The 112,379-nt window shown below is 68.0% G+C and carries 104 protein-coding genes, 1 tRNA gene and 1 pseudogene (2 of these 106 cut by a window edge); 51 read left to right on the forward strand and 55 right to left on the reverse strand.

The features are described from left to right. On the forward strand, window positions 1-895 hold the 3' portion of the coding sequence (locus AC2S9W_RS00960; RefSeq protein ID WP_082737352.1) for a lipopolysaccharide biosynthesis protein. The gene continues 629 nt to the left of window position 1, outside the view; only the last 895 of its 1,524 coding nucleotides appear in the window; the start codon falls outside the window, past its left edge; it ends in the stop codon at window positions 893-895. A gap of 15 nt (window positions 896-910) precedes the next feature. Here the strand turns inward: AC2S9W_RS00960 and AC2S9W_RS00965 are convergent, their stop codons facing one another. Beyond that, entirely contained in the window at window positions 911-1,336 is a 426-nt protein-coding gene (locus AC2S9W_RS00965; protein WP_067110775.1) for a CBS domain-containing protein, read from the reverse strand. A gap of 127 nt (window positions 1,337-1,463) precedes the next feature. Between AC2S9W_RS00965 and AC2S9W_RS00970 the strand changes: the two genes are divergently transcribed. Continuing rightward, on the forward strand, window positions 1,464-1,772 hold the full coding sequence (locus AC2S9W_RS00970; protein WP_067110772.1) for a hypothetical protein: 309 nt from the start codon (window positions 1,464-1,466) through the stop codon (window positions 1,770-1,772). Continuing rightward, entirely contained in the window at window positions 1,762-2,139 is a 378-nt protein-coding gene (locus AC2S9W_RS00975) for an acyl-CoA thioesterase (protein WP_067110769.1), read from the forward strand. Before AC2S9W_RS00970 ends, AC2S9W_RS00975 begins: the two co-directional genes overlap by 11 nt. A gap of 3 nt (window positions 2,140-2,142) precedes the next feature. Here the strand turns inward: AC2S9W_RS00975 and AC2S9W_RS00980 are convergent, their stop codons facing one another. The 6 genes from AC2S9W_RS00980 to hisS all read right to left on the reverse strand — a co-directional run bounded on the left by AC2S9W_RS00980 (window position 2,143) and on the right by hisS (window position 9,513). Then, window positions 2,143-3,678 carry a DUF4139 domain-containing protein gene (locus AC2S9W_RS00980; protein WP_475282867.1) on the reverse strand — a complete coding sequence of 512 codons (1,536 nt, stop codon included), beginning with the start codon at window positions 3,676-3,678 and terminating at the stop codon, window positions 2,143-2,145. A gap of 29 nt (window positions 3,679-3,707) precedes the next feature. Further along, window positions 3,708-5,126, reverse strand: coding sequence for a DUF4139 domain-containing protein (locus AC2S9W_RS00985; RefSeq protein ID WP_067186120.1), 1,419 nt, complete (start codon window positions 5,124-5,126; stop codon window positions 3,708-3,710). Window positions 5,127-5,201: 75 nt separating this feature from the next. Continuing rightward, complete coding sequence (locus AC2S9W_RS00990) at window positions 5,202-6,005, reverse strand: DUF4167 domain-containing protein (RefSeq protein WP_067186122.1); 804 nt, start codon at window positions 6,003-6,005, stop codon at window positions 5,202-5,204. Window positions 6,006-6,247: 242 nt separating this feature from the next. Continuing rightward, a complete protein-coding gene (gene prmC, locus AC2S9W_RS00995; RefSeq protein ID WP_486571497.1) occupies window positions 6,248-7,075 on the reverse strand; it encodes a peptide chain release factor N(5)-glutamine methyltransferase in 828 nt (275 codons plus the stop codon). 117 nt (window positions 7,076-7,192) lie between these two features. Continuing rightward, window positions 7,193-8,260 (reverse strand): peptide chain release factor 1, encoded by a 1,068-nt coding sequence (gene prfA / locus AC2S9W_RS01000; protein WP_067110760.1) that lies wholly within the window; start codon window positions 8,258-8,260, stop codon window positions 7,193-7,195. Then, window positions 8,260-9,513, reverse strand: a complete 1,254-nt coding sequence (hisS, locus tag AC2S9W_RS01005) for a histidine--tRNA ligase (RefSeq protein ID WP_067187181.1) — start codon at window positions 9,511-9,513, stop codon at window positions 8,260-8,262. Before hisS ends, prfA begins: the two co-directional genes overlap by 1 nt. Before the next feature lie 94 nt (window positions 9,514-9,607). Here hisS and AC2S9W_RS01010 point away from each other — a divergent pair, with 94 nt between their 5' ends. After that, window positions 9,608-11,545: a M61 family metallopeptidase gene (locus tag AC2S9W_RS01010; protein ID WP_067186125.1), complete on the forward strand. Its 1,938-nt coding sequence runs from the start codon at window positions 9,608-9,610 to the stop codon at window positions 11,543-11,545. Between the two features lie 105 nt (window positions 11,546-11,650). Then, window positions 11,651-12,187: an inorganic diphosphatase gene (ppa, locus tag AC2S9W_RS01015; protein ID WP_067110754.1), complete on the forward strand. Its 537-nt coding sequence runs from the start codon at window positions 11,651-11,653 to the stop codon at window positions 12,185-12,187. Between the two features lie 20 nt (window positions 12,188-12,207). On the opposite strand, the gene AC2S9W_RS01020 is transcribed toward ppa, so the two are convergent. From AC2S9W_RS01020 to AC2S9W_RS01035, 4 genes are all read right to left on the reverse strand, one after another. Continuing rightward, window positions 12,208-13,128 (reverse strand): mechanosensitive ion channel family protein, encoded by a 921-nt coding sequence (locus tag AC2S9W_RS01020; RefSeq protein WP_067186127.1) that lies wholly within the window; start codon window positions 13,126-13,128, stop codon window positions 12,208-12,210. Further along, window positions 13,125-14,330 (reverse strand): cystathionine beta-lyase, encoded by a 1,206-nt coding sequence (gene metC, locus AC2S9W_RS01025; protein ID WP_067186129.1) that lies wholly within the window; start codon window positions 14,328-14,330, stop codon window positions 13,125-13,127. The genes AC2S9W_RS01020 and metC overlap by 4 nt, the downstream gene beginning before the upstream one ends. 171 nt (window positions 14,331-14,501) lie before the next feature. Then, window positions 14,502-15,344: a 3-mercaptopyruvate sulfurtransferase gene (sseA, locus tag AC2S9W_RS01030; protein WP_067110746.1), complete on the reverse strand. Its 843-nt coding sequence runs from the start codon at window positions 15,342-15,344 to the stop codon at window positions 14,502-14,504. Between the two features lie 177 nt (window positions 15,345-15,521). Beyond that, complete coding sequence (locus tag AC2S9W_RS01035) at window positions 15,522-16,883, reverse strand: hypothetical protein (protein ID WP_067186131.1); 1,362 nt, start codon at window positions 16,881-16,883, stop codon at window positions 15,522-15,524. Between the two features lie 179 nt (window positions 16,884-17,062). Here AC2S9W_RS01035 and queF point away from each other — a divergent pair, with 179 nt between their 5' ends. Then, entirely contained in the window at window positions 17,063-17,533 is a 471-nt protein-coding gene (gene queF, locus AC2S9W_RS01040; RefSeq protein WP_067110738.1) for a preQ(1) synthase, read from the forward strand. Between the two features lie 69 nt (window positions 17,534-17,602). Further along, window positions 17,603-18,013 carry an acyl-CoA thioesterase gene (locus AC2S9W_RS01045; protein ID WP_067110736.1) on the forward strand — a complete coding sequence of 137 codons (411 nt, stop codon included), beginning with the start codon at window positions 17,603-17,605 and terminating at the stop codon, window positions 18,011-18,013. Between the two features lie 306 nt (window positions 18,014-18,319). Here AC2S9W_RS01045 and AC2S9W_RS01050 read toward each other — a convergent pair whose 3' ends face one another. The 6 genes from AC2S9W_RS01050 to hflK form a co-directional block, all read right to left on the reverse strand. Beyond that, entirely contained in the window at window positions 18,320-19,606 is a 1,287-nt protein-coding gene (locus AC2S9W_RS01050; protein WP_067187182.1) for a cytochrome P450, read from the reverse strand. Window positions 19,607-19,670: 64 nt separating this feature from the next. After that, window positions 19,671-21,266, reverse strand: coding sequence for a helicase HerA-like domain-containing protein (locus AC2S9W_RS01055; RefSeq protein ID WP_067186133.1), 1,596 nt, complete (start codon window positions 21,264-21,266; stop codon window positions 19,671-19,673). A gap of 155 nt (window positions 21,267-21,421) precedes the next feature. After that, the gene (locus AC2S9W_RS01060) at window positions 21,422-21,790 is read right to left on the reverse strand and encodes a VOC family protein (protein WP_067186135.1); all 369 of its coding nucleotides are present in this window, start codon (window positions 21,788-21,790) and stop codon (window positions 21,422-21,424) included. 120 nt (window positions 21,791-21,910) lie between these two features. Further along, the gene (locus tag AC2S9W_RS01065; RefSeq protein WP_067110941.1) at window positions 21,911-23,410 is read right to left on the reverse strand and encodes a trypsin-like peptidase domain-containing protein; all 1,500 of its coding nucleotides are present in this window, start codon (window positions 23,408-23,410) and stop codon (window positions 21,911-21,913) included. Window positions 23,411-23,549: 139 nt separating this feature from the next. After that, a complete protein-coding gene (gene hflC, locus AC2S9W_RS01070) occupies window positions 23,550-24,401 on the reverse strand; it encodes a protease modulator HflC (RefSeq protein ID WP_067110943.1) in 852 nt (283 codons plus the stop codon). Continuing rightward, on the reverse strand, window positions 24,401-25,501 hold the full coding sequence (gene hflK / locus AC2S9W_RS01075) for a protease modulator HflK (RefSeq protein WP_311880123.1): 1,101 nt from the start codon (window positions 25,499-25,501) through the stop codon (window positions 24,401-24,403). The genes hflC and hflK overlap by 1 nt, the downstream gene beginning before the upstream one ends. A 171-nt stretch (window positions 25,502-25,672) precedes the next feature. Here hflK and AC2S9W_RS01080 point away from each other — a divergent pair, with 171 nt between their 5' ends. The 8 genes from AC2S9W_RS01080 to AC2S9W_RS01115 all read left to right on the forward strand — a co-directional run bounded on the left by AC2S9W_RS01080 (window position 25,673) and on the right by AC2S9W_RS01115 (window position 33,892). Then, on the forward strand, window positions 25,673-26,662 hold the full coding sequence (locus tag AC2S9W_RS01080) for an Mrp/NBP35 family ATP-binding protein (protein ID WP_067186137.1): 990 nt from the start codon (window positions 25,673-25,675) through the stop codon (window positions 26,660-26,662). Continuing rightward, window positions 26,663-27,085, forward strand: a complete 423-nt coding sequence (locus AC2S9W_RS01085; RefSeq protein ID WP_067110954.1) for a CoA-binding protein — start codon at window positions 26,663-26,665, stop codon at window positions 27,083-27,085. A 25-nt stretch (window positions 27,086-27,110) separates the two neighbouring features. Continuing rightward, a complete protein-coding gene (locus AC2S9W_RS01090; RefSeq protein WP_067186138.1) occupies window positions 27,111-27,713 on the forward strand; it encodes a hypothetical protein in 603 nt (200 codons plus the stop codon). Window positions 27,714-27,767: 54 nt separating this feature from the next. Continuing rightward, a complete protein-coding gene (locus AC2S9W_RS01095) occupies window positions 27,768-30,056 on the forward strand; it encodes a xanthine dehydrogenase family protein molybdopterin-binding subunit (RefSeq protein ID WP_486571498.1) in 2,289 nt (762 codons plus the stop codon). Next, on the forward strand, window positions 30,053-31,045 hold the full coding sequence (gene hemH, locus AC2S9W_RS01100; RefSeq protein WP_067110961.1) for a ferrochelatase: 993 nt from the start codon (window positions 30,053-30,055) through the stop codon (window positions 31,043-31,045). The genes AC2S9W_RS01095 and hemH overlap by 4 nt, the downstream gene beginning before the upstream one ends. Window positions 31,046-31,142: 97 nt before the next feature. Further along, window positions 31,143-32,624 (forward strand): DUF1963 domain-containing protein, encoded by a 1,482-nt coding sequence (locus tag AC2S9W_RS01105; protein WP_486571499.1) that lies wholly within the window; start codon window positions 31,143-31,145, stop codon window positions 32,622-32,624. A 74-nt stretch (window positions 32,625-32,698) separates the two neighbouring features. Continuing rightward, on the forward strand, window positions 32,699-33,421 hold the full coding sequence (gene phbB, locus AC2S9W_RS01110; RefSeq protein ID WP_067110968.1) for an acetoacetyl-CoA reductase: 723 nt from the start codon (window positions 32,699-32,701) through the stop codon (window positions 33,419-33,421). A 216-nt stretch (window positions 33,422-33,637) separates the two neighbouring features. Further along, window positions 33,638-33,892: a ribbon-helix-helix domain-containing protein gene (locus tag AC2S9W_RS01115; protein ID WP_486571500.1), complete on the forward strand. Its 255-nt coding sequence runs from the start codon at window positions 33,638-33,640 to the stop codon at window positions 33,890-33,892. Here the strand turns inward: AC2S9W_RS01115 and AC2S9W_RS01120 are convergent. The 9 genes from AC2S9W_RS01120 to AC2S9W_RS01160 all read right to left on the reverse strand — a co-directional run bounded on the left by AC2S9W_RS01120 (window position 33,887) and on the right by AC2S9W_RS01160 (window position 45,830). Beyond that, on the reverse strand, window positions 33,887-34,759 hold the full coding sequence (locus AC2S9W_RS01120; protein ID WP_486571501.1) for an ATP-grasp domain-containing protein: 873 nt from the start codon (window positions 34,757-34,759) through the stop codon (window positions 33,887-33,889). The two genes, AC2S9W_RS01115 and AC2S9W_RS01120, sit on opposite strands and share 6 nt — an antisense overlap. A 119-nt stretch (window positions 34,760-34,878) precedes the next feature. Beyond that, window positions 34,879-39,600, reverse strand: a complete 4,722-nt coding sequence (locus tag AC2S9W_RS01125; RefSeq protein WP_486571502.1) for an NAD-glutamate dehydrogenase — start codon at window positions 39,598-39,600, stop codon at window positions 34,879-34,881. 232 nt (window positions 39,601-39,832) lie between these two features. Further along, window positions 39,833-41,191: a PAS domain-containing protein gene (locus tag AC2S9W_RS01130; RefSeq protein ID WP_486571503.1), complete on the reverse strand. Its 1,359-nt coding sequence runs from the start codon at window positions 41,189-41,191 to the stop codon at window positions 39,833-39,835. Between the two features lie 79 nt (window positions 41,192-41,270). Beyond that, entirely contained in the window at window positions 41,271-41,651 is a 381-nt protein-coding gene (locus AC2S9W_RS01135) for an OsmC family protein (RefSeq protein WP_067110979.1), read from the reverse strand. A 351-nt stretch (window positions 41,652-42,002) separates the two neighbouring features. Next, on the reverse strand, window positions 42,003-42,818 hold the full coding sequence (locus AC2S9W_RS01140) for a ferredoxin--NADP reductase (RefSeq protein WP_067186150.1): 816 nt from the start codon (window positions 42,816-42,818) through the stop codon (window positions 42,003-42,005). After that, complete coding sequence (locus tag AC2S9W_RS01145) at window positions 42,815-43,273, reverse strand: hypothetical protein (RefSeq protein ID WP_424543629.1); 459 nt, start codon at window positions 43,271-43,273, stop codon at window positions 42,815-42,817. The genes AC2S9W_RS01140 and AC2S9W_RS01145 overlap by 4 nt, the downstream gene beginning before the upstream one ends. A gap of 573 nt (window positions 43,274-43,846) precedes the next feature. After that, window positions 43,847-44,617, reverse strand: a complete 771-nt coding sequence (locus tag AC2S9W_RS01150; RefSeq protein ID WP_486571504.1) for an isocitrate lyase/PEP mutase family protein — start codon at window positions 44,615-44,617, stop codon at window positions 43,847-43,849. Beyond that, window positions 44,614-45,648, reverse strand: coding sequence for a bifunctional DNA-binding transcriptional regulator/O6-methylguanine-DNA methyltransferase Ada (gene ada, locus AC2S9W_RS01155; RefSeq protein WP_067112978.1), 1,035 nt, complete (start codon window positions 45,646-45,648; stop codon window positions 44,614-44,616). Before ada ends, AC2S9W_RS01150 begins: the two co-directional genes overlap by 4 nt. Next, the gene (locus AC2S9W_RS01160; protein WP_338112197.1) at window positions 45,645-45,830 is read right to left on the reverse strand and encodes a DUF1203 domain-containing protein; all 186 of its coding nucleotides are present in this window, start codon (window positions 45,828-45,830) and stop codon (window positions 45,645-45,647) included. The genes ada and AC2S9W_RS01160 overlap by 4 nt, the downstream gene beginning before the upstream one ends. A 99-nt stretch (window positions 45,831-45,929) precedes the next feature. Between AC2S9W_RS01160 and AC2S9W_RS01165 the strand changes: the two genes are divergently transcribed. Genes AC2S9W_RS01165 through AC2S9W_RS01175 form a run of 3 tightly spaced genes read left to right on the forward strand, consistent with a single transcriptional unit; the run spans window position 45,930 to window position 48,019 of the window. Next, window positions 45,930-47,465 carry a S1C family serine protease gene (locus AC2S9W_RS01165; protein WP_286750174.1) on the forward strand — a complete coding sequence of 512 codons (1,536 nt, stop codon included), beginning with the start codon at window positions 45,930-45,932 and terminating at the stop codon, window positions 47,463-47,465. A 31-nt stretch (window positions 47,466-47,496) separates the two neighbouring features. Next, the gene (locus AC2S9W_RS01170; RefSeq protein ID WP_067112971.1) at window positions 47,497-47,745 is read left to right on the forward strand and encodes a type II toxin-antitoxin system Phd/YefM family antitoxin; all 249 of its coding nucleotides are present in this window, start codon (window positions 47,497-47,499) and stop codon (window positions 47,743-47,745) included. Next, window positions 47,732-48,019, forward strand: a complete 288-nt coding sequence (locus tag AC2S9W_RS01175; RefSeq protein WP_486571505.1) for a type II toxin-antitoxin system RelE family toxin — start codon at window positions 47,732-47,734, stop codon at window positions 48,017-48,019. Before AC2S9W_RS01170 ends, AC2S9W_RS01175 begins: the two co-directional genes overlap by 14 nt. On the opposite strand, the gene AC2S9W_RS01180 is transcribed toward AC2S9W_RS01175, so the two are convergent. Further along, entirely contained in the window at window positions 48,016-48,705 is a 690-nt protein-coding gene (locus AC2S9W_RS01180; RefSeq protein ID WP_486571506.1) for a dienelactone hydrolase family protein, read from the reverse strand. The genes AC2S9W_RS01175 and AC2S9W_RS01180 overlap by 4 nt on opposite strands. 266 nt (window positions 48,706-48,971) lie before the next feature. On the opposite strand from AC2S9W_RS01180, the gene AC2S9W_RS01185 reads away from it, so the two are divergent. The 6 genes from AC2S9W_RS01185 to AC2S9W_RS01210 all read left to right on the forward strand — a co-directional run bounded on the left by AC2S9W_RS01185 (window position 48,972) and on the right by AC2S9W_RS01210 (window position 56,120). After that, a complete protein-coding gene (locus tag AC2S9W_RS01185) occupies window positions 48,972-49,538 on the forward strand; it encodes a F0F1 ATP synthase subunit delta (protein WP_486571507.1) in 567 nt (188 codons plus the stop codon). A 3-nt stretch (window positions 49,539-49,541) separates the two neighbouring features. Continuing rightward, the gene (gene atpA, locus AC2S9W_RS01190; protein WP_212598363.1) at window positions 49,542-51,071 is read left to right on the forward strand and encodes a F0F1 ATP synthase subunit alpha; all 1,530 of its coding nucleotides are present in this window, start codon (window positions 49,542-49,544) and stop codon (window positions 51,069-51,071) included. Between the two features lie 76 nt (window positions 51,072-51,147). Next, window positions 51,148-52,023, forward strand: a complete 876-nt coding sequence (locus AC2S9W_RS01195) for a F0F1 ATP synthase subunit gamma (protein ID WP_212598362.1) — start codon at window positions 51,148-51,150, stop codon at window positions 52,021-52,023. 14 nt (window positions 52,024-52,037) lie between these two features. Then, window positions 52,038-53,579: a F0F1 ATP synthase subunit beta gene (gene atpD, locus AC2S9W_RS01200; protein ID WP_082737358.1), complete on the forward strand. Its 1,542-nt coding sequence runs from the start codon at window positions 52,038-52,040 to the stop codon at window positions 53,577-53,579. A 108-nt stretch (window positions 53,580-53,687) separates the two neighbouring features. Next, window positions 53,688-53,945, forward strand: a complete 258-nt coding sequence (locus AC2S9W_RS01205) for an ATP synthase F1 subunit epsilon (RefSeq protein WP_067112951.1) — start codon at window positions 53,688-53,690, stop codon at window positions 53,943-53,945. Window positions 53,946-54,626: 681 nt separating this feature from the next. Then, on the forward strand, window positions 54,627-56,120 hold the full coding sequence (locus AC2S9W_RS01210; RefSeq protein WP_067113816.1) for a TadA family conjugal transfer-associated ATPase: 1,494 nt from the start codon (window positions 54,627-54,629) through the stop codon (window positions 56,118-56,120). Between the two features lie 4 nt (window positions 56,121-56,124). On the opposite strand, the gene AC2S9W_RS01215 is transcribed toward AC2S9W_RS01210, so the two are convergent. Together AC2S9W_RS01215 and AC2S9W_RS01220 are read right to left on the reverse strand one after the other, a co-directional pair. Further along, a complete protein-coding gene (locus AC2S9W_RS01215) occupies window positions 56,125-56,667 on the reverse strand; it encodes a demethoxyubiquinone hydroxylase family protein (RefSeq protein WP_486571508.1) in 543 nt (180 codons plus the stop codon). Window positions 56,668-56,682: 15 nt separating this feature from the next. Next, a complete protein-coding gene (locus AC2S9W_RS01220) occupies window positions 56,683-56,868 on the reverse strand; it encodes a hypothetical protein (RefSeq protein WP_486571509.1) in 186 nt (61 codons plus the stop codon). 79 nt (window positions 56,869-56,947) lie between these two features. Between AC2S9W_RS01220 and AC2S9W_RS01225 the strand changes: the two genes are divergently transcribed. Together AC2S9W_RS01225 and aat are read left to right on the forward strand one after the other, a co-directional pair. Beyond that, window positions 56,948-57,781, forward strand: coding sequence for a class I SAM-dependent methyltransferase (locus AC2S9W_RS01225; RefSeq protein WP_486571510.1), 834 nt, complete (start codon window positions 56,948-56,950; stop codon window positions 57,779-57,781). Continuing rightward, the gene (gene aat / locus AC2S9W_RS01230) at window positions 57,778-58,563 is read left to right on the forward strand and encodes a leucyl/phenylalanyl-tRNA--protein transferase (protein ID WP_486572052.1); all 786 of its coding nucleotides are present in this window, start codon (window positions 57,778-57,780) and stop codon (window positions 58,561-58,563) included. Before AC2S9W_RS01225 ends, aat begins: the two co-directional genes overlap by 4 nt. Before the next feature lie 44 nt (window positions 58,564-58,607). Here aat and AC2S9W_RS01235 read toward each other — a convergent pair. From AC2S9W_RS01235 to AC2S9W_RS01250, 4 genes and pseudogenes are all read right to left on the reverse strand, one after another. Next, a pseudogene (locus AC2S9W_RS01235) lies at window positions 58,608-58,844 on the reverse strand (DUF2155 domain-containing protein); the annotation flags it as partial. A gap of 164 nt (window positions 58,845-59,008) precedes the next feature. Continuing rightward, complete coding sequence (locus tag AC2S9W_RS01240; RefSeq protein ID WP_486571511.1) at window positions 59,009-59,395, reverse strand: NADH:ubiquinone oxidoreductase subunit NDUFA12; 387 nt, start codon at window positions 59,393-59,395, stop codon at window positions 59,009-59,011. Between the two features lie 90 nt (window positions 59,396-59,485). After that, on the reverse strand, window positions 59,486-59,932 hold the full coding sequence (locus tag AC2S9W_RS01245; protein ID WP_082797186.1) for a DUF192 domain-containing protein: 447 nt from the start codon (window positions 59,930-59,932) through the stop codon (window positions 59,486-59,488). Between the two features lie 44 nt (window positions 59,933-59,976). After that, window positions 59,977-60,507 carry a regulatory protein RecX gene (locus AC2S9W_RS01250; protein ID WP_486571512.1) on the reverse strand — a complete coding sequence of 177 codons (531 nt, stop codon included), beginning with the start codon at window positions 60,505-60,507 and terminating at the stop codon, window positions 59,977-59,979. A 223-nt stretch (window positions 60,508-60,730) separates the two neighbouring features. On the opposite strand from AC2S9W_RS01250, the gene AC2S9W_RS01255 reads away from it, so the two are divergent. From AC2S9W_RS01255 to AC2S9W_RS01265, 3 genes are all read left to right on the forward strand, one after another. Beyond that, on the forward strand, window positions 60,731-62,491 hold the full coding sequence (locus AC2S9W_RS01255) for a fatty acyl-AMP ligase (RefSeq protein ID WP_486571513.1): 1,761 nt from the start codon (window positions 60,731-60,733) through the stop codon (window positions 62,489-62,491). 105 nt (window positions 62,492-62,596) lie between these two features. Beyond that, a complete protein-coding gene (locus tag AC2S9W_RS01260) occupies window positions 62,597-64,951 on the forward strand; it encodes a putative bifunctional diguanylate cyclase/phosphodiesterase (RefSeq protein WP_486571514.1) in 2,355 nt (784 codons plus the stop codon). A gap of 189 nt (window positions 64,952-65,140) precedes the next feature. Continuing rightward, window positions 65,141-65,707 carry a CHAP domain-containing protein gene (locus AC2S9W_RS01265; RefSeq protein ID WP_486571515.1) on the forward strand — a complete coding sequence of 189 codons (567 nt, stop codon included), beginning with the start codon at window positions 65,141-65,143 and terminating at the stop codon, window positions 65,705-65,707. 30 nt (window positions 65,708-65,737) lie between these two features. Here AC2S9W_RS01265 and AC2S9W_RS01270 read toward each other — a convergent pair whose 3' ends face one another. The 4 genes from AC2S9W_RS01270 to AC2S9W_RS01285 form a co-directional block, all read right to left on the reverse strand. After that, entirely contained in the window at window positions 65,738-65,998 is a 261-nt protein-coding gene (locus AC2S9W_RS01270) for a DUF3297 family protein (protein ID WP_067111895.1), read from the reverse strand. A gap of 75 nt (window positions 65,999-66,073) precedes the next feature. Continuing rightward, window positions 66,074-66,487: a hemerythrin domain-containing protein gene (locus AC2S9W_RS01275; protein ID WP_486571516.1), complete on the reverse strand. Its 414-nt coding sequence runs from the start codon at window positions 66,485-66,487 to the stop codon at window positions 66,074-66,076. Window positions 66,488-66,582: 95 nt separating this feature from the next. After that, window positions 66,583-68,415, reverse strand: a complete 1,833-nt coding sequence (typA, locus tag AC2S9W_RS01280; RefSeq protein ID WP_486571517.1) for a translational GTPase TypA — start codon at window positions 68,413-68,415, stop codon at window positions 66,583-66,585. A 95-nt stretch (window positions 68,416-68,510) separates the two neighbouring features. Beyond that, window positions 68,511-69,167 carry a 5'-methylthioadenosine/S-adenosylhomocysteine nucleosidase family protein gene (locus tag AC2S9W_RS01285; RefSeq protein WP_067111889.1) on the reverse strand — a complete coding sequence of 219 codons (657 nt, stop codon included), beginning with the start codon at window positions 69,165-69,167 and terminating at the stop codon, window positions 68,511-68,513. Window positions 69,168-69,480: 313 nt separating this feature from the next. Between AC2S9W_RS01285 and AC2S9W_RS01290 the strand changes: the two genes are divergently transcribed. From AC2S9W_RS01290 to AC2S9W_RS01300, 3 genes are all read left to right on the forward strand, one after another. Continuing rightward, on the forward strand, window positions 69,481-70,440 hold the full coding sequence (locus tag AC2S9W_RS01290; RefSeq protein WP_067111913.1) for a bile acid:sodium symporter family protein: 960 nt from the start codon (window positions 69,481-69,483) through the stop codon (window positions 70,438-70,440). Between the two features lie 74 nt (window positions 70,441-70,514). Next, a complete protein-coding gene (locus AC2S9W_RS01295; protein ID WP_067111886.1) occupies window positions 70,515-71,726 on the forward strand; it encodes a toxic anion resistance protein in 1,212 nt (403 codons plus the stop codon). Window positions 71,727-71,742: 16 nt separating this feature from the next. Further along, window positions 71,743-72,474: a hypothetical protein gene (locus AC2S9W_RS01300; protein WP_255211498.1), complete on the forward strand. Its 732-nt coding sequence runs from the start codon at window positions 71,743-71,745 to the stop codon at window positions 72,472-72,474. A gap of 15 nt (window positions 72,475-72,489) precedes the next feature. Here the strand turns inward: AC2S9W_RS01300 and AC2S9W_RS01305 are convergent, their stop codons facing one another. The 3 genes from AC2S9W_RS01305 to AC2S9W_RS01315 form a co-directional block, all read right to left on the reverse strand. After that, window positions 72,490-72,924 carry a CBS domain-containing protein gene (locus tag AC2S9W_RS01305; RefSeq protein ID WP_212598353.1) on the reverse strand — a complete coding sequence of 145 codons (435 nt, stop codon included), beginning with the start codon at window positions 72,922-72,924 and terminating at the stop codon, window positions 72,490-72,492. Window positions 72,925-72,959: 35 nt separating this feature from the next. After that, window positions 72,960-73,754 carry a Crp/Fnr family transcriptional regulator gene (locus AC2S9W_RS01310; protein ID WP_486571518.1) on the reverse strand — a complete coding sequence of 265 codons (795 nt, stop codon included), beginning with the start codon at window positions 73,752-73,754 and terminating at the stop codon, window positions 72,960-72,962. 180 nt (window positions 73,755-73,934) lie between these two features. Then, window positions 73,935-74,591 carry a DUF4142 domain-containing protein gene (locus AC2S9W_RS01315; RefSeq protein ID WP_067111874.1) on the reverse strand — a complete coding sequence of 219 codons (657 nt, stop codon included), beginning with the start codon at window positions 74,589-74,591 and terminating at the stop codon, window positions 73,935-73,937. Between the two features lie 270 nt (window positions 74,592-74,861). On the opposite strand from AC2S9W_RS01315, the gene AC2S9W_RS01320 reads away from it, so the two are divergent. Then, complete coding sequence (locus AC2S9W_RS01320) at window positions 74,862-75,158, forward strand: plasmid stabilization protein (protein WP_067186191.1); 297 nt, start codon at window positions 74,862-74,864, stop codon at window positions 75,156-75,158. A gap of 497 nt (window positions 75,159-75,655) precedes the next feature. Here the strand turns inward: AC2S9W_RS01320 and AC2S9W_RS01325 are convergent, their stop codons facing one another. The 7 genes from AC2S9W_RS01325 to AC2S9W_RS01355 form a co-directional block, all read right to left on the reverse strand. Next, complete coding sequence (locus AC2S9W_RS01325; protein WP_420854251.1) at window positions 75,656-76,852, reverse strand: glycoside hydrolase family 130 protein; 1,197 nt, start codon at window positions 76,850-76,852, stop codon at window positions 75,656-75,658. A gap of 91 nt (window positions 76,853-76,943) precedes the next feature. After that, window positions 76,944-79,271, reverse strand: a complete 2,328-nt coding sequence (locus AC2S9W_RS01330; protein WP_486571519.1) for a glycosyltransferase family 4 protein — start codon at window positions 79,269-79,271, stop codon at window positions 76,944-76,946. A gap of 196 nt (window positions 79,272-79,467) precedes the next feature. Then, entirely contained in the window at window positions 79,468-80,673 is a 1,206-nt protein-coding gene (locus AC2S9W_RS01335) for an NnrS family protein (protein WP_486571520.1), read from the reverse strand. Continuing rightward, window positions 80,670-82,919: a nitric-oxide reductase large subunit gene (locus AC2S9W_RS01340; protein ID WP_241941866.1), complete on the reverse strand. Its 2,250-nt coding sequence runs from the start codon at window positions 82,917-82,919 to the stop codon at window positions 80,670-80,672. Before AC2S9W_RS01340 ends, AC2S9W_RS01335 begins: the two co-directional genes overlap by 4 nt. A 32-nt stretch (window positions 82,920-82,951) precedes the next feature. Next, window positions 82,952-83,305, reverse strand: a complete 354-nt coding sequence (locus AC2S9W_RS01345; protein WP_067112315.1) for a cupin domain-containing protein — start codon at window positions 83,303-83,305, stop codon at window positions 82,952-82,954. A gap of 1 nt (window position 83,306) precedes the next feature. After that, window positions 83,307-83,489 (reverse strand): hypothetical protein, encoded by a 183-nt coding sequence (locus AC2S9W_RS01350; protein ID WP_486571521.1) that lies wholly within the window; start codon window positions 83,487-83,489, stop codon window positions 83,307-83,309. A 166-nt stretch (window positions 83,490-83,655) separates the two neighbouring features. Then, the gene (locus AC2S9W_RS01355; protein WP_486571522.1) at window positions 83,656-84,357 is read right to left on the reverse strand and encodes a Crp/Fnr family transcriptional regulator; all 702 of its coding nucleotides are present in this window, start codon (window positions 84,355-84,357) and stop codon (window positions 83,656-83,658) included. A gap of 187 nt (window positions 84,358-84,544) precedes the next feature. Between AC2S9W_RS01355 and AC2S9W_RS01360 the strand changes: the two genes are divergently transcribed. Together AC2S9W_RS01360 and AC2S9W_RS01365 are read left to right on the forward strand one after the other, a co-directional pair. After that, the gene (locus tag AC2S9W_RS01360; protein WP_486571523.1) at window positions 84,545-84,991 is read left to right on the forward strand and encodes a cupin domain-containing protein; all 447 of its coding nucleotides are present in this window, start codon (window positions 84,545-84,547) and stop codon (window positions 84,989-84,991) included. After that, a complete protein-coding gene (locus AC2S9W_RS01365; RefSeq protein ID WP_486571524.1) occupies window positions 84,988-85,473 on the forward strand; it encodes a hypothetical protein in 486 nt (161 codons plus the stop codon). Before AC2S9W_RS01360 ends, AC2S9W_RS01365 begins: the two co-directional genes overlap by 4 nt. 7 nt (window positions 85,474-85,480) lie before the next feature. Here AC2S9W_RS01365 and AC2S9W_RS01370 read toward each other — a convergent pair whose 3' ends face one another. Beyond that, entirely contained in the window at window positions 85,481-87,082 is a 1,602-nt protein-coding gene (locus tag AC2S9W_RS01370; RefSeq protein ID WP_424538445.1) for a phosphoenolpyruvate carboxykinase, read from the reverse strand. A gap of 250 nt (window positions 87,083-87,332) precedes the next feature. On the opposite strand from AC2S9W_RS01370, the gene AC2S9W_RS01375 reads away from it, so the two are divergent. The 8 genes from AC2S9W_RS01375 (at window position 87,333) to AC2S9W_RS01410 (ending at window position 94,009) form a co-directional block, all read left to right on the forward strand. Continuing rightward, complete coding sequence (locus AC2S9W_RS01375) at window positions 87,333-88,043, forward strand: response regulator (protein ID WP_486571525.1); 711 nt, start codon at window positions 87,333-87,335, stop codon at window positions 88,041-88,043. 4 nt (window positions 88,044-88,047) lie between these two features. Then, window positions 88,048-89,661, forward strand: coding sequence for a sensor histidine kinase (locus AC2S9W_RS01380; protein ID WP_486571526.1), 1,614 nt, complete (start codon window positions 88,048-88,050; stop codon window positions 89,659-89,661). 558 nt (window positions 89,662-90,219) lie between these two features. Further along, window positions 90,220-90,666: an HPr kinase/phosphorylase gene (locus AC2S9W_RS01385; protein WP_486571527.1), complete on the forward strand. Its 447-nt coding sequence runs from the start codon at window positions 90,220-90,222 to the stop codon at window positions 90,664-90,666. After that, complete coding sequence (rapZ, locus tag AC2S9W_RS01390; RefSeq protein ID WP_486571528.1) at window positions 90,663-91,601, forward strand: RNase adapter RapZ; 939 nt, start codon at window positions 90,663-90,665, stop codon at window positions 91,599-91,601. Before AC2S9W_RS01385 ends, rapZ begins: the two co-directional genes overlap by 4 nt. Window positions 91,602-91,639: 38 nt before the next feature. After that, window positions 91,640-92,044 carry a PTS sugar transporter subunit IIA gene (locus tag AC2S9W_RS01395; RefSeq protein WP_067108702.1) on the forward strand — a complete coding sequence of 135 codons (405 nt, stop codon included), beginning with the start codon at window positions 91,640-91,642 and terminating at the stop codon, window positions 92,042-92,044. Next, complete coding sequence (locus tag AC2S9W_RS01400) at window positions 92,041-92,319, forward strand: HPr family phosphocarrier protein (protein WP_067108681.1); 279 nt, start codon at window positions 92,041-92,043, stop codon at window positions 92,317-92,319. Before AC2S9W_RS01395 ends, AC2S9W_RS01400 begins: the two co-directional genes overlap by 4 nt. Window positions 92,320-92,323: 4 nt before the next feature. Continuing rightward, complete coding sequence (locus AC2S9W_RS01405) at window positions 92,324-93,157, forward strand: TrmH family RNA methyltransferase (protein ID WP_486571529.1); 834 nt, start codon at window positions 92,324-92,326, stop codon at window positions 93,155-93,157. A gap of 138 nt (window positions 93,158-93,295) precedes the next feature. After that, window positions 93,296-94,009: an META domain-containing protein gene (locus AC2S9W_RS01410; protein WP_486571530.1), complete on the forward strand. Its 714-nt coding sequence runs from the start codon at window positions 93,296-93,298 to the stop codon at window positions 94,007-94,009. 137 nt (window positions 94,010-94,146) lie between these two features. Here AC2S9W_RS01410 and AC2S9W_RS01415 read toward each other — a convergent pair whose 3' ends face one another. After that, window positions 94,147-95,502: a DNA recombination protein RmuC gene (locus tag AC2S9W_RS01415; RefSeq protein ID WP_486571531.1), complete on the reverse strand. Its 1,356-nt coding sequence runs from the start codon at window positions 95,500-95,502 to the stop codon at window positions 94,147-94,149. An 81-nt stretch (window positions 95,503-95,583) separates the two neighbouring features. On the opposite strand from AC2S9W_RS01415, the gene AC2S9W_RS01420 reads away from it, so the two are divergent. Further along, window positions 95,584-96,129: a hypothetical protein gene (locus AC2S9W_RS01420; protein WP_486571532.1), complete on the forward strand. Its 546-nt coding sequence runs from the start codon at window positions 95,584-95,586 to the stop codon at window positions 96,127-96,129. On the opposite strand, the gene AC2S9W_RS01425 is transcribed toward AC2S9W_RS01420, so the two are convergent. Both AC2S9W_RS01425 and AC2S9W_RS01430 read right to left on the reverse strand, forming a co-directional pair. After that, window positions 96,126-96,605 (reverse strand): vgr related protein, encoded by a 480-nt coding sequence (locus AC2S9W_RS01425; RefSeq protein WP_486571533.1) that lies wholly within the window; start codon window positions 96,603-96,605, stop codon window positions 96,126-96,128. The genes AC2S9W_RS01420 and AC2S9W_RS01425 overlap by 4 nt on opposite strands. Before the next feature lie 76 nt (window positions 96,606-96,681). Then, window positions 96,682-97,197 (reverse strand): copper chaperone PCu(A)C, encoded by a 516-nt coding sequence (locus AC2S9W_RS01430; RefSeq protein WP_486571534.1) that lies wholly within the window; start codon window positions 97,195-97,197, stop codon window positions 96,682-96,684. Window positions 97,198-97,350: 153 nt separating this feature from the next. On the opposite strand from AC2S9W_RS01430, the gene dnaK reads away from it, so the two are divergent. Both dnaK and dnaJ read left to right on the forward strand, forming a co-directional pair. Next, entirely contained in the window at window positions 97,351-99,267 is a 1,917-nt protein-coding gene (gene dnaK / locus AC2S9W_RS01435; protein ID WP_486571535.1) for a molecular chaperone DnaK, read from the forward strand. A gap of 120 nt (window positions 99,268-99,387) precedes the next feature. Next, window positions 99,388-100,506: a molecular chaperone DnaJ gene (gene dnaJ / locus AC2S9W_RS01440; protein WP_241941881.1), complete on the forward strand. Its 1,119-nt coding sequence runs from the start codon at window positions 99,388-99,390 to the stop codon at window positions 100,504-100,506. A 30-nt stretch (window positions 100,507-100,536) separates the two neighbouring features. Here dnaJ and AC2S9W_RS01445 read toward each other — a convergent pair whose 3' ends face one another. Further along, the gene (locus AC2S9W_RS01445) at window positions 100,537-102,852 is read right to left on the reverse strand and encodes a patatin-like protein (RefSeq protein ID WP_486571536.1); all 2,316 of its coding nucleotides are present in this window, start codon (window positions 102,850-102,852) and stop codon (window positions 100,537-100,539) included. Between the two features lie 143 nt (window positions 102,853-102,995). On the opposite strand from AC2S9W_RS01445, the gene AC2S9W_RS01450 reads away from it, so the two are divergent. From AC2S9W_RS01450 to AC2S9W_RS01465, 4 genes are all read left to right on the forward strand, one after another. Next, window positions 102,996-105,200 carry a TonB-dependent receptor gene (locus tag AC2S9W_RS01450; RefSeq protein WP_486571537.1) on the forward strand — a complete coding sequence of 735 codons (2,205 nt, stop codon included), beginning with the start codon at window positions 102,996-102,998 and terminating at the stop codon, window positions 105,198-105,200. 16 nt (window positions 105,201-105,216) lie between these two features. Next, window positions 105,217-106,320: a PepSY-associated TM helix domain-containing protein gene (locus tag AC2S9W_RS01455; RefSeq protein ID WP_067187186.1), complete on the forward strand. Its 1,104-nt coding sequence runs from the start codon at window positions 105,217-105,219 to the stop codon at window positions 106,318-106,320. 229 nt (window positions 106,321-106,549) lie between these two features. Then, the gene (locus tag AC2S9W_RS01460; protein WP_486571538.1) at window positions 106,550-108,718 is read left to right on the forward strand and encodes a primosomal protein N'; all 2,169 of its coding nucleotides are present in this window, start codon (window positions 106,550-106,552) and stop codon (window positions 108,716-108,718) included. 78 nt (window positions 108,719-108,796) lie between these two features. Then, complete coding sequence (locus AC2S9W_RS01465; protein WP_156483045.1) at window positions 108,797-110,392, forward strand: tetratricopeptide repeat protein; 1,596 nt, start codon at window positions 108,797-108,799, stop codon at window positions 110,390-110,392. Between the two features lie 64 nt (window positions 110,393-110,456). Here the strand turns inward: AC2S9W_RS01465 and AC2S9W_RS01470 are convergent, their stop codons facing one another. The 3 genes from AC2S9W_RS01470 to AC2S9W_RS01480 all read right to left on the reverse strand — a co-directional run bounded on the left by AC2S9W_RS01470 (window position 110,457) and on the right by AC2S9W_RS01480 (window position 111,485). Next, on the reverse strand, window positions 110,457-110,765 hold the full coding sequence (locus AC2S9W_RS01470; protein WP_172709680.1) for a hypothetical protein: 309 nt from the start codon (window positions 110,763-110,765) through the stop codon (window positions 110,457-110,459). Window positions 110,766-110,821: 56 nt separating this feature from the next. Beyond that, window positions 110,822-111,322, reverse strand: coding sequence for a hypothetical protein (locus AC2S9W_RS01475; RefSeq protein WP_067186234.1), 501 nt, complete (start codon window positions 111,320-111,322; stop codon window positions 110,822-110,824). Between the two features lie 89 nt (window positions 111,323-111,411). After that, a tRNA-Cys gene (locus AC2S9W_RS01480) sits at window positions 111,412-111,485 on the reverse strand. Window positions 111,486-111,731: 246 nt separating this feature from the next. On the opposite strand from AC2S9W_RS01480, the gene AC2S9W_RS01485 reads away from it, so the two are divergent. Continuing rightward, window positions 111,732-112,379, forward strand: partial view of a protein-L-isoaspartate O-methyltransferase family protein gene (locus AC2S9W_RS01485; RefSeq protein ID WP_067186235.1) — the 5' portion only. The gene runs 15 nt beyond the window's last position; 648 of the gene's 663 nt are visible here — the first part of the coding sequence; it begins with the start codon at window positions 111,732-111,734; its stop codon lies off the right edge, out of view.

Raw genomic sequence — 112,379 nt, forward strand, 5'->3', positions numbered from 1 at the left:
GCTCGTCGCGCGCCTGCTCGTATGGCCGAGTTTCGATTTCCGGGGCTGCGGGCAGATCATCGGCTTCGGTTCCGCGATTCTCTTCACCCAACTCTTCTGGCTGGTGCAGAGCCAGGCCGACATCGTCATCGCCGGCCGCCGATTCGAACCGCACGCGCTCGGCCTTTACGCCGAGGCGCTGTTCCTCGCGCAGATCTTCATGGGCAAGTTCGTGCCGCCGCTGAACGAGGTCGCCTTTCCCGCCTATTCGCGAATCAAGACCGACCGCGCGGCGGTGCGCTGGAATTTCCTGAAGACGGTGCGGCTGCTGACGCTCGTCGCGGCCCCCTTCTATTGCGGACTCGCGGTCGTCGCCGCGCCGATGGTCGAGACGCTGTTCGGCATCAAATGGATCGGCATGGTGCCCTATATCCAGATCATCGCGCTCGCGCTGATCTTGATGACGGTCCAGATTCTCTTCTCGCCGGTCAACAGCGCGCTCGGCAAGCCGTGGGTGTCGACGCTCGCGTCAATGGGCGGCGCGATCATCTTTCCGACCGCTTTCCTGATCGGCGCGCAATGGGGGCTGATCGGCATGGCGCGCGCTTGGTTGATCGCGGCGCCGCTGCTGCTGCTGCTGACCGCGCGCCTGTCGGGACCGCTGATCGGCGTGTCGCTGGGCGATGTCGCGCGTGCGATGCTGCCCGGCCTCGCCCCCGCGCTGCTGATGGCGGTCGGAGTCGCCCTCGCCGGCGAAGCGCTCGCGCCGTTCGCGCTTGCCGCGCCGGTCCGGCTCGCGCTGCTCGTCGCGCTGGGCGTGCTGCTCTATGGCGGGCTGCTGTGGTTGTTCGCGCGCGAGGCGCTCGCCGAGGTGCAAAGGGTTGCGTTGCGGCGGTCGGCGCCCGAGTCGCCGTGACCGCCGCCGCGGCGATCAGGACGCGATATAGTCGCGCATCGCGGCCGCCTCGGCCTCGATCTTGTCGATGCGATATTTGACGAGATCGCCGATCGACACGAATCCCACGAGTCGCCCTTCGTCGACCACTGGCAGGTGCCGAATCCGCTTCTGCGTCATCTGTGACAGCGCGCCGATTACCGCCATGCCCGAATCGCACGTCACCGGCGACTTGGTCATCACATCGTCGATCTTGCGGTCGAGCGCATCGGGGCCGTAGGAGGAAATCAGCCGCACCAGGTCGCGCTCGGAAAAAATGCCGACGATCATGTCGCCGTCGAGCACCGGAACCGCGCCGATGCGATGCTGCGCCAGCAGGTCGATCACCGCGCGCACGCTGTCGTCCTGCCGCGCCGAAATCACCGCGCCCGTACGCCCGTAGAGGATGGCTCCAATCGTCATTCCTGCCGCTCCCACCATATATCGTCGCGGCAAAGCCTATCATGATTCGCGCCAAAGCCGAAACGCCAGAGGCCCGCATGCCGTCATTCGGGCTTGGCCTCGGCGCGCGGTTGGTTCATGGGGGGGCATGGTCAAACATTCGCCCCTCGACGATGGCGACACGTCGAAAGTCGCCTGGGCGCGCTATCGCCGGCTGATGCGCGGCATGGCGATCGTCTCGCTGGTCGCCGTCGTCGGCGCGCTCGGCTGGCTGCGCTATACGATGGGCGACGCGCTGACGATTCACATGATGATCGCGACCGCCGCCGGCGTCGGCCTGTCGGTGATGCTCGGCGCGGCGCTGATGGGGCTGGTCTTTCTGTCGAGCGGCAGCGGGCACGACGAAGCGATCGACGATCCCTTCGCCGACGACCCGGACATGAAGAATGACCGATAGCCCGCGCGACCCGATCCTGCGGGTCGTGCCCCAACCGTCCGACATCAACAGCAACGGCCATATCTTCGGCGGCTGGGTGCTGTCGCAGATGGACATCGCGGGTGGCATCGTCGCGGCGCGCATCGCGCAGGGGCCGACCGCGACCGTCGCGATCGAGGCGATGGAATTCATCGCGCCGATCCTGCTTCGCGACCTCATCTCCGTCTATGCGCACCTCGAGCGGCGCGGCCGCACGTCGATGGGCATCCGGATCGAGGTAATCGCGACCCGCGGCCGCGACCAGCGCGAGGTCAAGGTGACCGAGGGGCTTTTCACTTTCGTCGCACTCGACGCGGATCACCGCCCGCGCCCGCTGCCACCGGTCTAGACCTTATTTAGCGCGATAATCGAGCGTCCGGCTGTCGTTGGCCGGCACGGTGACGATCCAGGTGGGCAGACCATCCTTACGCGGCAGTTTGCGGAGCCGCGAATCGACCACTTTCATGTCGTCGATGGCGAACCCGAGTTCGAGGACGACCGCAAAGGGGTTCGCGTTGGTCACGGTCACGCGATAATCTTCGCCTTGCTTGCCCGGCGCATGATGATTGTCGGCGGTGACGAGGACCTGGCGACTTTCGCCGATGACGAGGTTGACCGTCTCGCCAACCGCATGGTCGCGCATCGCGCCCTCGCCCGCGAGCAGTTCCTCGCCGAGCGCCGATTCGAACACCGCGACCTGTCCGCTCGGCAAGGGCACGCCGAGCTTGCCCGCCTCCTTGTTCTCCATCCGCAGCACGATCTGGGTACCTTCGTTTTTCGGTTCGCAGGTCGGACAGGTCCGCAGGCGATGGATGGTGCGGAACGGCACCTTGTCCTTCACCAGCAGCGCGACCTGCTTTTGCGCATTGGCCGCGACCGTCACCCGCATCGGCACGCGATAAAGCTTGAGATCGCCCATATCCTCGAGCTGCGCGGTGCTGAACGCGGTGATCGCCATCGGCGAATCCATCAGGCTTGCCTCGCGCCGCTGCGCGGTGACGACGATATCGTAACCCGCCATTGCGGCGGGCGCCGGCGGCGGAGAGGGCGGTGGCGGAGGCCGGATGCCGTTGCGCCCGCTGCCGGTCGGGAAGCAGGACAGGCGAAGCTGCGGTTGCGGCGGCGCCTCGACCAGCTCATCGAAATCCTGCTCGACATTCAGCGTCCCCGCAAGCGCCGACAGATCGGCATCGGCAAAGCTCTCGCCATTGCTGTTGGCGACGGTCAACCAGGCGAAGAGATCGAGCGTCTTCCCGTCGCCCGCGACGCGCGCGACATAATTGCTCGCCCAGTCGAAGCCCGTCGACAAATAGGTGAGCGTTACCGTCACGCGCTGCGCGGCCGGACTGCGCGTCGTCACTGACAGCGTCGGCTTTGCGGTCAGCCCCTTCGGCACCCTGTCGTAAAGGAGCATTTCGGGAAGGCCCGAACAGCGCAGCGCCTCATAGCCGGCGGCGGTTCGCAGCACGACGGCGCCGTCGGGACCCGAGCGGATGAAGGCATTCTCTTCGGTGACCTTGCCCGTCGCGCGATCGGTGCGGCGGAGGTGGACGCGATTGCCGAGCGATCCGTCGAGCAGGCTAGCGGGCGACAGCAGCGCCGCGTCGCGATTCTTCTGCACCACCCCGCCGGGCAGGCCTGTGACGATCGCCGATACCGCGACCATCCCTTCGGCCACGCCCTCGAAGCGCAGCAGCGATTCGCCCGCCGGCAGGTCGATCGTGCGCTGTTCGGAGATCAGCGCGAAGCCTGCGAGGCTGTCGAGGTCGATCTCGCCGCCTTCGCCGCGTCCGGGATCGCGGAACGCGCTGATCGAAACCAAATCGGGGGCGGTCGAAGTCACGACGCTCTGCGCCGCCGCGGGCGATGCGGACAGAAGCAGTAGCAAAGCAAGCGACCGGCGCATCGCGGCGCGGATCAATAGCGCGTTTCGAAGGTGGCGGTGATCGTCGTCTCGCCATTGGCAGGAACCGTCACGCGCCATCGCGTCCCGTCGCTGTCGAGTCGTTCGCTCTTCCGGCTTTCGGTGATGATGCGCGTGTCGTCCCAATACCAGTCTAGCCCACGCTGGACGAGGTCGATCGTCACCGGCTGCGGCCGCGCATTGGTGAGCAGATAGGACATCGACGAGCGCCAGATCGACGGCGACCGTCGTTCGCGCGATACGACGGTCGCCTTCACCTTGACGTCGAAGGCGTCGCCGGTCTTGAGGCCGAGTTCGCTGCCCATCGGCGTATGGCCGATCCGGCTTTCGCCGATGAACTGCGGGTCGCCGCGCATGTCGCGCTGGTAGAAACGCACCGTCCCGGCGGGCAGCGCGTCGCCCAACCCGCCTTGCGCGCTCGAACTGAACTTGATCACGCTCGCCGCGCTCTGCGGCTCGGTCATATTGTTGAAGCCAGCCACTGTATATTCGTAGATCTTCTGCGCCGGCACCTTCGCCACGTCGAGGAAGCTGACCTGCTTCGTCTGCGCGTTGGCGATCGTCGTGCGCTCGGCCAGCGGATAGAGATAATAGTCGCCCAGCTGTTCGCGCGGCGCGGTCTCGGTGCCCGCGCGGCGCAATTCGCCCGGCGCCACGGGCCGCGGACGATAGACGCCGCCACTGCTCGCCGCATTACCCGCCGACGGCGTGCCCGCGACGAGCAGGGTGCGCGCCCGGTCGAAGGTGGTGCCGGTGGTGTTGGTCAGCGTGACCCAGCCCTGGACGTCGATCGTCCCCGCCTTCTCGTCGTAGAGCGACACATAGTCGGCCGCCCAGCCGAGCCCGCCGGTCAGATAGGACAGCGTCGCCGGCCGCGTTCCGGTGCTCTTGCTCTCGACCGTGATCGACAGCGTCGGCTTGGCGCGCAGGTTCGGCGGAATCTTATCGAAGATCACCCGCACCGGCAGCCCGTCGTCGCGCAATATCTCGATGCGCGACCCGATCTCGAGCACGACGCCGCCGTTGACCGCGAGCACCTTCGCGCGCTCGCGCGTCTCGGCACCGGTCGCGGGATTGATGCGCAGCAGCGTCACCGTCTCGCCGACCGCCTTCTGCATCAGCGCGTTGGGCGACAGCAGGTCATAATCGAAATTCTGCTCGACGATCGCGGTGCCCGCGGCGCTGAACGACACCGTCTGCGGCCGGATCTGCGCCGACACGTCGGGAAATTCCTGCCGCGTCCGACCGGCGGGAAAGGAGATTTGCCGGATGTCCTGCACCAGCGACTGGCCGCCATTGTAGATGGTGACCGACAGGTCGCCCTGTGCATTGCCGGCGGCGGGGTCCTGCGCCGCGGCGGAAGCGGCGCCCAGCGCCAGGGTCAGACAGCAAAGGCTTGCCAAGGCTCGCATGAAAAACTCCCCCGAACGGTGGTCCGGGGGAGGCTATGGCATGTCGATGGCAAAAACCAGCGTCGAATCGCGGACTTATTCCGCCGCTTCGACCCCGGTGTCGCGCGCGGCGAGTGTCCGGCGCGTGCGCCGCGGCTTGGGCGCCGGCGCCTCTTCGGCGCTGTCCCCGGCGGGGGCATCGGCATTGCGTTCGCTGCGGCCGATCGCGGGTGGCAGTGCGGCGCTGTCGATTCCCGCTGTTTCGCGCGCATCCTCCTCACGCTCGCGCGTGCGGCGCGGGCCGCGGCGCGCGGTGCGCGGTGCGGGGGGCGCATCCTCGGGCGTCTCGCGCTCGGCGCTGCCCCCTTCCTTCGTTTCGGTACCGGCTTCGCTGCGATCCTGATCGCGTTCGCGACGGCCGCGGGCGCGCGGCTGGCGATTGCCGCGCCCATCCTCGTCGTCGCGGCGGTCGCGGTTGCCGCGCGTTTCGCCGTCCTGCTCGGTTTCGGTCCGCTCGCCATCGCTGTCGAGATCGCTCTCGTCATGGCCGTCGAAATCCTCGACCCCGCGTACTTCGCGATGGCGGTCGGGGCTGCGCTCCTGACCGCTCTGCGCCGCCCTTTCCTCCTGGCGGGCGCGGAAATCGCTGTGGACGCGGAAATAATGGTCGGCGAACTGCAGATAATATTCGGTCTGCACCCGGTCGCCCGAAAGCTGCGCGTCGCGCGCGAGATTCTTGTATTTCTCGATCATCTGGACGGCATTGCCGCGCGCCCGGCTGTCGATCCGGTTGGCCTGGTCGACGCCCCCGCGTCCGCCCGACTGCGACCGGTTGTTGCTGTTGTTGTTGCGGCCGCGACGGCGACCGCTCTGCCGGTTGTTCATGTTCAACTGAGACATCCTGTCGAAAGCTAATAAGCTATGCCAACCCCTTTTGGCCGGCGGCACCAAATCGGCGTGCCGCACCCGCGCTCGCTGCGCGGTTCTAGCCCTCTGTCGCCCGCGCCGGACCCATGGTCCCGCACCGGCATCGCAAGTGGGAAGCAGACCAGCCGGCCCGATGAAGGGACCCCGGTCGGGCCTGTGAGCCGCCCCCTACAGCGCTTTGCGGCGGAAACCAAGAAAATTCTTGTATGGGGGCGCTATCCGACGCGGGTCAGCAAAAGCGCCCGGTCGCGACCACCCAAATCCCGGCGGTACCGTACGGCAAATCCCGCCGCTTCGGCCAGTTCTGCCACCAACATATGCTGTGTGGACCCGATTTCAAGCACCGCCGCGCCGCCGGGGGCGAGATAGTCCGGCAGCATCGGAATGATCCGGCGATAATCGTCGAGCCCGTCCACCCCCGCGAACAGCGCGCTCGCCGGTTCGTATCGGACGACGTCGGGCATCAGCGCCTCGCCGTCGGCGATATAGGGGGGGTTGCACAGGATGAGGTCGAACGATCCCGCCACGCCCGCCATCCAGTCGCCGACGCGGAAGGCGGCGCGGGCCGCGAGCCCGAGGGCCTCCGCATTGGCGCGCGCAAGGGTCAGCGCGGCCTCGCTCGCGTCGATCCCCAGTCCGGTCGCCGCTGGCCATTCGGCGAGCGCCGCCAGCAGCAGCGTCCCCGGCCCGGTGCCGAGGTCGAGGACATGATGCGGCGACCGCGCACCGAAATGATCGAGCGCCGCCTCGATCAGCGTCTCGCTGTCCGGACGCGGGATCAGCGCACCGGGACCCACCGCGAGCCGGATCGTCCAGAAATCGCGATAGCCGACGATATAGGCGACGGGTTCGTGCGCCAACCGCCGCTCGACGAGCGTCGCGAACGCCTCCGGCACGGCGTAGCGGGAGGGATCGAGCAGCAGCGCCGCGCGCTCCACCCCCAGCGCATGCGCCATCAGCAGTTCGGCATCGAGGCGCGGGGTTTCGGACACGGCGGCGAGGCGGGTCGCGGCGGCGCGGAGAGCCAGCCCGACCTCACTCACGCCGAATTCCGTTCGTGTCGAGCGAAGTCGGGACACTCATCGAGACGATATCGAGCCGAGGGGTATCGCAACTTCGCTCGATACGAACGGATTCGGATCAGGCGGGGTGCTCCGAGGCTAATCACCCAGCCCCGCCAGCCGCTGCGCCTGATCCTCGGCGATCAGCGCATCGATCAGTTCGTCCATCTGTCCCTCCAGTATCTCGGGCAGGCGGTGGAGCGTCAGGTTGATGCGATGGTCGGTCACGCGCCCCTGCGGGAAATTATAAGTGCGGATGCGTTCGGACCGGTCGCCCGACCCGACCATTGACTTGCGCGCCGACGCCTCGGCGCTGTGCGCACGCGCACGTTCGAGGTCATAGAGCCGCGCGCGCAGCACCTGCATCGCCTTCGCGCGATTCTTGTGCTGGCTGCGCTGGTCCTGCTGGATCACGACGAGGCCGGTCGGGATATGGGTGATGCGGATCGCCGAATCGGTCGTGTTGACGTGCTGCCCGCCCGCGCCGGACGAGCGATAGATATCGACCTTCAGGTCCTTTTCGTCGATCGCGACGTCGACCTCTTCGGCCTCCGGCAGCACCGCGACGGTCGCGGCGCTGGTATGGATGCGCCCGCCGCTTTCGGTGACGGGAACGCGCTGGACGCGGTGAACGCCGCTCTCGAACTTGAGCTTCGCGAACACCCCCTGCCCCGTCACCGACGCGACGACTTCCTTGTAGCCGCCGACCTCGGCCTCGTTCGCCGAGATGATCTCGACCTTCCAGCCCTGCGCGTCGGCGTAGCGGCCGTACATGCGGAGCAGGTCCCCCGCGAACAGCGCCGCCTCGTCGCCGCCTGTCCCCGCGCGGATTTCGAGCATCGCCGCGCGCTCGTCGGCGACGTCCTTCGGCAGCAGCCTGACCGCAAGGTCGTGCTCGGCGGCCGGCAGCGCCTCCTTGACCGCGGCGATCTCCTCCTCGGCCATCGCCTTCATCTCGGCGTCGGACAGCATTTCATCAAGCGCCGCCAGCTCGCCGCGCAGCCGCACCACCTCGCGCGCCGCCGCCGCGACGGGCTCCAGCTCCGCGAACTCCTTCGAGGCCGCGACGAAATCGGCGGGCGTCATGTCGCCCGTCGCCATGCGCGCCTGGAGCGCGGCATGGCGCTCGATGATCGCGTCGATCTGCCTGGCCGAAACGTTCGCCATCACCCGATCGAACGAAACAGCGCTTCGGCGCGGGCGGCGGCCTCGCTGCCATCGGTCTTGGCGTTGGTGAAGGGAACGCCGTCGCGCAGGCTGATCGAAATCAGCGCGCGGGCGCCGACCTTCGCGGCCTTGTCGAAACGCTTGCGCGGCGAACCCGTCGCGACGATGTCCGCCGACACCCGATTGTCGCGCAGAAGGCGAAGTCCGCGCATCGCGAGATCGAACATCGCATCGTCCTCGACCGCGATCACCGCGTCGAGCCGCGTGTCGACGGCATTATCCGCGAGCAGCATCGCCAGTCGCTCAATACCCGCCGCCCAGCCGACCGCCGCGGTCGGCGGCCCGCCGAGCGCCTCGATCAATCCGTCATAGCGTCCGCCGCCCAGCACCGTGCCCTGCGCACCAAGCCGGTCGGTGACGAATTCGAACGCGGTGTGGCGATAATAGTCGAGCCCGCGCACCAGCCGCGCGTTGCGCTCCCACGCCACCCCGGCGGCGTCGAGCCCCGCGGTCACCGCGCCGAAGAAATCCTGCGCCGCCCCGGTCAGAAAGGCGTCGATGTCGGGCGCGCTGTCGGCAATGGGCCGGTCGCGCGGGTCCTTGCTGTCGAGGATGCGCAGCGGATTCTTGTCGAGCCGCGCGAGGCTGTCCTCGGACAGCTCGCCGCGATGGACGGTGAAATGCTCGACCAGCGCCGCACGCCACGCCTCGCGGCTTTCCGCGTCGCCGAGCGTGTTGAGCGTCAGCGTCACCCCCTCGGCGATCCCCAGTTCCTTCAGCAGCTGGTCGGCGAGGACGAGCAGTTCGGCGTCGGCAAGCGGGCTGTCGCTGCCGAGCACTTCGGCATCGAGCTGATGGAACTGCCGATAGCGGCCCTTCTGCGGCCGCTCGTAGCGGAACAGCGGACCGTGCGTTGCGACCTTCAGCGGCGCGAACTGCTGCCAGCCATTGGAGATATAGGCGCGCGCGATTCCGGCGGTGAATTCGGGGCGCAGCGTGATCGATTCGCCGCCGCGATCCTCGAAAGAATACATTTCCTTCGACACGACGTCGGTCGTTTCACCCAGGCTGCGCGCGAACACCGCGGTCGGTTCGATCACCGGCACCTCGACGCGCTTGAAGCCATAGAGGCGGCGCACGCGGTCGAAGGTATCGACGACATGCTGGAAACGGTCGGCGAAATCGCCGAGCATGTCCTGGGTGCCGCGCACCGGCTGCGGCGTCGGGATTTTCTTCGCGCGGTCCTTGCTCATGGCCGCGGCGTCTAATGGCTTTTCGTCGAAACGCAAAGGGTCCTCGCAGACCCCGCGCTGGACCTTCGCCGCTTTTCCCGGCAACAGGCTGACCATGAAAATGGCACCGTTCGTCGCAGCGGCCCTGCTGGCCGCTCCCTTCGCCCTCGCCTCCTCCTCCGCCGCCGAGGAGGCCAACAGCCGCCCGCAGCCGGTCGTCCAGCCGCATGTCGTGCCGCTGCCCGCCGACAAGGCCTATCCGGGGACGCTGCAGCTTCGCGTCGATGCGACCGACGTCGCGCGCGGAATCTTCCGCGTCCGCCAGACGATTCCGGTCGCGAAGAGCGGCAAGCTGACCCTCCTCTATCCGCAATGGCTGCCCGGCAAGCATGCGCCGCGCGGCGCGATCGCGGAGATCGCGGGGTTCCGGCCCAGCGCCGGCGGGACGCCGCTGACCTGGGTGCGCCAGCCGACCGACGTCTATGCCTTCGACATCGACATACCGGCGGGCACCAAGAGCATCGACGTTGCCTTCGACTTCCTGTCGCCGACGCGGCCGAGCGAGGGCCGCATCGTCGTCACGCCCGCGATGATGAACCTCCAGTGGGAACAGGTCAGCCTCTACCCGGCCGGCTATTTCACGCGCAACATCCCGGTGCAGCTCGAGGTGACGCTGCCCGAGGGCTGGACCGGTGCCGCGGCGCTCGACGGGCTGAAGGTTTCGGGCAACCGCTACAGCTATGCCCCCACCAGCTACGAGACACTGGTCGACAGCCCGATGTTCGCCGGCAAGTTCTTCCGCAAATGGGACCTCGGGCAGAATGTCACGCTGAACGTCGTCGCCGACGAGGCCAAATATCTGGAGGCGACCCCCGACCAGATCGCGCGCCACGCGGCGCTGGTCGCCGAGACGGTGGCGCTGTTCGGGACGAAGCATTTCGACCGCTACGAATTCCTTCTCGCGCTCACCGACGAGCTCGGCGGCATCGGCCTCGAACATCATCGCAGCAGCGAGAACAGCCGCGCCACCGACTATTTCACGCGCTGGGACGACAATGATTCGGAGCGCGGGCTGTTGCCGCACGAATTCACCCACAGCTGGAACGGCAAATACCGCCGCCCCGCCAAGCTGTGGACGCCCGATTTCCGGACCCCGATGCAGGGCAATCTGCTGTGGGTCTATGAGGGCCAGACGAGCTTCTGGGACCTCGTCCTTGCCGGCCGTTCAGGCATGCAAAGCAAGGATACGGTGCTTGGCGAATGGGCGACCAACGCCGCCTTCTTTGCCGCGCAGGCCGGCCGGGCGTGGCGATCGGTCGAGGACACGACGCTCGACCCGGTGATCGCCGGCCGCAAGCCGCGCCCCTTCCCCAGCGCGACGCGGACCGAGGATTATTACAACGAAGGCTCGCTCGTCTGGCTGGAAGCCGACATGATCATCCGGCAGGCGACGAACGATATGAAGAGCCTCGACGATTTCGCCAAAGCCTTCTTCGGCGGCCGGGGCGGAGACTGGGGCGAGGTCACCTATGATTTCGGCGACGTCGTCGCAGTGCTGAACACCATCCACCCCTATGACTGGAGCGAGTTCCTGCGCACCCGTCTCCAGACTCCAGGCCAGCCTGCGCCGACCGGCGGCATCGAAAGGGCGGGATACCGGCTCGTCTGGCGCGACGCCCCCAACGCCTATGACCGGGCGCGGATGGCGCGCGCCAAGACCGCCGACCTCACCCACTCGCTCGGCCTGGTGATCGACAAGGACGGCGTTGCCACCGGCATCCTGTGGGACGGCCCGGCCTTCCGTGCCGACATCGTCAACGGCACGAAGATTCTCGCGGTCGACGGCCTCGGCTACAGCCGCGAGCGGATAGAGGCCGCGATCCGCGCCGCCGCCGACGGCAGGACTCCGGTGCGTCTGCTGGTCGAGCGCGGCGGCCGCTATCGCACGATCGAGATCGCCTATCATGGCGGCCTGCGCTGGCCACACCTCGAAAAGACCGGCAGCGGGCCGGACTGGTTCGACCGGCTGCTCGCGGCGAAACGCGCGCTCTGATTTCCCTCCCGCTTGCGGGAGGAGTAAGCTCCCCCTCGACTTTGCGCGCCGTCAGGCGCTAAAGGCGCGCGCCATTTCAAAAAAGACCGAAGGATATTCTCTCCCATGCGTATCGACCTGATCCCGGCCGGCGACAATCCGCCCGACAGCCTGAATGTGCTGATCGAGGTGCCGATCGGCGGCGAGCCGGTGAAATATGAATTCGACAAGGCGTCGGGCGCGCTGTTCGTCGACCGCTTCCTGCACACACCGATGCGCTATCCCGCCAACTACGGTTTCATCCCGCACACGCTGGGCGAGGACGGCGATCCGCTCGACGCGCTCGTCGTCGCGCGCACCTCGGTCATCGCCGGCGCGGTGGTCAAGTGCCGCCCGATCGGCGTGCTTTTGATGGAAGACGACAAGGGCGGCGACGAAAAGCTGCTGTGCGTCCCGATCAACGCGACCTTTCCCTATTATGCCGAAGTGGCGAGCTATCGCTCGATGCCGCCGATCGTCATGCAGCAGATCGAGCATTTCTTCACCCACTACAAGGATCTCGAACCCGGCAAATGGGCCAAGCTCAACGGCTGGGGCGACGTCGACGAAGCCAAGCGGATCATCGTCGAGGGGATCGAGCGCGCCAGGCAGGCCGGCGTCTGAGCCGCAGCGGGCTACGCGCCCTATTCCGGCGCGTCGCCATCCGAAACGAAGCGTATGTCCTGGCGCGGATAGGGGATGCGGATTCCCGCTTCGCCGAACCGGTCCCATATGTCGAGGAACACGCTGCCCTGGATATTGCCCAGCCCCGCCTCGGGGTCCGATATCCAATAGCGCAACTCGTGCTCGACCGCGCGCTCGCCAAAGCCGATGATCCACACCACCGGTTCGGGATCGGACAGGATGCGCGGATTGGTCCGCGCCGCTTCGACCATCAACCGCTGCGCCAGCCGCAGGTCGCAGTCATAGGGAACCGGAACCCGCATCCGCACGCGCACGTCGCGGCTCGAATAGCTCCAATTCTCGACCGCCTGCGTCATCAGCAGCTCGTTCGGGATCAGGTGCTTCTTGCCGTCGCGGGTCACGACGCTGACCGCGCGCACCCCGATCTTCGCGACATAGCCGACATTGGGCACGCCGCCGAGCGTCGCGACGCCCATCGAGGCGGCATCCCCCACCACGATCACGTCGCCCGGCTTGATCGAACGGTCCATCAGCAGGATGATCCCGGCGATCAGGTTGCCGACGGTCTTCTGCAGGCCGAAGCCGATCGCCAGCCCCGCCGCACCCGAAAAGACCGCCAGCGCGGTCAGGTCGATGCCGAGCAGGTCGACCCCGAACAGCAGCGCCAGCGTGAACAGCGCGATCGCGATCAGCTTTTCGGCCAAGATTCGCTGCGTGTCGTCGATCTGCCGGTTGCGGCGCAGGACCCACTTGATCGCGCGCAGCACGACGCGCACCGCGACATAGAGCAGCACCGCGACGACCAGCGCCGCGAACAGCGAATAGAGCGACAGGCGATAGTCGCCGATGTCGAGCCCGATCGCCTTCATCGCCGCGATCACCTCCGCGACGCCGTGCCGGGCGCTCGCCGCGACGCTCATGCCGCGAGCGCCGCAAGGCCGCGTTCGAGGTCGGCGATCAGGTCGGCCGGGTCCTCGAGTCCGATCGACAGGCGCACCAGCGCATCGCGGTCGGTCCACGTCGTCGCGGTGCGAATGCCCGCCGGATCGCTCGGCACGATCAGGCTTTCGTAGCCGCCCCAGCTGAAGCCGATCCCGAAGCACGCCAGCGCATCGACGAAGCGCGCGCGCGCCGCGTCATCGGCATCCGCCAGCGTGAAGCCGAACAGCCCGCTCGTCCCCGAAAAGTCGCGCGCCCACAGCGCATGGCCCGGATCGCCGGGCAGCGCGGGGTGGAGCACTCGCCCGACTTCCGGCCGCTCGGCCAGCCAGCGCGCGACGGCGAGGCCGTTCTCCGCATGCCGCGCCAGCCGCACGTCGAGCGTCCGCAGGCCACGCAGCATCAGGGCGCAATCGTCGGGCGAAACCGAATGGCCGAGCTGATAGGTCGCCTTGCGCAGCCGCGGCCACAGCGTGGGCGTCGCGGTAAGCGAGCCCATCATCGCATCCGAATGGCCGCCGACATATTTGGTGAGGCTCATCATCGTCACGTCGACGCCGTGCGCCAGCGCCGGGAACAGCAGCGGCGTCGCCCAAGTGTTGTCGAGCATCGTCACGACGCCGCGCTCGCGCGCGACGGCCGTGATCGCGGGCACGTCCTGCACCTCGAAGGTCAGGCTGCCGGGCGATTCGAGGAAGATCAGCTTCGTCGCGGGCTCGATCAGCGCGGCGATGTCCTTGCCGATCAGCGGATCATAATAGGTCGTGCGCACGCCATAGCGCTTCAGCATATCGTCGCAGAACAGCCGCGTCGGTTCATAGGCGCTGTCGACCATCAGCAGGTGATCGCCGGGCGCGAGCAGCGCGAGCAGCCCGGCGGTGATCGCCGCGACGCCCGACGGGTAGAGCAAGGTTCCCTCGGCCCCCGGCTCGAAGTCGGTCAGCGCGTCGGCGAGCGCCCAGACGGTCGGCGTCCCCCGCCGGCCGTAATAGAGCTTGTCGTGCGTCGCATGGCCCCGCGCGCGGAGATCGGCAACCGAATCGTAGAGGATCGTCGAGGCGCGCCAGACCGGCGGATTGACGACCCCGCCGCCGAGCCGCGGGTCGCCGGTCCATTCGGGCCGCCGCCCGCCCTGCGCCAGTTTCGTCGCGGGGCGGAGATTGCTGTCGTCGCTCTTGCTCATCCGCGCCTTGTTAACCGAGCGGGGCGCAAAATCCAGTAGTCGGCACCTTCCGACCCGCGCGGCGGGCTTTCAAATTCTCAAACGAAGACACGAAGAGGGCAGCCCACGCGCGAACCATGCGCGCATGAACTGCCCTCTTCGTGTCTTCGTGTGAGTCAAAATGGCGCGGCCTCAGGCCGCGCCGGTCGCCTTCGGGGTTGCCGGGTCGGCGCCCCATTCGGTCCAGCTTCCGTCATAGACCGCGACATCCTCCTTGCCGAGCAGGTGCGCGCCGAAGGCGACGACGGTCGCGGTCATGCCGCTGCCGCAGGTCGTGACGAGCGGCTTGTCGAGATCGATTCCCGCGGCGTCGAAGGCCGCCTTCAGTTCGTCGCCCTGCTTCCAGGTGCCGTCGGCGTTGAAAAGCTGGCTGTGCGGCAGGCTGCGCGAGCCCGGGATGTGGCCCGGCGCCATGCCGGGGCGCGGATCGCGCTCTTCGCCGGTGAAGCGCGCCGCGGGGCGCGCGTCGACGACCTGTTCGGCGCCGCTGTCGACGTTCGCGAGCATCTGGTCCTTGCTGCGCACCGCCTTCGCATCGCGCCACACCGTGAAGTGGCGGTGGCGCAGCGTCTGCTTGCCCATTTCGAGCGGGCGCCCTTCGGCCTTCCACTTGGCGAGCCCGCCGTCGAGGAGCGCGACGTCGTGCGCGCCGAACAGCTTGAGCAGCCACCAGGCGCGCGCCGCGCTTTTCAGCGGGCTGTCGTCATAAAGCACGATGCGGCTGCCGTCGCCGAGGCCGAGCGACTGCATCCGGCTCGCGAACTTCTCGGGCGGCGGCGCCATATTCTCGACATCGCTGTGCGAATCGGCCAACTCTGTCAGGTCCATGAAGACCGCGCCGGGGATGTGACCCGCCTCATATTCCGCGCGCGCGTCGCGGTCGGTCCCCACCATGAATTTCGTCGCATCGACGACCCGCAGGTCCGATGCCCCCAGTTCGCGTTCCAGCCAGTCGGTTGACACCAAGGCGTCCATGTCATGCTCCTGTTACGACCCGACGGTGGAACCTGCGTTGTCCTGCCCCGCCCGCCGGCCATCCTGCTATGGCTCTTGTCTTTCCGGGGAAGTCGCCAGCCTATGCCCCCGCTTGCCCTTTTTCAAGCGCGCTGCCGCTCTGCCCCAGACGATGCTGCGCCGCAACAAAAATGATATCTACAGGCTCCGCCGCATCGCCGTCGCGCGGGCACCCGGCTGGCTGACGACATAGGTCGCGCGGTCGAGCGGAAGCGGCGCCAGACGGTCGCTTTCCTTCGGCCCCGTCTCGCGGCCGATCACGAAGCTGCCCGCGACCTGGCCGAACCCGTCGCCCGCCCCGTCCCAATGATAGGTGACGTCGAAGGCGGCCACCGGGACGAGCATCGGCTTGCCCGCCATCGGCAGCGGCTCGATCGTCGCGCGCGGCAGCACGACCTCGCCGTCGAGCCGCTCGCCCGCACCCGGCGCCAGCGCCATGTCGTCGCGCAGCACGCTGCCGCCGGCGCCGTCGAAGAAGCGCGCGAGCACCGGCTCGGTCATCGCCGATCCCTGGTTGAGCGCGATGCGAACCATCAGCCCGACGGCATCGACCGATCCCTGGTTCGTCAGGTTCAGCGAAAAGCCGAACAGGATCTGGTCGGGCGCGGCACGAATCGAGTGGATTTCCAGCGTCATGCCGATCACCGGCCGTCGTTCGGCCGCGGGCCGGGTGACGAGCGGCGACGGCGGGCGCGGGGCGCCCGGCTGGAAAGGCGCGGGCGGCGCGGCGGGGGCCGGAGGCGCCACGTCGGGCGTCGCCGGAACGGGCGGCGAAGGCGCGGGTGCCGGCGGCGGTGTCGGCAAGGACGCCAGAGTCTGCGGAGCGGCCGGCGGCGGCGCCGGGGTTTCCGGCGCCTCGAAAGGCGCGGCGCCCTCGGGAAGCGGACGGCGGCGCCAATACCAGATACCGGCGACCAGCGCGGCCAGTGCCGCCAGCAGCCACGCCCAGAGCGGCGTGTCCGGCGCGGAACCGGAAGGGAGCGCAGGCGGCGCCGCATCATCGGCCGCCGGACTGGGCATCTCCGCGGCGGGCGTGGATGCCGTCGGTTCCGGCCCGACGGGCAATGGCGATGCGTCGCCGGTCGGCGCGACGGGCACCGGTACGGGAGCTTGGCCGCCGGTCGGTGCAGACGACGCGGCGCGCGGCGCTACCTCGGCCGCGCGCGGCTCGGCGGGCGTGGTGCGGCGCGGGGTTTCGGGCGCGGCCGCGCCGCCGGTCGCTGGCAGCGTCGGCGCCACCCGCGGCGGCGCGGGACGCGGCGTCGGCGTCGGCGTCGGCGCAGGCGTGACGCGCTCGCCGGGGGCGATCGGCGGCAGGCCGTTGTTCGACGGCCCCTGCACCCCGGCCGCGCGGCCATCGTCGGCAGGCGGCAGACGGAAATCGACCGACGGCCCCGACGGAGCGGGTGACGACGGAGTCAGCGACGGCGCGGGATCGGGCGTCTCGGCCTGCTGCGCCGCGGTCGGGGCGGGCCCGCCCAGCCCCAGGGCGAGCGCCATCAACGGCAGCGCTGCTGCCTTGCGTCGCCGATCCAACCTGCTGCCCGTCATCGCCAAACCGTCCGTGACACCCGAATATCGTTCCCTGCCCCTCGATGCGGCGCGGTCGATCGCGAGCCATGGGGCCGGCGGTCCGCAAAGCGCTTCCGCGCGGGGCGTTGAGGCTCTAGACGAAAGCCATGACCGATTCCAGCCATCCCCCGCTCGCCCCCAAACATCTCGGCCAGCCCAGCCAACTGCCCGCCGCGCCGGAGGCGGCGGTACTCGACTACGTCCCTAATCCGCGCAGCGGCGAACTCTATCTGGTGCGCTTCGCGGCGCCCGAATTCACCTCGCTCTGCCCGGTCACCGGCCAGCCCGATTTCGCGCACCTGGTCATCGACTATGCGCCGGGCGAGACGATCGTCGAATCGAAGAGCCTCAAGCTGTTTCTCGCCAGCTTCCGCAACCATGCCGGCTTCCACGAGGATTGCACCGTCGGCATCGGGCGTCGCCTGTTCGACGAGATGCGCCCGCGCTGGCTGCGCATCGGCGGCTATTGGTATCCGCGCGGCGGCATCCCGATCGACGTCTTCTGGCAATCCGGCCCGCCGCCCGAGGGGCTGTGGCTCCCCGATCAAGGCGTCGCCCCCTATCGCGGGCGCGGCTGATCCGATATTTCAACAAAAAAGGTGGGATTTCATCTTCCCGTCGCACGACCCTTACATTATTGTCAGCGCATGACCGCTACCGCCCGCCCCCACGACCACGACATCACCGTCGGCCCCGACGCCATCGACTTCATGGGACACGTCAACAATGCCCATTATCTGAGCTGGGTGCAGGAAGCGGTGCTTGCCCACTGGCGCAAGATCGCACCGCCCGAGGCGGTGTCGCAGCATCTGTGGGTCGCGCTGAAGCACGAGATCACCTACCGCCGCCCCGCCTTCCTCGACGACCAGGTGATCGCGACGGTGATCCTCGAAAAGGTTCAGGGCGCGCGCGCCTTTTACGAAACGGTCATCCGGCGCGGCGAGGAAGTGCTGGCCGAAGTCAAGTCGAGCTGGTGCTGCATCGACGCCGAAACACTCCGTCCGGCGCGGCTGGCGAGCGAGGTGGTGGCGCGCTTCTTCCCGGGCGAAAAAAGCTAAGCTGCCCTTCCAACCTCCGTCATGCTGAACTCGTTTCAGCATCCATGGCCCAAGCCTCTCCTTCGACGCATCATCACCGGACGGGTCCGAGCATGGACCCTGAAACAAGTTGGCAATTATCCCCTTCCGACAGGTGAGCGTTCCCCGGCGAAAGCCGGGGTCCAGCTACGTGCGCCTGCCTCGCATGGACCCCGGCTTTCGCCGGGGATCACCAGCGTCCCTGTCTCAAGGGTATAAACGCCAAACAAGTTCAGGGTGACGAGCCATGGAGCTTGATCTGGCAGCCGAACCGGCCGCCCTTACCGTTCACGCCGCCTCGAACCGGATCGGCAGCCGCTTGAGCCCGCCGACGAACACCGACTCGACCCGCGCGGGTTCACCCGCGAGTTCGATTTTCTTCAGCCGCGGCAACAGTTCCTCCATCAGGATGCGCATCTCCATCCGCGCGAGATATTGGCCCAGGCAGACATGTGCGCCGAAGCCGAAGGCGATCTGCTGGTTCTTGCGGCGGTCGGGATCGAAAGTGAACGGGTCGTCGAACACCGCCTCGTCGCGGTTGGCGGAGACATAGTTGAGCATCAGCCAGTCGCCTTCGCGGATCGTCTGCCCGCCGACCTCGACATCCGCTTTCGCGCTGCGCATAAAATGCTGAACCGGGGTCGACCAGCGGATCGCCTCCTCGATCAGCCCGGCTTTCTCCGTTTCCGCGTCGCGAAAGCGTTCGAACAGCGCCGGATTCTTCGCCAATTCCATCATCGCCCCGGCTGTCGAGGCGCTGGTGGTGTCGTGTCCCGCGGTCGCGACGATCATATAATAGCCTGCCAGTTCGCGGTCGGGGATCGGCCCGCCGTCGATCGTCGCATTGGCGATCACCGTCGCGATGTCCTCGCGCGGGCTGGCGCGGCGGTCGGCGGTCAGTTCGCGGAAATAGGTCTCGAAATCGGCGATCACATAATGGAGCATCGCGATCGCCTGTTCGGCGCTGGTGATCGCCTCGCGGCTGCGATTGAGGTCGGGGTCGGTCGATCCGAACAATTGCTGCGTCAGCATCAGCATCCGCGGCTCGTCCTCGGGCGGCACGCCCAATATGTCCATGATGACGCGCAGCGGATAATGCGCGGCGACGTCGCGTGCGAAATCGCATTCCCCGTCGAAGGACAGCATATGATCGACCGCCTCGCGCGCCAGCTTGCGGACGCGGTCCTCGACGATGCGCAGATTCTTGGGCGCGAACCAGGCCTGCGTCAGCAGGCGGTATTTCATATGGTCGGGGGCGTCCATCTGAACCAGCGAGCGGATGAGATGGCCGTCATTGCCGGGCGTCGCCGCGCGCGCCAGCGCCTCGCCCTCGCGGTTGGTCAGCACCGTCTGGCGGACGCCGTTTGCAAAACGCTGCGGATCGCGGCTGATCGCCATGATGTCGGCGTGGCGCGTCACCAGCCAGAAGGGATCGTGATCGGGATTTTCCGCGACCGCGAGCGGCGCATGGGCCCGCGCCCACGCCAGTTGCTGATGCAGCCCGTCCCATTCGCCATAAGCGACGGGATCGACGACGGCGGCGGCTACCTCTCCAGGCAATATGGGTTTTGTCATGAAACCCAAGCTGCCTCATGTCGCGGGCGGTGTCGAGAGGGATGGAAACGACGGGTCTGCTTCTCTACTTGAACAGCCCGCCCAAAATCCCGCGCATCAGTTGCCCGCCGAACTTGCCCGCGACCTGGCGGCCAAGGCTGGTCGCGGCGGAGCGGGCGGCCGATTGCACCATCTTTTCCGTGAAGCTGGGTTTCGCCGCCTCGCGCGCCGCCGCCTTCTCCAGCCGCAGCCGTTCGCGCTCCTCGGCCGCCTTGCGCTTCGCCTCCTCCTTGGCGGCGAGCGCCGCCTGCTTGTCGGCCTCGGCCTGCGCCTTCGCCTCGATCGCGGCGGCCTGCGCCTGCTCGGCCTTGGCGGCGAGCAGTTCCTCGGCGCTCTCGCGGTTGACGACCGTGTCATATTTGCCCGCGACCGGAGAGATCGACTGAATGATCGCGCGCTCCTTGACCTCGAGCGGGCCAGCGCGCGAGCAGGGCGGCTTGATCAGCGTGCGCTCGACCGGCGATGGCGCGCCGTCGGCCATCAGCAACGACACCAGCGCCTCGCCGACTTTCAACTCGGTGATCTCGCGCGCAACGTCGACCTTGGGGTTGAGGCGGAAGGTGTCGGCGGCCGCCTTCACCGCTTTCTGATCGCGCGGGGTGAAGGCGCGCAGCGCGTGCTGGACGCGGTTGCCGAGTTGCCCCGCGACCGCTTCGGGCACGTCGATCGGGTTCTGGGTGACGAAATAGACGCCGATGCCCTTCGAGCGGATCAGGCGCACGACCTGCTCGATCTTGTCGACGAGCGCCTTGGGCGCGTCGTCGAACAGCAGGTGGGCTTCGTCGAAGAAGAAGACGAGCTTCGGCTTGTCGGGGTCGCCGACCTCGGGCAGCGTCTCGAACATCTCCGACAGCAGCCAGAGCAGGAAGGTCGCATAGAGCTTCGGGCTCGCCATCAGCTTGTCGGCGGCGAGAATGCTGACATAGCCGCGTCCCTGATCGTCGGTGCGAATCATGTCCTGAATGTCGAGCGCGGGCTCGCCGAAGAAATGACTGCCGCCCTGGCTTTCGAGCGTCAGCAGCTGGCGCTGGATCGTCCCGACCGTTGCCTTCGACACATTGCCGTATTTCGTCGTCAGTTCGTCGGCATTCTGCGCGCACCAGGCGAGCATCGCCTGCAGGTCGCCCATGTCGAGCAGCAGCAGATTCTGTTCGTCGGCGACGCGGAAGGCGATCGTCAGCACCCCCTCCTGCACCTCGTTGAGCCCCATCAGCCGTGCAAGCAGCAGCGGCCCCATTTCGGACACGGTGGTGCGCACCGGATGCCCCTGCTCGCCGAACAGGTCCCAGAAGATCACCGGATTGTCGCGATAGGCCCAGCCGCTGTCGCCGATCTCCGCCGCGCGCTTGGCGAAGGGTTCGTGCGTCTTTGCGGTCGGGCTGCCCGCCATCGCCATGCCCGACAGATCGCCCTTCACGTCGGCGACGAAGACGGGCACGCCGACGGCGGAGAAGCTCTCAGCGAGGCCTTGCAGCGTCACCGTCTTGCCGGTGCCGGTTGCGCCGGCGATCAGCCCGTGACGGTTGGCGCGCTTGAGCACGAGCGACTGGCGCGGCCCGTCGGGCGCTCCGCCGCCGCCGAGGCCGATATAGATTTCGGTCGCTTCGCTGCCGTCGCTCACTGTCTCTTCCTTCCCGTTGGACACCCTGCCGGGTCTAGAGCGGAGGCGGAAATCAGGCAATCGGCAAACCCGTTGGCGGTTCGGGCGACGATGACGAAGAAGGGGCAGGGGCGACCAGGACAGGAAATGTCCGGAATCCCCCCGCCTGAGGTTCCTCACCCCATGATGAAAGCGTTGAGCTTGTTACCGTCGGGGTCGCGGAAATAGCCGGCGTAGAAGCCTTCGCCGCGCGGTCCCGGCGGGCCTTCGCAGGTGCCGCCGTTGGCAAGCGCGATGGCGTGGAGACGCTGGACCTGCTCCGCGTCGCGTGCCTCCAGCGCGACCATCACGCCGTTGCCGACGGTCGCGGGGTTGCCGTCGAAAGGCCGGGTCAGGCCGATCCCGGCGGCGCCGCCTTCCTTGCCCCACGCGATGAAATTATCGAACTCCATCATCCGCGACACACCGAGTTCGGCCGCGATCGCATCATAAAAGGTCGCGGCCCTCGCCAAGTCGTTCGTGCCCAGCGTCACATATCCGATCATTCTGTCATCTCCCGATTCGCGATTATGAGAACATGATAGGAACATCGCGCGGCGAGCGCAAAGAAAAAGGGCGCCGGACCCGAGGATCGCGGCGCCCCTTTCGATGGCCGGACGAGCCGGTCAATTGCCCTTGAGGCGGATCGCGATGAAGGCGGAGGGACCGCCGCGACGCAGGACTTCGAGCAGCACCGCGTCGCGGCCTGCCTTCTTCGCATCGCTCAGCACCTTTGCCAGCGCCTCGCTCGACGTCACCGGCGTGCGGTTGGCGCTGACGATCACGTCGCCGCGGCGCAGCCCCTTGCGGCCGGCATCGCTGCTGCCCGCGGCGGCGACAATCACCAGCCCCTTGGTGCCGGCATCGACGCCGACCGCGCGCGCGATGTCGGAGGTCAGCGTCTGCACCGCGAGGCCGAGCGTATCCTGCACCGTCTGGTCGGCGGTCCCCTTGGGATCGTCGGGCAGCGCCTGATCGTCCTCGGGATCGAAATTGGCGCCGGCAAGCTCCGATTCGGGCGGGCGGGTGCCGACGACGGCGGTCAGGGTCATCGTCTTGCCCTCGCGCACCACCTCGATCGGGATACGCGTCCCCGGCTTGGTGTTGGCGACGATGTAGGACAGCGTCTGCTGCGGGGTCACATCCTTGCCGTTGACCTTGGTCACGACGTCGCCGCGCTTGAGCCCGGCCTTCGCCGCCGCACCGTCTTCCTCGACGCGCTGGACGAACTCGCCGCGATCCTTGGGCAGGCCGAGCGCCGAAGCGAGGTCCTCGTCGACCGGCGCGATGCCGATGCCGAGGTAGCCGCGCTCGATCTTCTCGCCCGAGCGCAGCGCGTTGATCACCGGGATCGCCGCTTCGGCGGGGATCGCGAAGTTGACGCCGATGTTCGCGCCCACCGGCGAGATCAGCATGTTGTTGATGCCGACGACATTGCCGTTGAGGTCGAACAGCGGGCCGCCCGAATTGCCGCGGTTGATCGCGGTGTCGGTCTGGATATAGCGGTCGTAGGCCCCGCCCTGACCCAGGTTGCGCTGGACCGCCGAGATGATGCCGGCGGTGACCGTCGAGCCGAGGCCGAGCGGATTGCCGATCGCGATCACCCAGTCGCCGACGCGCGCCGAACTGCCGTCTGCGAACTTGACGAAGGGCAGACCCGTCGCGTCGATCTTGAGCAAGGCGAGGTCGGATGCGACGTCGCGGCCGACGATCCGCGCCTTATATTCCTTCTGGTTGGTCAGCGTCACCGTGACCTGGTTGACTTCCTCGCCGCGCGGACCGCCGGAAATGACGTGGTTGTTGGTGACGATATAGCCATCGGTCGAGATCAGGAAGCCCGAGCCGCCCCCCTGCTGTTCCTGCGTGATCGGCTCGCGCGTGCCCGCGAAGGGATTGAGCCGGACGCCGAGCGTCACCTCCTGCTTGGTCGAGATGTTGACCACCGCGGGCTGCAACTGCTCGACGAGGTCGGCGAAGCTTTCGGGCGCGCCGGCGCGCGGAACGGCCTTGGCGATTTCGCTGCGCTCGTTCTGCGCAACCTGCGCGCCGACGGGCGACTGGGTGACCAGCGCCAGCGCCGTGCCGCCCACCAGCAAGGCCGAAGTGATGCCATAAACATATCGCACGATCGCAAATCCTCTTCTCTCACGAAAAACCCGTGGCCCCGGCGGCGGTTGTCTGCGACCGCGTGGCTGAACGGCAATTGAACATGAACGGCGGTTGCACATCCCGTTCATCGACCGTCCCGCCGCCGGGCAGCGAGTGTCAGCCCCCTCGGAACCGCTTCAGATATTCATTGTCGGGCGACAGGATCAAGGACGATCCGCCCTGGTTGTTCTCGCCCAGGAAGGTCTGCCGATAGCTTTGCATCGCCCGGTAGAAATCATAGAATTCGGGGTCCTTGCCGAAGCTGGCGGCATAGATGCGCGCCGCCTCGCCGTCGGCGTTGCCGCGGATGATCTGCGCTTCCTTCTCGCCCTCGGCGCGGATCGCGATCGCTTCCTGCTGCCGGGCCGACCGCATGCGGTTGTAGGCCGCGACCAGCGTCGCCCCTTCAGGCAGGTCGGCGCGCTTGATGCGGACGTCGATGATCTCGGCGCCGTACTTCTGCGCCTCGCGGTTGAGCGCGATCTGGATATTGTCCATCACTGCGCCACGCTCGGGCGACAGCAGCGTCGCGAAGGTCCGCTTGCCCAGTTCGTTGCGCAGCGACGAGCCGAGGATCGTCGCGAGCTGCTGCTGCAACCGTTCCTCGGAGCGGATCGCGGTGTACATGCGCACCGGGTTGGTGATGCGGAAGCGCGCGAAGGCATCGACCTGCAGCCGCTGCTGGTCGGTCGAGAGCACCTGCTGGCGCTCCATGTTCACGCCCAGTACGCGCTTGTCGATATACTGGATGCCGTCGATGAAGGGCACGCGCACGACGAGCCCGGCACCCGACCGGCCGAACTGCTCGCCGGACTTGTAGCGGTTCACGGTGCGCTCGATCTCGCCGAAGCGCAGGATCAGCGCCTGCTTGTCCTCGGGCACGATCGCGAGCGTCTGCGACAGCAGGACGAGGAAGGCGAGCAGCCCGACGAGCAGGCGGAGCGGGTTGCGCATCAGCGATTCGAACATCACTGGCCTCCCTTCGCGGGCGCCGCGGCCGCGTCGGCCTCGCTGCTGTTCAGGCGGCGCTGCACTTCGTTAAGCGGCAGATAGGGTGTCACCCCGCGCGCCTCGACGATCGTCTTGTCGACGTTCGACAAAATGCTCTCCATAGTTTCGTAATAGAGCCGCTTGCGGGTCACGCCCGGCGCGAGCCTGTACTGTTCGTAGATCTGGTCGAACGCCGCGGTGTCGCCGCGCGCGCGTTCGAGCACCTGCTGCTGATAGGCGCGCGAGCGGTTGATCGCCGATTCGCGCTCCTGCCGTGCCGCGGTGACCTCCTTGAACGCTTCGTCGACCTGGCTCGGCGGATCGGCCTGCCGGATTGCGATGCCCTGGATCGTCACCCCGGCGCGATACTGGTCGAGCAGGTCCTGCATCCGCCGCTGCACCTGCGCCTCGATCTCGACGCGGCCCGGGCCGATTGCCTGGACGAGGTCGAAATTGGCGACCGTCGCGCGCATCGAGCTTTCGGCCACCTCGCGGATCGTCCCGTCGGGGTCGGCGAGCTGGAAGAAATAGAGTTCGGGATCGCGCACCGACCAGCGGACCTCATAGGCGAGGTCGACAAGGCTCTGGTCGCGGGTCAGCACGAAATTCTCGTCGGTCGCGTTGGGCGAACCGATCGGCATGGTGCGGATCGCGCGCACGTCCTCCAGCCGAATCCGCTCGAGCGGCGGCGGCAGCGTCCATTTGACGCCCGGGCCGACCGTCCGCGAATAGCTGCCGAGCCGCGTGACGACGCCTTCCTTTTCGGGCGGCACGATATGCACCATCGACAGCAGCACCATGACCAGCACGACCGCGACGATCGCCCATTTCCAGCGCCGCGCCGCCATCGCGACGTCGAAGCCGCCGCCATCGCCGCCGCCGCCCGAGCCGCCACCGCCACCGAAGCCGCGTCCCTTGCGCAGCAGCTCGTCGAGCGCCGAGGGACCGCGCGGCTTGCGTCCGCGCAGCGGGTCGGTCGGGTCGGGCGTCACCCACGGATTGCGCGGGCCGGGCCGCTTGCCGTCGCCGCCGTCATCCTTGCCCCCCTTGGGGCCATTGCCCCAGGGACTGTTTGCCATCTGACTGATCTGATGGAAAAATTGCCGCACTCCCCCGGGGGCGCGGCCTTCCATGTTGCCATCGCTGCCATTGCTCATGCCTGCATTTATAGGGGCGGCGGGCGCGATTAACAGGGGGTGTCTGGATAAAATGGCTGGCAATCCGGCCCATCATGCCTATCTGCGCTGGACATGACCGACCCAGCCCCCGACATCGCCCGCCTGACCGCCACCGCCGCGGAGGCGTCGGCGGGGCGCACATCGGGCTTGCGGCTGCTCGACGACACGGGTCTGCTCGCGGTCGTCCTCGACGTCACCGGCCTTGCCACCGACGAGCGCCAGCCGCTCGAGGACAGGGTGCGCGCCGCGTTGCTGAACGAAGCGGGAGTGCGAGAGGTCCGCGTCGCGATGACCGCCGAAAAGAAGACGCTCACCATCATCGCGGTCGGCAGCGGCAAGGGCGGCGTCGGCAAGTCGACCCTCGCGGCCAATCTGGCGGTCGCACTGCGGCGGCTGGGGGTCAGGGTCGGGCTGGTCGATGCCGACATCCACGGCCCGTCGCTGCCCCGGCTGATGGACAGCGAGGATGCCAAGCCCGCGTCGCGCGGGTCGAAGCTGGTGCCGGTCGACAATGCCTATGGCGTGCCGATGCTGTCGACCGGGCAGATCGCCGCGCCGGGGCAGGCGATCGCGTGGCGCGGGCCGATGGCCGGGCGCGCGCTCGAACAGCTCATCGACGCGAGCTGGGGTGCGGTCGACACGCTGGTCGTCGACCTGCCCCCCGGCACCGGCGACGTTCAGCTGACCATGATCCAGAAGCACAAGCCGGCGGGCGCGGTGATCGTTTCGACCCCGCAGGACCTGGCGCTGATGGACGCGGCGCGCGCCGTGTCACTGTTCGAGCAGGTCGAGGTGCCGATCATCGGCCTCGTCGAGAATATGGCGGGCTATGTCTGCCCGCATTGCGGCGGGGTGAGCGACCCGTTCGGCAGCGGCGGCGCCGAGACGGCGGCGAAGGAGATGGGGCTCGACTTTCTGGGCCGGGTGCCGCTGGCGATGGGCATCCGCCTCGCGAGCGACGGCGGCGTTCCGCCCGCCGCCGGAACCGACCCGCAAGGCGAGCCGTTCCACGCGATAGCGGCGCGCGTCGCCGCATGGCTCGAAGCACGGAAAGGCCGCTAGATGGCGATCAACGACGAAGGCGAAATCCGCGAGTTGCTGAGCCGGCCGCGCCGTATCGCGGTGGTCGGCGCCTCCCCCAACCCGGCGCGCGCCTCGAACGAGGTGCTCGGCTTCCTCGTCCGCCAGGGGCATGACGTGATCGCGGTCAACCCCGGCCACGCGGGCGCGACGATCCACGGCGCGCCGGTCGTCGCGACGCTCGCCAATGTCGAACCGCCGGCCGAGATCGTCGACATCTTCCGCAACAGCGCCGAAGCCGGCGCCGCGGTCGACGAGGCGATCGTCCACGGCGCGAAGGCGGTGTGGATGCAGATCGGCGTGATCGACCATGACGCCGCGCGCCGCGCCGAGGCGGCGGGGCTGACCGTGGTCATGGATCGCTGCCCGAAGGTCGAGATTCCGCGGCTGGGACTGTTGAAATAGGAAGCCTGACAGGGGACTAGCCGACATGAAGCCGTTCTTTGCCGCCACGGCCGCCGCCGCGCTTGCGGCCTGCGCTACCTCGCCCGCGCAGGCGGACCCGCAGGATGCCTTCTTCGCCGCGCTCGCCGACCATTGCGGCAAGGCTTATGCCGGGCGCCTCGTCAGCGACCAGCAGGCCGACGCCGCGATGCGCGACAAGGCAATGATCGTTCATTTCCGCCGCTGCACCCCCGACCGGATCGAAATTCCGTTCCATATCGAGGGATTGGCCGAGGATGGCGGCTGGGACCGTTCGCGCACCTGGATCATCACCCGCACCGACGTCGGCCTGCGGCTGAAGCACGACCATCGCCACGCCGACGGATCGAAGGACGAGACGACGATGTACGGCGGCGATACCGCGACCCCCGGCACCGCGACGCGGCAGGAATTTCCCGTCGACGCCGAATCGATCGCGCTGTTCGGACGCACTGGAAGCCACGCGTCGACGACCAACGTCTGGGCCGTCGAGACCAGCGATTCGGGCTATGTCTATGAACTGCGGCGCGAGGGCCGCCTGTTCCGCGTCGCCTTCGACTATGACCGGCCGGTGCCCCCGCCCCCCGCGCCGTGGGGATGGCCGGAATAAAAGCCACCCGAAAGCCTTTGCCTCCCCGCCGCGCCCCGCTTATCAGCAGCGGTGATGGCGGGCATTCGCGACACGATCGACACGAAGGGGCGGCGCCTGCCGCCGGTCAGCCGCCGTTCGCTGCTGGTCGGCGCCACCGCGGCGGGCGGGCTGGCGCTCGCCTGGTCGGTGTGGCCGCGCGATTATCGCCCCAACCTGACCGCCGCGCCCGACGAGCATGTCTTCAACGCCTTCCTGAAGATCGGCGACGACGGGCATATCAGCGCGATCGTCCCGCAATGCGAGATGGGCCAGGGTGTCACCACGCTGCTGCCGCAGATCATGGCCGACGAACTGGGCGCCGACTGGCGCACGGTCGCGGTCGAGACGGCGCCGATCAACGCGCTCTACACCAACACGCTGATCGTCGACGAGGATAGCGCCGCCTTCATGCCGCGCGCCGGCATCCCCGATTTCGTCGCGGACGTGCGCAGCTGGGCGCGGCGCGAATGGGCTGTGCGCCACGCGGTGATGCTGACCGCCAACAGCTCGTCGGTGCGCATGTTCGAAGCGCCGTGCCGCGACGCCGCGGCGCAGGCGCGCGCGCTGCTGATGATGGCGGCAGCGCGGCGCTGGGACGCCGACTGGCAGCAGTGCGACACGCAGGACGGCTTCGTCACCCTCGGCCCCCGGAAACTGTCCTTTGGAGAGCTGGCCGCTGCCGCCGCTTTGCTCGAACCGCCCGCCGAGCCCGTCTATCGCGCGTCGAGCGCCGACCCGCTCTATGGCAAGGATCTCACCCGGCTCGACCTGCCGGCGAAGGTTGACGGGTCAGCCAATTACGCCGGCGACATCCGCCTGCCCGACATGGTCTATGCCGCGATCCGCCAGGGACCGTTCGGCGCGACGCGGCTGAAGCGCATCGACCGCAAGGCGGGGCTCGCCTCGCCCGGCGTGCTGTCGGTCGTCGAGCACGAGCGCTGGGTCGCCGCGGTCGCGCGCAACTGGTGGGCCGCGAACCGCGCGCTCGACCGCTTCGCCCCCGAGTTCGAAACCGGCGGAACCCCGATTTCCAGCGACGGCATCGACCGCGCGCTCGCCGCCGCGCTGAAGGGCGACGGCTCTCGCATCGCGCGCAAGGGCGACGTCGAGGACGCGATGGCGGGCCGCGAGCGGATCGCCGCCGACTATCTCGTCGCTCCGGCGCTCCACGCCCCGATCGAGACGCGCACCGCGACCGCCGCGCCTTCGGGCGACCGACTGCGCGTCTGGGTTGCGACGCAGGCGCCCGCGCAGTGCCGCGACGCGATCGCGCGCGCCACGGGTCTGTCCCCCGCCGCCGTGACATTGTTCCCGATGATGGCGGGCGGATCGTTCGACGCCTGCCTCGACCACAGCGTCGCGGTGCAGGCGGCGATCATCGCGCGGCAGGTGAAGCGTCCCGTCCAGCTCTGCTGGTCACGCGCCGAAGAGATCATGCGCGACATGCCGCGTGCGCCCGCGCGCGCGAAGATGACCGCGACGCTCAACGCGGCGGGCGGCATCGACGCGCTCGTCGCGCGGATCGCCGTGCCAGCGACGAATCACGAGGCCCGCGCCCGCCTGTTCGACGGCACGCCCGCCGACGTCGCGCAGCGCGACGCCGCGGGGCGGGTCGACGCGGCGGCGGTCGAGGGCGCGGGCGGCGTCTATGCCATTCCGCATCGCGCAGTCGATCATTGCCCCGCCGACATCGGCCTGCCGACCGCGCGCTGGCGCGGCAACGCCGACAGCTACACCGCCTTCTTCACCGAATGTTTCGTCGACGAGATGGCGGCGCGCGCCGGGGCCGATGCGCTGTCCTATCGCATGGCGATGCTGGGACAGGCGCCGCTGCTCGCACGCTGCCTGCTCACCGCGACCAGCCTCGGCGGCTGGGAGGGCGGCCTCGCCGGCACCGCGCAGGGACTGGCCTGCCATTCGATGCGCGGCAGTCATATCGCGCTGATGGCGACCGCGCGCGCCAGCGACAAGGGGTTGCAGGTCGAACAACTCGTCGCGGTGGTCGATGCCGGGCGGCTGGTGAACCCTGCGATCGCGCGGCAGCAGGTGGAGGGCGGGCTGATCTTCGGCCTCGCCGCCGCGGTCGGCGCGACGACCGATTACGAAGGCGGCCTCGCCACAGCGCGCAAGCTGCACCAGATCGGCCTGCCGCGCCTGTCGCAGACGCCGCAGATCCTGATCGAGTTCATCGACAGCGACCGCGACCCCGGCGGGATCGGCGAGATCGGGGTGCCGGTCGTCGCCCCCGCAGTCGCCAACGCGATGTTCGCCGCAACGGGCCGCCGCATCCGTCGCCTGCCGCTGTCGGCGCATCCGCTGTGACGCCGCCGCCCGGCCATAACGGCGCGCGCATCGGCGTGCTGCTCGTCAATCTCGGCACCCCCGACGCGCCCGAGCCGGGGGCGGTGCGCCGCTATCTGGCCGAATTCCTGTCCGACCGGCGCGTCGTCGAAATCCCGCCCCTCCTGTGGCAGCCGATCCTGCGCGGCGCGGTGTTGACCACGCGGCCCGCGAAATCGGCGCGCGCCTATCGGCTGATATGGAGCGATGCGGGCTCGCCGCTCGCCGCGATCACGCGGGCACAGGCCGACGCGCTGCAGGCCGACCTTGGCCCGGCGGCGCGGGTCACTTACGCGATGCGCTATGGCGAGCCGGCGATCGGCCCGGCGATCGACGCGCTGATCGCCGCAGGGTGCGATCGCATCCTCGTCGTGCCGCTCTATCCCCAATATTGCGGCGCGACGACCGCGACCGCGGTCGATGCCGTCGGCGCGCATCTGGCGACGCTGCGCGCGCAGCCGAGCCTGCGTTTCCTGCCGCCCTACCCCGACGACCCCGCCTATATCGGCGCGCTGAAGGCATCGGTCGAAGCGGGGCTGGCGGCGCTCGACTTCGCGCCCGACGTGCTGCTCGCGAGCTTCCACGGCATGCCCGAGCGGACGCGCGCGCTCGGCGATCCCTATCACGACCAGTGCCAGACGACGGCGCGACTTCTGTCCGACGCGCTCGGCCGCCCGGTCGAGGTCGCCTTCCAGTCGCGCTTCGGCCGCGCCCGCTGGCTCGAACCCGCAACCGAGGCGACGCTCGCACGGCTGGGCGGCGAAGGCCGCAGCGTCGCGGTCTTCGCCCCCGGCTTCGCCGCCGACTGCCTCGAAACGCTGGAGGAACTGGCGATTCGCGGCAAGCAGACCTTCGAGCGCGCGGGCGGGCGCAATTTCGCCTATCTGCCCTGCCTCAACGCCGACGTGGCGGGCCTCGAAATGCTGACCGCGCTCGTCCGGCGCGAACTGGCCGGCTGGCTGCCGGGGTAAATGGCCGGTCGGGGAAAGCGCTTACCTCCTGTTTAACTCCTTCGCCTAAGCTGTCGCGGCCCCGCGGCCGGCCGGGCGTTTGATGTGGAGATAGGCCATGAGCGACCTGCAATCGGCGGCGCTGACGCTGGCCGGCGTCACGCTGGTCTTCCTGCTGATCCTGTTCCTGGTCCTGCGCGCGCGGCGTCCCCAGACCGAGCCCGCGCCGCGTGCGCCCGCACCGCGCGAGCGGCCGTTCGCAAAGCGGAGCCGGACCCGCGACGCCGAGCCGGCGATCGCCATGGCGCCGTCGCGCCTCGCGCGAATCAAATCGACGCACGCGGCCGAAGCCGACGACGAAAGCGCGCCGCCCGACCGTTTCGACGCGGCCGTGCTCGAAGCGCAGATCGCCGCGGTCGAGCAGCGCGCCGCCGACGCCCCGGCCGCCCCGCCGGAGACACCGATAGCCGACACGTCGGACGAGGCCGCGCTGGCAGCCGTCGGCGTCGTCGTGCGCCTCGTCCCGCAGGTCCCGCTGCGCGACGCGATCTCGACGAACAGCCGCATCGGCGGCCGCCTGCGCCTGCCCGCGTCGCTCGACTGGCCGCGGATCGATGGCGTCGACGCCGTCTTCGTCGCACAGATCGCCTGCGACGCGCTGCCCGCCGCGCTGTGGGGCGGGCTCGGACCGCGGCACGGCTCGCTCGCTTTCTTCCGCCATCCGGCCACGAACGCGCCGCTCGTGCTGCACCTTGCCGAGGACGGGCCGCCGCGCGATCCGCCGCACGGCGAGCCCTTTCCCGAATGGCCGGTCGACGTGATCGAGGCCGCACCGGGCGAATCGGAAAGCGAAGCAGCGGATGCGCCGGAGGATTGGGTCGCCGCGCTGGGCGCCGAGGGCTATGACATCGCCGACCCGGCCTTCCACCCCTTCGATTGGCAGAGCATGCTGGCGATGGCCGACCTGCTCGAAGCGCGTCTCGACCGGCTGGCGACCGACGCTATCCTGCCCGTCGGCGCCAGCGAAGAACTGACCGATGCAGTGCGCACCAACCGCGACGCCCGCGCGCGCGCCGAGGAGATTATCGCGATTATCCGCGACACGGCGGGCCGGCAGGATTTTTCCGCCGCCGATGCCGGCGCGGTGATGGCGGCGCTGCACGCGATCCGCTGGACGCACGTAACGCACGCGACCGATCCGGAGACGGGCGAGGCACGTGCCGACATCCTCACGCTGCCGCTGACCCGCCACAACGCGCGGGCCGATCTGTGGGTCGGCGCCTATCTGCGGCAGGCGTTCGAACAGGCGCAGCGCGGCTGGTGCCGCGACCCCGGCCTTATGTCCGCCCCCGCGCGCGCCTTCTTTGAGCCGCTGTGGCGCGACCTGGCAGAGCGCGCCGCGCCGACGATGGGCGGTGGCGATCCGGGGCGGGAGCCGGGCATGCTGCGGCTGCTGACTTTGCCGGCGGACGGGCTGCTGCCGGGGCTTGCGGGCGGCGGCGCGGACCTTGTGCTGACCGTCGCCGGCGCCGAGTTTGCGGTCGGCGACGTCTCGCGCGTCCGCGCCGGCCGACGCGTGCCCGAAACGATGCGCGATTGACGTTCCGGTCAACTTGCGACGCTCCCCGCCCCGTCCTAATCAAGGGGTAGAACATCTGTGGGAGAGCAACAGACATGACACGCGTCGCAATCGTCACCGGCGGCACCCGCGGCATCGGCGAAGCCATTTCGCTGAAGCTGCAGGGCATGGGCATCACCGTCGTCGCCAACTATGCCGGCAATGACGAAAAGGCGCGCGCCTTTACCGAGCGCACCGGGATAGCGGCCTATAAATGGGACGTCGGCGACCATCAGGCGTGCCTCGACGGCTGCGTGCGGGTCGCGGACGAGGTCGGGCCGATCGACATCGTCGTCAATAATGCCGGCATCACCCGCGACGGCACGCTCGCCCGCATGAGCTACGACGACTGGCACGACGTGATGCGCATCAACCTCGGCGGCTGCTTCAACATGGCGAAGGCGACCTTTCCCGGCATGGTCGAGCGCGGCTGGGGCCGCATCGTCAACATCGGGTCGATCAACGGCCAGGCGGGGCAATATGGCCAGGTCAACTATGCCGCCGCCAAATCGGGCATCCACGGCTTCACCAAGGCGCTGGCGCAGGAAGGCGCGAAGAAGGGCGTGACGGTCAACGCGATCGCGCCCGGCTACATCGACACCGACATGGTCGCCGCGGTGCCCGCGCCGGTGCTTGAGAAGATCGTCGCCAAGATCCCCGTCGGCCGCCTCGGCCAGGCCGACGAGATCGCGCGCGGCGTCGCCTTCCTGTGCAGCGAAGACGCCGGCTTCGTGACCGGATCGACGATGAGCATCAACGGCGGGCAGCACATGTATTGACGGCGGCAGGCGTGTAACGAAGGCGGTCGCGAAGCGAACGACGAGTTAGGCGCCGGTGCCGCAAAGCGGCAGCCGCCGGCTCGGCCAGCGGGGCGGTCGGCCCGAAGGCTGGCCGAACCCGTCTGACGTCACGGCGGCGGCTTTGCCGTCGCCGCGAGTGCCCGCCTTTCCGTCGGGCATCTCGACTTCGCTGGATGCGGACGGCAGATAGGTTGAATGGCCGACACCCCACCTTTCCACCCCCCCGTCAAGCGATCGGTGACCATCGCCGGTCATCCGACCTCGATCAGCCTCGAACCGATGTTCTGGGATGCGCTCGAGGCAGAGGCCCGGCGGCGGGCTCTGCCCGTCAACGCCCTCGTCGCACGGATCGACGTCGAGCGGACGGAAGCCGACGACCCGCCAAACCTGACATCGGCGATCCGCCAATGGCTGTGGCGGGAAAGCGGCTGGCGAATCGGCCGCTCATGATTGGCCGGCGAACAGCGCCCCCGCCACCGCTGCCCCGAACGCCGCACCGCTGTCGGGCGCGAAATTCAGGAAGAGTTGCGGTTCGATCAGTTCAAGTTCCATGATCGCGAGGCCGCCGCGGCCATCGCCGATCATGTCGACGCGGGCATAGATGGTCGCAGCCGGCGCCGCCGCCAGCGCGCTTTCAGCCAGCGAACGCGCCGCCGCGCTCGCCGTCCATATCTCTTCGCGCCCGCCGAATTGCGGCTGGACGCGAAAGTCGCCCGCCGCCGGGCGCTTGACGATCGCGTGGCTGTAGCGGCCGCCGAACAGGAAAAGCGAATATTCCCCCTCGGCAAGCACGCCGGGCATGAAGGGCTGAATCAGCCGCCTCTGCCCGCGCGCATCGGGCGGGACGGCGGCGTCCGCCGCCAGCCGGTGCGTGCCGTCTGACCCCGCCGACACCGGCGGCTTCACGACCAGCTCTTCGGCGCCGAGCGCCGCGCGCGCAGCGGCCAATGCGTCGTCGTCGAGCGCCGTGACCTCGATCGTCGGCACCACGGCGATGCCCTTTGCGCCCAGTTCGGCGAGATAGGCCTTGTCGCTGTTCCAGCGCAGCACCGGCACCGGATTGACGACCCGCAGCCCCTCGGCTTCGAGCCGGTCGAGCAGCGCATACCAGCGGGCGGATGCGCGCGGATAGCCCCAGGCGAGCAGCGGCAGGATCAGGTCGAATCCCGAAAGATCGCCCGGATCGGTCCACACCCGCGGCTCGACCGCCAGCCCGGCGGCGGTCAGCGCCGCGGTCTTGCGCGCGAGCGCCGCATGCCAATGCTCGCCATAGTCGGCGGCCGGGACGAGGATCGCGACGCGCGGCTGATAGGGCATGACGACGTCCGCCGCTCCGTCATTGCGAGAAGCGAAGCGACGCGGCAATCCCGAGCGGGCCATAACCGCTCCGGATTGCTTCGCTCCGCTCGCAATGACGACGCGGGCCTGTCATCGACCTATCGCCCCAGCAATCCGCGCGCCTGCCCGGCGATGTGCGAAAGCATCGCGCCGTTCGGGCTGGGGATCGTCCGCGCACGGTCGACGACGCTGCGGAACTGCGCGACGCGCGCCGCATGCTCGGCGAGCCATTTCGTCACCGCCGCGTCGAGATCGCCCTTCGGCAGCCCGGCGAGGAAGCCGAGGCGCATCTGCTGGAAATCGCGCGCGAGGCTGTTGACAAGCAGCCGCTCCCACGGATCGGCGGGGCTCATGTGCGCGGCGAGCGTCTGCGCCCAGTCGAGCCCCAGCGCCTCGCCCAGATGGGTAAAGGCGGTCGTCACCCCGACCTCGTCGTCGCCGCGCCGTTCGGCGAGGTCGACGATGCCGATCGCGCCGTCGGTCTTGAACAGACGCACCACCGCGGCGGTCAACGCCTCGGGCGCGCCGGCATCAAGCAACTGCTTGCTGAGCATGTCCCACTGGCGCCGGACCGATTCGCTGAGCAGCGTGTCGACCGTCATCGTCAGCCGGTCGACGCCGGGCTCCAGCCGCGCGACCATCGGTCCCGGCTGGGTGAGCGTCGGGCTGATCCGCAGCAGGTCCGCCATCTGCGAGGTCATCGCCGACGCGGCCTGGCTGAACAGCGACAGGCGGATCGATTCGTCGATCTTCGCGGTGTCGAGCGACGCCCAGATTTCGCGCACGTCGAGCAGTCGCTCGACCGCGACGAAGGCCGCCGCGATGTCGCCGAGCGAGCGTCCCTCCTCCTCGACCAGTTCGAAGGGATGAACGACGCCCATGCGGTTGACGATGCGGTTGGCGAGCTTGGTCGCGATGATCTCACGCCGCAGCTGGTGCTCGGCGATCGCCTTGCCGAAATCGCGCTGCATCTCGGCCGGGAAGGCCGCCGCGAGATCGCCCGCTAGCGCCGGATCGTCGGGCAGGTCGCTCGCCTCAATCGCGTCCTGAAGCGCGAGCTTCGCGGTCGAGATCAGGATCGCGAGTTCGGGCCGGGTCAGCCCGCGCCCTTCCTGCGCGCGGCGAAGCAGTTCGTCGTTCGCGGCGAGCCCTTCGACCTTGCGGTCGAGCCGCCCCGACGCCTCGAACGTCTCCATGATTCGCACCAGCGACGGCACCGCGCCGGCACCGCCCTTTTCGGCGATCGACAGCGCAAGCGCCTGGAGCCGGTTGTCCTCGAGCACCAGCGCTGCGACATCGTCGGTCATGCGGACGAGCAGCGCGTCGCGATCGGCCTGCGCCAGCCGGCCCTCGGCCATCTCGCGGTTGAGCGCGATCTTGATGTTGACCTCGTTGTCCGAGCAGTCGACGCCGGCGCTGTTGTCCACGAAGTCGGCGTTGATCCGCCCGCCCCGCATCGCGAAGGCGATGCGCGCCGCCTGTGTCACGCCTAGGTTGGCGCCCTCGCCGACGACGCGGACGCGCAGGTCCTCCGCATCGACGCGCAGCGCATCGTTGGCGGGGTCGCCGACCTCGGCATTGTTCTGGCTCGCCGCCTTCAGATAGGTGCCGATGCCGCCGAACCACAGCAGGTCGACCGGCGCCTTGAGGATCGCGGAGATCAGCGCCGTCGGTTCGATCTCCGACACCGACAGGCCGAGCGCCGCCTGCACCTCGGGGGTCAGCGCGATGCTCTTCTGGCTGCGCGGGAAGACGCCGCCGCCCTTCGAGATCAGCTTGCGGTCATAATCGTCCCAACTCGACCGCGGCAGCCTGAACAGCCGCTCGCGCTCCTTCCAGCTTTTGGTCGGATCGGGATCGGGGTCGAGGAAGATGTGGCGATGGTCGAAGGCGGCGACCAGCTTAATCGCCTTCGACAGCAGCATGCCGTTGCCGAACACGTCGCCCGACATGTCGCCGCAGCCGACGACGCGCACCGTGTCGGTCTGCACATCAACGCCCATCTCGGCGAAATGGCGCTGGACCGAGACCCAGGCGCCGCGCGCGGTGATGCCCATGCCCTTGTGGTCATAGCCATGCGACCCGCCGCTCGCGAACGCGTCGCCCAACCAGAAGTCGCGCTCCATCGCCAGCGCATTGGCGACGTCGGAGAAGGTCGCGGTGCCCTTGTCGGCGGCGACGACGAAATAAGGGTCCTCGCCGTCGCGGATCACCACGTCCTTCGGATGCACGACCTTGCCGCCCGCCAGATTGTCGGTGATCGACAGCAGCGAACGGATGAAGATGCGATAACATTCCTTGCCTTCGGCGAACCAGGCATCGCGATCCTCCGCCGGGTTGGGCAGCGCCTTCGGATAGAAGCCGCCCTTCGCGCCGGTCGGCACGATCACGGCGTTCTTGACGCGCTGCGCCTTCATCAGGCCGAGAATCTCGGTGCGGAAGTCGTCGCGCCGGTCGGACCAGCGCAGCCCGCCGCGCGCGACCGGGCCGGCGCGCAGATGGACGCCCTCGACGCGGGGGCTGTATACCCACACCTCGCGCCACGGCAGCGGCTTGGGCAGGCCGGGAACCTGCGCGCTGTCGATCTTGAACGCCAGCGCCTCGGCCGCCGCGGGGGCGAAGGCGTTGGTGCGCAGCGTCGCGCCGATCACCGCGTGGAACAGCCGCAAGATGCGGTCGTCGTCAATCGACTTGATGCCCGCGAAGCCCGCCCTGATCTGCGCATCGAGCGCCTCGGCGCGCGCCGCGTCGCGGCTCTTCGGATCGTGGAGCGCGCAGAACCGTTCGATCAGCGCCGCGGTCAGCGCGGGCGCGTGGCGCAGCGCCGCGACGACAGTGTCCATGCCATAGCTCGATCCGCCCTGGCGCAGATAGCGGAACCAGGCGCGCAGCCAGACGATCGCCTGCGGTTCGGTCTGCGTGACCAGCACCAGTTCGTTGAACGCGTCATTCTCCGCCCGGCCGTCGAGCACCGCGGCGATCGCGCCCTCGATCGTCTCGACATGCGGCAGCAACGCCAGTTCGTCGACATTGGCGGGAAGGCGCAGCGTGAAATCGTGGATGAAGGTCGGCTCGCCTTCCCCCTCCTCGTCGCCGCCCGAGCGGACGTGCAGTTCGGTCGGCAGTTCCTCGAGCACCTCGAAGCCGAAATGCTCGAGCGCCGGCACGACGTCGGACAGCGCCAGCGGGCCGGCGGCGCTATAGACCTTGAGCCGCAGGCGGTCGTCGCCGTCGAGGCTCTTCCTCGCGAGGCGGACGCTGCGCGGCCGGTCGGCATCGAGGTCGCGCAGGCGCAGGATATCGCGCGCCGCCTCTTCGGGGTCATAGAGGTTGCGGTAATTGGGCGGGAACAGCGGGGCGAAGCGCGCCGCGAGCGCCGCCGCGCGCCCGGCGTCGCCGTGCCGCGCGAGCGCCGCCTCGACCTCCGGCTGCCAGCCGCGCACCATCTGTTCGAGCTGGGCGTTGAGCGCCGCCGCATCGGGCACGACGCCGTCGCCGCGCAGGTCGAGCGTGTAGCGGAGCAGCGCCGCGCCGCCGTCTTCGAGCACCATCGTCCAGCCGATCACGCCGGCCTTCGCTTCGCGCGCGAGCAGCGATTCGACCGCGAGACGGCGGCCCGTCGACACCTCGTCGCGGGGCAGCCAGACGAAAGCGAACAGGTGGCGGCCGAGCGCGCTCTGCACCATCACGATCTTCGGGCGCGGCCGATCGGTGATCGACATCGAAGTGAGCACCAGTTCCTCGAGCGCGGAGCCGTCGAACGCGATCAGCAGGTCGTGCGGCAACGCGGTCAGCGCATGCGCGAGCGCCTTGCCGGCGTGCCCTGCGGGATCGAAGCCGAATTTCGTCATCAGCGCGTCGAGTTGCGCGCGCAGCATCGGCACCTTGGCGGGCGGGGTCGACAGCGCCTGGCTGGTCCACAGGCCGGCGTGGATCGACAGCCGCTCCGCCTTCTTGCCCTTATATTCGGGGACGATGACCAGATCGAGCAGCACGCGGCGATGCACTGACGACAGCCGGTTCGACTTGATCAGCAGCGGCGCATGGCCGGTGCCCGCCTTCGCCTTCGCATCGAACCACTGGAAGGCCGCGGCGAGCGCGTTGGCCGACACGAGCTGCGAACTGCCGCTTGCCGAAATGCCGAGCGGATCGTGGACCGCGCCGTCGCGCGTGCGCCATTCGTGGCCGAGCTGCGTCATCGCGCCGCCCTCGAACCAGCGCAGCAGTTCGGCGCCCTCGCCGTCGGCGCGCATCGCGGCATCGGCGAGCATCGCGGCGCGCATCGCCTTCCAGTCGGCGACCGCGGCACGCACGTCGGCGAGCGCCGCTTCGAGCCCGTCGATCAGGCGCCGGCGCGCGCGTGCGTCGCCGCGCTCCAGCTCCATGTAGATGACCGATTCGCGCGTCGCGCCCGCCTTGCCCGAATCGACCCCGGTCAGCTTGCCTTTCGCATCGCGGTCGACCGAGACGACGGGGTGGAGGATACGGTGGATGACCAGCCCCTGCGCCCCAACGATCTGCGAGGTCGAATCGACGAGGAAGGGCATGTCGTCGTTGACGACCGCGAGGCGCATCCGCCGGTCGATTCCGTCGGTCGCGATCGGTTCGATCAGCAGCGACGGCTTGCCGGGCGCGCGTTCGAGCGAGGCCCGCGCGACGAACTCGCCCGCCGCGGCAAGCGCCTTGGCGTCAAGGTCGTCCCCTTCGCCGGGGAGGGCGCTGCCGTGCAGCGCGGCTTGATAGGCTTTGGAAATTTTTGCAGGCGCCTGCGCCGCCGGCGCAATAGAGGCTTCCGGCGCTTCGGTATCGGTAAGAGGCATGATGGTGTCGTATCCCCGAGCCAAGGTTGGCAGGCCTCGCCGGGAACCGGCCGGTCCGCTCGATCCGATCCCTATGCGCCTCCGGCGCGCGCGGCTCAAGCCCTCCCCCGCCCTAGCGTAAAATAATTTCAAGCTTCGGTTTGTCTGTTACGCGAGGCGCGGTCGGCCAGCCTCCCGCACCCCCGTCAAATCCCAGCTTTCATCGCAGTTTCGCCCGCGGACGGAGCGGGCGTCAGGCGGCCGGAGCGATGGCGATCGCCTTCTTCGCAAGCCGCGCAACCAACGCCGGATCGTCGGCCGCCTTGGCGACGACGCCGATATGGCCGCCGGGCATCGTCCGCGCGATCAGCACGACGAACTCGGCATCGCCCGCATCATGCTCTAGCAGCACCGCGGGCGGCGCGGCGCGCAGCGCTTCGAGCCGCGCACCGCCGGCATCCGCCGTCTCGCGGCGCGGGCGGCGGCTGGCGCGCGCATCCTTGACCAGTCCCTTGAGCCCGCCCGGATAGCGGTCGAGATAGGCGGCGAGCGCGCCCCGCCCGACGCCCTCCTCACGCGCATGTCCCAGCACGCAGGCATATTCGGCAAGCCGCGTCTTGTCGTAGGCGGCGCCGAAGACGAGCTTGACCACCGGCGTCATCGGGGCGCGCGGCTGGGCCCGGATTCCGGCATCCTCGATCAGCGCGGCAAAAGCCTGCGGCTGCGCCTCGGCAGCCAGCGCGAAATCCCAGGCGCGCTCGACCGCCGCATAGAGCGCGTGGCGGCTGCGGCTGTCGGCGCTCTGCGCGCGCTCCGCGGTTTCGCGGGCGAGCGCCAGCCAATCGGCGAGTTCCGCCGTCTCGTCGAGCGCGGCGGGTGCGCCCTCGTCCGCGTCCCCAGCGCCGTCGAGCGTCAGCGGGCGGCGTGCACGAACGCTGGCGGCGGCATCGGGCGCCAGCGCGGCGAAGCCCGGCTCGGCCGCGTCGTCCATATGGCCCGAGTCGGGACCGTCGGCCCAGACCGGCACCGGCGCGGTGAGCGGCGGCGCGCTGCGCAGCGCCTGTTCGACCGACAATTGCAGTTCCTCCGCCTGGTCGGCGGGCGCCGCTTCCTTCCAGTTGATCACGCCGAGGATGAAATCGATCGTGTCGTCGTCGGACGAGAAAGGCAGCAGGATGCCGCGATACATGATGGTGATGCCGCGGTCGTTGATGAACTCGGCCTCAAAGCCGATCGGGGCGCGGTTGGCGATGATCTGGAGATAATGGTCGGTCAGCCGCGACAGCAGCGACCGGCCGGGGATCTGGCTGATATACTGGACGTCCTCGTCGATTTCGGATTCGGCGCGCAGCCGCTCGCCCAGAAAGGCGACCGCCGGATTCTCGATGCCGGCAGTGAAATCGAGCAGCACCGCATGCGGCCCGAAATCGCCGACATTGTCGAGGTCGAGGTCCTCGGCCGACGGATAGGAACGGTCGCCGAGCAGCGAGGCCCAGTGATTATAGGCCCGGACCTGCATCCGCCGCTCGTCGACCCCGACGGCCGGCGGCGCGTCGATGGCGCCGTCGTCCTGGTCATGGCTGCCCGAAAGCAGGCCGCGCATGCTGTCCATCATCTGTCCCCAGTCGCAATCATCGGCGGATTCATGCACCGGGACTGGTAAAAGCGGCGTAAACGATGCGCCGACGCCGTCAGGCGAGGCTGGTGTCGATCGGCAGGCCGGCCTTCAGCGTCAGCGTCACCGGTGTGCGCTCGGCAATGTCGGCGAGCCGCGCCTGCTGGTCGGCATCGAGGCCGACGATCGCCAGCCGGCGGTCGATGCGCCGTTCCTCCTGGCCGTGGAGGCGTAGCGAGACCTCGACCGATTCGAGCGGCCAGCCCTTGCGGTCGGCGTACATGCGCAGCGTGATCGCGGTGCAGGCGCCGAGGCTGGCGAGCAACAGGTCATAGGGCGCGAAGCCCGCCCCCTGCCCGCCCAGCGCCGGCGGCTCGTCGGCGACAAGCGCGCGGCCGCCCACCTCTATCGCGGTGCGATAGCGGTCTCTGCCGATGCGTGCGATGCCCTGCGCCATGCGAGTCTCCCTGTCCGGTGAGCCCTCATGCTATCAGCCAGGTGTGGTCCCGATCAATGCGCGGCGTCCGGCCGAATACCGCCTTTCGCCGCCCGATCTCCCCCTCCCGCAAGCGGGAGGGGTCGGGGGTGGGCGACAACGCCGCAACGGCTCACCCCGCTGCGAGTAGAGCGGCGCACGCCAATCAATCACTTCCCTTTCCGTTCGTGTCGAGCGAAGTCGAGACACCCATCGACCTTGCGCCACGCCGATGGGTGTCTCGACTTCGCTCGACACGAACGGAAGGATGCGGGAATATGGAGCGCTCACCGCTTCAGCGGCCGCGACGCCCGATGATTCCCCGAAAAGCCCCTATCCGACGAAGGCGCGCTCGATCACGAAATCGCCCGGCGCCGCGTTCGATCCCTCCCGGAATCCCAGCGCCTCGAAGCGCGCCTGAAGGTCGCGGATCATCGCCATGCTACCGCACATCATGATGCGGTCGGTCGCCGGATCGAAATGCGGCGCGCCGGTCAGCGGATGGCCAAACAGGCGGCCGCTGTCGATCAGCGCGCCGATCCGCCCGGTCGACCGGAACGCCTCGCGCGTCACGGTGGGCAGATAGTGGAACTGCAGCAGCGCCTGGTCCTGCACCAGCGGGTCGCCGGCAAGCTGGCTCTCCAGTTCCTCGCGGAAGGCGAGGTCGCTGACCTGCCGCGCGCAATGGACGAGCAGTATCTCGTTGAAGCGTTCGTAGATGTCGGGGTCGCGCGCGAGGCTGAGGAAGGGCGCGAGGCCGGTGCCCGTCGACAGCAGGAACAGCCGCCGTCCCGGCAGCAGCGCGTCGGCGACCAGCGTTCCCGTCGGCTTGCGGCCGAGATAGAGCGGATCGCCCGGCGCGATCGCCTGAAGGCGCGAGGTCAGCGGCCCGTCGGGCACCTTGATCGACAGGAACTCGAGCTCGTCGGCATAGGCGGGGCTGGCGATCGAATAGGCGCGCAGCAGCGGCCGCCCCTCGCCCGGCAGGCCGAGCAGCACGAATTCGCCCGACCGGAAGCGGAAGCTCGGCGGGCGGGTGATCGAGAAGCTGAACAGATGATCGTTCCAGTGCCGCACGCGCAGCACCTCCTCCACGGTCAGCGAAGCGGAAGGCGCGAGTTTCGCGGCGGCGGCGATGCGATCGCTCATGTCGTTGGTCCTGACAGGCTGGGAGAGGGCGTGGTGAGGTGCGAAAGGTCGAATCCGGCTGCTGCGAGTTGCGAGGCGGCGGCGTCGATCGCCGCGAGCGCGGGCGCAACGCTCGCCTCGTCGACCAGCAGGCCGAGCGTCGCGCGCGCCGTGTCCGTCCCGCCCGACGCCGCGTCGCTCCACAGGCGGAGCAGGACCGCCTCGACCTCGCCGATGCGCGCGCAGCCCATTGGCGCGAACGCCAGCCGGGTACGCGAGCCGCTGACGAGCAGCGCGAAGGCGACGTGGACATCGGGCAGCGCGGCGAGCGCGCCGACGCCCGCGAAGCCGCGGTGCAGCGCGCGCGCCGGGCAGCATCCGCGCTCGATCGCCAGCGCCCACCCGCGCATCGCCCACAGCAGAAGGCGCCCGCCGTTGCAGAGGCTCTCCACGGGACGATCGACAAGCGCGTACATCTGTTCCTCCTGCGGCCGGGCGCAGGCCGGCGGTCGCGGATCGCCATACATACTATTGAGAGTCATTTGCAATTACAGATTGACCCGTCGCGCGATAATTGCGGCCGAACCGTCCATTGAAGCGCGATGCCATCGGTCGGACTCATTGCGAGCCCGGATCAGGTCTGGGTTTGCAATGACGAAGAGGGTCAATCCAGAGCCATCAGGCCTAGCATTCGGGTTCGCGTTCCGCGCTGCCTCCGGCCCGCGTCAAAAGGCCTTTCTCACATTATCGCGGCGTGCCAGCTTCAGCGCATGACCTTCGTCATTTCGTGAATGCAGGCGACTCCCCTCCCGCCAGCGGGAGGGGCAGCGAGGCTTGCGAACTTGTTCGCTAGCCGCAGCGGGGTGGGCCTCCGCACCACCGCTGCTCTCCTTCGACCTCTCCCACATGCAGGAGGGGAAGTCGGAAGGACACAGCATGACCTTCATATACTTTGGAATAATATTGCGCGCTCCCCGAAGCCCCTGTTCCCGCAAAAAAGGGGTGGAGATAGGTTTTTCCTCGCCGCCGCCCCCCCTTTCGCGGGATTCCTAATAGGCAGGCTCACCGCCGCCCAGCACCGTTTCCGCCTGCGCGGTCAGCCAAGCCATCGCCGCGGCCCAGGGTTGATGACCGTGGCTGATCCGCGCCACGCCGAGCGCCGCCAGTTCGGCATGCGTCGGCCCGGCGGGCGAGCGGAGGATGTTGACCGGCAGCGGCGAGGCTTCGCAGATCGCACCGATGCACCGCGCGTCGGCGAGGAAGGGCACGAACAGCGACCCGGCGCCTGCATCGGCATAGGCGCGGGCGCGTTCGAGCGTCGCGGCGACGAGCGCAGCGCCGTCCTTCCCGGCATCCCGCCCGCGAAACACATCGCAGCGCGCGTTGACGAAAAGGCCGGTATCGGCGGCGGCGCGATAGCGTGCCTGCGCCGCGGCGATCGGCAGCAGTTCCGACGCGCCGGGCAGGCGATCCTCGATATTGCCCCCTGCGGCGCCCGCCTCCCGCGCCCGGCTTATCGAGGCGCCGACCGCCGCCGGGTCGGCGCCGTAGCCCGATTCCATGTCGATCGTCACCGGCAGGTCGGTGACGTCGAGGATGCGGCGCAGATTTTCGAGGACATCGTCGAGCGGAAAATTCTCTCCGTCGGCGCGGCCCTGCGCGCCCGCGACGCCATAGCTGCCCGTCGCGATCGCACGGGCGCCCGCCGCCGCGACCGCCTTCGCGCTGCCCGCATCCCAGATGTTGACGAGGATCAGCGGGTCGCCGGGAACGTGCAGCGCCCGGAATGCGGCGATCGCGCTCGATGATACTGGCGTCATGGGATTTCCCTTTTCAGAAGTTCGCGCTTGATCGGCAGGCCATAGGCATAGCCGCCGAGCGAGCCGTCGCTGCGCACCACCCGGTGGCACGGGATCAGCACCGCGACATTGTTGGCGCCGTTGGCGCTTCCCGCCGCGCGCACCGCCTTCGGCTTGCCGACTGCGGCGGCGATGTCGGCATAGCTGCGCGTCTCGCCTGCCGGAATCTTTCGAAGCTCGCGCCACACCGCTTCCTGAAAGGCAGTGCCCTTCACGTCGATCGGGATATGGTCGAAGCCGGCCGCCGGCGTCTCGACCGCTTCGATCACCTGCGTCAGCAGCGCCGCGAAGGCCGCGTCGCCCTCGACGAGCGTCGCGGCGGGGAAGCGCTCCTCCAGCGCCTCACGTCCCTCGGCGAAGGACAGGCGGCACACGCCCTTCCCGGTCGCCGCGACGAGCATGTCGCCGAGACTGGTCGGCACCACCGCCCAGTGAATCGTCACGCCCTTGCCGCCGTTTACCCACGCCGAAGCCGTCATTCCCATGCGTCCCTCCATATTGTCATAGAATCGCGATGGCCCCGAAAAGCCGGCGTCGTAGATTGCGTCGGTCACCCGCGCGCCCTCGCTCAGCGCCGTCCGCGCGCGCTCCTCGCGCAGCGCGCGGGCATAGGCGGCGGGCGACAGGCCGGTGTGGCGGGTGAAGACGCGCTGGAAATGCGTCGGCGAATAGCCGGTGCGCGCGGCGAGATCGGCGAGCGCAAGCGGCTCCTCGCTGCCCTTGATCGCCGCGATCGCGGCAATCACCGCGCCCTCGTCGCGCGCAACGTCGTCGGGCAGGCAGCGTTTGCAGGGACGCAGCCCCGCCGCGCGCGCCGCCGCGCCATCGGCGAAGAAGCGGACATTGGCGCGCGCCGGGTGCCGCGCCGCGCAGCTCGGCCGGCAATAGATGCCCGTCGTCAGTACCCCGGTGACAAAGCGCCCGTCGAGTGCCCGGTCGCGGCGCTGCACCGCGGCCCAGCATTCGTCGTCGGTCATGGTCCCGGCGCTCATGTCGCGTCCCTTTCGATCCGCGCGGCGAAACAGCCATATGCGGCATTATGCGCGTCGATATAGGCTGTCGCGTCGTCGGCGAACAGGGCGCGCAGTTCGTCGAACACCGGCAGCGGCGCATCGCGACAGGGAACCGCCAGCACCCCGGCGCGAGAAGAAATGGCATAGGTTATGAGGGTCATGGACCGTCCTCTCTTCGTGTCGCACCCGTCTGCCATGTGCCGCCGCGGGGCGCGTCCCGATGCTTGCGTTCAAAGCGCGTCTCACTAATCTGCCGCGCCATGACCCGCCTCCTCCCCCTGCTGCTCGCCTTTTTCGCTATCGTCCTGCCCGCGCGGGCCGCCGACGATATCAGTGCCGCCTCGCGCAGCGTCGTGCGCGTCGTCACCGTCGCGATGATGGAGGGCGAGGTGGTCGGCTTCGGCCACGGCAGCGGCATCGCGATCACCCCGACGCGCATCCTGACCAACGCGCATGTCGTCGAATCGGCGGTCCGCTATCCGAACAATGTCGCGCTCGGCGTCGTCCCGTCGGAGGGGCAGAAAAGCTATCCCGCCAGGCTGATCGCGATCGACACCGCGCGCGACCTCGCGCTGATCGAGATGGGCGAGGGCCGGCTGCCCGCCGCCGCCATCTATACCGGGCCGCTCGAATCGGGGACCGACGTCGTCGCGCTCGGCTATCCGGGCAACGTCGACCTCGCGACCGCGCGCAGCGCCGCCGACTATATTACCCCGCGCACGCCCGTACGTAGCGAAGGCAACATGTCGAACGTTCAGGCGGTCGACGGCATCGCGACGCTCGTCCACACCGCCAAGATCTCGCGCGGCAATTCGGGCGGCCCGCTCGTCGACGCCTGCGGGCGCGTCGTCGGGATCAACACCTTCATCACCCGCGCCGACGACGGCGATTCGCCCTTCGCCTTCGCCATCTCGGTGCGCGAGATCGCGCGCTTCCTCGCCGATGCCGGGCAGCAATATACGAGCGTCGGCACCGCCTGCCTGTCGATGGCGGAGGCGACCGCGCGCGACCGGGCGGCGCTCGACGCCGAAACCCGCGCGGCGGCCGAGGCCGAGGCCGCGAAGACGGCGGCGGCGCGGCTCGACCGCGAACTGAAACAGGCGCGCGCCGAAGAAGCGGCGCTGGCGTCGCGCGAGAACCGCATCGCGCTGGCCGGGGTCCTGTTCGTCATCGGCGCGCTCGCCGCCGGAGCCGGGCTGCTCTTCTACAGCCAGAAGGCGATGCGCAACGCGAAGATCGCTGGCGGCGCGGGCGCGGTGCTGATGATCGGCGCCGCGATCCTGTTCGTGACGCGCCCCGACGCGCATGCCGAAATTGCTGGAGAAACGGAACAGGCGCCGGCGCCCGATGTCGCGCCGAAGCTGGCGCAGGGGAACTTCCTCTGCACGATCCAGCCCGACCGCAGCCGCATCACCGTATCGTCGACCATCGACGTGCCGGTCGAGATCGGCGGGGACGGCTGCATCAACCGGCGGACCCAATATGCGCAGGGCACCGACGGCCGCTGGCAGCGCATCCTCGTCCCGAACGAGGAGGCGACGGTGACGATCGCCTCGATCGACGACGGCGCCCACGAATATCGCGTCGAACGCTATCTGCTCGACGCCGAGACGATGGCGAAGGCGCGCGCGCTCCGCGCCGCGGCGGAGATCAAGGGCTGCGCCGCCGACCCGCAGGCGCTCGCCGCCTTCGCGACCCAGCAGGACGCGATCAAGGGCGCGCTGCCGCCGACGCCGAACGAGCGGCTCGTCTATCGCTGCCAGAAGGTCGCCGGTTCGGCGGCGGCCACACCTTGACGTGACCTGTTAAAAGACCTATTAACAGGTCATGGGAAAGCCGCTTCTCGCCGACTTCGGCATCAGCATCTCGGAACTCAAGAAGAATCCGTCCGCCGCCATCCGCGCCGCCGATGGCGCCCCCGTCGCGATCCTCAACCGCAACACGCCCGAAGCCTATCTGGTCCCCGCCGACGCGTGGGAAGCGATCCTCGATGCGCTCGACGACATCGAACTGGCGCGGATCGTCAGGGAGCGTCAGGGGCAGGAACGGATAAGGGTCAGCATTGACGACCTATAATCTCGATTTCTTCAAAGACGCCAAGAAGGAATGGGATCGGCTGGACAAGAGTGTCCGCGCCCAGTTTCGCAAAAAGCTAGCCCAGCGGCTGGCAAATCCGCACGTCCCATCCGCTCGCCTGTCCGGCATGGCCAATTGTTACAAGATCAAGCTGCGTTCGGCTGGATACCGGCTGATCTATCAAGTCGAGGATGAAACGATCACGGTGGTTGTCGTCGCCATCGGTAAGCGCGAACGAAACGAAGCCTATGTGGAGGCGAAGCGGCGCCTTTAGCCCCCGCACGCCCTGAACAGCATCAGCGTCCGCTCGCGCGCAAGCTCCGCGCTCGGTTCATGATAATCCTTGCGGCGGTCGCTGTTGAAACCGTGCCCGGCCTCATAGACGAAGACCTGCGCGGTCGGATGCGCCTTCGCGATCAGCGCCTCGACCCCGTCCATCGGAATCCCCGCATCAAAGCGGCCGAAATGGGCGATGGCCGCGCATTGCGGCGCCTGGTCGGCGAACTGCGTCGGGACGAGGCTGCCGTAATAGCAGGATGCCGCGGCCAGATCGGGGCTGGTCTGCGCCATCCGCCACGCGACCGACCCGCCATAACAATAGCCGGTGATGAAGACCGGACCCCCGGAACCATTGGCGCCTTTCAGCGCGTCGATGCAGGTCTGCGCGTCCTTCAGGCTCTGCTCGAACGGGTGGAGCTGTCGCGCCAGTTCGACCGCGCGTTCGAACTGCGGTCCCGAATAGTCGCTCTCGAACCCCGGATGCTCGCGGTCGAACAGCGCGGGCGCCAGCACTTCATAGCCGGCGGCGGCATATTCGTCACACAGCTCGCGGATATGGTCGGTGACGCCGAATATCTCCTGGATCAGGACGAGCCCGCCCCGGCGCTCGCCTTCGGGCTGCGCGTGATAGACGGCGATCTCGGCGCCATCGTCCATCGTCATGCGGATCATCTCGCCCATACACTTCCCTCTCTTCCGTTCGTCCCCGGACCTGATCCGGGGTTGTCGAAGGGCCGTTCTTCCTTGACCGGCGTTTGAAGAAAGAACGGCCCTTCGACAAGCTCGGTGCGAACGGACGTAGCAGGGTGCTCGATTCCCCCACCCTCGCCTTGCATTGCAGCAAAATCGTTGCTACGCGCGCCGCGACTTTGCAGCGGGGGCATTTTCGGATGCCGGAAACCCGCGCAGCCATCCCCCTCGGGATCGTTAAAGAAGGACTTTCGCGCGTGGAGAATTCCGGCGGCATTCAGGGCAACATCACGGCGGGCCTCGCGGGCCGTTATGCCAGCGCGCTGTTCGATCTGGCGCGCGAATCGGACGCCATCGACAGCGTCCGCCAGAGCCTGGCGACCCTCAAGGCCGGGCTCGCCGAATCGGCGGACCTCGCCGTGCTGACCCAGAGCCCGGTCGTCAGCCGCGCCGACGCCGCGAAGGCGGTCGCGGCGGTCGCGAAATCGCTGGGGCTGGATTCGCTGACCACCAGGTTCCTGGGCGTGCTCGCCGAGAACCGCCGCCTCGCCGATCTGGGCGGGATGATCGACGCGTTCGACGCGATCGTCTCCGCGCATCGCGGCGAAGTGACCGCGAAGGTGACGAGCGCGCATCCGCTCAGCGCCGATCAGCTCAAGGCGCTCGCCGCCAACCTCAAGACCCGTGTCGGCCGCGACGTTCAGATCGCGACGACCGTCGACCCCGCCATCCTCGGCGGCCTCGTCGTCCAGCTGGGCAGCCAGCTGATCGACGGCAGCATCCGTACCCGTCTCAATGGCTTCGCACAGGCGATGAAAGGCTAAACAATGGAAATCCGCGCTGCTGAAATCAGCAAGGTCATCAAGGACCAGATCGCCAATTTCGGAACCGACGCCACGGTCAGCGAGATCGGCTCGGTCCTGTCGGTCGGCGACGGCATCGCCCGCGTCCACGGCCTCGACAATGTCCAGGCCGGCGAGATGGTCGAATTCGCCAACGGCGTGAAGGGCATGGCGCTCAACCTCGAAGCCGATAACGTCGGCATCGTGATCTTCGGCTCGGACGCCGAGATCAAGGAAGGCGACACCGTCAAGCGCACCGGCACGATCGTCGACGTCCCCGTCGGCAAGGGCCTGCTCGGCCGCGTCGTCGACGGTCTCGGCAACCCGATCGACGGCAAGGGGCCGATCAAGGCCGACAAGCGCATGCGCGTCGAGGTCAAGGCGCCCGGCATCATCCCGCGCCAGTCGGTACACGAGCCGGTGCAGACCGGCCTCAAGGCGCTCGACGCGCTCGTTCCCGTCGGCCGCGGCCAGCGCGAACTGATCATCGGCGACCGTCAGACCGGCAAGACCGCCGTCGCCATCGACACCTTCATCAACCAGCGCGAAGTCAACAAGGGCGATGACGAGAGCAAGAAGCTCTATTGCATCTATGTCGCCGTCGGCCAGAAGCGCTCGACCGTCGCGCAGATCGTCCGCCAGCTCGAAGAGAATGGCGCGATGGAATATTCGATCGTTGTCGCCGCGACCGCGTCGGAGCCCGCGCCGCTGCAGTATCTCGCGCCCTACACCGGCGTGACGATGGGCGAATTCTTCCGCGACAACGGCATGCACGCCGTGATCGTCTATGACGACCTGTCCAAGCAGGCCGTCGCCTATCGCCAGATGTCGCTGCTGCTGCGCCGCCCGCCGGGCCGCGAAGCCTATCCCGGCGACGTCTTCTACCTGCACAGCCGCCTGCTCGAGCGCGCAGCGAAGATGAACGCCGACAACGGCTCGGGCTCGCTCACCGCGCTGCCGATCATCGAGACGCAGGCGGGCGACGTGTCGGCCTATATTCCGACCAACGTGATTTCGATCACCGACGGCCAGATCTTCCTCGAAACCAACCTCTTCTACCAGGGCATCCGCCCCGCCATCAACGTGGGTCTTTCGGTGAGCCGCGTCGGCTCGGCCGCACAGACCAAGGCGATGAAGAAGGTGTCGGGCTCGATCAAGCTCGAGCTCGCGCAGTATCGCGAGATGGAAGCCTTCGCGCAGTTCGGCTCGGACCTCGACGCCGCGACGCAGAAGCTGCTCAACCGCGGCGCGCGCCTGACGCAGCTGCTCAAGCAGCCGCAGTTCCACCCGATGCCGTTCGAGGAGCAGACCGCGTCGATCTTCGCCGGCACCAACGGCTATCTCGACACCGTCGCGGTGAACGACGTCACCCGTTACGAAGCGGCGATGCTCGCCTATCTGCGCAGCGACCATGCGGATGTCCTCAAGATGATCCGCGACACCAAGGACCTGGGCGACGACGCCAAGAAGGGCCTGGTCGCCGCGCTCGACGCCTTCGCCAAGATATTCGCTTAACCCTTAATCGTGCACCTCCGCGAAGGCGGAGGTCCATGGGTCCCCGCCTTCGCGGGGACACACAGAGAGAGGCTTGATGGCCAGTCTTAAGGAACTCAAAGGGCGGATCAACTCGGTCAAATCGACCCAGAAGATCACCAAGGCCAAGAAGATGGTCGCCGCCGCCAAGCTGCGCAAGGCACAGGCCGCGGCCGAGGCCGCGCGTCCCTATGCCGAGCGGCTCGAAGGCGTCGTCGCGAGCCTCGCGTCGAAGGTCGGCGCCGCCGACGGCGCGCCGAAGCTGCTGTCGGGCACCGGCAAGAGCGACACCCACCTGCTGCTGGTGCTGAACAGCGACCGCGGCCTCGCGGGCGCGTTCAACAGCAACATCGTCAAGGCGGCGCGCGACAAGGCGCACGAGTTGCAGGCCGCGGGCAAGACGGTTCGCTTCTTCCTCGTCGGCCGCAAGGGCCGCCCGGTGATCAACCGCCTGTTCCCCGGCCAGATCATCGAGAATTACGAGACGACCGGCATCCGCGAGATCGGCTTCGAGCAGGCGCGCGAGGTCGCGGAGAAGATCAGCGAATTGTTCGAGGCGGGCGCGTTCGACGTCGCGCACCTCTTCTATTCGAAGTTCCGCTCGGCGCTGGTGCAGGAAGCGACCGGCCAGCAGCTCATCCCCGTCCCCGCCCCCGACGAAGCCCCGGCTCCGAGCGGCGCGGCGGTCGAATATGAGCCCGACGAGGAGGCGATCCTCGCCGACCTGCTGCCGCGCAACGTGACGATCCAGATCTTCAAGGGTCTGCTCGAAAACGCCGCGTCGGAACAGGGCGCGTCGATGACCGCGATGGACAATGCGACGCGCAACGCGGGCGACCTGATCAACAAGCTGACCATCCAATATAACCGCAGCCGCCAGGCCGCGATCACCACCGAACTCGTCGAAATCATCTCCGGCGCCGAAGCGCTGTAAGCAGGAAGAAGCACATGGCCACCGCACCCGCCCCTGAAAAGAAGGCTCCCGCCAAGAAGGCCGCCGCGCCCAAGAAGCCGGCCGCGAGCAAGGCCGCCGCGCCGAAGAAGGCCGCGGCCGGCGCCGCGACCGGCCGCGTCGCGCAGGTGATCGGCGCCGTCGTCGACGTCCAGTTCGACGGTGCGCTGCCCGCAATTCTGAACGCGCTCGAAACCGACAACGGCGGCAACCGCCTCGTTCTCGAAGTCGCGCAGCACCTCGGCGAGAACACCGTCCGCACCATCGCGATGGACGCGACCGACGGCCTGACCCGCGGCCAGCCCGTCACCGACACCGGCGCGCAGATTTCGGTCCCGGTCGGCCCGCAGACGCTCGGCCGCATCCTCAACGTCATCGGCGATCCGATCGACGAGCGCGGCCCCATCAACAGCGACATGACCGCGCCGATCCACGCCAAGGCCCCCGAATTCGTCGACCAGTCGACCGAGGCGGCGATCCTCGTCACCGGCATCAAGGTCATCGACCTGCTCGCGCCCTATGCGCGCGGCGGCAAGATCGGCCTGTTCGGCGGCGCCGGCGTCGGCAAGACGGTTCTCATTCAGGAACTCATCAACAACATCGCCAAGGGCCATGGCGGCGTGTCGGTGTTCGCGGGCGTCGGCGAACGCACCCGCGAGGGCAACGACCTCTACCATGAATTCCTCGACGCGGGCGTTATCGCCAAGGACGCCGACGGCAACCCGACCCCCGAAGGGTCGAAGGTGGCGCTGGTGTTCGGCCAGATGAACGAACCGCCGGGGGCGCGTGCCCGCGTTGCGCTGTCGGGTCTGACCATGGCCGAATATTTCCGCGACCAGGAAGGCCAGGACGTGCTCTTCTTCGTCGACAACATCTTCCGCTTCACGCAGGCGGGTTCGGAAGTGTCGGCACTGCTCGGCCGTATTCCTTCGGCCGTGGGCTATCAGCCGACGCTGTCGACCGACATGGGCGCGCTGCAGGAACGCATCACCTCGACCACCAAGGGCTCGATCACCTCGGTGCAGGCCATTTACGTTCCCGCGGACGACTTGACCGACCCGGCGCCGGCGACATCGTTCGCTCACCTCGACGCGACGACCGTGCTGTCGCGCGCGATTTCGGAACTCGGCATCTATCCGGCGGTCGACCCGCTCGATTCGACCAGCCGCGTTCTCGAACCGCGCGTCGTCGGGCAGGAGCATTACGAGACCGCCCGCCGCGTTCAGGAAACGCTGCAGAAGTACAAGTCGCTGCAGGACATCATCGCGATCCTCGGCATGGACGAACTCAGCGAGGAAGATAAGCTGACCGTCGCCCGCGCCCGCAAGATCCAGCGTTTCCTGTCGCAGCCCTTCCACGTCGCCGAGGTGTTCACCAACATCCCCGGCAAGTTCGTGCAGATCGAGGACACGATCAAATCGTTCAAGGCGGTCGTGGACGGCGAATACGACCATCTGCCCGAAGCCGCCTTCTACATGGTCGGCGGCATCGAGGAAGCGGTCGCCAAGGCCGCCAAGCTGGCAGCGGAAGCGGCGTAATAAAAGTTCCCTTCCCGCTTGCGGGAGGGGTTAGGGGCGGGCCAGCGGCCTGCCCGGAACGAGCCCACCCCCGACCCCTCCCGCAAGCGGGAGGGGGGAGATTAGAGAATGGCCCTGAAGTTCGAACTCGTCACCCCCGCCCGCCTCGAACGGTCGAGCGACGTCCATATGGTCACCGTGCCGGGCAGCGAAGGCGACTTCTCGGTGCTCGAGGGCCATGCGCCCTTCATGACGACGCTGCGCAACGGTCCGCTGACCATCTATGCCAGCGCCGGCGCCGCGCCCGAGACGATCGAGGTCGAAGGCGGCTTCGCTGAAGTGAACGAAGCCGGTTTGACCGTGCTCGCCGAACGCATCGCGGGCTGACGCCGCGATATCGCCGGATCAAAGTGGCCTTCGGGCCCCTTTTTATTGGTCGCTTCGGGGTGGAAAGTCGTCGCTTCCTGAAACAAGTCGGCAATGATCCCTTTTCGACAGCTAGAGCATCGAGCCTTAAATCTGACCCATCGTCCCGTTCGTGTCGAGCGAAGTCGAGACACTCATCAGCGTGGCGCAAGGCCGATGGGTGTCTCGACTTCGCTCGACACGAACGGATAAGGGGCGGTGCGGGTTTATGGTACGCCGCTCTAGCCGTTCCCCGGCGAAGGCCGGGGTCCACGAGGGGTAGCGCTGTATCATCTGGACCCCGGCTTTCGCCGGAGAACAGCGCCTTACTTGCCTGAAGGACATATGTGCCGAACAAGTTCGGAGTGACGAAAGATCGGATGGCGCCTCCGGGTCGAAAGCTCCCTTGGCTGCCGCCTGTCGGCGCATAGGTCCACTCTCGCGCTTTGCTGCCATCCATCAGCGAAATGCGCACCCTCAACCGTCCGGCCTCGCGCCAGTAGCGGATACGCTGCGGATAGCATCGCAAAGCGCATCGACATCCTCCACGCACCCTGTCGGGCTATTAGGAGATTATCAAAGTTTCCCTTTTATTCACCCTGCTTGATGGGGGGTCTGCTGGCGAAAGCCGCACTCACCCCGAACGAGAAGCAGGATGAAGCGATGAGTGCATTCGGACGTCGTCCCGGAACCGCTGGCCGCCCCGCCTTTGGCGTGGCGAAGCCGATGCAGACTGGGCCCGGCGTGCCCGGTGGAAGCCAGTTCCCGCCCATCGAGCCCGCGCCCGCCGCGCACGATCCGGCGCCATCGCCCCTCAGCCCCGAGCTGGAGGCGATGGAGCGGCTGAACCAGCGCTCGTCGGCCGAGAATATGGAGCCCGAACGGGCCCAGGGGTTCGAGGCGAGCGTCCACAAGATCAAGGAACAGGTGCTGCCGCGCCTGCTCGAACGCGTCGACCCCGAAGCCGCGGCGACGCTGAGCAAGGACGAACTCACCGAAGAATTCCGGCCGATCATCCTCGAAGTGCTCGCCGAACTGCGCATCACGCTCAACCGCCGCGAACAATTCGCGCTCGAAAAGGTGCTCGTCGACGAACTGCTGGGCTTCGGCCCGCTCGAGGAATTGCTCGCCGACCCCGATATTTCCGACATCATGGTCAATGGGCCCTACCAGACCTATGTCGAACGCAAGGGCCAGCTCGTCATCGCGCCGATCCAGTTCCGCGACGAACAGCATCTGTTCCAGATCGCGCAGCGCATCTGCAACCAGGTCGGCCGCCGCGTCGACCAGACCACGCCGCTTGCCGACGCCCGCCTGAAGGACGGCAGCCGCGTCAACGTCATCGTCCCGCCGCTCAGCTTGCGCGGCACGGCCATCTCGATTCGTAAATTCTCGGCCAAGCCGATCACGCTCGACATGCTGTGCCAATGGGGCGCGATGAGCCAGAAGATGTGCACCGCGCTGAAGATCGCGGGCGCGAGCCGCTTCAACATCGTCATCTCGGGCGGTACCGGCTCGGGCAAGACGACGATGCTCAACGCGCTGTCGAAGATGATCGACCCCGGCGAGCGCGTGCTGACGATCGAGGACGCCGCCGAACTCCGGCTGCAGCAGCCGCACTGGCTGCCGCTCGAAACGCGCCCCGCGAACCTCGAAGGCAATGGCGCGATCCACATGGGCGACCTCGTCAAGAACGCCCTGCGTATGCGTCCCGACCGCATCATCATGGGCGAGGTCCGCGGCGCCGAATGTTTCGACCTGCTCGCCGCGATGAACACCGGCCACGACGGCTCGATGTGCACGCTCCACTCGAACAGCCCGCGCGAATGCCTCGGCCGTATGGAGAATATGGTGCTGATGGGCGACATCAAGATTCCGAAGGAGGCGATTTCCAAGCAGATCGCCGATTCGGTCGACCTGATCGTCCAGATCAAGCGTCTGCGCGACGGCTCGCGCCGCGTCACCAACGTCACCGAGGTAATCGGCATGGAGGGCGACGTCATCGTCACCCAGGAATTGTTCAAGTTCGAATATCTGGACGAGGACAAGGACGGCAAGATCGTCGGCGAATATCGCTCGATGGGCCTGCGCCCCTATACGCTGGAAAAGGCGCGCCAGTTCGGTTTCGACCAGCCCTATCTGGAGGCGTGTCTCTAAACGTCTAGAGCCGCATTCCGAGCCATATGACAGCCTCGGTCGACGCCGAAACGACCGGATCGATCACGCGCTGCCATAAACCCACCGTCGGTAACCGCACTGCTGACAAATCGTGATGTTCCTGCTCCTCGGCGATAATGACTGACAAGGTCCGTACCGCTTCCTCATCGACGCCTCGAAGCTCTGCAATCTGTTCGCGCATATGTCGCAATACGACACGTTCAATGGCGACCGTCGTTGCGGTGATTGCCCCTCGCCCAGCGAGGCCCGTCACACCACCGAGAATGAGGCCACCGAATCCACACAATAAATAGCTACGGCACCGCCGCACGCCCCGTCGGCCCAGCTCCGCAGCGAATTGTGCGCGATGCCCGCGTTCGTGCGCGAGAAACTCATCGATCTCAGCGAGCATGTCTGGCGCACGCCAGCGAGCGAACCAGCGCCGCGCGCCGTAGATGCACACCGCGCCATGTTCGCCCGCGTGATCAACCTTCATCACCCGGTCGCCCAGTGTTTCATTCAGCTTGAGACGAGCCGCCAGTGCCATTGCGATCGGTGCCGGTTATGGCTTCAACGCAAAGGCCGCGGCGAACAGCGCCACCGCGATGCTGGCGAGCGCGATGCCGCGCCACGGCATGAAGCCGACCCGGTCGACGTCACGCCGGTGCTTGCGGCGCCATTCGGCAATTTCGGCAATGCCGAACAGCACCACCGCCCCGATGCTGACCGACAGCATGGACACTTGCATCGACGCGCTTCCCTTCGCACTATGGACCTTCCCCAGCAGGACCGGCCCCGCCGGCCCCTGCCAGCCGAAAGGTGCCGATATGCGTCATTTTCGTCCCGTTGCAATAGCCGCCCTGCTCGCCGCCTCGGCCGCTTGCAGCGCACCCTCGTCCAACGCGACCGCGGGCGAGGCGGCGGCGCAGCCGTCGGACGCGATTGCGGCGGCGGTCGCGGCACCGACACGCACCGCGGCGAACCTGCCGCGCGACGCCTATCGCCACCCCGCCGGGACGCTGGCCTTCTTCGGCGTCACCGGCCGCGACACCGTCGTCGAGCTGTGGCCGGGCGGCGGCTGGTACACCGAAATCCTCGCGCCGCTTGCCAAAGCGGGCGGCGGCACGCTCTATGCCGCGGCGCCATGGGAGCGCGGCCTCAACAAGATCAAGGAATGGCAGGGCGCGCATCCCGACGTCTATGGCGCGGTCAAGCTCGCCGAATTTCCCGCGACCGGCGCCGGTCCGAAGGTGCCCGACGGCAGCGCCGACGTCGTGCTGACCTTCCGCAACGTCCACAACTGGCGCTTCGGCGGCGCCGACAAGACCGCCGACGCGTTCAAGCAGATTTATGCGATGCTGAAACCCGGCGGCGTGCTGGGCGTCGTCGAGCATCGCCTGCCCGAGGAGATGGATTCGGCGCGCGAGGAAAAGAGCGGCTATATGAAGCGCTCGTCGATCGTCGCCTTTGCCGAAGCTGCGGGCTTCCGCCTCGCCGGTGAGAGCGACATCAACGCCAACCCCAAGGACACGCACGATTATGAAAAGGGCGTGTGGACGCTGCCGCCGACGCTGACCGAGGGCGAGAAGGACAAGGACAAATATCTGGCGATCGGCGAATCGGACCGCATGACGCTGAAATTCGTGAAGCCCGCAAGCTGACCAGGCCACTCGACACCATCGACCCCGCGCTGCTGCTCAGCGCCTATGCGCAGGGCCTGTTCCCGATGGCCGACGGGGCGGACGATCCGTCGGTGCATTGGGTCGAGCCGCGGCTACGTGCGATCCTGCCGCTCGACGGCTTCCATCTGTCGCACAGCTTGCGGAAGGTGATCGTCGCCGACCGCTTTCGGGTGACGACCGATACCGCCTTTCCGGCGATGATGGCGCTGTGCGCCGAACCGGCGCCCGACCGGCCGACGACGTGGATCAACCCGATCATCAAGGCGAGCTACGAACGGCTGTTCCGCCTCGGCCACGCGCACAGCGTCGAATGCTGGCTGGGCGACGCGCTGGTCGGCGGCCTCTATGGCGTGTCGCTGGGGCGCGCCTTCTTCGGCGAATCGATGGTCAGCCGCGTGCGCGACGCATCGAAGGTCGCACTGGCGCATCTCGTCGCGCGGCTGAAGGCGGGCGGCTGGCAATTGCTCGACTGCCAGTTCATCACCCCGCACCTGGCGAGCCTCGGCGCGATCGAAATCCCGCAGGCCGCCTATCTCGCGCGGCTCTATTCGGTGTTGTCGGGGGTCGAGGGCGGAGCGGCCGGCGGGGTCGCCGGTGCAGGTGGCGGCGACGGCGCGGCGGGCGCAGCGGTCGTCCCTTCGCCGCCGTTCGTGGCGGGCGACTGGGGCGCGCTCGACACCTTGGGCGCCGCATCCGACTTGGGAGCCGCCCGCGCGACCGGCTCGCCGCCGGGATATGTCATCGCGCAGCTTTTGACGTAGACGTCGAAGATCGGGTGCTGGATCACGTTGCGTTCGGGCCGCTCGCGGAAAATCCAGCCCGAAAAGACGCGATACCATTTGTCGTCGCGCTGATCCTGCACCGACAGCTGGACGAAGGCGCCGGTTTCGGGCGGGTCTTCCCACGGCGCGGTCTGCTCGCAGGCGCGCAGGCGGACGATCGCACGGCCCACGCGCGCCGAATCGCCCGGCTTCATCTCCAGCTCGCGGACCAGCCCGTTGCGCTTGTTGAGCAGGCCGAGCACCGCGACGCGTTCGGCCATCGGTGTCGCCCCCTCGATCCCGCCGACTTCCTGCGGCACGCTTTCGGAGCGCACCGCTTCGGCCTTGTCGACCTTTTTCGCCGGGCCGCGGTCGCAGGCGGCGAGCCCCGTCGCCGCGAGCAGCGCCGCAAGCGCGATCGGAAGCGGGCGCACCACCGCGCGGGTCACTCGGCGCCGGGGCGCCAGGCCTCATAGTCGCCGGTCGCGGCGGCGCGGCGCCCGCCGCGCTCGAGCGCGCCCGCCGGGCGATAGGCGCCGAGGCTGCCGGTCAGGTTCGGCGTCGGCTCGGCCTGCCACGGGCGCGGCGCGGGCAGCGCCTCCGACGGCAGGTCGTCGAGCGTGCCGTGCAGCCAGCCGTGCCATTCGGGGGGCACGCGGCTCGCGTCGTTCGATCCGTTGTAGATCACCCAGCGGCGATTCCCCTTGCGCGCGCGATAATAGCGGTTGCCGAGGCTGTCCTCGCCGACCTTCTCGCCATTTTTCCAGCTGTTCAGCAGCGTGCCGACGGTCGCGCCGTCCCACCAGGTGAAAATCTTGCCGAGGATGCTCATGGCCGTGGCGTTTACAGGCAAGCCGCCGCGCTTCGCAAGCGCGAAAGGTCGGAAAGACCGAGAATCCGGTTCCCAATGAGGGTCAGGGCATCAATTCTTCCACGTCACCGTGGCGGTCTCGTCGATCCCGAGCCGGGCGGCCGTTCCGCCCGCGAGTTCGAGCACCGCCGCGACGTCGCCGCCGCTGACCACCGGTTCGAGCGATTCGGGGATCGTGTTCTCGGCAATGCGGTCGATGCTGCCGTCGGCACGGATGAAGATCATGTCAAGCGGGATCAGCGTGTTCTTCATCCAGAAGCTCGCCGGTCGCGGGGGGGTGAAGGGAAAGATCATGCCGCCATCGGCGGGCAGGCTGGTGCGAAACATCAGGCCGCGCGCCTGCTCCTCGGCGGTGCGTGCGACCTCGACCTGGAACTTGTGCTGCACGCCTTTCATCGCGACGGTCAGTGGGACCGTCGCGCTCTGCGACTGGGCGTCCGAATCCTTGGCACAGGCCGTCACCGGCAGCGCCAGCACCAGGGCAAAGGCGGTCATCATCGCACGCATTCGGCAGTTCCTTTCGCCGGCCAATCGGGCTTTTCCTAATCGAGCGCCGCCTCGCCGTCCAGCGCCGCGAGCGCCGCATCGTCGCCGGGCGCGATCGCAAGGATGCGCCGCGCCAGCGTGGGCGCATGTCCCGCGCGGACGAAAGCCGCGACCTGCCGCTCGCGCTGCGCCGGATCGTCGGCCGCGCGCGTCGCAAAAGGGCCGAAGCGCCGCCGCCGCGCGAAACCGACCGCCGCCGCAAGCGCGCGCTCCTCGGCCTCGGCGATCGCTTCGCCGCTGTCCTCGTCCGCGATGCCGTCGACGAAAAGCTGCGCCTTCACTCGCCGCACGCCCAACCCGCGGCGCGTCATCGCCCCCGCGCGCATCGCGGCATATTGACGGTCGTCGAGGAAGCGCAGCCGCTCCATCCGGTCGGCGACCGCCTCGCACGCCGCCATGGCGTCGGCATCGCCCTGCCATTCGGATTCGCGGACCTTGCGGGCCAGATAGCGCGTCAATTTGGCGCGGCTCGTCGCGAATCGCGCGACATAGGCGAGCGCCAGTTCGTCGAGCCGGGCTGCGTACAACGGCTTTTTCCGACGGTCGGATGGAACGCGGCTATGCGACATATGCCATGTTTATGCCACAGTCGGGCCCGATTGAGAACGACCAGCGCCGCCATATCGGGCCGATAAGGCCCGAAAATGGGCGATTTGTTCGAACTGCAAGGGATCGCGCAGCCCAGTCATGGCCGAAAAAGATGACATGCTTGTTGCCGCGCGTCCCGCATCCCGGGACCTCGCACCCCCTATGACCCAAAAAAACAACGTCGCACCGAATGATACCGTCGCGCCGACCCCGACGCCCACCGAATGCGCGCAGCCGCGCCGTTTTTCGGATTTCACCACCGTCGGCGAAGCCCTCGCCTATGCCGCCGCGGGCACGCGCGGGCTCAATTTCCACGATCCGCGCGGGCGCCTCGTGCGCGCCTACAGCTATCGCGAGCTGCGCGACGACGCGATCGCCACCGCCTATCGGCTGATCGCGGCGGGCATCCGGCCCGGCGACCGCATCGCGCTGATCGCCGAGACCGGCGCCGAATTCGCCGCGCTGTTCTTCGGCACCATCCACGCCGGCGCCTGGCCGGTGCCGCTGCCGCTGCCCACCAGTTTCGGCGGCCGCGATTCCTATGTCGGCCAGCTCGTCGTCCAGCTCGAAAGCTGCGACCCCGCGCTGCTCTTCTTCCCGCCCGACATCGCCGCGATGGCGATCGAGGCAGCCGAGGCAAAGGGCGTGACGCCCGTCGACTGGGACGAATTCGCCGCGCGCCCGGCGCCGGTCGCCCCGCTGCCCGAACAGAAGAGCGACGAAACCTGCTACCTTCAATACAGCAGCGGCTCGACGCGATTCCCGCACGGCGTGGCGGTCACCCATGCCGCGCTGCTCAACAATCTCGCCGCGCATGCGCACGGCATGAAATTGCAGGACAGCGACCGCTGCGTGTCGTGGCTGCCCTGGTATCACGACATGGGGCTGGTCGGCTGCTTCCTGTCGCCGGTCGCCAATCAGGTGTCGGTCGATTATCTCAAGACCGAGGATTTCGCGCGCCGGCCGCTCGCCTGGCTCGACCTCATCAGCCGCAACGAGGGCACGACGCTCAGCTATTCGCCGACCTTCGGCTACGACATCTGCGCCCGCCGCATCTCCAGCCAGACCAATGTCGCCGACCGCTTCGACCTGTCGCGCTGGCGCGTCGCGGGCAACGGCGCCGACATGATCCGCCCCGACGTGATGCAGGCCTTCGTCGACGCCTTTGCCGAAGCGGGTTTCCAGGCCGGCGCCTTCCTGCCGAGCTATGGCCTCGCCGAGGCGACGCTCGCGGTCAGCATCATGCCGCCGGGCGAAGGGATCGTCGTCGAGTTGGTCGAGGAGACCGAACTGTCGGGCGCCGCGGGCAACGGCGACCGCCCGACCCGCTATCGCGCGATCGTCAATTGCGGCCGCGCGGTGCGCGACATGACGATCGAGGTGCGCGACGAGGAAGGCCATGTCCTGCCCGACCAGACGGTCGGCAAGGTGTGGTGCACCGGTCCGTCGCTGATGACCGGCTATTACCGCGATCCCGATGCGACCGCCGCCTGCATGCAGGACGGCTGGCTCGACACCGGCGACATGGGTTATCTGTCCGACGGCTACATCTATATCGTCGGCCGGGCCAAGGACATGATCATCATCAACGGCAAGAATCACTGGCCGCAGGATATCGAATGGGCGGTCGAGCAGCTGCCCGGCTTCAAGTCCGGCGACATCGCCGCCTTCGCGATCACCGCCCCCGGAGGCGAGGAAACGCCCGCCGTGCTCGTCCAGTGCCGCACCAGCGACGAGGCCGAGCGCGTCGCGCTGCGCGAGGCGATCCGCGACCGCGTCCGCGCGATCACCGGCATGAACTGCCTCGTCGAGCTGATCCCGCCGCGCACCCTGCCGCGCACCAGCTCGGGCAAGCTCAGCCGGTCGAAGGCGCGCGCGCAATATCTGGCGGGCGAGATTCAGCCCTTTGCCATCGCCGCCTGACGGCGGGCCCGTTCGGCGCCCGATTCGCTCCATCCCGACACGAAAGCGCCGGGACGGAGCGGGCGCAGTTACCTTCGGGTAACCCCGCCCCGCTACACAGGCGGCGTGAAAAGCCTGTTGACCGACCAGAATCCGGCCGATGACGTTTCCGTGCGCACCCTGTTGGGACTGGGGGCGTCGCACCGGGACATCGCGCACCTTCGCCAGCTCCAGCTTGCGCCGCTTCGCGGCCGGGGCTCGCTGCGGCTGTGGATGGGCGTCGCGATGGCGCTGATCGCCGCCTTCACCATGGTGCCCCACGTCCGCTCCGTGATCGTCGCCGGCTGGCTCACCTGCGCGCTGAGCTTCAGCCTGTGGTCCTATCGTTCGTTCGCCACCCGGCCGCTGGGCGAAGCGCGGATCGCGGGGCCCGCCGAGTTCGCGCTGTGCAACCGGCACGCCTTCTATTCGGCGCTGCTCTGGACAGTGCCTTTCTGGCTGCAGGGGCTGTCGCCCGGCACCGACCATGCGCTTGCGATGTGGGCGACCACCCTGCTGATGATTCTGACGCTGGCGATGATCGCGCACAGCCTTCCAACCGTGTGCATCCTCTATATCGCGCCGGTCAGCCTGTCGGCGGCCGTTGCGCTCGTCCGCGCCGGCGCGCCCCAGCTCGCCGTCGTCGCGGTCGCCGCGGGCCTGCTCCTAAGCTTCTTCTGCATTCGGTTCGCGCAGAACCATATCCGTTTCCGCCGCGCCGAAGAGGTGCTGCATGAAAAGAGCGAGACGGTCAGCCTGCTGCTGCGCGAATTCGAGGAAACCTCGGCCGACTGGCTGTGGCAGACCGACAGCAACCGCCGCCTCGTCCACGTCTCGCCGCGCCTCGCCTATGCGCTCGGCGCGGCGGCCGACGCGCTCGAGGGACAGCCGCTGGTCCAGGCGCTGTCGGGGGACGCGTGGGAGACGGGGAATTTCCCCCGCAGTCTGCACGATATGGCCGAGCGGATGAAACGGCGCGAAAGCTTTTCCAACCTGATCGTCCCGGTGACGATCGGCGGCAAGCCGCGCTGGTGGGAATTGTCGGCCTCTCCGCGCCTCGACGAGGCGGGCAAATTCCTCGGCTTTCGCGGCGTCGGATCGGACGTGACCGAACAGCGGGTTTCGGCCGAGCAGATCGCCAAGATGGCGCGCTTCGACAATCTGACAGGCCTGCCCAATCGCCTCAGCCTCAACGAGGCGCTAGCCCGCGCGCTCGACCAGGCGCAGAGCGCCCGGTCGCGCTGCGCGCTGCTGATGATCGACCTCGACCGCTTCAAGGCGGTGAACGATACGCTGGGGCACCCGATCGGCGACAAGCTGCTCGCGCAGGTCGCGGCGCGGCTCAAGGGGATGATGGACCGCAGCATGACCTGCGGCCGCCTCGGCGGCGACGAATTCGCGGTGGTGCTGCACCAGGCCCCGTCCGCCGACGAGGCAGAGGAGATGGCGCGGCGGATCATCGCGACGCTCAGCCGCCCCTATGTCGTGGACAACCACCAGCTCTTCGTCGGTGCCAGCGTCGGCTATGCGATCGGCCCGCAGGACGGCGCGACGGTCGAGACGCTGACGCGCAACGCCGACCTCGCGCTCTACAAGTCGAAGGACAAGGGCGGCAACGTCGTCGCCGCCTATGTCGCCTCGCTCCACGCGCAGGCCGAAGAGCGGCGCGTGATGGAGCAGGAACTGCGCGGCGCACTCGATCGCGGGGAATTCGAACTCTATTACCAGCCCGTCGTCACCGCAGAGGACGGGACGCTGAACGGCTTCGAGGCGCTGATCCGCTGGACCAACCAGAAACTCGGCTCCGTCCCACCCGGCCGTTTCATCCCGCTGGCCGAGGATTCGCGGCTGATCGCGCCGATCGGCGAATGGGTGCTGCGTACCGCGTGCCACGAGGCGATGCGCTGGCCCGCGAACCTGAAGGTCGCGATCAACGTGTCGGCTGAACAGCTCACCGACCCCAATTTCGCCTCGGTCGTCGTCTCGGCGCTCGCGCAGTCGGGACTGCCGCCGCACCGGCTAGAGATCGAGGTGACCGAAAGCGTCTTCCTGCGCGATGGCGGCGGCGCGGCGCAGCTTCTCGACCAGCTCATCGGACTCGGCATCCGCCTCAGCCTCGACGATTTCGGCACCGGCTATTCGTCGCTCGGCTATCTTCGCAAGACGCAATTCTCGACGATCAAGGTCGATCGCAGCTTCGTCGTCGGCGCCGCGAAGGGCAGCATCGAATCGATCGCGATCATCCGCGCCGTCGTCGCGCTCGCCGACAGCCTGGGCATGTCGACCACCGCCGAGGGGGCCGAGACCGAGATCGAGGTCGACACGTTGCGCGCACTCGGCTGCAGCAACATCCAGGGCTATTATTACGGGCGCCCGATGCCCGCCGCCGACGTACTGACGCTGTTCCGCCCGCCCGAGAATCTGGCCACAGCCGCGGCGTGACGGGCCGTTCCGGCTGGGCTGGATCGGCGACGATCCGACGGCGTGCCGCGACGAATCGAAAGCCTTAATAAAAGGTTCCCCCGCCCACCGCAGCAGTAGCGCGATTCGTCGCTAGGCAGTTGGTGGCACCCGAAAGCTGCGGCAGGACGCTGCAACGCTTGAAGACAAGCCAAATGGGGGTCGCCTTTCATGCTCCATCGCCGCTTTCTGGGTGCCGTCGCGCTGTGCACCTCGCTGATCGCCAGCGTCCCCGCGATCGCCGCCGACTATCTTCAGTGCGTCCCCTTCGCCCGCGCCGAATCGGGCGTCGAGATCCGCGGCAACGCCAAGACCTGGTGGTCGCAAGCGGCGGGCAGCTATGATCGCGGCCACGAACCCCGCAAGGGTGCGGTGATGGCCTTTGCCGGCACACGCGGCATGCCGTCGGGCCACGTCGCGGTGGTCAAGAAGGTCGTCAGCGACCGCGAAATCCTGATCGATCATGCCAACTGGTCGCCGATCAACGGCCGCCGCGGCCAGATCGAGCGCAACGTCCGTGTCGTCGACGTCAGCGACGCCGGCGACTGGAGCATGGTCCGCGTCTGGTATGCGCCGATCGGCGACCTCGGGCTGCGCGCCAATCCGGTGCAGGGCTTCATCTATGCGGGCGCCGCCGCCCAGCCCGAGCGCAAGGCGTTCGATACGCCGGTGTGGACGCAGAACGACTGGAAGCCCGGCAACGGCCTCGACATCGTCGCCGCCTCGCTCGGCGGCTGAGCCGGCCCTCGCCTGCGGGAGGGGATCGACTTATTCCTCGCCGCTCTCGGCGTCGTCATCTTCGAACCAGGCCTCGACCTCGCCCGACAGCTTGATCGTCATCGGCTGACCGAAACGGTCCTTCGATTTGCCCGCGGCGACGCGGATCCAGCCTTCGGAAATCGAATATTCCTCGACGTCGGTGCGTTCCTTGCCCTTAAAGCGGATACCGATGCCACGCTGCAGCACCTCCATGTCGAAATGCGGTGAGCGCGGATTGGTCGACAGGCGGTCGGGGGGCGTATCGGTCATCGTCAATCTCCAGAAACTGCCGCGCGGCTAGGCGAGGATGGCCGGCAAATCAAGCATTGTCGGCACGAATCGCGCCTATTCGGCGACGGGATAGAGGTCCCGTTCCTCGCGCGCCATGCGTCGGCGCAGCGCAGCGAGGATCGCCCGCGTCTCGCGGCGAAACCGCGGCCATTCCGCCGCGATCCGCCCGGTGGGCCACAGGCCGTCATAGCGCGCATATTCGTCGGCGAGGGTGCCGATCTCCGCCACGAAAAGCTGCGCCAGATCGGCAAGCGCGGGATCGCCACTGTCGCGCAGGCGCGGATAGAGCGCCCAGTCCTCGCATTTCAGGTGGCGGACCAGCGTATCGCGGAACAGGCCGCGCACCGCCTCGATCTCGGTCGGCCGCGGCGGTTCGGCGGCGGCGACCAAATCGAGCAGATATTGCGACAAAGTGGCCAGCGCGGCATGCTCGTCCCGCAGGCGGCGCGTCTCCCCGGCGATATGCATGGGCCCCTCTTTTACCGAGCGGTCCCTCGCATTCGGCCCTAGACCGCCGCCGTGAAAAGACGGTTAACGCAAGCCTCGCCGGCCTGTCCTGCCGCCTATGCCGCTTCCTTCTTGCGCGCCGCCTTCTTGCGCTCGTGCGGGTCGAGGATCGCCTTGCGCAGGCGGATGTTCTTCGGCGTCACCTCGACCATCTCGTCGTCGTCGATATAAGCGATCGCCTGTTCGAGCGTCATCCGGCGCGGCGGTGTCAGGCGGATCGCGTCGTCCTTGCCCGTCGAGCGGAAGTTGGTGAGCTGCTTCGACTTCATCGGGTTGACCTCGAGGTCGTCGGGCTTCGCATTCTCGCCGATGATCATCCCCTCATAGAGCGCCTCGCCGGGCGAGACGAAGAGGATGCCGCGTTCTTCGAGCGGGCCGAGCGCATAGGCCACCGCCTCGCCCGCGCCGTTCGAGATCAGGACGCCGTTCTTGCGGCCCTCGATCGCGCCCTTGTAGGGGCCGTATCGGTCGAACAGGCGGTTCATGATGCCGGTGCCGCGCGTGTCGGACAGGAATTCGCCGTGATAGCCGATCAGGCCGCGCGACGGGCCGCTGAAGGTGATGCGCGTCTTGCCGCCGCCCGACGGACGCATGTCGGTCAGCTCGGCCTTGCGCACCTGCATCTTCTCGACCACCGTGCCGCTGTGCTCGTCGTCGACGTCGATGACCACGGTTTCATAGGGCTCGGTGCGCTGGCCGTTCTCGTCGGTCTGATACAGCACCCTCGGACGGCTGATGCCCAGTTCGAAGCCTTCGCGGCGCATCGTCTCGATAAGGACGCCGAGCTGCAATTCGCCGCGCCCCGCGACCTCGAAGCTGTCCTTGTCGGCGCTTTCGGTGATGCGGATCGCGACGTTGGTCTCGGCCTCGCGCATCAGGCGATCGCGGATCATCCGGCTCGTCACCTTGCTGCCCTCGCGCCCCGCCATCGGCGAATCATTGACCGCGAAACGCATCGACAGCGTCGGCGGATCGATCGGCTGCGCGGCGATCGGCTCGCTGACGCTCGGGTCGGCGATGGTGTTCGCGACGGTCGCGTTGGTCAGTCCCGCGATCGCCACGATGTCGCCCGCGCGGGCTTCCTCGACCGGCACGCGGTCGAGCCCGCGAAAGGCGAGCAGCTTCGACGCGCGGCCCGTCTCGATCACCTTGCCGTCGGCGTCGAGCGCATGGATCGGCTGATTGACCTTGATCGTCCCCGACTGGACGCGCCCCGTCAGCACGCGGCCGATGAAATTGTCGCGGTCGAGCAGCGTCGCGAGGAAGGAGAAGGGCCCGTCGGCGTCGAGACCCGGCGCGGGCACATGGCCCACGATCGTCTGGAACAGCGGCGTGAAATCGCCGTCGCGCGCCTCCGGATCGGGCGAGGCGAAGCCCGAGCGGCCCGAAGCGTAGAGGATCGGGAAATCGAGCTGCTCGTCGCTCGCGTCGAGCGTCAGGAACAGCTCGAACACCTCGTCGAGCACTTCGGCGGGACGCGCGTCGCTGCGGTCGATCTTGTTGACGACGACGATCGGACGCAGACCGAGCGCCAGCGCCTTGCCGGTGACGAACTTGGTCTGCGGCATCGGCCCTTCGGCCGCGTCGACGAGCAGGATGACACCATCGACCATCGACAGGATGCGCTCGACCTCGCCGCCGAAGTCGGCGTGGCCCGGCGTGTCGACGATGTTGATCCGCGTCGTGTCCGCGCCCTCACCCCATTCGACCGAGGTGCATTTGGCGAGGATGGTGATCCCGCGTTCCTTTTCGAGATCGCCCGAATCCATCGCGCGCTCATCGACGCGCTGATTATCGCGGAAGGTGCCCGACTGGCGGAAAAGCTGGTCGACAAGGGTTGTCTTGCCATGATCGACGTGCGCGATAATGGCGATATTACGCAATGACATCAGAAAATACCTTAACGGGGGTATGGCGGCGCTGCGCCGCACTTCGGCGGCGCGCCTAGCGAATTTGCTGCTGCGGCGCAACAAAATTGCCGATATCACAGCATCGCGATCAGCCGCTCGACCTCCATCGCCGCGGCGCGGGCGGCGCGGACGAGGTTCGCGTGAAAGTCGCGGCTGCTTCCCTCGTCCGCCGTATCGGTGACAGCCTTGACCGCCGCCCACGGCTTGCCGAGCCGCGCGGCGACCTGCGCGACGGCGCCCACCTCCATATCGACGAGCGTCGCGCCAAGGCCGCGCACGAGCCCGGCCGCCACGTCGGGGCAGGCGATGAAGCTGTCGCCGCTCGCGATTCGCGCATGCGGCAGGCCCAGCCCGGGATCGGGCATGGCAGCGAAATGCGCCTCGCCCACCTCTCCCGCCGGCCATTCGCCCGCGCGATAGCGGTCGAAGCGGTCGGGACGCACCGTGCCGTAATCATGCTGCACCGCCTCGGCGAGCCAATAGGCGCGTCCCGCTTCGGCATCGAGCGCGCCGCAGGTCCCGCTCATCAGCAACAGGTCGGCGTCGCCGCCGAACAGGCCGGCGGCAAGCGCCGCATGGACCTTGCCGAGCCCACAGGTCGCAACGGCGAGGGCATGCCCCCGCACCGCAAGGCGGCGGATGGCGAAGCCATCGGCGGTGCGCACGCCCTCCCCGGGGAAAAGGGCGTCCGCCTCTTCGGGGAGCGCGGCGAGGATGAGGATGCGGGACATGGACGCCCTGTAGCGACGGCATCGTCGGATGGAAAAGGATTCGCGCAGGCGCGCGCAGGAAATCTCTGTCCTGCAAAACCGCGCGGCGCCAGCCTCTCCACTCGATGCCGAAAATCCCGCTCTCGCCGCGCCGCCTGTCCCCTCGCGCGCCCACGAGGCTGCGCTCGCCCGGCAACGGCCAAAGCTACAAAGGGCACCCGCGGCGCCGTCCCGGCGCGGAGCGCTGGGTCCTGTACCCGATTCATCTTCCCGCGGGGGGAGCGCCTGTTGACGAGTCTTGCCAATCCCCGCGCATCCCGCCATCGCCCCGATCATGCTCGCACGCATCTTCCCCGACCGCTTCGTCCCCGTCCTGCTCGCGACGATCCTGATCGCCAGCCTGCTGCCGGTGCGCGGCGAGGCGGTGCCCGTAGCGCAGGGCGTGTCGACCGCGGCGATCGTCCTGCTCTTCTTCCTCAACGGTGTGCGGCTGCCGCGCGACGAGGTGCTGCACGGCGTCCGCAACTGGAAGCTGCAGGGCGCTGGCCTCGCCTTCTGCTTCGGCGGCATGGCGCTGCTCGGCGTTGTCGCGCAGGCAGCGACCGCGCCCTTCCTGCCCGCGACCCTGGCGCTTGGCTTCCTCTTCCTCGGCATCCTGCCTTCGACCGTCCAGTCGGCAACCGCATCGAGCAGCATGGCGGGCGGCAATGTCGCGGCGAGCGTCGTCGCCGCCGCGCTGCTCAACCTGACCGGGGTCATCGCTTCCCCGCTCCTCTTCGCCGCGCTCGCGGGGAGCGCGGGCGCGATCAGCGGCGCGGCGGCGCTGCGCATCGCCCTGATCCTGCTGCTGCCCTTCGTCGCGGGGCAGGCGGCGCAGCGCTGGCTGCGTCCCTGGGTGCTGCGGCATCGCGAACTGGCGACCTTCATGGATCGCACCTCGATCGCCATCGCGGTCTATGTCGCCTTTTCCGCGGCGGTGGTCGGCGGCATCTGGACCCGGCTCGACGGCCGCGAGATCGGCATCACCTTCGCCGCGGTTGCGGCGCTGCTCGCGCTGGCCTTTGCGGCCGCCTGGGCCCTGGGCGGGCTGCTGCGCCTGCGCCGGCCCGACCGCGTCACCCTGCTCTTCGCGGGCGCGCAGAAAAGCATCGCGGTGGGCGCGCCGCTCGCCGCGACGCTCTTTCCCCCGGCCATCGCGGGCGTGGTGCTGGTGCCGATCCTCGTCTATCATATGGCGCAGCTCATCCTCTCCGCGTGGATCGCGCCGTTCCTGAATCGGCCGCAAGAGGTGTGATGCTTGAACAACACAGTGCCGCGTGCCATATAGGCTTCGGCCCAGAGCCGACTTGAGGGCTGGAAGGAAGTGGAATGAGCGAAGACACCGCGACGGCGACCGCCACCGATGAACTGAAGCTGACGCCGCCCGAACCTGTCCCGGCCGTGTCGCCCGAAAAGGCCGCCGGGCTGGTGCCGCTGTCGACCGAGCAGAAATCGAAGCTGGAGGAACGCGTCGACAGCTTCATCGACGATCTCGTCGCGCAGGACGAGAATTCGCCCGAGTTCGGCAAGCGCATCGACCAGATCACCAACATGGGCCGCAAGGAGATGCTGGAGGCGGCGAGCCACAGCAACCGCTTCCTCGACCGCCCGGTCCGGGCGATGGACCGCGACACCGACATCGGCCAGAATCTGATCGAACTGCGCACCACCGTCGAACGGCTCGACCCGTCGGCGAACGGCAAGCTGCTGACCAAGCGCGGTTTCCTCGACAAGATCTTTGGCAGCAAGGTCAGCAATTATTTCGCGCAGTATCGCAGCGCCCAGACTCACATCAGCGGCATCCTGACCGCGCTCGCCAACGGCAAGGACGAGCTGCTGATGGACAATGCCGCCATCGACGTCGAACGCCGCAAGATGTGGGAATCGATGGGCAAGCTGGAGCAGATGGTCCACATCGCGAACACGCTCGACCAGCGGCTCGAGGCGAAGGCGAACGAACTCGACGGCAGCGACCCGGCCAAGGCGAAGATCCTGCGCGAAAATGCGCTCTTCTATGCCCGCCAGCGCACGCAGGACCTGCTGACCCAGATGGCGGTGACGGTGCAGGGCTATCTCGCGCTCGACCTCGTCAAGAAGAACAATGTCGAACTGGTGAAGGGGGTCGACCGCGCCAGCACGACCACCGTCGGCGCGCTCAAGACCGCGATCACCGTGGCGCAGGCGATGACCAACCAGAAGCTGGTGCTCGAACAGATCACCGCGCTCAACACGACGACGGCGAACATCATCGACGGCACGTCGAAGATGCTCAAGGACAACACCGCGCGCATCCACGAACAGGCGGCATCGAGCACGATCCCGATGGAGACGCTGAGCCGCGCCTTCCAGAACATTTACGACACGATGGACGCGATCGACACCTTCAAGCTGAAGGCGCTCGACACGATGAAGACGACGGTGACGGCGCTGGAAGGCGAGGTCGCCAAGTCGAAGGGCTATATCGCGCGCGCCGAGGGCGCGAGCCAGGCACAGGCGAGCGTCGGCGGCGCCGACAGCCCGCTCGCGGCGCTCGAGGGCTGACGAGGCTGCGATGGCGATGAGCGAGACCGACCAGACGATCATGCTCGGCAATGCCGCGATCGAGCGGTCGCGCGAACGCCGACGGCCGATCGGCACCAAGAGCATGGCGCTGCGCCGCCAGCATCTGTTCCGGAAGATCGGCCGCATCTGCATGGCGGGCGGCGCGGTGCTGATCGCGGCGGCGCTGTTCGGTATGCTGATCCGGCCGCTCGGCTTTGCCGGGGTGATGGCGGTCACGCTGCTGCTGATCGGGGTCGCAATCCTGTTCGGCAAATGGCCGCCCTTCCCCGAGCCGCGCCAGGCCGACTTGCCCAAGGCCGACCTCAAGCAGCTCGCGGGGCGTACCGAGATATGGCTGGAGGCGCAGCGCCCCGCGCTCCCCGCGCCGGCGCGCCAACTCGTCGACGGCATCGGCGTCCAGCTCGACCTGCTCGCGCCGCAGCTCCAGACGCTCGACCCCGCGACCCCGGCGGCCGGCAACATCCGCAAGCTGGTCGGCGAGGATCTGCCCGAGCTGGTCGCGGGCTATCAGCGCATCCCCGCCGGGCTGCGCGGCGAGGCGCATGCCGGGCGTACCCCCGACGAAACGCTGGTCGGCGGCCTCAGGATGCTCGAACGCGAGATCGGCGAGGCCGCGCGCAGTCTGGCCGCGGGCGAACTCGACAAGCTCGCGACGCGCGAGCGCTATCTCCAGCTCAAATATCAGGGACTGGAGGCGGAAGACGGGGGCGACGCGCCGACGTCCTGACCGAACCCCGGCGCCTTACAGGCGCTGCGAATGGTGTTCGCTGGGCTGCGCGATATCGCCGAGCGCCTCGCCGGCCGCAGGCGCCGCGCCGTTCGTCGCAAGATCGCTGAGCGACACCACGCCGACCAGCCGCTTGTCGCGGTCGAGAACGGGCAGGCGGCGCACCTGCAGCGTGCCCATCGTGTGGAGCACCTTCTCGACCTCATCCTCGGCGAAGCAATAGCGCACCTCGTCACTCATCACCTCCTCAACGCCCGCGGACGGGGCGAGTCCCATGCCGACGCCGCGAATGGCGATGTCGCGGTCGGTGACAATGCCGATCAGCTCATCCTTGTCGGCGACGGGCAGGAATCCCGAATCCATTTCCGCCATCAGTTGCGCCGCGGACTGGAGCGAATTGTCGAGCGACAGGACGCATATGTTCCGGCTCATGCAATCGGCGACCTTCATGTCTCTCTCCTTCATGCCGCCCCCCGGCACCAAAATCACATCCTGCGCGCTGGCACGGACGCCTGCAGGATGGGAGCCGCCAGCGGCAAGCGGCCCAGCGGCGCCACCGTCTCGACGGGCTCGAACAGCGGCGCGACGCGCTCGGCGGCGGAGGGGGCTTCGTTGAAATGGAGGTAGTTTGCGTTGAATGACGCGAGCGCCGCCAGCCCCTCGAAGTCGGAAAGCTCCAGCCGCAGCTGTCGGATCTCGACCCCGCAGCACCGGCGCAGTTCCTGAATCGTGCGGTTGACATGAACCTGGGTCAGGCCGGTCGCCTCCGCGATCTGCCACTGGGTGAGCAGGAAATCGCACGCGCCGGCATTCGGCGGCGCCTTGCCGCGCTGGCGGACATACAGCTCGCACAGCAGGTGCGCGACGCGCTCCTGCGCGTTGCGCTGCCCGATGCTGATCATCCATTCGCGCTGGATCGCGCCGGCGACAAGCTCGCTCCAGCAGAATATCTGCGAAAGGCTGGGGCAGCGGTGCAGCAGGTCGCACGCCTCAGCGCGCCCGATCTCCGCCACACACAGGCGGCGGACCGCGGCGAGCGAATGATCGCTGCGGCTGACGGTGAACAGGTCGAGGTCGCAAAGCTGGCCGGGCAGATAGAGCGCCAGTATCTGGCGCCGGCCATCGGGAAGCTGCTTGTATTTCTGCGCCCACCCGTCGAGCACGACATGCAGCGCCCGCGGCCGTTCGCCCTCGCGGATCAGATCGGCGCCCTTGCCATGATCGCGGGCGTTACGCGCCAGGCAGGCCTCCCAAGCGATGCGTTCGCGCGGCGTCAGCAAGACTGTCGAGAATTTCGCGGAAAGGCATGGAATGGTACCTCGGAACCGGTCCGGATGATGAACCCCCGATGTACGGGGGTCCCTCACCCATGTTAGCCGGGCGCTCGCTTCGTCGCGATTCGCGCCCGGCCCGTTCGACGATTCCGGCCCCCGCCCGCCGCGACGGACAAGATCGCGGCGCTACTGCGCGGGCGTCTTGTCCACAGGCGCGGCCGGCGGCGGTGCTGCGGGGGTCGACGGGGCGGTACCCGTCGCCGCAGCGTTGCGGGCGGGAACGTCGATGCCGCGCAGCATCGAGAGATGCCCGTCGACCACCGTCGCGGTCGCCTGCGCGAAATCGCGCAGCGCATCCTGCGTTCCGCTGTCGGCATAGCCGTTGAGTTCGGCAAGCGCCGCCTCGTGCGCCCGCATCTGCTGTTCCTTGTAGAGGCTGTCGAAATCGTCGGCGGTTGCCGCCCGCAGCGCGGCAAGGTCGGTGCGATGCTGGGCGTTGGGCGACGCGTCCACCGTCAGCCCCTGTGTCGTCGCGGCGGCCTTCAGCTTGGCGCTCGATGCGGTGTGGTCGGTGACCATCTTCGCCGCGAAATCGCGAAGCGCCTTCGACTTCGCCTTGCTCTGCGCGATCTTGGCGGATTCGATTTCGAACTGGTCGCTGGCGGCGATGCGGTTGGCGAAGGTCTGAGGATCGACCGCCGCGATGCTTCCTTCGGTCGGGGTCATCTCTCCGTCGGGCATGGCGCCGCTGTCGTCCTGCCGCGCCTTGTCCGGGCTACCGCAGGCAGCAAGAAGCGCAAGGGGCGCGAGGGCCGCAAGCCCGGTCATGCGTGAATAGGCCATGTTGAGTCTCCCATGTCTGATGCAGGCTCGACGCGGCGCGGCCCGGCAGAGTTCCTGTCGAAGATTATTTTTATTTTTCATAAACTTGATTCAAATTATAAGAATGGGGGCGGCTTTTTTCGGCGCCGCCGGCAACCCTCTGGATCGTCCCGCTTTTTGCATGGAGCGCCCGCGCCCCACCCGTTCGGCGGACAGCGAAACGCGCCGCGTCGCGCGCGGAACCTCGTCCTGGTCGAGCGGTTGTCGGGGAAGAGAGGAAGGAGAGCGATCATGCCCCGCGGCGACAAATCGAGCTATACCGGCAAGCAGAAACGCAAGGCCGAGCATATCGAGGAAGGTTATGAGAAGCGCGGCGTCGGCCATGCCGAGGCCGAGCGCCGCGCCTGGGCGACGGTGAACAAGGAATCGGGCGGCGGCAAGAAATCGGGGTCGGGCCGCGGCAAGAAGGAAAGCCACGCTTCATCGCGCAAGGGCGGCCACAAGGGCGGGTCGAGCCAGAGCGCGGAGAAGCGATCGGCGGCCGCGAAAAAGGGTTGGGAAACGCGCCGCCGCCGCGCCGGAGGCTAACCTCCGCGATGGCGACCGCAAGGACTGGCCCGATACCTATCCCTTCGGGCTGTGATCTTTCGGGTCCGGCTGCAAGCGGGGCGCGCCCGAACGGACAAGTGGCTCAGATTTCTTCGTCATGCTGAACTTGTTTGGCGTTTATACCCCTGAGACAGGGAAGCTGGTGATCCCCGGCGAAAGCCGGGGTCCATGCGAGGCCGCGCTGTGCCATCTGGACCCCGGCTTTCGCCGGGGAGCAGCTACCTGTCCGAAAAGGATCATTGCCAAACAAGTTCAGGGTGACGAAAGGGGAGGAATCAGGGTGACGGAAGGGAGAAACCGCGCCGAAACCCGAATCCCCACAGGCCCTAGACTCTGATGACTTTGGATTGTCCCCCTTCGTCATTGCGACCCCGGACCTGATCCGGGGGAAGCAATCCAGAGCAGTTTGAGCACGCTCTGGATTGCCGCGCGGCTTCGCCGCTCGCAATGACGATCCCATTCGATGGCATCAGGGTCTAAAGCAGCAGGTCGAGCAGGTCGTCGAGCGAGGCGGTGGCGAAACCGATGGCGCTGTCCGAAATCCCGTAGGGGATGAACAGTTCGTCGCCGACGCGCATCGCGCCGCAGGTGTAGACGACATTCGGGACATAGCCCTCGCGGTCGCTTTCCGCAGCGGTCAGGATCGGACAGGCGGTGCGGCCGATCACCCGCGACGGATCGTCGCGGTCGAGCAGCGCGGCGCCCAGGCTGTATTTGCGCATCGCGCCGACGCCGTGGGTTAGCAGAAGCCACCCCTCGTCGCACTCGATCGGGCTGCCGCAATTGCCCATCTGGACGAATTCCCAAGGGAATTCGGGGCTGAGCAGCAGTTCGCCCTCGTCGTCCCAGTGCGTCAGGCTGTCGGACGACAGCAGGGTGACATTCTTGCCGTCCTGCCGCCCGACCATCAGGTAGCGGCCGCCGATCTTGCGCGGGAAGAGCGCCATGCCCTTGTTGCGCGCGGCGCGGCCGGTGAAGGGTTCGAGGCAGAAGCTCGCGAAATCGGTCGTGCGCAGCATTTCCGACCGGATCGCCCGACCCGAATAGGCGGTGTAGGTGCCGATATATTCGCGCCGGCCGTCGTCGTGGGTGAAGGAAACGAGGCGCAGGTCCTCGAGCCCGTTGCGCTGCGCCTCGGTCACGGGGAACAGCACGCTGTTCGATATGGCACTGTCGGGCTGGCGGTGCACGGTCACCGCCTCGTCCGCCTCCATCCGGTGGCGGTCGTCGACCACCGCGGCCATCGCCGGCCCCGATTGCGGCCACAGCCGGAAATCGCCGCCCGGCCCGATCATGCCCTCGCGAAAGGCGATCGAGCTGATATGCCCCTCGCCCACCGCGCGCAGCGACATCAGGAAGCGCTGCTGGCCGCCGCTCAGCCCGCTCTGGTCGGGATGGGGCACGACGCTGGGGTTCATCAGCGCCGCGGCGGCATAGCTGTATTCGTGGCAGAAATAGGCGCCGATCAGCCGCTGCTTGACCGGCGACACCGACGCCCGGGCCAGCCGCACGTCCTCCGCGATCTCGGCAAAACGCTGGTCGAAGATGCGCCCGATCTGCCAGTGGCGTTCCGAAAAATCCTGCCAGACGATATCCAGCTCGGCCTCCGCCTGATCGTCGTCGAGCGTCAATATGTCGCTGACGAGCTGCGCGGCGCGCGAGGGTTCGGACACGCTTGCCTGCCAGGCGAGGTGAAAGGGCCGAAGCACGACCCGCGAAGGGTCCGCGTTCAGCTTTTCATCGAGGATATGTAGCGGCGATTGATCAGGTCTGCATATCAGCATGCGCGAAGCCGGCGTCCTTCCTGGCACCCCCCGGCCAGACTAGGGCGTCCATCGCATGATAGGCAAGGTGAAAAGCCAGCGTCGATTCGGCCCCGGCATTCGTGTTGACGCCGCGCGGGGTCAGTCCGTCGCAGCACCGGCCGGTCTCGATGCTCGCCAGCGCTTCGCCGCGGTCGTTGGCGCCGAAGAACCAGCGCCACGCGGCGTCGGCATGGCGGCGCCAGCGCGTGTCGCGGCTGATCGCCAGCGCCGCGCCGCAGGCTTCGATCGACGCCCAGGCTTCGAGCGGCTGCTGGTCGAAGGGCAGCGCCTGGTAGAGGCGGCCGAAGCCGTCGGAGCCGACCGGGCGGAAATGGCCGGCGGTCGCCGTCTGCCGGTCGCAGAGCCACGCCAGCGTGGCCAGCCCCGCCTGCTGCCACGCCGCGACGCCGAGCGTGCGCCCGGCGCGCAGCAGCGCCTCGCACAGGCGGGCGTTGTCATAGGTCAGCGTCGGCTCGAACCAGTTCCATCCCTCGGTGCCCCAGCGGGACCGCAATTGCTCGAGGAAGGCGGCGCCGCACCCCAGTATCTCCCCCGCCAGCGCATCCGAGGGGAAGCGCGCGAGCAGTTCGTCGGCGCCGAGCATCGCGAAGGCGACCGCGCGCGGGCTTTCGACGCTGGCCGCGCTCTGCGCGGCGCGGTCGAACCATTCGCGCGCCCAGCGCGCAAGGTCGTTCGAGGGCGAATGCGCGGCGCAATGGCCGAGCGCCCAGATCGCGCGGCCGTTGCTGTCCGCCGACCCGCGATCCTCCAGCCAGCGCCGGTCGTATCCCATGAAGTTGCGAAAGGCCCGCAGCTCCGGGTTCCAGCCATGCTGGATGAAGGAGGCGAAGCGGAAGGCCCGCTCCTCATAGGCCTGCACCGTGTCGAAGCGCACGCTGTCGGCGAGCATCAGCGCGCGCGCATTGTCGTCGATGCAATAGCCGTGATCGCGGTCGGCGACCGGGCCACGGCCGTGCTGGAGGATGCCGACGTCGTCGCACATCGACCACACGCCCGACAGCGACGGGGCCGTCCGCGGCGTCGAAAGCAGGCGCGGCGGCGCGGCGATCACCTGGTCGAGCAGCGCGGCGCTCTGGCGGACGATCTGCGGCCAGGCGGTGCGGCGGCCGCGCTCATAGGCCCGCATCTGGAGCGCGTGCCGCTCTTCGGGCGAGGCGAGCAGCGCGAGGACGGCATCGGCGATCGCGCGACTGTCGCCCTGCGCGACGAGTACGCCGACGTCGTTCGCCAGCAGTTCGCGCGCGTGGATGAAGGGCGTCGAAACCACCGCGCGGCCCAGCGCCACCGCATAGGAAAGCGTCCCCGACGTGACCTGCGCAAGATTGGGATAGGGGGCGAGATAGATGTCGCACAGCTCGATCTGGTCGAGCAGGTCCTCGGCATCGAGGAAGCGGTTGTCCCAGGCGATATGGTCGCCGACGCCCAGCGTCGCGGCGAGATGTTCGAGGCTTTCGCGATAGGCCTCGCCCTCGGCGGCGATCAGGTTGGGATGGGTCGCGCCGACGATGCGATAGAGGATGTCGGGGTGCCGTTCGGCGATGGCCGGCAGCGCGCGGATCGCGGTTTCGAGCCCCTTGCCCGGCCCAAGCAGCCCGAAGGTCGAAAGGATCGGACGATCGCCGATGCCGAGCCGCTCGCGCAGCGGCGACCGCGCGGCGAAGGGGCGCACCGGCGTGCCATGTTCGATCAGCGCGACCTTGCCGGGCGGCGCGCCATAGACGTCGATCAGCGTCTGGCGACCGTGCTCGCTCATCACCATCAGCCGCGAGCCCCTTGCGACGAGCGCGTCCATCACCCGGCGCTGATCGGCATCGGGCGCGGCAAGCACCGTATGCAGCGTGACGACGAGGGGCGCCGCGAGCCGCTCGACCAGTTCGAGCACCATCGCGCCCGCACGGCCGCCGAAAATGCCGAATTCATGCTGCAGCCAGACGGCGTCGGCGCCGCTGCGGTTGATGGCGGCGGCGGCGGCGGCATAGGATTCGGGGTCGTCGGCGTCGATCGCCGCGACAACGTCGGCATCGTCCGGCTGTTCGGGATCGGCGCGCATCGCATAGACGTCGATGCCGATTTCGGGATGTTCGCGCCGCAGATGATCGTGGACGTCGGCGGTATAGGTCGCGATCCCGCAACGCCGCGGCCGGAAACAGCCGATCAGCGCGATGCGGCGGGTGCGGGGATGCGTCCACGAGGCAGGCGTTTCGGCGATGGCGTGATCGTCGTCGAGCAAGCGAGCGAAGAAGCTGTCCTCGGCATCATATTTCATGGCAGGCCTTCCGTCCGTTCCCCCGATTGAAACCGTCTCCCCCCGCAAGCAACAAAGAGCCGCCGTCCTTCCGCATTCGTCGGACGGCGGTCCCGTCATGGCAACGCCCGGCCGGTCGACAGGTTGCGCGCCGCCAGCCGCGGACGCGTCCGGTTTCCTGATCCAGGTTATGAAAGCGGCGGCGCGGGCCGCCGGATCAGCGCCGGGCGCCGGGGGGCGGGCGCACCGCCATCGGCACATAGGCGAGGACGAACAGCAGGAAGGCCGCGCTCCACAACCCGCCCGCGATGCGGATCGCGAGCATGTAATCGATCGGCAGCAACGGCGCCGCCACGCGCAGCAGCGCCCCCAGATGAACGAGAATATAGATGCCGACGGTGAGCCGGTCGGCCTCCAGCGGCCGACCGGTGTGGCCGCGCGTCGCGCGCGTCATCACCGCCAGCGTCATCGCCGCCATCGCGCCGGCGCCGAGCGCGTGGATCGCGCTGGATACCGGGATGAACGGGTGGATGATCGCGCAGCCGAGCAGCACCAGCCCGAGCGGCAGCCACGCGTAGGACAGGTGAAGGACGAAGACCAGCGCGTCGTCCCGCGCCTTCAGGCCGGCCCAGCGGGAGAGCCGGGCGGCCTGAAGGGCTCCTGCGACCAGCAGAAGGGCTGCGGAAACGATGCTGTCGGGTCGGGTGGTCCACAGCGCGAGCGCAAGCGCCGTCGCCCCGATCACCGCCGTGTCGAAACGGTTGGCCATTGTCGGCAACCGATCGGTCCGGCCCTGCCGCATCAGCCAGTTGCGGGTGAAGGCCGGGGTGATCCGGCCGCCGATGATCGAGATCAGCAGCAGGATCAGCGCGAAGCCGGTCCGCATCCCCAGCGCCGGATCGGCGAGCATCCCCATCGCCCCGGCATGGTCGAGCGCAGAGGCGGCGGCGAACAGGAGGAGGATGAGCAGGATCGGCTTGTTGCGGTTGCCCGACGCGACGATCTCGCGCGTCGCATATGCGAGCAGAACGGCCAGGAAGCCGACGTCGAGCGCGACACCGACCAGCGGCGGCATCGTCGCGGAAAAGAGGATCGCGAGCCGCGCCGCGAGCCACAGGCCGACGACCGCGGCGACGCGCCATCCGGTCACCGTCGGCCGCCCGGTCCAGTTGGGGATGGCGGCGCTGAGGAAACCGGCGATGATCGCGCTCAGATAGCCGAACAGCATTTCATGCTGATGCCAGGCGAGCGGTTCCATCGCGGTGGGCAAGACCCAGCGGCCGCCCAGCGCGCCGACCCACAGGGTGACGACGACGACCGCCCACAGCGCGCCCGCCCCGAAGAACAGGCGGTAGGCGCCGCGCAGCCAGAGCGGCGAGCCTGCGCCGCTCCGCGCCCCGCCGGTGGCCGCGGCGATCGTCATGCCCGCGCGCCCCGGCGTGCCAGGCCGAGGATCACGACCTGCCACGCGACGGCGATCGCGCCGACGATGAACACCACGTCGCCGAAGGTGCGGATCCAGCGCAGCGTTTCGAGGAAGCCCTGCTGCAGGAATTCATCGCTGCGCGCATACCACATGCCGGTGGTCACGCTCGCCTCGAACTGGAACAGGCCGACCGGCAGCAGGCTGGTGAAGATCATCAGTACCAGCCCTGCGTTGAGCCCCCAGAAACCGACGCGCATCAACCGCTCGTTGAACGCGATCTCCGGCCGGATGTAGCGCAGCACCAGCAGCGTGAAGCCGAGGGCGAGGAAGCCGTAGACCCCGAACAGCGCCGCATGGGCGTGAACCGCGGTGGTGTTGAGCCCCTGGAGATAGAAGAGCGCGACCGGCGTGTTGATCATGAAGCCGAACACCCCGGCGCCGAGCATGTTCCAGAAGGCGACCGCGACGAAGCACATCAGCGGCCAGCGCAGCGCGCGCATCCACGGCGCGCGGTCGCGCAGGCTCCAATGTTCCCACGCCTCGTAACCGAGCACGATCAGCGGCACGACCTCGAGCGCGCTGAACGCCGCGCCGACCGCCATGACGGGAGTCGTCGTTCCCGAGAAATAGAGGTGGTGGAAGGTGCCCGGCACGCCGCCGACCATGAACAGCGAGGCGGAGGCGAGGCTGGCGGCGGTCGCGATCCGTTTCGACACCAGTCCCATCGACGCGAAGATGAAAGCGATGGCGGCGGTGGCGAACACTTCGAAAATGCCCTCCACCCACAGGTGAACGACCCACCAGCGCCAATATTCCATGATCGTGATGTGGGTGCGCTCGCCATAGAAGAGGCCGGTCCCATAGAAGAGGCCGATCGCGATCGTCGAAACGGTGAGCAGCGCGAGCAGGCTCTTGTCGCCTTCGTGGCGGCGCAGCGCCGGCAGCATGCAGCGCAGCATCAGCACCAGCCAGAAGAGCAGGCCCGCGAACAGCGCGAGTTGCCAGACGCGGCCGAGGTCGAGGAATTCATAGCCCTGATGCCCGAGCCAGAAGCCGAGCCCGTCGGGCATCGTCTGGGCGATCGACAGGTAATTGCCGACGAACGACCCGACGACGACGAGGATCAGCGCCCAGAACAGCAGGTCGACCCCCAGCTTCTGATATTTGGGATCGCTGCCGTGGATGACCGGCGCGAGGAACAGCCCGGCGGCGAGGAAGGCCGTCGCGATCCACAGCACCGCGCTTTGCACGTGCCAGGTCCGGGTCAGCGCATAGGGGAACCACTGCGACACATCGAAGCCGTAGAAGCTCTGCCCCTCGATCGTGTAGTGCGCGGTGAAGCCGCCGATGAACACCTGGAAGATGAACAGCGCCAGCACCACGAACAGATATTTGCCGAGCGCGCGCTGCGACGGGGTGAGCGCCGCGAGCGTCAGCGGGTCCTTGTCCGCGGCGACGAGCGGCGTGTCGTCGTGGCGGCGCAGGAAGGCCCAGCCCCAGATCAGCGCCCCGACCCCGGCGATCAGGATCACGACGCAGGCGAGCGACCAGAGGATATTCTCCGGCGTCGGCTGGTTGCCGATCAGCGGTTCGGGCGGCCAGTTGTTGGTATAGGTGGCGACCGTCCCCGGCCGCTCGGTCGATGCGGCCCAGGCGGTCCAGAAGAAGAAGTCGGTCAGCGCCGCGCGCTTCGCCGCGTCGGGCAGCGTCGCTTCCTTCATCGCGTAATTGTCGCGCATCTCGCGCAGCGCCGGGTCGTTTCCGTACAGCCGGTCATAATGGTCGGCGGTCTGGTCGATCGCGCGGGCGCGCAGGTCCGACACGGTGACGACGCCCGTCGCCGGATCGAGCGTATTGCGGCGATATTCCTCCTTCAGCCGATGGGTCAGCGCCGCCTTCTGCGCGACGTCGAGCGCGTCGAACGCCTTGCCATAGCTTTCCTGCGCCGCAAGGCTCAGCCATGCGGTCAGTTCGCGGTGCAGCCAGTCGGCCGACCAGTCGGGCGCCTGATAGGCGCCATGCCCCCAGATCGAGCCGAGCTGCATTCCGCCGGTGCTCTGCCACGCGGCCTGTCCCGCCATGATGTCGTCGCGGGTCATCAGCACCTCGCCCGAGGCGGTCGTCACCCGTTCGGGAATCGGCGGCGCCTTGCGATAGACCTCTACCCCGGAGATCCCCAGGATCGCGAACGTCACCGTCAGGACCGCGATCAACGTCCACCAAAGCTTGCGATATTCGCCCACGAGAGCCCCCGTCTATATGAAAAGCATGTGCGTCAGGCGGCCCCGTCGGGCGCCTGGGGTTTGTCGGATTCGTCGAACAAGATCGTCAGCAGCAGCGAACTGTCCGCCACCGCCTCGACCGCGTGCCGCGCGCCGGGTTCGAGGAACAGCCAGTCGCCGGTGCGAAGCTCGGCCGGCGAGCCGCCCTCGAAGCGCACATGCCCCGCGATGCAGTAAAGCGTCATCGACCCGGCGACCTGATGCGGGGCGATCGACTCGCCGGCCCGCACGACCAGATGGACCGCCTCGAACGATGCATTCCTGGCGAGCGCCGCGGTCCGTGTCGCCGGATCGTCGAGCGTGCCCAGCCGCGCCACTTCACCCGATCGGCAATGATGGAGCGCCATGTCAGGCCTCCCCCGCCGCGGTCGCCCCGCCGCGCCGCGCAAGGCAGAGGCCGCGTCCGACGCCACGCAGCGCCGCGACGCACCAGCGCCGCACCGCTCCTGCCCCGCGCGCGCCTTCGCGTGCGCCATGCCGGGCATCGAGCGGCCCGGGGCCGGTCACTTCACCACATTCGGGACAGAGCATCGCCCATCCTCCATCCGCGCGACCCGGACCGCCGGACGCGCATTCGACTATGAGAGACGATAGCAGAGTTCGGGGCGATGGGTTTGCGCTGGATCAAACTGTCCGGCGGTTTGCGGGATCGAGCCGGAACGGGCGCCGGAGCGCGGCGTCGTCTGGACGGGACGCCTTAATCCTCGTCGCCCTCGGCCAAGCGGCGGATCGCTTCGAGGTCGTGGATGGTCAGGCGCTGGCCGCGGCTTTCCAGAAGCCCCGCCTTTTCCCAGGCCGCGACGGTCCGGCTGGCGGTATGCAGCGTGGTCCCCGCGAATTCGGCGAGGTCCTTGCGGCGCAGCGGTATCTCGATCGTCGTGCCGCGCGAGCCGTCGCGCCCCGACTGGGCGGCGAGCCGCAGGACGGCCTGGGCGATGCGCTGTTCGGCGCGCCAGGTGGTGAGTTCGCGGACGCGCTCCTGAAGCTGCGCCATGCGCTCGCCGAGCGCCCGGATCAGGTTGATCGCGATCGCCGGATAGCGGGTCATCAGATCGAGGAGCTGCGGCTCGGACCATGTCAGCACCGTCGATGGCTCGACGGCGACGGCATCGGCCGGGAAGCGGTGATCGGTGAACAGCGGCACCGTGCCGAACATCTCGCCGGGCGCGATGAAGCGGACGATCGCCTGTCCGCCGTCGGCGCCGCCCTGCACGATGCGGACGCTGCCCGACGCCAGCGCATAGGCGCGCGACACCGGGTCGCCCTGCCGGAAGATGACCGCGTCCTTCTCCACCCGCGCCGTGCGCATCGCGGCGCGGACCGGCTCGAGCGCCTCGGCCGGCAGCGAGGCGAACAGTTCGAGCGCGCCGATCCGGTCGAGCGACGCTGCGGGCTCCATGTCCATCCCCTGCCTTACTCTCTCATGCATCACGGCGGCGGCCAGCCCGATGCGCCCACGATTTGCGCTGGCACAAAGCCCGCGCCGCCAACAGCGTTTATATGCAATCCATTCGCAACAGCAATCATATGCTCTGCGCCGACGCATGGCGCCGGCCGATCGTTCGACACCGGGAAAGGATCCGCCAATGCTCCGCCGCCTTCCGCTTCTCGCCGCCGCCGCGTCGCTCGCGATACCGGGGTCCGCGTCGGCGCAATCGACGCGACTCGATCTCGACCGATTGGCCTATGCCGTCGTTCACGGCACCGCGCAGCAGGCGGTGCTCGCGACCGACGCCGACGGCCGGCCGCTCAGCTTCCTGCTGCGGATCGACAAGGGGAAGCTCCTGCCGCCGCACGGCGCGACCGGACCGGTGCGCCTGCTGACGGTGCTGTCGGGCACGCTGTCCTGGGGCGACGGAGCCAGTCTCGACGAGGCGGCCGAGCGCCGCTTCGGCCCGGGCAGCGTGATCGTCATCCCCGCGGAGGGCGGCGAGCATTGGGCCGCGGCCCGCGACGGCGACGTGCTGCTTCAGGTCGTGCTGGTGCGGAACGGGGCGCTGTCGCCCGCGGCGGCGGCGCAGGTGGCGCGATGACCGGCATCGACGATCTCGCGCTCGCCCGCGCGCTTCATGTCCTGGGCGTCGTCGTCTGGATCGGCGGCGTGTCGATGGCGACCACCGTCGCGCTGCCTGCGGTGCGGCGCGGTACGTTCGGCGAAGACCGCGTCGCGGCGTTCCACGCCTTCGAGAGCCGCTTCGTATGGCAGGCGCGCGCGGCGGTGCTGCTGGTCGGGCTCACCGGCTTCTACATGATCGAACGCCTCGACCTGTGGGACCGATTCGCCGAGGCCCGCTTCTGGTGGATGCACGCGATGGTGATCGTCTGGTCGCTGTTCGCGCTGCTGCTGTTCGTCGGCGAGCCGTTCGTGCTGCACCGCTATTTCCCGGCATGGGCACGGCGCGACCCGCAGCGCGCCTTCACCGCGCTGCACCGCGTACACGTGCTGCTGCTGGTGCTCGCGATGGCGACGATCCTGGGGGCCGTGGCGGGAAGCCACGGATGGCTTCCCTTCTGATCCGGCGTCAGGCGGCGACGGCGGCCTGCGGGGCGGCCCGGCGGACGCCTTCGTCGACATGGTCCGCGAACTGCGCGAAATTGTCGATGAACTGCTGGACCAGCAACTGCGCCGTGCGGTCATAGGCGGCCTTGTCGGCCCAGGCCTCGCGCGGGTCGAGGATCGCGCTGTCGACGCCCGCCACCGCGACCGGATATTCGAAGCCGAAGTTCGGGTCGCGGCGGAATTCGGCGTCGTTCAGGCTGCCGTCGAGCGCGGCGTTGAGCAGCGCGCGCGTCGCCTTGATCGGCATGCGCTTGATGCCGTCCATCGTCGCCATGCCGCCGGTCCAGCCGGTGTTGACGAGCCAGCATCTGACGCCGCCCTTCGCGATGCGGTCCTTGAGCAGATTGCCGTAGACGCTCGGGTGGCGCGGCATGAAGGGCGCGCCGAAGCAGGTCGAGAAGGTCGCCTCGGGCTCGGTCACGCCGATCTCCGTGCCGGCGACCTTGGCGGTGTAGCCCGATAGGAAATGATACATCGCCTGGTCGGGGGTCAGCCGCGCGATCGGCGGCAGCACGCCGAAGGCATCGGCGGTCAGGAAGATCACCGTCTTCGGCACCGGCCCCATGTTCGCGTCCGACGCGTTCGGGATGAAGTCGATCGGATAGGCGCCGCGGGTGTTTTCCGCGAGGCTGTTGTCGTCGAGGTCGAGCGCGCGCGTTTCGGGGTCGATCACGACATTTTCGAGCACGGTGCCGAAGCGCCGCGTCGTCGCATAGATTTCGGGTTCGGCCTCTTCGGACAGGCGGATCATCTTGGCATAGCAGCCGCCCTCGAAATTGAAGACCGCGGTGTCGGACCAGCCATGCTCGTCATCGCCGATCAGCGTGCGCGACGCATCGGCCGACAGCGTCGTCTTGCCGGTACCCGACAGGCCGAAGAAGACCGCGGTGTCGCCGTCGGGGCCGATGTTCGCCGAACAGTGCATCGGCATCACGCCCTGCGCGGGGAGCAGATAGTTGAGGATGCCGAACACCGACTTCTTCATCTCGCCGGCGTAGGCGGTGCCGCCGATCAGCACGAGCTTCTCCGCGAAATTGACCGCGACCACCGTCTCGCTCCGCGTCCCGTGCTTCGCCGGGTCGGCGCGGAAGCTGGGCAGGTCGATGACGGTATAGTCGGTCTGGAACGCCGCCAGCTCGTCGGCGGTCGGGCGGCAAAGCAGGGTGCGGATGAACTGGCTGTGCCACGCATATTCGGTGAGCACCTGCACGCCGACGCGATATTCGGGCTGCGAGCCGCCGAACAGCTGCTGGCGATAGAGGCGGTCGGACGCGGCGAGATGCGCGAGGAAATCGGCCTTCAGCGCCGCGAAATGATCGGGCGTCATCGCGACGTTGGTCTTGCCCCACCAAATGGTGTCGCGGGTTTCGTCGTCCTGGACGATGAACTTGTCCTTGGCGCTGCGCCCGGTGTGCTTGCCGGTGGCGACGACGAGCGGGCCGTCCTTGGCCAGCAGGCCTTCGCCATGGCGGACGGCATCCTCGACGAGCCGGGCCGTGCCCCAATTGTCGGCGACGTCCGCTTTCGTTTCGACGGTCGCATCGCCGATCGCAATCCTGGTCATCTATCTTCGCCTTTCCCTGGCGCTGCGGCCCGCCTGGTTCGCGATGCGCGGCCTGCCGAGCAGAAGGGCTGGCCCGCATGCGTCATGGGTGCCGACGTGACGCCGATTCCGTAGATATCCAGTCGCGTTAGCGAGGATGACGGGGCAGGTCAAAAGATTAAAGGGTGAATCGCGGCCGGGCCGTGCGCGGTTGTCGATGGCCGCCGGATCGGCTAGTTCGCCTGCGGGGCGCCCAGCCATTGGAAAGAGCATGACGGCAACCATCGCGCTGGTCGACGACGACCGCAACATCCTGCAATCCCTGTCGATCGCGCTCCAGGCCGAAGGCTTTGCGACGCGCGTCTATTCGGACGGCGAGGCGGCACTGAAGCCGCTGATCGACAATCCCCCCGACCTCGCCGTCTTCGACGTCAAGATGCCGCGCATGGACGGGCTCGAACTGCTGCGCCGGCTGCGCGAGAAAAGCCAGCTTCCGGTCATCTTCCTGACCAGCAAGGACGACGAGATCGACGAGGCGCTGGGCCTGGCGATGGGCGCCGACGATTATATCGCCAAGCCCTTTTCGCAGCGGCTGGTGATCGCGCGCATCCGCGCGATCCTGCGCCGCGTCGAACTGAACCGGAGCAGCGCCGGCGCCGACGACGAGCCGGTCGCCGAACCCATTTCGCGCGGGCGGCTGACGATGGACCCGGCGCGTCACAAGGTGAGCTGGGACGGGCGCGAAGTGACGCTGACCGTCACCGAATTCCTGATCCTGGAAACGCTCGCCAGCCGCCCCGGGATCGTCCGCAGCCGCAACCAGTTGATGGACGCGGCCTATCAGGACGACGTCTATATCGACGACCGCACGATCGACAGCCACATCAAGCGCCTGCGCCGCAAGTTCCGCGAGGTCGATCCCGAATTCGACGCGATCGAAACCCTCTATGGCGCGGGTTACCGCTTCTCCGACGATGCTTAGGGCGATGCACAGGTCGGAGGAGGCATCCGCCGCCGAGCAGGAGGAGGCTCCGCTCGTCTGGTCGGCGCGCTGGTCGCTGACGACGCGCATCCTGGCGGTCAACATCCTGGCGGTCGCGCTGCTCGCCGGCGGCTTCTTCTATCTCGACACCTATCGCACCCGGCTGGTCGACACGCGCATCGCGGTGATGGAGGACCAGCTCGCGATGCTCGACAGCGCGCTCGAGGCGGCGCGCCCCGACCAGCGGCAGCGACTGATCGGCGAATTCACCCGTGCGACCGAATCGCGGCTGCGCTTCTACGATGCCGCGGGGCGCAAGGTCGACGACAGCTTCGCGCATGCCCCGCCGACCTATACGCTGCGCGACCCCGAACTGCAGCCGTGGAAACGCGACGCCGCGCGCGCGATGGACCGCGGCATCGACTGGATCGTCGGCGCGCCGACCTATCCCGATTTCGAGGAGCCGCTGGACGATCGCGCCGCTGCGTGGCCCGAGGTGGTGGAAGCGCTGCGCAGCGGGGTGGAAGCGACGCGGTTCCGCTATGCGCCCGAACGCACGCCGCTGCTCAGCGCGACGCGCGTCGTCGACCTCGAAACGCCCGAGGTGATGCTGATGACGCTCAACGCGCGCGACATCACGCGCACCGTGCGCGCCGAACGCTTTCGCCTCGCGGTGGTGATGGCGATGGTGCTGGTCGCATCGGTGCTGCTGTCGCTGTTCCTGGCGCGCACGATCGTCCGCCCGCTGCGCAGGCTGGCGCGCGCGGCGGTGCGCGTCCGCCTCGGCCGCGCGCGCGAGGTCGTCGTCCCGCGCCTGCCGAGCCGCCGCGACGAGATCGGCACCCTTGCCCGCGCGCTGAGCGACATGACGCAGGCGCTGCGCGAACGCATCGACGCGGGCGAGCATTTCGCCGCCGACGTGACGCACGAACTCAAGAATCCGATCGCCTCGGTCCGCTCGGCGATCGAGGGGCTGGGCCGCGTCCGGACCGACGAACAGCGCGCGCAGCTGCTCGCCATCGCCGACGAGGATGTGCGCCGACTCGACCGGCTCGTCACCGACATCAGCGACGCGAGCCGCATCGACGCGCAGCTTTCGCGCACCCATTTCGAGCCGATCGACATCGGGCTGATGATCGAATCGATGCTCGCGGGCCGCGCCGCGCGCGCCGAGCAGGGGGCGGACGGACAGAAGGCGAACGGGCCGCGCATCGCCTTCGCGCGCCCACGCCGCGGCACGACGATGGTGATGGGCGACGGACACCGGATCGAACGCGCGATCGACAATGTCATCGACAATGCGATCAGCTTCTCGCCGCCGGACGGCCTCGTCTGCATCGCCGCGACGCGGCTGGGCGACGAGGTGCATGTGCGCGTCGACGACGACGGTCCCGGCATCGATCCGGCGCAGCGCGAGGCGATCTTCCGCCGCTTCCACAGCGAGCGCCCCGACGGCGAGGCCTTCGGTCGCCACAGCGGGCTGGGTCTCGCCATCGCGCGCACGATCATCGAGGGTCACAGCGGCACCATCGCCGCGCGCGACCGCGAGGACGGCCGGCGGGGCGCGAGCCTGCTGATCACCCTGCCGGCCGGCGACGGAAACGAAACGGTCGCCTGAGTCCGGCGGCATTCACCCAATCTTCCCTCCCGCAAGCGGGAGGGGCAGCGAGGCCTGCGAACTTGTTCGTTATAATCTGTGGGGATTCGGGTTTCGGCACGGTTTTTCCCTTCCGTCACGCTGAACTTGTCTGGCAATGATCCCTTTTCGACAAGTCACTGTTCCCCGGCGAAAGCCGGGGTCCATGCGAGGCAGCGCTGTGCCATCTGGACCCCGGCTTTCGCCGGGGAACGGCGCCTGACTTGCCTGAAGGACATATGTGCCAACTTGTTTCAGAGCCTGCCCCGGACCCGATCCGGTGGTCCATGGTCTGCCCTCGCCTGAAAGGCGGCGCAAAGGGCAACGTCCGGTCATGGATGCTGAAACGAGTTCAGCATGACGAACGGATGAGGCGGTGCGCCGAACGCCGAATCCCCAAGGACCATAAAGCCTGATGCCATGCGTTGGAATCGTCATTGCGGGGAGCGAAGCGACGCGGCAATCCAGAGTTGGCGCAAACCCGCTACCCGCCGGTTTGCCGCCCTTGCTACCCTACCCCGCCGCAGCTAAGCCTAGGCGATGCTTTCGAGCCGGACCGCGCCAGAGATCGTCAACATCCATGCGAGCTGCGTCGCCGCCGGGCGCCGCGGCATCCTGCTGCTCGGCCCGTCCGGGCTGGGCAAGTCCGACCTCGCGCTGCGGCTGATCGACCGGGGGGCGCGGCTGGTCGCCGACGATCGCTGCGACGTCTGGCGCCAGGACGGCGCGCTGTGGTGCCGCCCGCCCGAGACGCTGGAGGGCAAGCTGGAGGTGCGCGGGATCGGCATCGTCGAACAGCCCTTCGCCGCGCCCGTGCCGCTCGCGCTCGCGGTACGGCTGGCCGACCGCTACGACCGCATGCCCAACCCGGGCGAGGTGGAGACGGTCGCGGGCCATCCGCTGCCCGCCCTGCGGCTTTCGGCCTTCGAGACGTCGGCACCGATCAAGGTCATGCTCGCGCTCGACCGTCTGGCGACCCCGGCATGACCGTCCCGGCCGAACCGCGCCTGCTGCTCGTCACCGGCCTCGCGGGCGCCGGCAAGTCGACCGCGCTCAAGGTGCTCGAGGACCTGGGCTGGGAGGTGGTCGACAATCTGCCGCTGTCGCTGCTCGAGCCGCTGATCGATGCGCCGGTCAAGCGAAGCGAGGCGCACCGGCCGCTCGCGGTCGGCATCGACAGCCGCAGCCGCGGCTTCCGCCCCTCGCTGCTCGTCCGTCATATCAAGGACCTGCGCGCCGCGGGCGGGCGCGACATCCAGACGCTGTTCCTCGACTGCGCGGGCGCCGAACTTGAACGCCGCTTTTCCGAGACGCGCCGCCGCCATCCGCTCGCCGAGGACCGCCCCGCCGCCGACGGCATCGCGCGCGAGCGCGAGATGATGGAGTCGCTGCGTCGCTGGGCCGAGCATGTCGTCGACACGACCAATTATTCGAGCAACGACCTGCAGGAAGAGATCCGCCACCGGTTCGGCGACGACGGCGACAACGAGCCGGCACTCAACATATTGAGTTTCGGCTTCGCGCGCGGTCTGCCGCGCAACGCCGATCTCGTCTTCGATATGCGCTATCTACGCAATCCGCACTGGGACCCGGCGCTGCGCCCCGGCACCGGGCTCGACCCCGCGGTCGCCGCCTATGTCGCTGCCGACCCCGCCTATGAGGCGACGGTGTCGCAGATCGAGACGCTGCTGCTGACGCTGCTGCCGCGCTACCGCGCCGAGGGGAAGAGCTATGTCACCATCGCCTTCGGCTGCACCGGCGGGCGCCACCGGTCGGTCCATGTCGCCGAACGCGTCGCCCGGACGCTGCAGGCCGCGGGCCACCTTCCGACCGTCACCCACCGCAACCTTGACTCCGCCCCGCAAGATGGGCTTGAGGGCAAGCCCCCGCCCGCATCTCCCGCATCCGGCGGACAAGCATAAGGGTCGTCGATTTCATGCCCACCGATAAAGCGCTGCCGCTGCTTGGTATGGTCCTCGTCACGCATGGCCGGCTCGCCGAGGAAATGGTGACGGCGATGGAGCATGTCGTCGGCCCGCAGCGCGCGATCGCGACCGTGTGCATCGGCCCCAACGACAATATGGAGATGCGGCGCAAAGAGATCGCCGAGGCGATCCGCAAGGTCGACGAGGGGCGCGGCGTCATCATGCTGACCGACCTGTTCGGGGGCACGCCGTCGAACCTCGCGATCAGCCTGCTCGAACAGGGGCGGACCGAGGTGATCGCGGGGGTCAATCTGCCGATGCTGATCCGGCTCGAAAGCGCGCGCAAGGCGATGGACCTGCGCTCCGCGGTGATCGCGGCGAAGGAAGCCGGCCAGAAATATATCTCCGTCGCGTCGGAAATGCTGGGAGTGGGGCCATGAGCGAAGCGTCGGAAACCGTCGAGATCACCAACCAGCGCGGGCTCCACGCGCGCGCCAGCGCCAAGTTCGTCACCTTCGTCAGCCGCCTGCCCGAAACGGTGACGGTCGAGGTCGAAAAAGGCGGATCGCGCGTCAACGGCACATCGATCATGGGGCTGATGATGCTCGGCGCGGCAAAGGGCGACAGCATCACCATCCACACCAGCGGCGATGGCGCCGACACCGCGCTGCTCAAGCTGGTCGGCCTCGTCAAGGACAGCTTCGGCGAGGATTGAGCCCATGGCCCCTCCCCGCGCGGGAAGCGCCCGCCGCAGCCGCATCGAAAGCCTCTCCAACCCGCTGGTCAAGCGGATGCGGCTGCTGCGCGAGAAACGGCACCGCCGCGCCGAAGGCCTCTTCCTCGCCGAAGGGCTGCGGATCGCGACCGAGGCGCGCGAGGCGGGGGTGCTGCCGCAGTGGCTGTTCCTCGCCGACGAAGGCGCCGCCGGGCATCCGCTGACGAAGGCGCTGGTCGAGGCGACGCTGGCGGCGGGCGGCGAGGTGATCGACACGACGCCGGCGATCCTTTCCAAACTCTCCGGCAAGGACAATCCGCAGACCGTCGTCGGCATCTATGCCGAGCCGCAGACCGCACTGGCCGACATCGACCGCGACGCCGCGCCGATCTGGCTGGTCGCCGAGCGGCTGCGCGACCCCGGCAACCTCGGCACGATGCTGCGCACCGGCGATGCGGTCGGGGCGGGCGGGCTGATCCTGCTCGACGACAGCACCGACCCCTGGTCGGTGGAAGCGGTGCGCGCGAGCATGGGGGCGATCTTCACCCAGCGGCTGGTGCAGGCGCGCTGGGACGAATTCCTGTCCTGGCTGCGCGCAGGCCGCGGCGAGCTGGTCGCAACGTGGCTGGGCGACGACAGCAAGGATTATCAGGCGGTGCGCTATGCCGCGCCGACTTTCCTGCTGATCGGCAACGAATCGCAGGGGTTGCCGCCCGCCTATGCCGCCGCCGCCGACGTGCGCGTGAAGATGCCGATGCTGGGCAAGGCCGACAGCCTGAACGCCGCGGTCGCCGCGGCGGTGATGGCCTATGAGGTGCTGAACCAGCGGCGAAGATGAACGGCGCTTGGCCGGATCGTTCAGAAAAGCGCCAGCCCCATGCAACTAGACGCCCGCCTTTCCGTTCGAGTCGAGCGGAACCGGGGCGCGCGCCGGACATCGCGCGCTATCCCGGCCCCGCCGCTGCTGGAGACCATCATGACCAAGACGCTGCCCCTGCTCGCCCTTTCCCTCGCTCTCGCCGCCTGCGCCCCCGCCGGGACGCCGCAGGCGCCCGGCAATGCGCCGCCGCCCGCCGGCGCCTATATGGCGGTCGGCACCGAGCCCGGCTGGACGCTGGAGATCACCCCCGAAAGGCTGAACTATGCCGGCGATTACGGCGAGACGAAGATCGTCGTGCCGAACCCCGGCGCGCGCGCGTCGTCGGGCGGCGAACGCTATGCCACGCCGCGCCTGACGGTCGACGTCGCCCACGCCGCGTGCAGCGACGGGATGAGCGACCGACGCTATCGCGACACGGTGACGGTGACCGCCGACGGCAAGACGGTGAAGGGCTGCGGCGGCGCGATCCTGCCGCCGGGCGAACTGGCCGGCACCCACTGGACCTTCGTGTCGATCGGCGGCGTCGCGATCGCCGGCGACCGGCCGGCCGAGCTGCAATTCGACGGTGACCGGATGAGCGGCAGCGCCGGCTGCAACCGCTTCGGCGGCAGCTATTCGGTCAAGGACGGAATGCTGACCGCGGGGCGACTCGCGGCGACGCTGATGGCCTGCCCCGGCCCCGCGATGGAACAGGAACGCGGCTTCTTCGCCCTGATGGAGGCGCCGGTGCGCGTCGATTTCCCGGCGGACGGCACGATGGTGCTGACCGGCAGGGACGGCAAGACGGCGGTGCTCAAGCGGGCGATATAGAACCGCGGGCGTAAAATCCGATCCATCGCTCCGTTCGTGTCGAGCGAAATTGGGGAGCGGGGATCGGGGATCGGGGGAGCGATGCCGGTCTGGCATGCGCTTCCAGGCCGACATGCCGCCTGCGCGGCAATGGCGACTCATTCGCCCGCGTCGTTCACCGCGTTCGGCGCCGCCGCCAGCTTGGCGAGCGGGCGCGCGGCCTGTTCGGCGACCGGCAGCGTCGGGATTTCCTTGCCGCCGGTCTCGATATCGAGCGCCTCGAAGCGCTTCGCCTGCGTCAGCACCTGGCTTTCGAAGCTGCCGACGAAGGCATTGTAGGCGCCCGTCGCCTGGTCGAGATTCTTGCCCACCCGCGCGATGTGTGTGCCCATCGTCGCCATGCGCGCGTACAGTTCCTTGCCGAGCGCCGCGATCTCGCGCGCCTGTCCCGCGAGCTTTTCCTGCCGCCACACCGCGGCGACGGTGCGCGCGATCGCGATCAGGTTGGTCGGGGTCGCGAGCAGCACCTTGCGCTCGAACGCATAGTCCCACAGCCCCGTATCCTGGTCGAGCGCGGCGGCGAGGAAATGCTCGCCGGGGACGAACATCACGACATAGTCGGGCGTGTCGTCGAACTGGTTCCAATAGGCCTTGGCGCCGAGCGCGTTGACATGCGCCTTCATCGCCGCGGCGTGCGCCGCCAGATGCGCCGTCTTCTCGCCCTCATCGACCGCGCCGAACGCATCCTGATAGGCGTTGAGCGACACCTTGGCGTCGATGACCAGATTCTGCCCGCCCGGCACCCGCACCACCACGTCGGGGCGCAGCCGCCCACCCTCGCCGTCGGCGACGCTGACCTCGGTCTGGAAATCGGCATGTTCGGAAAGGCCGCAGCTTTCGAGGACGTTGCGAAGCTGCTGCTCGCCCCAGCGGCCGCGCGCCTTGGGCGCATTGCGCAGCGCGTTGACCAGCTTCGCCGCCTCGCTCGACACGCGCTCGTTCTGCGCGCGCATCGATTCGATCTGCCCCTGCAGGATGCCGAAGGCGCTCTGCCGGTCGGCCTCGACCTTGGTCACCGCCCGCTCATATTTCTCGAGCCGCTCGTGGACGGGCGACAGCAGCGCCTTCAGATTCTGCCCCGCGCTTTCCTCGCTCTGCCGGAAGCGCGCCTCGGCGCGTTCGAGGAACGCCTTCTGCGCCTCGCCGAGCATCGCCTGGCCGACCTCGCGGAACTGCGCGGTAAGCGCCGCCTGCGCCTCGCGAAGCTGGGCGATCTGCGCGTCATGTGCGGCATCGCGCGCCCTCTGTTCGGCGAGCAGCGCCGACAATTGCAGGTCGGCGGCCTTGCGCGCGTCGGATTCGGCGGCGAGGTCGGTCACGGCGGCCTTGAACCGCTCGGCCAGCCCATCGCGCTCGGCCCGCAGCGCCCCCGCCTGCCGCCCGGCAAACAACCAGCCGATCAGAGCGCCGAGACCAAGCGCGACAAGAGCAATGAGCAGCGAGTGCATATCCATGCGCGGAACATAGAATGAACACGTTCTGTCTGGCTAGCGGTAAATTGTGCGGCGAAGCCGGATGTGCGAAATCCCGCGAATATGAAGCTCTTTCCCCTCATCGTCATCGCAGCCGCCCTAACCGCCGCCTGCAGCCCAGAAGCGAAAGTCGCTTCCGTCGACCTATGTGACATCCCAAAACATGGCGCGCGCTGGACCGATAAGGAAATTGTCGTGGCGGGTTGGTATTATGGCAGCAGCCACATGGCTGAGATCGGTTCGGATAAGTGCAGATATGATCGCCTCAGTCCTCATTTCAAAGAAGGAACTGTCGGCAGTTTTCACGATTCCACAGACAAACAGCAAAGCGAGTTGAAGGCGGACCTAAAGAGCGGAATTTGGCCGGAAGCGCAATTTTACGCTCGGTTCCATGGCGTGTTGCGATTCAAGCCCAGCCAGCCTTCGTTATGGAACGACAGAACCAATTATTATGAGCTGGAGATCGACCGAGTGGACGGCATCAGATGGGAGGAAGCCCCGTTTCTCAACCCCGTCCCACCATGCAACGCCGAATGCCAAGCTTATGGCCGAAAAATGGGTGCGACCCATCCTAGATCGCAACGAATCAAAAATGGCCATATCGACTAATTTGTCGTCACAAATGCAAACGGCAACACCGCCCGATAGGCCTCCACCCCCGGCGCCCCGGGGATGGTCGCGCCCTGTGTAAGCAGCCAGTAATGGCGCACGATCTCCGCCTGCTGTTCGAGGCCGTAGCGGTCGAGCCGCCATCCCGGCTTCAGGCTGTAGTTGTAGGTCGCGAAGGGATGCCGCATCAGCACCAGATACCAGCGCCCGCGCGTCTGCGCCTGCCAGACGTGCGTCATCTCGTGGATGAAGAGGCCCTTGAGCGCCTGCGGCGCCGCACCGAAATCTGCGCAGTAGAGATCGCCGTGCGGGTGGAAATGGAGCGCGCCCATCGGCGCCATCACCACCCGGCGCGGCTGGAAGAATATCCACTTGTGATGGCAGACGCGCACGCGGTCATAGGCGATCGCGTCGCCGAACACGGAGCGAGCGAGCGCAATTTCGCCCTCGGTGAGCGGGCGCGAGGAGCGCGGCATCAGTGATGCTTCGTCATTGCGAGGGGCCGGAGGGGGCGCCGCCCCGCTCGCCGTGACGATGGAAGGGGCGTCACCCCTATTTCTTCGCGGCATCCGCAGCCTTATCCGCATCATGGTCCATGCCGTCATGGTCCGCCGCGCCGGCATCGGGTGCCGGCTTGATCGGCATGTCGAACAGGATGCGGTCGTTGTTGTTGTTGGTGAAGACGAAGGCCATCGGCAGCTTGCCCGCGCGCACCGCGGCGCCGTTGATGTGCCAGATCATCAGATGCTTGCCGCCCTGCTTGAACTCAAGCTTGCCCTTCGCGGGCACCGCGGCGCGCGCGAGCGGCTTCATCGTCACCACGCCGTTCTCGCGCACACTTTCGTGCATCTCGACGCGCTGCGCAAGGTCGGCGGTCACCGCGACCAGTTCGACCGGCTGCGGCCCGCCCTCGACGGTGAAATAGCCGACCGCGGGCCGGTCGGGGGTCGCCCCCATCTGGATATAGCCGGAGACGACATTGAGCTGCGGGCCGGCGCCAAGATTTTCCTGGCACCCCCCGATGGCGAAGGTGGCGGCGGCAAGCGCGGCGATGGCAAGGGCTTTCATGATGTGCGGACTCCCGAAAAGCTGCAATTTCCTGTCCCAGATACGCTGTGGAAACCCTTGTGCCAAGGATCAGCGCACCTATATCGCGCCCATCAGACGAACATCAGGCGTGCCGCATCAGGGCGCCGAAGAAGCAACAAGGACGTTGAGATTATGGCCAAAGTGATCGGGATCGACCTCGGCACCACGAACAGCTGTGTCGCGGTCATGGAGGGCGGCAAGCCCAAGGTTATCGAAAATGTCGAAGGCACGCGCACGACGCCGTCGATCGTCGCCTTCGCCAAGGACGGCGAGCGGCTGATCGGCCAGCCGGCGAAGCGCCAGGCCGTCACCAATCCCGAAAACACGATTTTCGCGGTGAAGCGCCTGATCGGCCGCCGTTTCGACGACCCCATGACCAAGAAGGACATGGAACTCGTTCCCTACAACATCGTCAAGGGCGCGAACGGCGATGCATGGGTCCGCGCGGGCGGCGAGGATTATTCGCCGTCGCAGATTTCGGCCTTCATCCTTCAGAAGATGAAGGAAACCGCCGAATCCTATCTCGGCGAGAAGGTCGAGCAGGCGGTGATCACCGTCCCGGCCTATTTCAACGACGCGCAGCGGCAGGCGACCAAGGATGCCGGCAAGATCGCCGGTCTCGAAGTGCTGCGCATCATCAACGAGCCGACCGCGGCCGCGCTCGCTTACGGGCTCGACAAGTCGGAGAACAAGACGATCGCGGTCTATGACCTCGGCGGCGGCACCTTCGACATTTCGGTGCTCGAAGTCGGCGATGGCGTGTTCGAGGTGAAGTCGACCAACGGCGACACCTTCCTCGGCGGCGAGGATTTCGACTCGAAGATCGTCGAATATCTTGCCGACGGCTTCAAGAAGGACGAAGGCATTGATCTGCGCGGCGACAAGCTGGCGCTCCAGCGGCTCAAGGAAGCCGCCGAAAAGGCGAAGATCGAACTGTCGTCGGCGCAGTCGACCGAGGTCAACCTGCCCTTCATCACCGCCGATGCCAACGGGCCGAAGCACCTCGTCAAGACGATCACCCGCGCCGACCTGGAAAAGCTGGTCGAGGAGCTGATCAAGCGGACGCTCGAACCGTGCAAGAAGGCGATCAAGGACGCCGGCGTCAGCGCGAGCGACATCGACGAGGTCGTGCTGGTCGGCGGCATGACCCGCATGCCGCGCGTGCGTGAAGTGGTGAAGGACTTCTTCGGCAAGGAGCCGCACACCGGCGTCAACCCCGACGAGGTCGTCGCGATCGGCGCCGCGATCCAGGCAGGCGTGCTGCAGGGCGACGTCAAGGACGTGCTGCTGCTCGACGTGACGCCGCTGAGCCTCGGCATCGAGACGCTGGGCGGCGTGTTCACGCGCATGATCGACCGCAACACCACCATCCCGACCAAGAAGTCGCAGGTCTATTCGACCGCCGACGACAATCAGTCGGCGGTGACGATCCGCGTCTTCCAGGGCGAGCGCGAGATGGCGGCCGACAACAAGATGCTCGGCCAGTTCGATCTCGTCGGCATCCCGCCGGCGCCGCGCGGCGTGCCGCAGATCGAGGTGACCTTCGACATCGACGCCAACGGCATCGTCAACGTCTCGGCGAAGGACAAGGGCACCGGCAAGGAACAGCAGATCAAGATCCAGGCCAGCGGCGGCCTGTCGGATGCCGACATCGACCAGATGGTCAAGGACGCCGAACAGTTCGCCGAAGAGGACAAGAAGCGTCGCGAGGCGGCCGAGGCGAAGAACAACGCCGAAAGCCTGATCCACACGACCGAGCGCCAGCTCGAAGAGCATGGCGACAAGGTCGATGCGGGGCTGAAGTCCGAGATCGAGGCCGCGGTCGCCGAAGCCAAGACGGCGGTCGAGGGCGGCGATGCCGCCGCGATGACCGAAAAGGCGCAGGCGCTCGCGCAGGTCGCGATGAAGCTGGGCCAGGCAATCTACGAGAAGGAACAGCAGGCCGCGGCGTCGCCCGGCGCCGAGGCGGGCCCGAATGCGGACGGCGCCAAGGCCGACGAGGATGTCGTCGACGCCGAATTCTCGGAAGTCGAGGACGACAAGAAGTAAGGAATGGGCTTCACCCGTCATGCCGGCGAAGGCCGGCATCGCTCCCGGCAAGGCTCCGCCGAACCGATAGCGGCCCCGGCCTTCGCCGGGGCGACGGGTTGAAGTAAGGGGCTTTGCAGCATGTCGCTCGACATCGATTATTATGAACTGCTCGAATGCGAGCGGACCGCCGACGATGCGACGCTCAAGGCGAGTTATCGCAAGCTGGCGATGAAATATCACCCCGACCGCAACCCGGGGTGCCAGGACAGCGAGGCGCGCTTCAAGGCGATCAACGAAGCCTATGAGGTGCTGAAGGACCCGCAGAAGCGCGCGGCCTACGATCGTTTCGGCAAGAGCATGCCGCAGGGCGGCTTCGGCGGCCATGCCGATTTCGGCGACATCGGCGACATCTTCGAATCGATCTTCGGTTCGGCCTTCGGCGGCGGCGGGCGGCAGCAGCGCGGCCCGGCGCGCGGCGCCGATCTGCGCTACGACATGGAAATCAGGCTCGAGGACGCCTTTTCGGGCTGCGTGCGCGAGATTCAGGTCGATGTCGCGGCGCGCTGCGATGCGTGCGACGGATCGGGCGCCCGGCCCGGCACCTCGACCCATCGCTGCACGACGTGCGGCGGCCACGGCAAGGTGCGCGCGCAGCAGGGCTTCTTCATGGTCGAGCGCACCTGCCCGCATTGCCAGGGATCGGGCGAGGTCATCACCGATCCGTGCGACCAGTGCCATGGCGAGGGCCGCGTCGACCGGCGCAAGACGCTGACCGTCAACGTCCCCGCCGGGGTCGACGAAGGGACGCGCATCCGCCTGTCGGGCGAGGGCGAGTCGGGTGCGCGCGGCGCGGCGCCGGGCGACCTCTACATCTTCCTCCACATCGCGCGGCACCGGCTGTTCGAACGCGAGGGGACGACGCTGTTCACGCGCGCGCCGATCAGCTTCACCACCGCGGCGCTCGGCGGCTGCATCACCATCCCCGGCCTCGACGGCCGCAAGCATGACATCACCATTCCCGCCGGCATCCAGTCGGGCAAGCAGCTGCGCCAGCGCGGCGCCGGCATGCCCGTGCTCAACGGCCGCGGCAACGGCGACCTCGTCATCCAGATCGATGTCGAGACGCCGACGAAGCTCAGCGCGAAGCAGAAGGAACTGCTCGAAGCCTTTCGCGAGACTGAGACCGGCGACGAATGCCCCGCGAGCCAGGGCTTTTTCGGCCGCATCAAGGAAATGTGGGACGACCTGACCGAATGATCGTCCCCTCCCTTCCTCTTGCGGAAGGGCTCAGACGACTCCGATCTCTCCCCGTATCTCGTCGATCAGCGCCTGCACTCGCGGCAACCGGCCGTCCTCCTCGTCGAGTATCGCGTGGAAGGCGCGCCGCTTGATCGCCGCCAGTTCCTCGCTCGTCAGCGCGCCGTCGCCGGTCACGCTCGACGCCACGATGTCGATCAGGCGGTCGGCGCCGTGTAGCCGCCCCCACAGATAGTCGTTCTCACGATAGGCGCGGCTGAAGAAGGCGCCGAAGCTGTTGAACTCGATCCCCTTCAGCATCGCCGCCGCCCCGCCGGGACGGATCGCGGTCGCGTCGGAGGGCGAGATGCGGTCGATCTTGATCGGGTCGAACTCGTCGAACCCCTCGCCCTGCAGCAGCGGCAGCGTCGCGATGTCGAAAAAGGGATAGCCGAGATAGGCGAGCAGCATCGTCCGCCGGTCATCCTTGGGCAGCGCCGCGAGCGCCGCGGCGATCAGCTCGTCGGTCTCGGCATCGACGTCGACGAGGTCGCGCCGGTCGCCGATCGCGTCGATCCATTCCCCCATCCCGGCATCCTCGGCGACGTCGAGGTCGGCGAGCCAGTTGTCGCCTTCGCGCTCCAGATAGAGGCCGAGCGCGGCGAAGATCGCCTCGTGCATCGCCTCGCACGCCGGGTCGGGCGCGTCGCGCGTCGCTTCGATCGCGTCGAGCTCGCGCGCGAGGAAGCGCAGCCGGCGGACGCGGAAGCCGAGGTCGTGGATGCGGAAGAAGGCGATGGCGTCGCCGCTCGCCCCCGCGCCGCGCTTGCCCGAGATGCGGTCGAGCCCGCGCTGCCGCACCTCCTCCCACAGCGCCTCGCGCCGCCGCGCGCGGTGGATCGCGCCTTCGGAGGGCGCCAGCCGCTCGACCAGCGCCACCAGTTCCTCGACCACCGCCGACAGCTTGAGGTGGCCGTAGGGTGCGAAAGCGAAGCCCGCGCGCGCCGCCGCTTCGGTCTGCGCCTTGGCGCGCCACTTGCCGAGGCGCGCCGGGGTCGGGCTGTCGAGGAAGAAGGTGGTACCGAACAGCGCCGCCACCTGTTCCTCAACCTCGACCTTCATCGCGTCGACGATATGCTGCATGCGGCGGATGCGCCGCGACATGCTCTCGATCACCTCGACATTGTCGCGGATCGGCTGTTCGCGCGGGATTTCGGAAAGCGAGCCCAGGATCGTCGTCAGAAAGCCCGGCAGCCGCTTTTCGGCGCCCTCGACCGGCTCGCCATGCCGGCCGAAGCGGATCGAACGATAATCGGGCTTGGGGTCGATATAGACGAAGCGCCTGTCGATCTCGCGCCGCGCCGGTCGCTGCTTGAGCGCGGCGATGGCCGGGCGGAAGGGTGCATTGGCGAGCACCGATCCGTCGATCAGCACCCGGTCGGCGGGATCGGCCTCGCTGCCGGCGGGAAGCTGCACCTTGATGAAAGCGTCGCGGTGCGGCCAGTCGATGCCGCGCTGGGCAAGGACGCCGTCGAGTTCGCGCAGCGTGAAGGGCGGAAAGGCGCCGGGAAAGCTGGCGGTCGCCCGCGCCGCCGCGGCCAGGCCCGGAACATCGTCGAGCCGCTTGCCCATGCGCCCGTCCTGCCGGAAATGCATCACCAACCGATGCTCCTGCTCGGTGACGCGCGGCGGGCTGTTGAGCGCCAGCGGCATGCTGTGCCCCGCGAAATCGGTGGCCGAGACGAACAGGTCGACCGGCTGCCCCGCCGGAACCAGCGTCGGGCCGCGCGGCGCCTTGTCCATCGCGTCGAACGCGTCGAGCAGCAGGTTGGAGAAGATCGCGCCGCCGAAGGGCGGTTCGAACCAGCGCGCGCGCACGAAGCGCGACAGCTTCGCGCGCACCTCGTCCTGCGCGCTCCCGCCCACGGTGCGGTCGATGACGTTGCCGCGCCGCTTCATCGCCCAGCCGGCGATCGGCACCGCCCAGAATTTGGTCGCGGCGGACAGCGGCCGCGCGTCGGGGTCGAGCAGGCGATCGACATCGGCATCGTCGAGCCACAATTCGGTCAGCGGATCGAGCGACAGGCCCTCGGCGAGCGCGCGCGCCAGGAAGACGCCGTTGATCCCCCCCGCGCTGGCCCCCGCGACGATGTCGGCAAGCACGCGCAGCCGCACCCCGCTCTTCGCCTGGATCGCGGCGAGCAGTTCGCGATAGACGACGCCCGACCCGGCGGCGTCGGTACCGTCGTGAAAGGCGCGCGACGCCGCGGCGAGGCGCCATATCTCCTTGGTGATCCCGTGCATGTAGACGGCAAGGCTGATGCCGCCATAGCAGATCAGGGCGAAACGCAGTTCCTTCTCGCGCATGGCGGCGGTGATAGCGCGCTTTGCGCACTGTGGCGAATTTTCCACACCGCGTCCGAAAGCGAACCAAATCGGCATCGATCCTGCTTTGCCCTTGCGTCTGCGAATAGCTCGCATTAGCAGCGCGTCCGGAACAGGAGCCGAGAATGAATCGCAGATATTTCGCCGCAGTGCTGGCCTGCACCGCGCTTTCGTCGCCCGCCCACGCCCAAAGCACCGCAGCGCCCGACAGCGCCGACGCCGACGAGGCCATCATCGTCACCGCGGCGCGCACCGTCCTGCCGCCCAATGCGCTGCCGCTGACGATCGACCTGATCGACAAGCAGGCGCTGGAACAGCAGATCGCGATTTCGGGGTCGATCGCCGACGCGGTGGCGACGCTGACCCCCAGCTTCTCCCCCACCCGGCAGAAATTGTCGGGCGCCGGCGAAACGCTGCGCGGGCGCGCGCCGCTCTATGCGATTAACGGCATTCCACAGTCGAACCCGCTACGCGACGGCAGCCGCGACGGCTTCACCATCGACGGCTTCTTCATCGACCGGGTCGAGGTCATCTACGGCTCGAACGCATTGCAGGGGATCGGCGGCACCGGCGGCATCGTCAACCAGGTGACGGTGGGCGCGCCGAAGACCGACGGCGTGTCCGGCCGCTTCCTACTCCAGGGCACCGCCGACGACGAATTTTCGGGCGCCGGCATGGGCGGCAAGGCGGCCGGGCTCGTCCAGTACAAGGCGGGGCGCTTCGACGCCACGGTCGGCGCCGCCTATGAAATCCGCGGCATCTTTCGCGATGGCGAGGGACGTCCGGTCGGCATCAACCTGACGCAGGGCGAAACGATGGATTCGAAGACGCTCTCGCTCTTCGGCCGCTTCGGCTATGCCGTCACCGACACGATGCGGCTCGACCTGATCGCCAGCCGCTACGAGATGAAGGGCGACGGCGACTATGCGCCGGTCGCGGGCAACAAGGCGGGGGGTATCCCCACCACCCAGACGCGCGGAACGCCGCCGGGCGTTCCCGCCGCGAGCCGGACCGAAAGCGTCGCGCTGTCGCTGACCGACCCGCAACTGGGCGGCGCCAATTTCGTCAGCCAGCTGTTCTGGAACCGCACCCGCGACACGTTCGGCGGCGAACCCAATCCGATCGCCAGCTTTCAGGACCCGGCGATCGCGCCCGTCGGCACGCTGTTCGACCAGTCGCAGAACCGCAGCCGCAAGGTCGGCGCCAAGATCAGCTATGAGCGCGCGGTTCCGGGTTTCGAGGCACTGACGCTGATCGCGGGCTTCGACGCGCTGTGGGACGAAAGCGAGCAGCGGCTGATCACCACGAATCGTGCATGGGTACCGCCGACCAAGTTCCGCAGCTTCGCGCCCTTCGGCCAGGCGAACCTCAAATTGTTCGATGGCGTCGTCCGCCTCGCCGGCGGCGCGCGCTACGAGGATGTGAAGATCAGCATTGCCGATTATCACACGCTCGCCGCCAACACCTTCGTCGCGTGCCCCGCGCCCCCGGCGGTGCCGACCGGGCCCTGCGGCCCGTCGACCTATGGCGGCGTCGACGTCGGGGGCGGCAGCCCGAGCTTCGACGACGTGCTGGTCAACGGCGGCCTGATCGTCGAGCCGGTGCCGGGCATCCGAGCCTATGCCAGCTATGCCGAGGGCTATACCGTCCCCGACGTCGGCCGCATCACCCGCGCGGTGAGCAGGACAGGGGTCGATATCGACAATTATCTCGATATCGCGCCGATCGTCTCGAACAACCGCGAGATCGGGGTCGAGGTGAAGCGCGGGCCGCTCGACGCGACCGCGACCTATTTCTGGTCGACGAGCACCAAGGGGCAGCTTCTGATCGCGCGTCCCGACGGTATCTTCGACGTCGTGCGCCAGCGCGTCGAGATCGAGGGGCTCGAACTCAACCTGGCAGTGCGGATGCCGATCGACGGGCTCACGCTGTCGGCGGGCTATGCGCATATCGAAGGCCGGTTCGACAATGACGGCGACGGGGCGGTCGACACCGACCTCGACGGCGCCAACATCTCGCCCGACCGGCTCAACCTTGCCGCCGCCTATGCGAAGGGCCCGCTGTCCGCGCGCGTCCAGACGCAATTCTATCTCGCGCGCACCTTCCGGGGGCCGGGCCGCGACGCGCGCAACGATTTCGAGGGCTATAATCTGACCGACGCCATCCTGCGCTATCAGACCCGGCTCGGCGGCATCAGCCTTGCGGTCCAGAATCTGTTCGACCGGCAATATATCAGCTATGCGAGCGACACCCAGCGACCGACGGACAATTTCTTCAACTTCGCCGGCCGCGGACGTACCTTCACGCTCGGCTGGGATTATCGTTTCTAGGCATGGCCCACCGATGATGAAACTGCTCGACACGCTGCACCGCTGGACCGGCGGCCTGATCGGCCTCGTGCTGGCGCTGCTCGGCCTGTCGGGCACCATCCTGCTGCACAAATATGCGTGGATCGGCGTCGCGCATGCCGGCGATCCGCTGCGTACCGACCTTGCGAGCACCGTCGCCGCGACCGAGCGGATCATGGCGCTGCCGCAGGCGCCGCAGGGCATCATCTATGCCAGCGACGGCTTCGGGTTGCACCAGGCGCGCTTCGGCGACGGCGCCGGCCTCTACGCCGACCAGACGGGGCGAGTCGCTACGCAGTGGGCGAGCCAGTGGGAGCGGCCCGAGCTGTGGATCTTCGATTTCCACCATCATCTGTTCACCGGCGACACCGGCGAATGGGTGATCGGCACCGCGGGGCTGTGCGGCCTGTTCTTCATCCTCTCGGGCGTCATCCTGTGGTGGCGCACGCGCCGCACCTTCCGCTTCCGGCTGTGGCCGAAACGGATGAGCCGGCCGGCGATCGTCATGCACCACCGCGACCTCGGCATCGTCGTCGCACCGTTGCTGCTGCTGTCGGTCGTCACCGGCACGATGATGATCTTTCAGCCCTTCGCAATGGCGATGATTGCGCCTTTCGGCTCGCCCGCCGAAGCCGCCAGGGCGATGAAGCCGCCGAAATACCAGGGCGGCCCCCTAGCCGCCAGGCCCGATTACGCGGCAATGCTGGGCGAGGCGCGCCGCCGCTTCCCCGATGCCGAGTTCCGCATCCTCAGCCTGCCCGCGAAGGACGGCGGCCCGATCATGCTGCGGATGCGCCAGCAGGCCGAATGGCTGCCCAACGGCCGCTCGACCCTGTGGTTCGACGCTGCGACGGGCAAGCTGCTCGGCGCGCGCGACGCGCTCGCGATGCCCGCGGGCGCGCAGGCGTTCAACAAGGCCTATCCGATCCATTCGGGCAAGGTCGGCGGCCTTTTGTGGCGGCTCGTCCTGACGATCTCGGGCCTGTCGATGACGATGCTGGGAAGCCTCGCGGTCTGGACCTTCTGGTTCCGGCGCTCGAAGCCGGCGAAACCGCGGGTGAAGGAAGCGGCGTTAGCCGCTTTCCAAAACGCCGCGCGTTAAATCTGGATCACCGCTGTTTTCGTTCGTGCTGACCCCGGATCAAGTCCGGGGGAAGCACTGTTCTTCTTGCGGCGCCAAAGAGAAAGAACGGCCCTTCGACAAGCTCAGGGCGAACGGTGCAGATCATGGTTCGCCGCTCCAGGATTCGCGCAGAGGCGCAGAGATTTCGGTTCACGCGGAGCCGCGTCCGCTTTCCTATTTTACCGGCCGCCCTATATCCTCCCCACAGATGACCCGCGCCCGCGTCCTCCTTCTCACTGCCGCCCTCGGGCCGCTCGACTATCGCGTGCCGCAGGGCACCGAGGCGCCGCTCGGCAGCGTCGTCGTCGCGCCGCTCGGGCCGCGGCGCATGGGCGGCGCGGTATGGGAAGATGCGAGCTTCGGCGCGCCCGATCCGGTCGGCGACAACCGGCTGCGCAACCTGTACGAAGTCTTTCCGGTGCCGCCGGTGCCCGCGCCGCTGCGCCGCCTCGTCGAATGGACGAGCGACTATTATCTCGCCCCGCCGGGCGCGGTGCTGCGGATGGTGCTGCCCGGCGCCGCTTTTGCCGACGCGCGCCGCCCGATCGTCGAATATCGCGCGACGGGCGCGCTTCCGCCGCGGATGACGCCGCAGCGGACGGTGGCGCTCGAGAAGATCGGCGGCCGGCAGGGCACCGTGCGCGAGCTGGCGGCGCTTGCCGAGGTCAGCGACGGAGTGATCCGCGGCCTCGTCCAGGCGGGCGCGCTCGAAGCGGTGAGCGTGTCGGCCGACGCCCCCTATCCCGAGCCCGACCCCGCCTTCGCACCGCCCGCCCTCTCCGCCGAGCAGGCCGCCGCCGCCGGCGAGCTTCGCGACGCCGTCGCCGCCGCACGGTTCGAGACGCTGCTGCTCGACGGCGTCACGGGATCAGGCAAGACCGAAGTCTATATGGAGGCGATCGCCGCGGCGGTCGAAGCGGGCGGGCAGGCGCTCGTCCTGCTGCCCGAGATCGCCCTGACCGAGCCGATGCTGACCCGCTTTGCCGCGCGCTTCGGCTGCGAGCCGGTCGCATGGCATTCGGGGCTGCGCTCGACCGAGCGCCGCCGCGCCTGGCACGCGATCGCGCGCGGCGACGCGAAGATCGTCGTCGGCGCCCGGTCGGCACTGTTCCTGCCCTATGCCCGGCTGGGCCTGATCGTCGTCGACGAGGCGCACGAAACGAGCTTCAAGCAGGAGGACGGCGTCCATTATCACGCGCGCGACGTCGCGGTGATGCGCGGGGCGTTCGAAAAGCTGCCGGTGGTCCTCGCCAGCGCGACCCCCGCGCTCGAAAGCCTCGCGCAGGTCGAGGCGGGACGCTATCGCCACATCGTTCTGCCCGCGCGCTATGGCGGCGCGACGCTGCCCGACCTCGCGGCGATCGACATGCGGATCGATCCGCCCGACCGCGGCCGCTGGCTGGCGCCGCCGCTCGTCGACGCGCTGGCCGACCGGTTGCAGAAGGGCGAGCAGAGCCTGCTGTTCCTCAACCGGCGGGGCTTCGCGCCGCTGACGCTCTGCCGCACCTGCGGTCATCGCATCCAGTGCCCGAACTGCACCGCGTGGATGGTCGAGCACCGACTCGTCCACCGTCTCGCCTGCCATCATTGCGGCCATGTCATGCCGCCGCCGCGCCTGTGCCCCGAGTGCGAGGACGAGGACAGCCTCGTCGCCTGCGGCCCCGGCGTCGAGCGGATCGCCGACGAGGTCGCCGAACGCTTTCCCGAAGCGCGCACCGCCATCGTCACCAGCGACACCCTGTGGTCGCCCGCCAAGGCAGCCGAGTTCGTCGACGCGGTCGAGGGCGGTCTCGTCGACATCATCATCGGCACCCAGCTCGTCACCAAGGGCTATCATTTCCCGAACCTGACGCTGGTCGGAGTGGTCGATGCCGATCTGGGGCTCGATGGCGGCGACCTGCGCGCGTCGGAACGCACCTTCCAGCAGATCGCGCAGGTCGCCGGACGCGCGGGACGCGGGGTGAAGCCGGGCGAGGTGCTGATCCAGACACGCGTCCCCGACGCCCCGGTGATGGCGGCGCTGGTCGCGAACGACCGCGAGGGCTTCTACGCCGCGGAGGCCGCCGCGCGGCGGCAGGCGGGGGCGCCGCCCTATGGCCGCTTCGCCGCGCTCGTCATCTCGTCGGAGGAGATGGAGGTAGCGCGCGGCGTCGCGCAACGACTGGGGGAGAAGGCGCCCGTCGCCGACGGTCTCGCCATCTATGGCCCCGCCCCCGCGCCGCTCGCGATGCTGCGCGGGCGGCACCGCTTCCGCCTGCTGCTGCACGCCCCGCGCAGCTTCGACCTGCAGGGCGCGATCCGCGACTGGGTCGGACGCATCGACTGGCCCGCCAAGGCACGCCTCGCGATCGACATAGATCCCTACAGCTTCGTCTGACGACCGATCGGGGCATTGGAATCGCGGGCCGTAGTTGCTAGCCCTCGGCTTCAGGACATCTGTTCGAGGAGCGGGCGAGTGAAATTGCAGGGCTGGGTACGCGCGATCAGCGTCGGGACGGCATTGGCGGCGATGGCGATCGGTGCCAGCGCGCGCGCCGAATGGTGGCAGGCCGAAACCGCGCATTTCATCGTCTATTCCGAAAGCAAGAAGGACGACGCCGAACAGTTCGCGCGCCTGCTCGAACGCTACGACAATGCGCTGCGCTATCTTCAGGGCTATCCGATTCCGGGGCCCGACATGGGCGAGGCGAACAAGGTGAAAGTGTTCCGCAGCGGCGACATCGACGACATCGCCTATGTCGCCGGAGCGCCGGGGTCGGGCATCGCGGGTTTCTATATCCCGCGCGCCGGCTCGACCGTCGCCTTCGTCCCCGCGCGCGAAAAGCGCCGCGACATGAGCAGCGTCCGGCGCAGCAGCAGCGGCCCGACCCTCGATACCGAGCAGGTGCTGTTCCACGAATATACGCACCATTTCATGCTGACCAATTTCAGTACCGCCTATCCCGCCTGGTATTCGGAAGGGTTCGCCGAGCTGTACAGCACGGTCGAGTTCCGCGACGACGGCAGCTTCGTCGGCGGGCTGGTGCCGCAGGCGCGCGGCGCCGCGCTCAAGCAATTGCCCGACGTGCGATTGTCCCGCCTGTTCGACCACAAGGTGAAGTTGACCGGGCTCGAACAGTATCAATCCTACGCCTTCGGCTGGCTGCTGTCGCACTATCTGAACTTCAACGAAGAGCGCCGGGGGCAGCTTCCGGCCTATCTGGCGGCGCTCAACAAGGGTGAGGACAGCCTGACCGCGGCGAAACGGATCTTCGGCAACCTCGACACGCTGCAGGCCGAGCTGCGCAAATACAAGGGCCGCAACCAGTTCCCGGTGATGGTCTCGCCGCCGAACGCGGTTCCCGAGCCCGCGGTGGCGCTGCGCCAGCTGCCCCCGGCCGAGGAAGCGCTGATGCGCGAATATATCCGTTCGCAGCGCGGCGTCGACCGCAAGGAGGCAAAGGATGTCGCGCGCGACCTGTCCGGCAAGGGCGCGGCCTATCCCGACAATCTGAAAGCGCAGCTGATCGTCGCCGAGGCGCATCTGGACGCGAGGAATTTCGACGAGGCCGAAGCCGCGGCAAAGCGCGCGCTGGCGCTGGCGCCCGACAGCTCCTTCGCCAATTTCCTGATGGGTTCGATCTTCCTGGCGCGTGCCGACGAAAACAAGGACAAGGCGCTGTATGCCCAGGCACGCCCGTGGCTGGTCAAGGCGCATAAGCTCGACCAGAAGGACCCGCGGCCGATGATCGGCTATTACATGTCCTATCGCGAGGCGGGCGAGCCGATTCCCGAGGACGCGCTGGTCATCCTCGAAAGCGCGTGGGACTATGCCAAATATGACGCGCTCTATCGGCTGATCCTGGCGCGCCAGCTGCTCGACGAGAACAAGGGCGACCTCGCGCGATCGGTGCTGTCGCCGATCGCCTTCGCCGCGCACGGCACCGAAAAGGAAAACAAGATTCGCGCGACCGTCGACCTGATCGACGAGAGCAAGATCGACGAAGCCCGCGCCAAGCTGGCCGAAATCTTCAAGGAAGCCGAGGACCGGCAGAAAGGCAGGAAAGGCTAGGATCGCCGCCGTCCCGGCTTTCCTTCGTCACGGCGAGCGAAGCGAAACCGTGACGAGGCGACGCCTATGGAGCATCGTCTCCGGACGACATGAGCTTGCGGATTCCGAGCGTGACGGCGACGACCGCGAAACCGAGAACGGCAAGCAGGACCGACATCAGCAATCCCACCGCGTTCGAATGGCCGATGAGCGCCTCGTCCTCGATATCAGCCGTCCAGAAATGGCAGAAGCTAGCGGCGCTCAGCAGCCCGATGAGAAGCATCGACCATCCGGCGCCCGCGACGCCGTAACGGGCAACGAAAACCGGCGCGGCGAGGACCATTGCGAATCCCAGCACGCCCGACCAACTCAACAGCCAGTCCAGCACGGCCACCATCCCCTCCCCCACGATGTGTCCCGCCCTGAAGACGAGATTCGGCGCCTGTCCGTTCAACCTGCCAGCAGGTCCCGCGTTTCCTTTTCGTCCAGCGGATCCTGATCTTCGGGACGGACATCGCAAAATCCTACGACGCGCTCGACGCGCAAACCGTGGTCGATCGTCAGGACGAGACTCGCCCGCCAACTCAGGCCGTCTTCCAGCATCTTCAATATCGGCGTCACCTCTTCCATGACGATTGCTCTGGATGCATCGGCAATCCGTTCGGTGTCGCGAAAATAGGCGCCCCGCCTTTCGCTCTCCGGCCGTGGGACCTCTATCATCCCCGAAAACAACCCCATGCCATCTTCTTCAATGACATGTTTTCCGGACGTAACGGCGGCCTCGCCGGGCGCCCGCCAATAACCGCGCCCGCCCTCGCGCCTGAACTTGAGCGTGTGACGGTCGAACCGCTCGTTCACCATTTCGCATTGGTAATGGACGATGGGCTGGGTGAGGTTTTCCGGATCCGGAATCCACGGCGGCACCGGACTCATCAGCAGAAAATACAGCATGCCCCTCCCCTTTGTCCGCCGGATGTCCGCGCGCGCATCGCAGTCAACATGAGCGGGGGGCCAGCGCCAGTGCGCGCTCATGCGATATTTGGAGGCCCGAGCCGGAATCGAACCGGCGTATACGGATTTGCAGTCCGCTGCGTCACCACTCCGCCATCGGGCCTCAGGCGCTCAAAATGCGTGGAGAAGCGCCCCTAGCGATTTCGTCGCGCACTGGCAATCCGCTTGTTGCGCAATTTTCGGTAGCACGCCGCCGCTTCGGCCGCGACGAGGCTTGGCGCAGGGCGTCCGGACGGCTATGCGCGGCGGCAGCCGGACTTCGTTGCTGTATTATCATTGCAATACAGCGCGGCATGGGCTAGAAGCTCCCGGCGGAAACGAACGAAACAGCAGAATCGGAAACCGGCTGATGGCAACCAAATACAGCGAATTGAGCGCGGCGGCGATGCGGGCGGCGATGGTCGACAGCCAGCTTCGCACCAGCGATGTCATCGATCCCGCCATCGTCGCAGCGATGGGGGCCGTCCCGCGCGAGGCGCATGTGCCCGCGCAGTTGGCGAGCGTCGCCTATATCGACCGTGCGATCGCGCTCGGCGGCGACCGGATGCTTAACCCGCCGCTCGTCACCGGACGGATGCTCGTCGCCGCCGATATCCAGCCGGGGCAGAAGGTGCTGCTGATCGGCGGCGCGACCGGCTATGTGGCGCGGCTGCTCGCCATGCTGGGCGCCAAGGTTCATGCGGTCGAGGAATCGCCAGAGCTGATCGCGGTCGCCCGCGCCGCTGCGGCCGACACCGACATCCGCTGGATCGAGGGGCCCCTCACCGCCGGCGCGCCCGACGCCGCGCCCTTCGATCGCATCATCATCGACGGCGCGATCGAGCAGTTGCCCGACACGCTGGTCGGCCAGCTCGCACGGCGCGGCCGTCTGGTCGCAGCACGGCGCGACGGCACGGTTACGCGGCTGGTGCAGGGCATCAAGACCGACGGCACGCTGGCGCTGCGCCCATTTGCCGACATGGACGTCGCGCCGCTGCCGGGATTCGCGGCGCCCCGG

The organism is Sphingopyxis sp. 550B, assembly GCF_057401805.1.

What these genes read in the sequence shown, in the direction of transcription:
- AC2S9W_RS00985 (WP_067186120.1), bottom strand. Translation starts at nt 5,126, where the DNA reads ATGCGAGCCTTGGCAAGCCTTTGCTGTCTGACCCTGGCGCTGGGCGCC.
- AC2S9W_RS01400 (WP_067108681.1), top strand. Translation starts at nt 92,041, where the DNA reads ATGAGCGAAGCGTCGGAAACCGTCGAGATCACCAACCAGCGCGGGCTC.
- AC2S9W_RS01095 (WP_486571498.1), top strand. Translation starts at nt 27,768, where the DNA reads ATGGCGGGCATTCGCGACACGATCGACACGAAGGGGCGGCGCCTGCCG.
- AC2S9W_RS01125 (WP_486571502.1), bottom strand. Translation starts at nt 39,600, where the DNA reads ATGCCTCTTACCGATACCGAAGCGCCGGAAGCCTCTATTGCGCCGGCG.
- AC2S9W_RS01370 (WP_424538445.1), bottom strand. Translation starts at nt 87,082, where the DNA reads ATGACCAGGATTGCGATCGGCGATGCGACCGTCGAAACGAAAGCGGAC.
- AC2S9W_RS01445 (WP_486571536.1), bottom strand. Translation starts at nt 102,852, where the DNA reads ATGCGCGAGAAGGAACTGCGTTTCGCCCTGATCTGCTATGGCGGCATC.
- AC2S9W_RS01345 (WP_067112315.1), bottom strand. Translation starts at nt 83,305, where the DNA reads ATGGCGCTCCATCATTGCCGATCGGGTGAAGTGGCGCGGCTGGGCACG.
- AC2S9W_RS01425 (WP_486571533.1), bottom strand. Translation starts at nt 96,605, where the DNA reads ATGCCGCGCTCCTCGCGCCCGCTCACCGAGGGCGAAATTGCGCTCGCT.
- AC2S9W_RS01270 (WP_067111895.1), bottom strand. Translation starts at nt 65,998, where the DNA reads ATGACCGATACGCCCCCCGACCGCCTGTCGACCAATCCGCGCTCACCG.
- AC2S9W_RS01320 (WP_067186191.1), top strand. Translation starts at nt 74,862, where the DNA reads ATGCCCCGCGGCGACAAATCGAGCTATACCGGCAAGCAGAAACGCAAG.
- AC2S9W_RS01080 (WP_067186137.1), top strand. Translation starts at nt 25,673, where the DNA reads ATGACCGACCCAGCCCCCGACATCGCCCGCCTGACCGCCACCGCCGCG.
- typA (WP_486571517.1), bottom strand. Translation starts at nt 68,415, where the DNA reads ATGTCATTGCGTAATATCGCCATTATCGCGCACGTCGATCATGGCAAG.
- dnaJ (WP_241941881.1), top strand. Translation starts at nt 99,388, where the DNA reads ATGTCGCTCGACATCGATTATTATGAACTGCTCGAATGCGAGCGGACC.
- AC2S9W_RS01455 (WP_067187186.1), top strand. Translation starts at nt 105,217, where the DNA reads ATGAAACTGCTCGACACGCTGCACCGCTGGACCGGCGGCCTGATCGGC.
- AC2S9W_RS01375 (WP_486571525.1), top strand. Translation starts at nt 87,333, where the DNA reads ATGACGGCAACCATCGCGCTGGTCGACGACGACCGCAACATCCTGCAA.
- AC2S9W_RS01170 (WP_067112971.1), top strand. Translation starts at nt 47,497, where the DNA reads ATGGGAAAGCCGCTTCTCGCCGACTTCGGCATCAGCATCTCGGAACTC.
- AC2S9W_RS01180 (WP_486571506.1), bottom strand. Translation starts at nt 48,705, where the DNA reads ATGGGCGAGATGATCCGCATGACGATGGACGATGGCGCCGAGATCGCC.
- AC2S9W_RS01210 (WP_067113816.1), top strand. Translation starts at nt 54,627, where the DNA reads ATGAGTGCATTCGGACGTCGTCCCGGAACCGCTGGCCGCCCCGCCTTT.
- AC2S9W_RS01285 (WP_067111889.1), bottom strand. Translation starts at nt 69,167, where the DNA reads ATGTCCCGCATCCTCATCCTCGCCGCGCTCCCCGAAGAGGCGGACGCC.
- AC2S9W_RS00970 (WP_067110772.1), top strand. Translation starts at nt 1,464, where the DNA reads ATGGTCAAACATTCGCCCCTCGACGATGGCGACACGTCGAAAGTCGCC.
- AC2S9W_RS01410 (WP_486571530.1), top strand. Translation starts at nt 93,296, where the DNA reads ATGACCAAGACGCTGCCCCTGCTCGCCCTTTCCCTCGCTCTCGCCGCC.
- AC2S9W_RS00965 (WP_067110775.1), bottom strand. Translation starts at nt 1,336, where the DNA reads ATGACGATTGGAGCCATCCTCTACGGGCGTACGGGCGCGGTGATTTCG.
- AC2S9W_RS01150 (WP_486571504.1), bottom strand. Translation starts at nt 44,617, where the DNA reads ATGACGCCAGTATCATCGAGCGCGATCGCCGCATTCCGGGCGCTGCAC.
- atpA (WP_212598363.1), top strand. Translation starts at nt 49,542, where the DNA reads ATGGAAATCCGCGCTGCTGAAATCAGCAAGGTCATCAAGGACCAGATC.
- AC2S9W_RS01450 (WP_486571537.1), top strand. Translation starts at nt 102,996, where the DNA reads ATGAATCGCAGATATTTCGCCGCAGTGCTGGCCTGCACCGCGCTTTCG.
- AC2S9W_RS01215 (WP_486571508.1), bottom strand. Translation starts at nt 56,667, where the DNA reads ATGGCACTGGCGGCTCGTCTCAAGCTGAATGAAACACTGGGCGACCGG.
- AC2S9W_RS01295 (WP_067111886.1), top strand. Translation starts at nt 70,515, where the DNA reads ATGAGCGAAGACACCGCGACGGCGACCGCCACCGATGAACTGAAGCTG.
- AC2S9W_RS01275 (WP_486571516.1), bottom strand. Translation starts at nt 66,487, where the DNA reads ATGCATATCGCCGGGGAGACGCGCCGCCTGCGGGACGAGCATGCCGCG.
- AC2S9W_RS01385 (WP_486571527.1), top strand. Translation starts at nt 90,220, where the DNA reads ATGCTTTCGAGCCGGACCGCGCCAGAGATCGTCAACATCCATGCGAGC.
- queF (WP_067110738.1), top strand. Translation starts at nt 17,063, where the DNA reads ATGACCGATTCCAGCCATCCCCCGCTCGCCCCCAAACATCTCGGCCAG.
- phbB (WP_067110968.1), top strand. Translation starts at nt 32,699, where the DNA reads ATGACACGCGTCGCAATCGTCACCGGCGGCACCCGCGGCATCGGCGAA.
- AC2S9W_RS01225 (WP_486571510.1), top strand. Translation starts at nt 56,948, where the DNA reads ATGCGTCATTTTCGTCCCGTTGCAATAGCCGCCCTGCTCGCCGCCTCG.
- metC (WP_067186129.1), bottom strand. Translation starts at nt 14,330, where the DNA reads ATGAGCAAGAGCGACGACAGCAATCTCCGCCCCGCGACGAAACTGGCG.
- AC2S9W_RS01300 (WP_255211498.1), top strand. Translation starts at nt 71,743, where the DNA reads ATGAGCGAGACCGACCAGACGATCATGCTCGGCAATGCCGCGATCGAG.
- sseA (WP_067110746.1), bottom strand. Translation starts at nt 15,344, where the DNA reads ATGGACGCCTTGGTGTCAACCGACTGGCTGGAACGCGAACTGGGGGCA.
- AC2S9W_RS01290 (WP_067111913.1), top strand. Translation starts at nt 69,481, where the DNA reads ATGCTCGCACGCATCTTCCCCGACCGCTTCGTCCCCGTCCTGCTCGCG.
- AC2S9W_RS01090 (WP_067186138.1), top strand. Translation starts at nt 27,111, where the DNA reads ATGAAGCCGTTCTTTGCCGCCACGGCCGCCGCCGCGCTTGCGGCCTGC.
- hflC (WP_067110943.1), bottom strand. Translation starts at nt 24,401, where the DNA reads ATGTTCGAATCGCTGATGCGCAACCCGCTCCGCCTGCTCGTCGGGCTG.
- ppa (WP_067110754.1), top strand. Translation starts at nt 11,651, where the DNA reads ATGCGTATCGACCTGATCCCGGCCGGCGACAATCCGCCCGACAGCCTG.
- hisS (WP_067187181.1), bottom strand. Translation starts at nt 9,513, where the DNA reads ATGAGCAAGGACCGCGCGAAGAAAATCCCGACGCCGCAGCCGGTGCGC.
- AC2S9W_RS01380 (WP_486571526.1), top strand. Translation starts at nt 88,048, where the DNA reads ATGCACAGGTCGGAGGAGGCATCCGCCGCCGAGCAGGAGGAGGCTCCG.
- AC2S9W_RS01010 (WP_067186125.1), top strand. Translation starts at nt 9,608, where the DNA reads ATGAAAATGGCACCGTTCGTCGCAGCGGCCCTGCTGGCCGCTCCCTTC.
- AC2S9W_RS01085 (WP_067110954.1), top strand. Translation starts at nt 26,663, where the DNA reads ATGGCGATCAACGACGAAGGCGAAATCCGCGAGTTGCTGAGCCGGCCG.
- AC2S9W_RS01050 (WP_067187182.1), bottom strand. Translation starts at nt 19,606, where the DNA reads ATGACAAAACCCATATTGCCTGGAGAGGTAGCCGCCGCCGTCGTCGAT.
- AC2S9W_RS01165 (WP_286750174.1), top strand. Translation starts at nt 45,930, where the DNA reads ATGACCCGCCTCCTCCCCCTGCTGCTCGCCTTTTTCGCTATCGTCCTG.
- AC2S9W_RS01115 (WP_486571500.1), top strand. Translation starts at nt 33,638, where the DNA reads ATGGCCGACACCCCACCTTTCCACCCCCCCGTCAAGCGATCGGTGACC.
- AC2S9W_RS01240 (WP_486571511.1), bottom strand. Translation starts at nt 59,395, where the DNA reads ATGAGCATCCTCGGCAAGATTTTCACCTGGTGGGACGGCGCGACCGTC.
- hflK (WP_311880123.1), bottom strand. Translation starts at nt 25,501, where the DNA reads ATGGCAAACAGTCCCTGGGGCAATGGCCCCAAGGGGGGCAAGGATGAC.
- AC2S9W_RS01350 (WP_486571521.1), bottom strand. Translation starts at nt 83,489, where the DNA reads ATGCTCTGTCCCGAATGTGGTGAAGTGACCGGCCCCGGGCCGCTCGAT.
- AC2S9W_RS01120 (WP_486571501.1), bottom strand. Translation starts at nt 34,759, where the DNA reads ATGCCCTATCAGCCGCGCGTCGCGATCCTCGTCCCGGCCGCCGACTAT.
- AC2S9W_RS01330 (WP_486571519.1), bottom strand. Translation starts at nt 79,271, where the DNA reads ATGAAATATGATGCCGAGGACAGCTTCTTCGCTCGCTTGCTCGACGAC.
- AC2S9W_RS00975 (WP_067110769.1), top strand. Translation starts at nt 1,762, where the DNA reads ATGACCGATAGCCCGCGCGACCCGATCCTGCGGGTCGTGCCCCAACCG.
- AC2S9W_RS01195 (WP_212598362.1), top strand. Translation starts at nt 51,148, where the DNA reads ATGGCCAGTCTTAAGGAACTCAAAGGGCGGATCAACTCGGTCAAATCG.
- AC2S9W_RS01415 (WP_486571531.1), bottom strand. Translation starts at nt 95,502, where the DNA reads ATGGATATGCACTCGCTGCTCATTGCTCTTGTCGCGCTTGGTCTCGGC.
- AC2S9W_RS00990 (WP_067186122.1), bottom strand. Translation starts at nt 6,005, where the DNA reads ATGTCTCAGTTGAACATGAACAACCGGCAGAGCGGTCGCCGTCGCGGC.
- AC2S9W_RS01460 (WP_486571538.1), top strand. Translation starts at nt 106,550, where the DNA reads ATGACCCGCGCCCGCGTCCTCCTTCTCACTGCCGCCCTCGGGCCGCTC.
- AC2S9W_RS01205 (WP_067112951.1), top strand. Translation starts at nt 53,688, where the DNA reads ATGGCCCTGAAGTTCGAACTCGTCACCCCCGCCCGCCTCGAACGGTCG.
- AC2S9W_RS01335 (WP_486571520.1), bottom strand. Translation starts at nt 80,673, where the DNA reads ATGACGATCGCCGCGGCCACCGGCGGGGCGCGGAGCGGCGCAGGCTCG.
- AC2S9W_RS01405 (WP_486571529.1), top strand. Translation starts at nt 92,324, where the DNA reads ATGGCCCCTCCCCGCGCGGGAAGCGCCCGCCGCAGCCGCATCGAAAGC.
- AC2S9W_RS01220 (WP_486571509.1), bottom strand. Translation starts at nt 56,868, where the DNA reads ATGCAAGTGTCCATGCTGTCGGTCAGCATCGGGGCGGTGGTGCTGTTC.
- AC2S9W_RS01135 (WP_067110979.1), bottom strand. Translation starts at nt 41,651, where the DNA reads ATGGCGCAGGGCATCGCACGCATCGGCAGAGACCGCTATCGCACCGCG.
- ada (WP_067112978.1), bottom strand. Translation starts at nt 45,648, where the DNA reads ATGAGCGCCGGGACCATGACCGACGACGAATGCTGGGCCGCGGTGCAG.
- AC2S9W_RS01145 (WP_424543629.1), bottom strand. Translation starts at nt 43,273, where the DNA reads ATGTACGCGCTTGTCGATCGTCCCGTGGAGAGCCTCTGCAACGGCGGG.
- AC2S9W_RS01420 (WP_486571532.1), top strand. Translation starts at nt 95,584, where the DNA reads ATGAAGCTCTTTCCCCTCATCGTCATCGCAGCCGCCCTAACCGCCGCC.
- AC2S9W_RS01355 (WP_486571522.1), bottom strand. Translation starts at nt 84,357, where the DNA reads ATGGAGCCCGCAGCGTCGCTCGACCGGATCGGCGCGCTCGAACTGTTC.
- AC2S9W_RS01305 (WP_212598353.1), bottom strand. Translation starts at nt 72,924, where the DNA reads ATGAAGGTCGCCGATTGCATGAGCCGGAACATATGCGTCCTGTCGCTC.
- AC2S9W_RS01020 (WP_067186127.1), bottom strand. Translation starts at nt 13,128, where the DNA reads ATGAGCGTCGCGGCGAGCGCCCGGCACGGCGTCGCGGAGGTGATCGCG.
- AC2S9W_RS01160 (WP_338112197.1), bottom strand. Translation starts at nt 45,830, where the DNA reads ATGACCCTCATAACCTATGCCATTTCTTCTCGCGCCGGGGTGCTGGCG.
- AC2S9W_RS01475 (WP_067186234.1), bottom strand. Translation starts at nt 111,322, where the DNA reads ATGCTGTATTTTCTGCTGATGAGTCCGGTGCCGCCGTGGATTCCGGAT.
- prfA (WP_067110760.1), bottom strand. Translation starts at nt 8,260, where the DNA reads ATGGCGAACGTTTCGGCCAGGCAGATCGACGCGATCATCGAGCGCCAT.
- AC2S9W_RS01130 (WP_486571503.1), bottom strand. Translation starts at nt 41,191, where the DNA reads ATGGACAGCATGCGCGGCCTGCTTTCGGGCAGCCATGACCAGGACGAC.
- AC2S9W_RS01360 (WP_486571523.1), top strand. Translation starts at nt 84,545, where the DNA reads ATGCTCCGCCGCCTTCCGCTTCTCGCCGCCGCCGCGTCGCTCGCGATA.
- AC2S9W_RS01105 (WP_486571499.1), top strand. Translation starts at nt 31,143, where the DNA reads ATGAGCGACCTGCAATCGGCGGCGCTGACGCTGGCCGGCGTCACGCTG.
- AC2S9W_RS01045 (WP_067110736.1), top strand. Translation starts at nt 17,603, where the DNA reads ATGACCGCTACCGCCCGCCCCCACGACCACGACATCACCGTCGGCCCC.
- AC2S9W_RS01265 (WP_486571515.1), top strand. Translation starts at nt 65,141, where the DNA reads ATGCTCCATCGCCGCTTTCTGGGTGCCGTCGCGCTGTGCACCTCGCTG.
- AC2S9W_RS01060 (WP_067186135.1), bottom strand. Translation starts at nt 21,790, where the DNA reads ATGATCGGATATGTGACGCTGGGCACGAACGACTTGGCGAGGGCCGCG.
- rapZ (WP_486571528.1), top strand. Translation starts at nt 90,663, where the DNA reads ATGACCGTCCCGGCCGAACCGCGCCTGCTGCTCGTCACCGGCCTCGCG.
- dnaK (WP_486571535.1), top strand. Translation starts at nt 97,351, where the DNA reads ATGGCCAAAGTGATCGGGATCGACCTCGGCACCACGAACAGCTGTGTC.
- AC2S9W_RS01430 (WP_486571534.1), bottom strand. Translation starts at nt 97,197, where the DNA reads ATGAAAGCCCTTGCCATCGCCGCGCTTGCCGCCGCCACCTTCGCCATC.
- AC2S9W_RS01035 (WP_067186131.1), bottom strand. Translation starts at nt 16,883, where the DNA reads ATGGCGCTCGCCCTGGGGCTGGGCGGGCCCGCCCCGACCGCGGCGCAG.
- AC2S9W_RS01365 (WP_486571524.1), top strand. Translation starts at nt 84,988, where the DNA reads ATGACCGGCATCGACGATCTCGCGCTCGCCCGCGCGCTTCATGTCCTG.
- atpD (WP_082737358.1), top strand. Translation starts at nt 52,038, where the DNA reads ATGGCCACCGCACCCGCCCCTGAAAAGAAGGCTCCCGCCAAGAAGGCC.
- AC2S9W_RS01245 (WP_082797186.1), bottom strand. Translation starts at nt 59,932, where the DNA reads ATGATGACCGCCTTTGCCCTGGTGCTGGCGCTGCCGGTGACGGCCTGT.
- AC2S9W_RS01140 (WP_067186150.1), bottom strand. Translation starts at nt 42,818, where the DNA reads ATGAGCGATCGCATCGCCGCCGCCGCGAAACTCGCGCCTTCCGCTTCG.
- AC2S9W_RS01315 (WP_067111874.1), bottom strand. Translation starts at nt 74,591, where the DNA reads ATGGCCTATTCACGCATGACCGGGCTTGCGGCCCTCGCGCCCCTTGCG.
- AC2S9W_RS01255 (WP_486571513.1), top strand. Translation starts at nt 60,731, where the DNA reads ATGACCCAAAAAAACAACGTCGCACCGAATGATACCGTCGCGCCGACC.